Source organism: Vibrio sp. LaRot3 (assembly GCF_027587025.1).
Classification (GTDB): Bacteria; Pseudomonadota; Gammaproteobacteria; order Enterobacterales; family Vibrionaceae; genus Vibrio.
This window is the reverse complement of record NZ_JAPPTI010000005.1, coordinates 1-115,343: the sequence shown is the minus strand read 5'-3', so window position 1 is coordinate 115,343 and position 115,343 is coordinate 1. Positions and strand designations below refer to the sequence as shown.

At 45.5% G+C, this 115,343-nt stretch carries 101 protein-coding genes, 3 tRNA genes and 1 pseudogene (1 of these 105 running past the window's edge); 29 read left to right on the top strand and 76 right to left on the bottom strand.

The annotated features are described in order from the left end of the window. From OH461_RS12380 to agaR, 12 genes are all read right to left on the bottom strand, one after another. Nucleotides 1-529 carry the 5' portion of a sulfatase-like hydrolase/transferase gene (locus OH461_RS12380; protein WP_270020928.1) on the bottom strand. 1,079 nt of this gene lie to the left of the window's left edge, so 529 of the gene's 1,608 nt are visible here — the first part of the coding sequence; the start codon lies at nucleotides 527-529; the stop codon falls past the left edge of the window. A 228-nt stretch (nucleotides 530-757) separates the two neighbouring features. Beyond that, nucleotides 758-1,807: a glycoside hydrolase family 88/105 protein gene (locus OH461_RS12375; protein WP_270020927.1), complete on the bottom strand. Its 1,050-nt coding sequence runs from the start codon at nucleotides 1,805-1,807 to the stop codon at nucleotides 758-760. A 12-nt stretch (nucleotides 1,808-1,819) separates the two neighbouring features. After that, entirely contained in the window at nucleotides 1,820-2,575 is a 756-nt protein-coding gene (kduD, locus tag OH461_RS12370) for a 2-dehydro-3-deoxy-D-gluconate 5-dehydrogenase KduD (RefSeq protein WP_270020926.1), read from the bottom strand. Nucleotides 2,576-2,983: 408 nt separating this feature from the next. Continuing rightward, nucleotides 2,984-3,814 (bottom strand): 5-dehydro-4-deoxy-D-glucuronate isomerase, encoded by an 831-nt coding sequence (gene kduI / locus OH461_RS12365; RefSeq protein ID WP_270020925.1) that lies wholly within the window; start codon nucleotides 3,812-3,814, stop codon nucleotides 2,984-2,986. Between the two features lie 100 nt (nucleotides 3,815-3,914). Next, on the bottom strand, nucleotides 3,915-5,078 hold the full coding sequence (nagA, locus tag OH461_RS12360) for an N-acetylglucosamine-6-phosphate deacetylase (RefSeq protein ID WP_270020924.1): 1,164 nt from the start codon (nucleotides 5,076-5,078) through the stop codon (nucleotides 3,915-3,917). A gap of 2 nt (nucleotides 5,079-5,080) precedes the next feature. Next, the gene (gene agaF / locus OH461_RS12355; RefSeq protein WP_270020923.1) at nucleotides 5,081-5,527 is read right to left on the bottom strand and encodes a PTS galactosamine/N-acetylgalactosamine transporter subunit IIA; all 447 of its coding nucleotides are present in this window, start codon (nucleotides 5,525-5,527) and stop codon (nucleotides 5,081-5,083) included. A gap of 67 nt (nucleotides 5,528-5,594) precedes the next feature. Further along, nucleotides 5,595-6,488, bottom strand: a complete 894-nt coding sequence (locus tag OH461_RS12350; protein ID WP_270020922.1) for a PTS system mannose/fructose/sorbose family transporter subunit IID — start codon at nucleotides 6,486-6,488, stop codon at nucleotides 5,595-5,597. After that, on the bottom strand, nucleotides 6,478-7,248 hold the full coding sequence (gene agaW / locus OH461_RS12345) for a PTS N-acetylgalactosamine transporter subunit IIC (RefSeq protein ID WP_270020921.1): 771 nt from the start codon (nucleotides 7,246-7,248) through the stop codon (nucleotides 6,478-6,480). Before agaW ends, OH461_RS12350 begins: the two co-directional genes overlap by 11 nt. 48 nt (nucleotides 7,249-7,296) lie before the next feature. Continuing rightward, a complete protein-coding gene (gene agaV / locus OH461_RS12340) occupies nucleotides 7,297-7,797 on the bottom strand; it encodes a PTS N-acetylgalactosamine transporter subunit IIB (protein ID WP_270020920.1) in 501 nt (166 codons plus the stop codon). A 30-nt stretch (nucleotides 7,798-7,827) separates the two neighbouring features. Next, the gene (locus tag OH461_RS12335) at nucleotides 7,828-9,006 is read right to left on the bottom strand and encodes an SIS domain-containing protein (RefSeq protein ID WP_270020919.1); all 1,179 of its coding nucleotides are present in this window, start codon (nucleotides 9,004-9,006) and stop codon (nucleotides 7,828-7,830) included. A 13-nt stretch (nucleotides 9,007-9,019) separates the two neighbouring features. Beyond that, nucleotides 9,020-10,306, bottom strand: coding sequence for a tagatose-bisphosphate aldolase subunit KbaZ (gene kbaZ, locus OH461_RS12330; RefSeq protein WP_270020918.1), 1,287 nt, complete (start codon nucleotides 10,304-10,306; stop codon nucleotides 9,020-9,022). Between the two features lie 50 nt (nucleotides 10,307-10,356). Then, on the bottom strand, nucleotides 10,357-11,133 hold the full coding sequence (agaR, locus tag OH461_RS12325) for a transcriptional repressor AgaR (RefSeq protein WP_270020916.1): 777 nt from the start codon (nucleotides 11,131-11,133) through the stop codon (nucleotides 10,357-10,359). 467 nt (nucleotides 11,134-11,600) lie between these two features. Here agaR and OH461_RS12320 point away from each other — a divergent pair, with 467 nt between their 5' ends. Next, a complete protein-coding gene (locus OH461_RS12320; RefSeq protein WP_270020915.1) occupies nucleotides 11,601-13,166 on the top strand; it encodes a sulfatase family protein in 1,566 nt (521 codons plus the stop codon). Nucleotides 13,167-13,205: 39 nt separating this feature from the next. Continuing rightward, nucleotides 13,206-13,928, top strand: coding sequence for an oligogalacturonate-specific porin KdgM family protein (locus OH461_RS12315; RefSeq protein ID WP_270020914.1), 723 nt, complete (start codon nucleotides 13,206-13,208; stop codon nucleotides 13,926-13,928). A 33-nt stretch (nucleotides 13,929-13,961) separates the two neighbouring features. Here OH461_RS12315 and OH461_RS12310 read toward each other — a convergent pair whose 3' ends face one another. From OH461_RS12310 to OH461_RS12265, 10 genes and pseudogenes are all read right to left on the bottom strand, one after another. Further along, nucleotides 13,962-14,399, bottom strand: a complete 438-nt coding sequence (locus tag OH461_RS12310) for a hypothetical protein (RefSeq protein WP_270020913.1) — start codon at nucleotides 14,397-14,399, stop codon at nucleotides 13,962-13,964. After that, nucleotides 14,399-14,617 (bottom strand): hypothetical protein, encoded by a 219-nt coding sequence (locus OH461_RS12305; RefSeq protein WP_270020912.1) that lies wholly within the window; start codon nucleotides 14,615-14,617, stop codon nucleotides 14,399-14,401. Before OH461_RS12305 ends, OH461_RS12310 begins: the two co-directional genes overlap by 1 nt. A 117-nt stretch (nucleotides 14,618-14,734) precedes the next feature. Then, the gene (locus OH461_RS12300; protein ID WP_270020911.1) at nucleotides 14,735-14,998 is read right to left on the bottom strand and encodes a hypothetical protein; all 264 of its coding nucleotides are present in this window, start codon (nucleotides 14,996-14,998) and stop codon (nucleotides 14,735-14,737) included. A 72-nt stretch (nucleotides 14,999-15,070) separates the two neighbouring features. After that, on the bottom strand, nucleotides 15,071-15,298 hold the full coding sequence (locus tag OH461_RS12295; RefSeq protein ID WP_270020910.1) for a hypothetical protein: 228 nt from the start codon (nucleotides 15,296-15,298) through the stop codon (nucleotides 15,071-15,073). A 105-nt stretch (nucleotides 15,299-15,403) separates the two neighbouring features. Next, nucleotides 15,404-15,670, bottom strand: a pseudogene (locus OH461_RS12290) (IS66 family transposase); the annotation flags it as partial. A 96-nt stretch (nucleotides 15,671-15,766) separates the two neighbouring features. Next, the gene (locus tag OH461_RS12285; RefSeq protein ID WP_270020909.1) at nucleotides 15,767-15,934 is read right to left on the bottom strand and encodes a hypothetical protein; all 168 of its coding nucleotides are present in this window, start codon (nucleotides 15,932-15,934) and stop codon (nucleotides 15,767-15,769) included. A gap of 501 nt (nucleotides 15,935-16,435) precedes the next feature. Continuing rightward, nucleotides 16,436-16,873 carry an RNase H family protein gene (locus OH461_RS12280; RefSeq protein ID WP_270020908.1) on the bottom strand — a complete coding sequence of 146 codons (438 nt, stop codon included), beginning with the start codon at nucleotides 16,871-16,873 and terminating at the stop codon, nucleotides 16,436-16,438. A gap of 81 nt (nucleotides 16,874-16,954) precedes the next feature. After that, complete coding sequence (locus OH461_RS12275; RefSeq protein WP_252535843.1) at nucleotides 16,955-17,155, bottom strand: AlpA family transcriptional regulator; 201 nt, start codon at nucleotides 17,153-17,155, stop codon at nucleotides 16,955-16,957. Between the two features lie 68 nt (nucleotides 17,156-17,223). After that, entirely contained in the window at nucleotides 17,224-17,823 is a 600-nt protein-coding gene (locus OH461_RS12270; RefSeq protein ID WP_270020907.1) for a YagK/YfjJ domain-containing protein, read from the bottom strand. A 224-nt stretch (nucleotides 17,824-18,047) separates the two neighbouring features. Then, nucleotides 18,048-18,683, bottom strand: coding sequence for an inovirus Gp2 family protein (locus tag OH461_RS12265; RefSeq protein WP_270020906.1), 636 nt, complete (start codon nucleotides 18,681-18,683; stop codon nucleotides 18,048-18,050). 590 nt (nucleotides 18,684-19,273) lie between these two features. Between OH461_RS12265 and OH461_RS12260 the strand changes: the two genes are divergently transcribed. Together OH461_RS12260 and OH461_RS12255 are read left to right on the top strand one after the other, a co-directional pair. Then, entirely contained in the window at nucleotides 19,274-20,521 is a 1,248-nt protein-coding gene (locus OH461_RS12260) for a hypothetical protein (RefSeq protein WP_270020905.1), read from the top strand. A gap of 329 nt (nucleotides 20,522-20,850) precedes the next feature. Continuing rightward, nucleotides 20,851-21,144, top strand: a complete 294-nt coding sequence (locus OH461_RS12255) for a hypothetical protein (RefSeq protein ID WP_270020904.1) — start codon at nucleotides 20,851-20,853, stop codon at nucleotides 21,142-21,144. 54 nt (nucleotides 21,145-21,198) lie between these two features. On the opposite strand, the gene OH461_RS12250 is transcribed toward OH461_RS12255, so the two are convergent. The 12 genes from OH461_RS12250 to OH461_RS12195 form a co-directional block, all read right to left on the bottom strand. Then, the gene (locus OH461_RS12250) at nucleotides 21,199-22,707 is read right to left on the bottom strand and encodes a PTS transporter subunit EIIC (protein WP_270020903.1); all 1,509 of its coding nucleotides are present in this window, start codon (nucleotides 22,705-22,707) and stop codon (nucleotides 21,199-21,201) included. A 250-nt stretch (nucleotides 22,708-22,957) separates the two neighbouring features. After that, the gene (locus tag OH461_RS12245) at nucleotides 22,958-23,800 is read right to left on the bottom strand and encodes a metal ABC transporter permease (protein ID WP_270020902.1); all 843 of its coding nucleotides are present in this window, start codon (nucleotides 23,798-23,800) and stop codon (nucleotides 22,958-22,960) included. Further along, the gene (locus OH461_RS12240) at nucleotides 23,793-24,674 is read right to left on the bottom strand and encodes a metal ABC transporter permease (RefSeq protein ID WP_270020901.1); all 882 of its coding nucleotides are present in this window, start codon (nucleotides 24,672-24,674) and stop codon (nucleotides 23,793-23,795) included. Before OH461_RS12240 ends, OH461_RS12245 begins: the two co-directional genes overlap by 8 nt. Continuing rightward, nucleotides 24,667-25,554 (bottom strand): metal ABC transporter ATP-binding protein, encoded by an 888-nt coding sequence (locus tag OH461_RS12235; protein ID WP_270020900.1) that lies wholly within the window; start codon nucleotides 25,552-25,554, stop codon nucleotides 24,667-24,669. Before OH461_RS12235 ends, OH461_RS12240 begins: the two co-directional genes overlap by 8 nt. Continuing rightward, nucleotides 25,551-26,432, bottom strand: coding sequence for a metal ABC transporter substrate-binding protein (locus OH461_RS12230; RefSeq protein ID WP_443088459.1), 882 nt, complete (start codon nucleotides 26,430-26,432; stop codon nucleotides 25,551-25,553). Before OH461_RS12230 ends, OH461_RS12235 begins: the two co-directional genes overlap by 4 nt. Nucleotides 26,433-26,658: 226 nt before the next feature. After that, entirely contained in the window at nucleotides 26,659-27,066 is a 408-nt protein-coding gene (locus OH461_RS12225) for a SufE family protein (protein ID WP_270020899.1), read from the bottom strand. A 27-nt stretch (nucleotides 27,067-27,093) separates the two neighbouring features. Further along, complete coding sequence (gene sufS, locus OH461_RS12220) at nucleotides 27,094-28,317, bottom strand: cysteine desulfurase SufS (RefSeq protein WP_270020898.1); 1,224 nt, start codon at nucleotides 28,315-28,317, stop codon at nucleotides 27,094-27,096. Beyond that, nucleotides 28,314-29,585, bottom strand: coding sequence for a Fe-S cluster assembly protein SufD (gene sufD, locus OH461_RS12215; protein ID WP_270020897.1), 1,272 nt, complete (start codon nucleotides 29,583-29,585; stop codon nucleotides 28,314-28,316). Before sufD ends, sufS begins: the two co-directional genes overlap by 4 nt. Continuing rightward, complete coding sequence (gene sufC, locus OH461_RS12210; RefSeq protein WP_270020896.1) at nucleotides 29,560-30,306, bottom strand: Fe-S cluster assembly ATPase SufC; 747 nt, start codon at nucleotides 30,304-30,306, stop codon at nucleotides 29,560-29,562. The genes sufD and sufC overlap by 26 nt, the downstream gene beginning before the upstream one ends. A 4-nt stretch (nucleotides 30,307-30,310) precedes the next feature. Next, entirely contained in the window at nucleotides 30,311-31,792 is a 1,482-nt protein-coding gene (gene sufB, locus OH461_RS12205) for a Fe-S cluster assembly protein SufB (protein ID WP_270020895.1), read from the bottom strand. A gap of 60 nt (nucleotides 31,793-31,852) precedes the next feature. Next, a complete protein-coding gene (sufA, locus tag OH461_RS12200; protein WP_270020894.1) occupies nucleotides 31,853-32,227 on the bottom strand; it encodes a Fe-S cluster assembly scaffold SufA in 375 nt (124 codons plus the stop codon). Between the two features lie 214 nt (nucleotides 32,228-32,441). Next, nucleotides 32,442-33,710 carry an O-acetylhomoserine aminocarboxypropyltransferase/cysteine synthase family protein gene (locus OH461_RS12195; protein ID WP_270020893.1) on the bottom strand — a complete coding sequence of 423 codons (1,269 nt, stop codon included), beginning with the start codon at nucleotides 33,708-33,710 and terminating at the stop codon, nucleotides 32,442-32,444. A 445-nt stretch (nucleotides 33,711-34,155) separates the two neighbouring features. On the opposite strand from OH461_RS12195, the gene OH461_RS12190 reads away from it, so the two are divergent. Beyond that, nucleotides 34,156-35,709, top strand: coding sequence for an alanine/glycine:cation symporter family protein (locus OH461_RS12190; RefSeq protein WP_270020892.1), 1,554 nt, complete (start codon nucleotides 34,156-34,158; stop codon nucleotides 35,707-35,709). A gap of 80 nt (nucleotides 35,710-35,789) precedes the next feature. On the opposite strand, the gene OH461_RS12185 is transcribed toward OH461_RS12190, so the two are convergent. The 4 genes from OH461_RS12185 to OH461_RS12170 form a co-directional block, all read right to left on the bottom strand. Next, the gene (locus OH461_RS12185; protein ID WP_270020891.1) at nucleotides 35,790-36,845 is read right to left on the bottom strand and encodes a S66 family peptidase; all 1,056 of its coding nucleotides are present in this window, start codon (nucleotides 36,843-36,845) and stop codon (nucleotides 35,790-35,792) included. 151 nt (nucleotides 36,846-36,996) lie between these two features. Further along, nucleotides 36,997-38,583, bottom strand: a complete 1,587-nt coding sequence (locus OH461_RS12180) for an AbgT family transporter (RefSeq protein ID WP_270020890.1) — start codon at nucleotides 38,581-38,583, stop codon at nucleotides 36,997-36,999. Between the two features lie 249 nt (nucleotides 38,584-38,832). Then, the gene (gene ykgO / locus OH461_RS12175; RefSeq protein WP_070968538.1) at nucleotides 38,833-38,958 is read right to left on the bottom strand and encodes a type B 50S ribosomal protein L36; all 126 of its coding nucleotides are present in this window, start codon (nucleotides 38,956-38,958) and stop codon (nucleotides 38,833-38,835) included. Beyond that, on the bottom strand, nucleotides 38,958-39,218 hold the full coding sequence (locus OH461_RS12170) for a type B 50S ribosomal protein L31 (protein ID WP_270020889.1): 261 nt from the start codon (nucleotides 39,216-39,218) through the stop codon (nucleotides 38,958-38,960). Before OH461_RS12170 ends, ykgO begins: the two co-directional genes overlap by 1 nt. Before the next feature lie 123 nt (nucleotides 39,219-39,341). Here OH461_RS12170 and tsaA point away from each other — a divergent pair, with 123 nt between their 5' ends. Beyond that, on the top strand, nucleotides 39,342-40,037 hold the full coding sequence (gene tsaA / locus OH461_RS12165) for a tRNA (N6-threonylcarbamoyladenosine(37)-N6)-methyltransferase TrmO (protein ID WP_270020888.1): 696 nt from the start codon (nucleotides 39,342-39,344) through the stop codon (nucleotides 40,035-40,037). Between the two features lie 111 nt (nucleotides 40,038-40,148). After that, nucleotides 40,149-41,864: a proline--tRNA ligase gene (locus OH461_RS12160; RefSeq protein WP_270020887.1), complete on the top strand. Its 1,716-nt coding sequence runs from the start codon at nucleotides 40,149-40,151 to the stop codon at nucleotides 41,862-41,864. A gap of 106 nt (nucleotides 41,865-41,970) precedes the next feature. Here OH461_RS12160 and OH461_RS12155 read toward each other — a convergent pair whose 3' ends face one another. From OH461_RS12155 to lpcA, 3 genes are all read right to left on the bottom strand, one after another. Then, on the bottom strand, nucleotides 41,971-43,368 hold the full coding sequence (locus OH461_RS12155; protein ID WP_270020886.1) for a serine hydrolase domain-containing protein: 1,398 nt from the start codon (nucleotides 43,366-43,368) through the stop codon (nucleotides 41,971-41,973). A 117-nt stretch (nucleotides 43,369-43,485) separates the two neighbouring features. Beyond that, nucleotides 43,486-44,331 carry a class II glutamine amidotransferase gene (locus OH461_RS12150; protein WP_270020885.1) on the bottom strand — a complete coding sequence of 282 codons (846 nt, stop codon included), beginning with the start codon at nucleotides 44,329-44,331 and terminating at the stop codon, nucleotides 43,486-43,488. A gap of 92 nt (nucleotides 44,332-44,423) precedes the next feature. Beyond that, a complete protein-coding gene (gene lpcA, locus OH461_RS12145; protein ID WP_075706932.1) occupies nucleotides 44,424-45,002 on the bottom strand; it encodes a D-sedoheptulose 7-phosphate isomerase in 579 nt (192 codons plus the stop codon). A gap of 350 nt (nucleotides 45,003-45,352) precedes the next feature. Between lpcA and fadE the strand changes: the two genes are divergently transcribed. After that, complete coding sequence (gene fadE, locus OH461_RS12140; protein ID WP_270020884.1) at nucleotides 45,353-47,800, top strand: acyl-CoA dehydrogenase FadE; 2,448 nt, start codon at nucleotides 45,353-45,355, stop codon at nucleotides 47,798-47,800. A 58-nt stretch (nucleotides 47,801-47,858) separates the two neighbouring features. On the opposite strand, the gene der is transcribed toward fadE, so the two are convergent. The 11 genes from der to OH461_RS12085 all read right to left on the bottom strand — a co-directional run bounded on the left by der (nucleotide 47,859) and on the right by OH461_RS12085 (nucleotide 59,556). After that, the gene (der, locus tag OH461_RS12135; RefSeq protein ID WP_270020883.1) at nucleotides 47,859-49,343 is read right to left on the bottom strand and encodes a ribosome biogenesis GTPase Der; all 1,485 of its coding nucleotides are present in this window, start codon (nucleotides 49,341-49,343) and stop codon (nucleotides 47,859-47,861) included. Between the two features lie 193 nt (nucleotides 49,344-49,536). Continuing rightward, nucleotides 49,537-50,697, bottom strand: coding sequence for an outer membrane protein assembly factor BamB (gene bamB, locus OH461_RS12130; RefSeq protein ID WP_270020882.1), 1,161 nt, complete (start codon nucleotides 50,695-50,697; stop codon nucleotides 49,537-49,539). An 11-nt stretch (nucleotides 50,698-50,708) separates the two neighbouring features. After that, nucleotides 50,709-51,323 carry a YfgM family protein gene (locus OH461_RS12125; RefSeq protein WP_270020881.1) on the bottom strand — a complete coding sequence of 205 codons (615 nt, stop codon included), beginning with the start codon at nucleotides 51,321-51,323 and terminating at the stop codon, nucleotides 50,709-50,711. A gap of 64 nt (nucleotides 51,324-51,387) precedes the next feature. Next, nucleotides 51,388-52,656 carry a histidine--tRNA ligase gene (gene hisS / locus OH461_RS12120; RefSeq protein ID WP_270020880.1) on the bottom strand — a complete coding sequence of 423 codons (1,269 nt, stop codon included), beginning with the start codon at nucleotides 52,654-52,656 and terminating at the stop codon, nucleotides 51,388-51,390. A gap of 70 nt (nucleotides 52,657-52,726) precedes the next feature. After that, nucleotides 52,727-53,845, bottom strand: coding sequence for a flavodoxin-dependent (E)-4-hydroxy-3-methylbut-2-enyl-diphosphate synthase (ispG, locus tag OH461_RS12115; protein WP_270020879.1), 1,119 nt, complete (start codon nucleotides 53,843-53,845; stop codon nucleotides 52,727-52,729). Between the two features lie 8 nt (nucleotides 53,846-53,853). Then, a complete protein-coding gene (gene rodZ, locus OH461_RS12110; protein WP_270020878.1) occupies nucleotides 53,854-54,834 on the bottom strand; it encodes a cytoskeleton protein RodZ in 981 nt (326 codons plus the stop codon). A 398-nt stretch (nucleotides 54,835-55,232) separates the two neighbouring features. Continuing rightward, nucleotides 55,233-56,357 (bottom strand): bifunctional tRNA (adenosine(37)-C2)-methyltransferase TrmG/ribosomal RNA large subunit methyltransferase RlmN, encoded by a 1,125-nt coding sequence (locus tag OH461_RS12105; RefSeq protein WP_270020877.1) that lies wholly within the window; start codon nucleotides 56,355-56,357, stop codon nucleotides 55,233-55,235. A 245-nt stretch (nucleotides 56,358-56,602) separates the two neighbouring features. Then, nucleotides 56,603-57,031 (bottom strand): cysteine desulfurase sulfur acceptor subunit CsdE, encoded by a 429-nt coding sequence (gene csdE / locus OH461_RS12100; RefSeq protein WP_270020876.1) that lies wholly within the window; start codon nucleotides 57,029-57,031, stop codon nucleotides 56,603-56,605. 17 nt (nucleotides 57,032-57,048) lie between these two features. After that, nucleotides 57,049-57,858: a tRNA cyclic N6-threonylcarbamoyladenosine(37) synthase TcdA gene (gene tcdA, locus OH461_RS12095; RefSeq protein WP_270020875.1), complete on the bottom strand. Its 810-nt coding sequence runs from the start codon at nucleotides 57,856-57,858 to the stop codon at nucleotides 57,049-57,051. A gap of 85 nt (nucleotides 57,859-57,943) precedes the next feature. Next, nucleotides 57,944-59,044 (bottom strand): murein transglycosylase A, encoded by a 1,101-nt coding sequence (gene mltA, locus OH461_RS12090; RefSeq protein WP_270020874.1) that lies wholly within the window; start codon nucleotides 59,042-59,044, stop codon nucleotides 57,944-57,946. A gap of 83 nt (nucleotides 59,045-59,127) precedes the next feature. After that, entirely contained in the window at nucleotides 59,128-59,556 is a 429-nt protein-coding gene (locus OH461_RS12085; RefSeq protein WP_270021045.1) for a DUF2850 domain-containing protein, read from the bottom strand. 160 nt (nucleotides 59,557-59,716) lie between these two features. On the opposite strand from OH461_RS12085, the gene argA reads away from it, so the two are divergent. Together argA and OH461_RS12075 are read left to right on the top strand one after the other, a co-directional pair. Continuing rightward, the gene (gene argA, locus OH461_RS12080) at nucleotides 59,717-61,063 is read left to right on the top strand and encodes an amino-acid N-acetyltransferase (protein WP_270020873.1); all 1,347 of its coding nucleotides are present in this window, start codon (nucleotides 59,717-59,719) and stop codon (nucleotides 61,061-61,063) included. Nucleotides 61,064-61,259: 196 nt separating this feature from the next. After that, nucleotides 61,260-61,439 (top strand): hypothetical protein, encoded by a 180-nt coding sequence (locus OH461_RS12075; protein ID WP_270020872.1) that lies wholly within the window; start codon nucleotides 61,260-61,262, stop codon nucleotides 61,437-61,439. Between the two features lie 57 nt (nucleotides 61,440-61,496). On the opposite strand, the gene recD is transcribed toward OH461_RS12075, so the two are convergent. The 4 genes from recD to OH461_RS12055 form a co-directional block, all read right to left on the bottom strand. Beyond that, the gene (gene recD / locus OH461_RS12070; protein WP_270020871.1) at nucleotides 61,497-63,611 is read right to left on the bottom strand and encodes an exodeoxyribonuclease V subunit alpha; all 2,115 of its coding nucleotides are present in this window, start codon (nucleotides 63,609-63,611) and stop codon (nucleotides 61,497-61,499) included. After that, nucleotides 63,608-67,225, bottom strand: coding sequence for an exodeoxyribonuclease V subunit beta (gene recB / locus OH461_RS12065; protein WP_270021044.1), 3,618 nt, complete (start codon nucleotides 67,223-67,225; stop codon nucleotides 63,608-63,610). Before recB ends, recD begins: the two co-directional genes overlap by 4 nt. Nucleotides 67,226-67,495: 270 nt before the next feature. Next, a complete protein-coding gene (gene recC, locus OH461_RS12060; RefSeq protein ID WP_270020870.1) occupies nucleotides 67,496-70,963 on the bottom strand; it encodes an exodeoxyribonuclease V subunit gamma in 3,468 nt (1,155 codons plus the stop codon). A gap of 98 nt (nucleotides 70,964-71,061) precedes the next feature. Next, nucleotides 71,062-72,021 carry a TDT family transporter gene (locus OH461_RS12055; RefSeq protein ID WP_270020869.1) on the bottom strand — a complete coding sequence of 320 codons (960 nt, stop codon included), beginning with the start codon at nucleotides 72,019-72,021 and terminating at the stop codon, nucleotides 71,062-71,064. 120 nt (nucleotides 72,022-72,141) lie between these two features. Between OH461_RS12055 and OH461_RS12050 the strand changes: the two genes are divergently transcribed. After that, nucleotides 72,142-73,044, top strand: coding sequence for a LysR substrate-binding domain-containing protein (locus tag OH461_RS12050; RefSeq protein WP_270020868.1), 903 nt, complete (start codon nucleotides 72,142-72,144; stop codon nucleotides 73,042-73,044). A 122-nt stretch (nucleotides 73,045-73,166) separates the two neighbouring features. Next, nucleotides 73,167-73,463 (top strand): YebG family protein, encoded by a 297-nt coding sequence (locus OH461_RS12045; protein WP_270020867.1) that lies wholly within the window; start codon nucleotides 73,167-73,169, stop codon nucleotides 73,461-73,463. An 81-nt stretch (nucleotides 73,464-73,544) separates the two neighbouring features. On the opposite strand, the gene vexH is transcribed toward OH461_RS12045, so the two are convergent. After that, on the bottom strand, nucleotides 73,545-76,667 hold the full coding sequence (gene vexH / locus OH461_RS12040; protein WP_270020866.1) for a vibriobactin export RND transporter permease subunit VexH: 3,123 nt from the start codon (nucleotides 76,665-76,667) through the stop codon (nucleotides 73,545-73,547). Beyond that, nucleotides 76,667-77,728, bottom strand: coding sequence for an efflux RND transporter periplasmic adaptor subunit (locus OH461_RS12035; protein WP_270020865.1), 1,062 nt, complete (start codon nucleotides 77,726-77,728; stop codon nucleotides 76,667-76,669). The genes vexH and OH461_RS12035 overlap by 1 nt, the downstream gene beginning before the upstream one ends. Before the next feature lie 270 nt (nucleotides 77,729-77,998). Between OH461_RS12035 and OH461_RS12030 the strand changes: the two genes are divergently transcribed. The 8 genes from OH461_RS12030 to OH461_RS11995 all read left to right on the top strand — a co-directional run bounded on the left by OH461_RS12030 (nucleotide 77,999) and on the right by OH461_RS11995 (nucleotide 82,318). Continuing rightward, nucleotides 77,999-78,083: transfer RNA gene (locus OH461_RS12030), tRNA-Tyr, on the top strand. Nucleotides 78,084-78,168: 85 nt separating this feature from the next. Beyond that, nucleotides 78,169-78,253: transfer RNA gene (locus tag OH461_RS12025), tRNA-Tyr, on the top strand. A gap of 101 nt (nucleotides 78,254-78,354) precedes the next feature. Next, nucleotides 78,355-78,439, top strand: a tRNA-Tyr gene (locus OH461_RS12020). A 187-nt stretch (nucleotides 78,440-78,626) separates the two neighbouring features. Continuing rightward, entirely contained in the window at nucleotides 78,627-79,376 is a 750-nt protein-coding gene (locus OH461_RS12015) for a copper homeostasis protein CutC (protein ID WP_270020864.1), read from the top strand. Nucleotides 79,377-79,447: 71 nt separating this feature from the next. Beyond that, on the top strand, nucleotides 79,448-80,377 hold the full coding sequence (locus OH461_RS12010) for a LysR family transcriptional regulator (RefSeq protein ID WP_270020863.1): 930 nt from the start codon (nucleotides 79,448-79,450) through the stop codon (nucleotides 80,375-80,377). Nucleotides 80,378-80,575: 198 nt separating this feature from the next. Next, the gene (locus OH461_RS12005) at nucleotides 80,576-81,082 is read left to right on the top strand and encodes a hypothetical protein (RefSeq protein ID WP_270020862.1); all 507 of its coding nucleotides are present in this window, start codon (nucleotides 80,576-80,578) and stop codon (nucleotides 81,080-81,082) included. 46 nt (nucleotides 81,083-81,128) lie between these two features. Next, nucleotides 81,129-81,809 (top strand): hypothetical protein, encoded by a 681-nt coding sequence (locus OH461_RS12000; RefSeq protein ID WP_270020861.1) that lies wholly within the window; start codon nucleotides 81,129-81,131, stop codon nucleotides 81,807-81,809. Nucleotides 81,810-81,817: 8 nt separating this feature from the next. Continuing rightward, on the top strand, nucleotides 81,818-82,318 hold the full coding sequence (locus OH461_RS11995; protein WP_270020860.1) for a hypothetical protein: 501 nt from the start codon (nucleotides 81,818-81,820) through the stop codon (nucleotides 82,316-82,318). Here OH461_RS11995 and phoU read toward each other — a convergent pair. The 4 genes from phoU to OH461_RS11975 form a co-directional block, all read right to left on the bottom strand. After that, nucleotides 82,315-83,013 (bottom strand): phosphate signaling complex protein PhoU, encoded by a 699-nt coding sequence (gene phoU, locus OH461_RS11990; RefSeq protein ID WP_270020859.1) that lies wholly within the window; start codon nucleotides 83,011-83,013, stop codon nucleotides 82,315-82,317. The genes OH461_RS11995 and phoU overlap by 4 nt on opposite strands. Nucleotides 83,014-83,364: 351 nt before the next feature. Then, nucleotides 83,365-84,183 carry a phosphate ABC transporter ATP-binding protein PstB gene (gene pstB, locus OH461_RS11985; protein ID WP_270020858.1) on the bottom strand — a complete coding sequence of 273 codons (819 nt, stop codon included), beginning with the start codon at nucleotides 84,181-84,183 and terminating at the stop codon, nucleotides 83,365-83,367. After that, nucleotides 84,183-85,829, bottom strand: a complete 1,647-nt coding sequence (pstA, locus tag OH461_RS11980) for a phosphate ABC transporter permease PstA (protein ID WP_270020857.1) — start codon at nucleotides 85,827-85,829, stop codon at nucleotides 84,183-84,185. Before pstA ends, pstB begins: the two co-directional genes overlap by 1 nt. 31 nt (nucleotides 85,830-85,860) lie before the next feature. Beyond that, nucleotides 85,861-88,047 (bottom strand): ABC transporter permease subunit, encoded by a 2,187-nt coding sequence (locus OH461_RS11975; RefSeq protein ID WP_270020856.1) that lies wholly within the window; start codon nucleotides 88,045-88,047, stop codon nucleotides 85,861-85,863. A gap of 250 nt (nucleotides 88,048-88,297) precedes the next feature. On the opposite strand from OH461_RS11975, the gene ppk1 reads away from it, so the two are divergent. Further along, entirely contained in the window at nucleotides 88,298-90,391 is a 2,094-nt protein-coding gene (gene ppk1 / locus OH461_RS11970) for a polyphosphate kinase 1 (protein ID WP_270020855.1), read from the top strand. Next, nucleotides 90,366-91,868, top strand: a complete 1,503-nt coding sequence (gene ppx, locus OH461_RS11965) for an exopolyphosphatase (protein ID WP_270020854.1) — start codon at nucleotides 90,366-90,368, stop codon at nucleotides 91,866-91,868. The genes ppk1 and ppx overlap by 26 nt, the downstream gene beginning before the upstream one ends. A 28-nt stretch (nucleotides 91,869-91,896) precedes the next feature. On the opposite strand, the gene OH461_RS11960 is transcribed toward ppx, so the two are convergent. The 3 genes from OH461_RS11960 to phoB are packed head-to-tail and all read right to left on the bottom strand — an operon-like array spanning nucleotide 91,897 to nucleotide 94,884. Continuing rightward, nucleotides 91,897-92,868 (bottom strand): PstS family phosphate ABC transporter substrate-binding protein, encoded by a 972-nt coding sequence (locus OH461_RS11960; protein ID WP_270020853.1) that lies wholly within the window; start codon nucleotides 92,866-92,868, stop codon nucleotides 91,897-91,899. Beyond that, nucleotides 92,868-94,163, bottom strand: coding sequence for a phosphate regulon sensor histidine kinase PhoR (gene phoR, locus OH461_RS11955; protein ID WP_270020852.1), 1,296 nt, complete (start codon nucleotides 94,161-94,163; stop codon nucleotides 92,868-92,870). Before phoR ends, OH461_RS11960 begins: the two co-directional genes overlap by 1 nt. Nucleotides 94,164-94,194: 31 nt before the next feature. Then, nucleotides 94,195-94,884 carry a phosphate regulon transcriptional regulator PhoB gene (phoB, locus tag OH461_RS11950; RefSeq protein WP_260259708.1) on the bottom strand — a complete coding sequence of 230 codons (690 nt, stop codon included), beginning with the start codon at nucleotides 94,882-94,884 and terminating at the stop codon, nucleotides 94,195-94,197. A 315-nt stretch (nucleotides 94,885-95,199) separates the two neighbouring features. Between phoB and rdgC the strand changes: the two genes are divergently transcribed. From rdgC to OH461_RS11930, 4 genes are all read left to right on the top strand, one after another. Next, on the top strand, nucleotides 95,200-96,114 hold the full coding sequence (rdgC, locus tag OH461_RS11945) for a recombination-associated protein RdgC (protein ID WP_270020851.1): 915 nt from the start codon (nucleotides 95,200-95,202) through the stop codon (nucleotides 96,112-96,114). 80 nt (nucleotides 96,115-96,194) lie between these two features. Further along, complete coding sequence (locus tag OH461_RS11940) at nucleotides 96,195-96,611, top strand: DUF3010 family protein (protein ID WP_270020850.1); 417 nt, start codon at nucleotides 96,195-96,197, stop codon at nucleotides 96,609-96,611. Nucleotides 96,612-96,852: 241 nt separating this feature from the next. Beyond that, on the top strand, nucleotides 96,853-98,253 hold the full coding sequence (gene trhP / locus OH461_RS11935) for a prephenate-dependent tRNA uridine(34) hydroxylase TrhP (protein ID WP_270020849.1): 1,401 nt from the start codon (nucleotides 96,853-96,855) through the stop codon (nucleotides 98,251-98,253). A gap of 2 nt (nucleotides 98,254-98,255) precedes the next feature. Beyond that, nucleotides 98,256-98,510, top strand: a complete 255-nt coding sequence (locus tag OH461_RS11930) for a YfhL family 4Fe-4S dicluster ferredoxin (protein ID WP_270020848.1) — start codon at nucleotides 98,256-98,258, stop codon at nucleotides 98,508-98,510. A gap of 59 nt (nucleotides 98,511-98,569) precedes the next feature. Here the strand turns inward: OH461_RS11930 and OH461_RS11925 are convergent, their stop codons facing one another. The 9 genes from OH461_RS11925 to queA form a co-directional block, all read right to left on the bottom strand. Continuing rightward, nucleotides 98,570-98,884: a hypothetical protein gene (locus OH461_RS11925; RefSeq protein ID WP_270020847.1), complete on the bottom strand. Its 315-nt coding sequence runs from the start codon at nucleotides 98,882-98,884 to the stop codon at nucleotides 98,570-98,572. A gap of 292 nt (nucleotides 98,885-99,176) precedes the next feature. Further along, nucleotides 99,177-100,031, bottom strand: a complete 855-nt coding sequence (gene mepA / locus OH461_RS11920; RefSeq protein WP_270020846.1) for a penicillin-insensitive murein endopeptidase — start codon at nucleotides 100,029-100,031, stop codon at nucleotides 99,177-99,179. 29 nt (nucleotides 100,032-100,060) lie between these two features. Next, nucleotides 100,061-100,393, bottom strand: a complete 333-nt coding sequence (locus tag OH461_RS11915) for a DUF1904 domain-containing protein (RefSeq protein ID WP_270020845.1) — start codon at nucleotides 100,391-100,393, stop codon at nucleotides 100,061-100,063. 57 nt (nucleotides 100,394-100,450) lie between these two features. Continuing rightward, on the bottom strand, nucleotides 100,451-100,975 hold the full coding sequence (locus OH461_RS11910) for a hypothetical protein (protein WP_270020844.1): 525 nt from the start codon (nucleotides 100,973-100,975) through the stop codon (nucleotides 100,451-100,453). Between the two features lie 103 nt (nucleotides 100,976-101,078). Then, a complete protein-coding gene (gene secF / locus OH461_RS11905; RefSeq protein WP_270020843.1) occupies nucleotides 101,079-102,026 on the bottom strand; it encodes a protein translocase subunit SecF in 948 nt (315 codons plus the stop codon). Nucleotides 102,027-102,040: 14 nt separating this feature from the next. Continuing rightward, nucleotides 102,041-103,897 carry a protein translocase subunit SecD gene (gene secD / locus OH461_RS11900; RefSeq protein WP_270020842.1) on the bottom strand — a complete coding sequence of 619 codons (1,857 nt, stop codon included), beginning with the start codon at nucleotides 103,895-103,897 and terminating at the stop codon, nucleotides 102,041-102,043. 21 nt (nucleotides 103,898-103,918) lie between these two features. Beyond that, nucleotides 103,919-104,248, bottom strand: a complete 330-nt coding sequence (gene yajC / locus OH461_RS11895) for a preprotein translocase subunit YajC (protein WP_270020841.1) — start codon at nucleotides 104,246-104,248, stop codon at nucleotides 103,919-103,921. A 166-nt stretch (nucleotides 104,249-104,414) separates the two neighbouring features. Further along, nucleotides 104,415-105,563, bottom strand: coding sequence for a tRNA guanosine(34) transglycosylase Tgt (gene tgt, locus OH461_RS11890; protein ID WP_270020840.1), 1,149 nt, complete (start codon nucleotides 105,561-105,563; stop codon nucleotides 104,415-104,417). A gap of 210 nt (nucleotides 105,564-105,773) precedes the next feature. Further along, a complete protein-coding gene (queA, locus tag OH461_RS11885; RefSeq protein ID WP_270020839.1) occupies nucleotides 105,774-106,826 on the bottom strand; it encodes a tRNA preQ1(34) S-adenosylmethionine ribosyltransferase-isomerase QueA in 1,053 nt (350 codons plus the stop codon). Between the two features lie 276 nt (nucleotides 106,827-107,102). Here queA and OH461_RS11880 point away from each other — a divergent pair, with 276 nt between their 5' ends. The 3 genes from OH461_RS11880 to OH461_RS11870 all read left to right on the top strand — a co-directional run bounded on the left by OH461_RS11880 (nucleotide 107,103) and on the right by OH461_RS11870 (nucleotide 111,895). Then, on the top strand, nucleotides 107,103-109,043 hold the full coding sequence (locus OH461_RS11880) for a HAMP domain-containing methyl-accepting chemotaxis protein (protein WP_270020838.1): 1,941 nt from the start codon (nucleotides 107,103-107,105) through the stop codon (nucleotides 109,041-109,043). Nucleotides 109,044-109,295: 252 nt separating this feature from the next. Further along, nucleotides 109,296-109,736: a CBS domain-containing protein gene (locus OH461_RS11875; RefSeq protein WP_270020837.1), complete on the top strand. Its 441-nt coding sequence runs from the start codon at nucleotides 109,296-109,298 to the stop codon at nucleotides 109,734-109,736. 215 nt (nucleotides 109,737-109,951) lie between these two features. Continuing rightward, the gene (locus OH461_RS11870) at nucleotides 109,952-111,895 is read left to right on the top strand and encodes a HAMP domain-containing methyl-accepting chemotaxis protein (protein ID WP_270020836.1); all 1,944 of its coding nucleotides are present in this window, start codon (nucleotides 109,952-109,954) and stop codon (nucleotides 111,893-111,895) included. 119 nt (nucleotides 111,896-112,014) lie between these two features. Here the strand turns inward: OH461_RS11870 and aceA are convergent, their stop codons facing one another. Beyond that, a complete protein-coding gene (gene aceA / locus OH461_RS11865) occupies nucleotides 112,015-113,325 on the bottom strand; it encodes an isocitrate lyase (protein ID WP_270020835.1) in 1,311 nt (436 codons plus the stop codon). A 110-nt stretch (nucleotides 113,326-113,435) separates the two neighbouring features. After that, nucleotides 113,436-115,070 carry a malate synthase A gene (aceB, locus tag OH461_RS11860; RefSeq protein WP_270020834.1) on the bottom strand — a complete coding sequence of 545 codons (1,635 nt, stop codon included), beginning with the start codon at nucleotides 115,068-115,070 and terminating at the stop codon, nucleotides 113,436-113,438. Nucleotides 115,071-115,343: the final 273 nt, after the last annotated feature.

Genomic DNA, 115,343 nt, shown 5'->3' with positions numbered 1-115,343 from the left:
AGACATCTTCTCTGCTGTCGTAATTCACAGGAAAAGCCTCACTCGCGGGTAACTCTTTTTGTATTTGTGCCGCGCGTTTGAATCCATCCAATGAGCCATAGTCATGCTGCTTGCCAAAATGAACACATTCATAACCCGCTTGAGTAAAGATCTGCCCCAAAGTTTTCATCGACTTGGGAATATCAGGGCTACTGTTTGCGTATACACCGGTTTGATGGGGAAGTTTCCCTGTCCAGAACGAAGCCCGCGACGGGGCGCACAGTGGAAACGCGCAGTAGGCTTCTTCAAAGCGATGACCGCTACGGATCAAGCTATCAATCGCTGGAGTACGAACAAACTGATTGCCATAGCCAGCCACTGCTTTTTTGGCTAATTGATCCGCCGTAATAATAAGAATATTCTTTGGGTTGCTAGGTGTGTTTAATGTCACGGGTTGGGTGGAGCGTGACAAAGCGTGCACGGGGGATGTTGCCGCTAAAGCGCCACTCACAGCCGCGCCTTTCATAAACCTTCTTCGTGTTATAGACATAATTTATCCTTAAATAAACATAGGGTTAAATTTCAGCCACACGTTATCGCTGCTGCGCGTCGCGTTAAGCAGTAGAAATAACGACTTTTATATTAAGTACATTTATTATTGGCTAAAAGTTTTTGAATTAATTCTCCTCATAAACGGTGAGTTGTGGTCTCCTTATCTGATATTTAAATATAAAAAAAGCCGAGCCTTACGGCTCAGCTTTGATAAGCAATCTCGGGCTTATTCAGCCAATAACGCCACTTCCGTCGCCGCAAGCATGTAAGCGCCGGCACCATAATCAATATTGTGCTCAAACTTCACATCGCGAGGATTAAAGGCTGGTAGCTGTACCCAACCCATCATGCCGTTTTCATGAATGCAGCCTTGCAGCGCTTGCCAGGCTTTTTCAATCACAGGCAGGTAAGTGTCACGGTCAAGATGGCCGTTATTTACCCCCCAAGCTAAGCCGTAGCAAAATAGTGATGTGGCACTGCTTTCTGGCGCAGGGAAACTTTCTGGGTCAAGTAAACTGGTGCGCCAAAAACCATCGGCTTGTTGGTACTTAATCACTTGTTCAGCAAGCTTGGTAAAGAGATCAAGGTAGCGCTCACGTGGGGCATAGTCTTCTGGCATCCGCGCCATTAGACGTGGTACCGACGCTAACACCCAACCAATGCCACGGCTCCAAAAGACTTTATTGCCATTGGCTTCGCGCAGCTCGCTGCCAGTACCATCAGGAATGTAGCGATAGTCGCGATAAAACAGCCCTGTTTCCTCATCAAACAAATGCTCGACAGAATCCCAGTAGGCAGTGTTCATGTAGTCTAAGTATTTTTGCTCACCCGTCTGCTTCGCCAGCGCCGCAAAGCTTGGCGGTGCCATAAACAGCGCGTCACACCACCACCAATCTTTACGCCCCGCTTCCGGGCTATCGAGCATAATGTCGAGCGCTTTGATGGTAGGCTCTAACGCTTCAATTTGGTCAACGACTGGGTAAACATCTAAGTAAGCTTGGCAACAAATGTGGTCATCAGCAAAACGGGCATTGGGCCCAGTGCGAAAGCCTGTATGCAGCGCATAATTCATCACACCCTCAAGATACTCATTATCGTCAGTGGCTAGCCATGCCGCCGAAGTGCACGACCAAAATACGCCTCGCTCCCAATCGGTATCTTTGATAAAGCGCGTTTTGCCGCTGCGGCGGATCACGCTACGAGTTTGATTCGCCGCTTGATATCGATACACTCGCTTCATCGTATCAAGAATACTTTGTTTACTACCCAATCCCATCTCATCTACTCCTTAACGCGCCAACCAGCCGCCATCAACGGCTACGGTATAACCATTGACGTAGTCACTGGCACTTGATGCTAAAAATACCGCAGGTCCTTCAAGATCGGCTGGCATTCCCCAACGGTTGGCTGGAATGCGCTCTAAAATTGCTGTGTTACGCGCTTCATCCGCTCGAAGCGCCGCAGTGTTGTCTGTTGCCATGTAACCTGGGGCAATCGCGTTGACATTGATGTTGTGCTCCGCAAGCTCAGTTGCCAAAGCACGGGTCAGCCCCATCACCGCCGACTTACTCGCAGTGTATGATGGCACGCGGATGCCACCTTGGTATGACAGCATTGAAGCGATATTAATGATCTTGCCACCGTTACCTTGTTTCACAAATTGTTTCGCGACTGATTGAGAAAGGAAGAACAAAGTTTTTTGGTTGATGTTAATCACGTCGTCCCAGTTCTCTTCCGAGAACTCTAAGATATCTTCACGGCGAATAATGCCCGCGTTATTAACCAAGATATCGACTTGTCCCATCACTTCTACCGCTTCTGCCACGATTTGGTTGAGCTGTGCTTGCTCCATTAAGTTTGCGGTAATGTAATGAAACTTACGCCCTAGCGCTTCAACTTGCTGCTGCGTTTCTGGCGCAGGCTCATGGCCAATACCAACAATGTTCGCGCCCGCTTTTGCCAAACCCAGTGCCATACCTTGGCCAAGACCTGTATTACAACCGGTTACGATAGCTACTTTACCTGTGAGATCAAAAAGTTTCATTATTCATTCCTAGCTTTGTGCCATAGCAAAGAGAGCGCAGCGGTGGAGATGACCCCGCACGGCTATAGCTATGGTGGTTCGTTAACAATATCGAAAACATGCTGGTGACTAACTGCCTTATCAACCGCACTTTCGAAGAACTATGAAAATAATACGAAAGCATACGAAAAATTAAAGAGACCAAGTTCACATAAAAACCAAAAACAAAAGCAAATGAAAGGCTAAGTGTTAATTTAAGTAACACTTAGTCAAAATGAAAGAGAAAATATAACAAAACGAAAGTTACCCTGATTACCAGGTGAGGAAATCTCTGACAAAAAAAGCGAAACCTAAGCCGTGATGATTCCCATAGAGCAGATCATCACAAGGTTTCGCTTTTACTGATGGATATGAAAAATCGGTATGGGTTTACTTAAGATCGCTCATCGCAACGTGGTCCATATCGTGGAACGTTTGGTTCTCACCCACCATCCCCCAAATGAAGGTATAGGCCGCCGTGCCCACGCCTGAATGAATCGACCAGCTTGGGCTGATCACCGCTTGCTCGTTACGAACCACAATATGACGCGTCTCTTGCGGCTCGCCCATGTAGTGGAAAGCGATATTATCTGCTTGCATATCAAAATATAAGTACACTTCCATACGGCGCTCATGGGTATGACACGGCATGGTATTCCACAAGCTGCCCGGTGCCAACTCTGTCATGCCCATTAGTAGCTGACAGGTCGGCAATACTGCTGGGTGCAGGTACTTATAGATGGTGCGTACGTTGCAGTTTTCTTGACTGCCTAAAGTTTCTGGCGCAGCATCGTCACGGTTGATTTTACGCGTGGGATACGCTTGATGCGCAGGGGCGCAGTTAAGATAAAAACGCGCTGGCTTGTCTGCAGAGATGCTCTCGAAACGCACTTCTTTAGCACCCATGCCGACATAAATCGCTTCACGTGCACCAATTTCAAAGGTTTCGCCATCAACAACCACCAGCCCCGCTTCACCGATGTTGATCACACCGAGTTCGCGGCGCTGAAGGAAGAAATCGACGCCAATTTCTTTGCCGCCTTCAAAAGCGATAGCCTCGCTCGTGGGTACTGCCCCACCAACAATGATGCGGTCGATATGGCTGTAAGTTAAATTAATCTGTCCCGACTGAAACAGATTTTCAATCAAGAACTGCTCGCGTAACCCCGCAGTATCTAACTGCTTAGCGTGCTCACTATGGATAGGTTGACGAATTTCCATGCTAAAGCCTCTTCACTTTTTTGCATTGCAAGCCACACTCCCTGCTCGCGAGGTGGCTTAAAACTGTTTTTTAAAAAGATCTCAACAGAGGTAAACTTGCTTAACTCTTCTGATAAGCCCAGCCACCAAAAATTGAGGTTGCTTGTATTTCAAATTGATCGTTGACTAAGGTGAAACTGGCATCCATACCGACTGCGATGCTGCCTAAACGATCGCTTAAACCCAAGTACTGAGCTGGCACTGCCGATGCCATCTGCACCGCTTCCCACTCGGGCACCTGACTATGAAAAATCATGTTACGTATTGCTTGGTCTAAACTGCAGGTGCTCCCAGCAAGCGAGCCGCAAGGGCTGCGAGCTTCACCGTTTTTCACCGTAATAGTTTGGGCGCCAAACGGGTACTCACCGTCAGCCAGGCCACCAGCGCGCATACAATCGGTTATCAACGCGATGCCCTGATAGCCTTTCATTCGGTAAGCCAGTTGCATCATCACAGGATCAACATGAACGCCATCGGCAATCAGCTCTGCCAACATGTCGTGATATAACACCGCCCCAGTACAGCCCGGCTCGCGGTGATGCAAACCGCGCATGCCGTTAAACAGATGAACGCCGCAATCTACACCAAGTTGGTACGCCTCGGTCACCTGAGCAAACGTTGCTTCGGTATGCGCCACTGAAGTTTTGACTCCATGGGTCGTTAACCAACGAATCGCTTCCATGGCCATTGGTGCTTCAGGCGCAACCGCGGCACGAATTAAACTGTCTCCTCCCGCCTCAAGCAGTTGCTCGAGCTCAGAGATGGTCGCTGGCTTTAAATACGCGGGCGGATGAGAGCCGCGATAAGGCTCGGTGAAATAAGGCCCTTCAAGAAAGCTACCTAATAGCTCGGCCCCCACTTGGCACGAGGCTTGCGGGCGCTCTGCGACATAACTTTTTATCTGAGAGATCGCATCAGTGATGTCGCTCCATGGCGCTGTCACTGTGGTGCCAACCCATGCGACTACCCCCGTTTTCGGTAGCGCAGCGGAAATGCCGTTCAGCGCCTCATCCGTGGCATCCATCACATCAAAGCCATTACGCCCATGGATATGGATGTCAATAAATCCCGGAAGCAAAGACTGGCCAGCTAAGTGAGTAACGTCACAATCGCTGGGAGTGTAGCGGGTTAGTTCAGCAATCTTTCCGTTTTCCACCACCACGGCTAAGTTGCTCTCTACGCCTTGAGAGGTAAACACTCGATCGGCAACATAAGCATGACGCATGATTACAATCCGTCTTCACACTCGGCAACCGGCTCCTCGGGCTGCATTAACGCTTCCACCTCTTTACGCATGTCTTGCATGCAAGAGTTACCAATCTCTAACAATGTCTCGACCAACTCTTTTAAACTGCCGTCTTCACGTTCAAACGCGGCGTTAGCAATCATCGGTAGGTTGGCACCACCGATAAGCTCAACATTTTCACCGTCCATCAAAATCGCCAAAGCACGATTACACGGTGAACCACCAGGAATATCGGTCAAAAACAGCACCCCTTCGCCAGAGTCCACTTCTTTCGCCGCTCGGCGTAATTCAACTTCCAGATCATCGGTCGACATCGACTCGACAAAATCGATAAACTGCATCTGCTCTTGCTCACCCGCAATCGCTTTGACCGCCGACTGCATACCCGTGGCAAAATTAATGTGCCCTGAAACAACAATACCAATCATAACTACCTCGTTGATATTAAGGGGGAGTCACCTCCCCCTTCCTTACTAGTCTAACTAATTGCTTTTATTAAAGAATACCTAGGAAGTGTCCTACAACACCTGCCGCAAGGGTAGAGAAGATCAGCACCGGAGGTTTCGCCCAGAAGCCTGTGCCTTTCACCAACTTAAGCATAAAGAACACTAAAGCCAGCGGCAGTAAGTTCGGCATGATCTTGTCAAACAGAGCACTTTGTAGCTCAACCAATTTGCCGCCCAGTTCGAGGGAAGCGGTGGTCTGCACCCGTATAAAGGTCGCCGACAAGGCCCCGATAACGAAGATACCCATAATGTTGGCCGCTTTCGCTAACTTCTCGGTCGCATCACTCATGTTGACCATAGCCGCGGTACCCGCTTTATAGCCCATGAACATCAGACCAAAGTACACCGCAAAGTGAACAATTTGATACAAGAAGAAGAACACGAACGGGCCGGCAATAGAGCCTTCCATCGCGATCGACGCGCCCAAAGCTAACGTCAGTGGCATCAGGGTCATGTGATCAATCGCATCACCGATACCACCGGTTGGCCCCATACCCGCCACCTTCATGACGTTAACAGTCGATGGCTTTTCTTTGTTTTCTTCCATTGCAATGGCAGTACCAAGCAAGAAAGTGAACAGCTTAGGGCTGGCATTGAAGAACTGTAAGTGGTTCTTTAATGCTTTGGCTAAATCACGCTTGTTGTCACCGTGGATCTTTTTCAGCGCTGGGATGATAGAGAAAGCAAAACCACCCGCCTGCATACGTTCGAAGTTAAAGTTACCTTCCATGAACAGGCCACGCAGAGCACATTTCCACAGATCTTTCTTGGTGATCACCTGGCGTGGCGTGGTGTCTTCGTATGAATCGACATCGTCCACCAGATTTTCATGAACCTTGGTATTGTTGTTGGCAAGAGTGCCCGCTGTGATATCAGATGCCATCTTCAAATTCCTCTACTTGTTGGTTATTTGAACTTCCGTTGTTTCCGCTAAAGAAGTAGTACAGTGCCGCTGCTGATGCGCCGAGAATTGCCACCGCCATGATTGGCAGTTTTAGGTAAGTCGTCATCACAAAACCGATAAAGAACACACCTGACACTTCTTTCGACCACATGATTTTAAGTAACATCGCGAAACCAATCGCTGGAACCATCTTGGCGCCAATGCCTAGACCTTCAAGTAGGACTTTCGGCGCGTTCTCATCAATCCAGCTGGCCGCATGCTCACCAAAGTAGACGGTAATAAAGGCAACGGTTGCATACATTAGGCTTCGCAAACTGATGGTGGTCACCAGTAACCGATCGATACCACCTGAATCTCCAGTTTCTGCAAATCGGTCTGCTTTACCCATAGTGAATGAGGTCAGTGCGAAGAAACCAATTACCAACATCTGCATCAATACCGCGATAGGCATACCAACACCCATAGCCACTTCAGCGGATTGACCCGTCATGACTGCAAACGCAACGGCAGCAATTGTACCCATTGTGACATCAGGCGGCTGAGCACCTGCGTTAGGCACTAAGCCTAACCAAGCCAACTCCAACGTGGCACCAGCGATTAAGCCGGTTTGCATATCACCCATTATCAGACCAACAATGGGGCCAGTAATAAGTGGTCGGTGGATGTTCAACGCGACATCGTATTTATCGATGCCACAGAAGAACGCCCATATAGCGACAAGCGTAGCTTCAAAAACCATGATCTATTCCTTTGTTAAATTCATGTTTATGATTTAAATTTCAGTGCGTTATGCACTGGTCGTTGCGAGTTCCAGCACATCCACTGGGGTTTGGTCAGGGGTATTTTGTACGGTACATACCACCCCCTTACCAACCATGTATTCAAAGGCTTCAATGTCTTTATCACCGACTGAAACCGTCTTCGCAATTTGTCGTTTGCCCTCATGGAAGTGCATATTGCCCACATTACAGTGTTTAATAGGCACCCCTCCCTTCACGAGTCGTGCAACATCGGTCGGGTTATTACACAAGACAAAAATCTTCTGCTTGGGCGAGGCTTTATGGATGACATCGATCGTTTTCTGGATAGAGAAAAAGCGAACCGCGTATTCCCCTCCTGCCGACGCCTTCATTCCAGCTTGCATAAAGGCCGCGTTTGGCCCTTCGGCCGCATCATCATTGGCCACCAAAATCAGATTAGCTTCGGTGTGCTTGCCCCACGTAATGCGAATCTGGCCATGAAGTAGGCGTTCATCAATACGGGTCCAGACTATGTTTGGTGCAGTCATAAGCGTTCTACCTTTCGTGTGATATTTTTATTAGTTTTGTTTTAAATAGTTATTTGAATAGTGGATGGTGACACCTTGTACCACGCGGTTTACCTCACCCGATGGACAAGGATTATCAGGGGTATTGCCTAAGGCTATCGCTCGGTGAAAAGCGTAGCTCTGGGCAAACAACATATAAGGAAAAAGCAACTCCGAATCCGTCGCTTCCGCCATATCAGGAATGACGTAATGCTGACCGGCCGTCACTCTGTCGTCACGCTGGGCGCTGATGGCGATGACGCGTTTCGCGCTATCATCACGACGAAGCTCTTCAAGCAGGTCAAGGTCATATTGACGGGTATGCGGATCATTTGAGATAAACACAACAATCATGGTTTCACTGTCTACAATCGACTTAGGCCCGTGACGAAACCCTAGAGGCGAGTCATAGCAAGCGACAACTTTGCCCGCCGTGAGCTCTAATAGCTTCAATGCGGACTCTTGTGCCAAACCCTGTAAGCTTCCGCTGCCTAAGTAAATGACACGTTGTATCGACTCGGATGCTATACTACTGATATCTTTGTTAATTTCTTTAACCAGTGCTGCAGAACATTTACAAAACCTTTCAACTTCTTTCGAGTGTTCTTGCGAAATAGTCAAAGAATAAAACGCGGCGAGCATCATGGATGAGAAGCTCGACGTCATTGCAAACGACTTATCGTTGGTTTCTTCTGGCATCAACAGCACCAAAGAATGGCTGTCTTCTTGGCAGCGAATGTACAGCTCTCCTTCGGCATTACAGGTTAATACCAGGTGATACGCCTTGGTGATTTTATGGTTCACCAGCTCAACCGCCGCCACGCTCTCAGGGCTGTTACCTGAGCGGGCAAAAGAAACCAACAAGGTTGGCAGATCTTCTGCAAGGTATTCATCTGGGTTAGAAACAATGTCTGTTGACGCGATGGCTTCGATACGCAACCCGGTTTGCTTTGCCAGCGCAGGGGCTAAAGCTCGCCCTGCAAAAGCGGAAGTCCCAGCCCCCGTTAAAATAATGCGCAATTTTGGCTGAGCAAAAACGTCTGTCATAAAGGCGCTAATTTGGCTGCGACACTCTTGAATAATGGCATGGGTTTTTTGCCAACAAGCCGGCTGCTGCTCAATCTCTTTTGCGGTCCAAAAGCCTTTTAGCCGTTCCAGCTCGCTCTCTGAATAACCAAGATATTGGTTCATGTTGTTCTACCTCTTAAAAACTATCTAGCTTGCACGCCTTCGCATAACTGCGAAGCACCTGACGAATTTTGTCGATCACTAACTCTTTGGGTAATGCCTGGATTTTTGCCTCGCGCACGGCGTGGAATTGCTCTGGCATGTATTGGCTCAGCAGTGGCAGTGGAATGCCAAAACTGTTGAGGTTGTCGAACAGTTTTGATTGCGCGTGAAGAATCGCTTCATCTGGCCAGTAATAACGAATGCGGTCACTGAAGCTATAGCAACGAGCAAAACGCTGCTCAGATTCGCTGCCGTGATAATATTTGTTCCAATACTCAGGCACGTCACACATTTGCAGCTCTACCTGCTCTCGTAAATTGGAACAGTGCGCCTTCGCCACGATCTGATCTTCAATGTCGCAAAGGTTAAACAGCGCTTCACGCATGGCAAAGGTCAGCGCTGGGCCCACTTTTAGAATGGCGAAATGGTCTTCAACCAAGGCTTGATAAGCTTTATCGGTTTGATAATCGGTCGAATGCGCTTCGAAAATTAAGTGGTCATAATGGTTGACGACTTGGCTTAGTTCCTGCGCTTTAGCTGGGTCATAATCAATCACGCCAGTATGGTCAAACTCAACCCCAGGCTGAACCACTAAACCGATAACGCGAGGCCAACATGAGCCAACTCCGACGCTTTCAAACGCGGTGCGATGGCACTCAAGGGTTTGCTGCGCCGCACTTGGCGAAGTCACCTCAAGCTCTTCTAGCTCTTCCGCCGCCCCACCAGGAACCGGAACTTCAGTCCCTATCACATAGACAAGATCACTCTGGCCAAAAGTGTCACGAGCCGTTTGCTCTGCTACTTTGGCAAGGCGCGCGGCGCGCTCAGCCACGATTTCATCAGATAGCGGAGCCGGATCATCAGCACAGGACATACTGCAGTCGAGGTGGATCTTCTTAAAGCCCGCCGCAACATAAGCGGCGATGAGCGCATCGGCATTGATCATCGCCTCTTCGCTTGCAAGGTGCTGCCAGCGATTAGGGCCTAAGTGATCACCACCTAAAATCAGTTTCTCGGTAGAAAAACGCAGCGTTTCTGCTTGCGCGAGAACAAAGTTACGAAAATCAACGGGCGTCATCCCCGTGTAGCCACCAAATTGGTCTACTTGGTTGGAGGTAGCCTCAATCAATAACAAAGAATCGTCACTCAACGCCTGAGTAAGCGCCGCTTCAATTACCAGCGGATGAGCAGAGCAAACGGAATAAATTCCGTTGTTTTCGCCTGCTTTATGGCGTTGAACGAGATTAAGAAGGGTGTTCATTTACTAACTCCAAAGTCAACATCTAAAAAATGTGGCGATGGAGTTAGGGGTTAGTTCTCTTTTTCTACAATGATAACTTCAACTTTCATTTCGCGAAGACCTTGTAAGTAGTCTTCAGGGATTTGAGAATCCGTTATCAAGATATCAATGTTGCCGAACTCGCGGATCATATGGCAGCTACGCTTACCAAATTTGGTTGAATCGACAACCGCGATCACTTGTTCAGAAATCTCACACATTAAGCGGTTAAGGCTCGCCTCTTGCTCATTATGTGTGGTGATACCTGCACGCAAGTCGAATCCATCGACCCCAAGAAATACCTTATCAAAGCGGTAGTTCTTCAAGCTGTTTTCTGCTTGCGGGCCAGAGAAAGAAAGTGCATTCTTACGAAGCACTCCACCCGACATTAACACCTCAACTCCAGGTGCCGATGCCAACTCCATTGCTACATCTAGACCGTTGGTCATTACTACTACGTCTTCTAGCGATTTTAAGCTAGACGCGATTTCTCGCGTGGTAGTACCCGAATCCAGAATAACGGTGTCACCATTTTCAATTAGCTTAGCTGCCGCCTGACCAATCAAAGATTTCACGCCCGAATTTTGGCGACGCTTCTCTTGAACAGACAATTCAGCAATCACCCCAGTATTTGGAATTGCCGCACCATGGGAACGCACCACATAGCCATTTTTTTCCAAAAAACTCAGGTCGCTACGAATAGTGACACTAGAGACATCAAATTGTGCAGCGAGGTCTTCGACACGGGCTTTACCATTTTGGTTAACCACATTGACGATTTCCATACGCCTTTCGACAGCACTTTTCACTTTACCTCGTCTCCTTACGAAACCAGTAAAATCTCTTTCACTTGATTTCGAATTAAGCTTACACCTAAAAATAAAAGCAACAACACGTAAGGTTGAAACTTTTGATCTCTTTCACATACTTTCGCATCGACACTCAACGCTTGCGTTAAGTTACGCATTTATCCATATCATAACCCTCAAAAGCGCCAAAGCCAATCAGAATGGGCGATTAAAGCGCAATATCTTTCACTTTATCGCATTTTCCCTTTCGTTCTGGCACAGATATGGCCCGTATTTCCCTTTCATTTTTTTATCCACTTTCGCTTTAAACGGGATTTTGTGATCCCATTCGTAGCTAATAATATTTCGATCATTTACGATCCGCAAGCAATCGAAGGAATAATATTACTATACTCGATTAAGGAAAGAAATTGAAAGCCGATGCTTTCCGTTTCTTTATTCAATGCATTGACGTTCAGGAGTGAAACATGTCTATCACCCGCCGAAAGCTCTTAAAAGGAATGGCCGCAACCAGTGCAGTGGCCGCCACTGCGGTAACTGCCGGCTGCGCGACCACCTCTAGTCGCCCAAAAGCATCCGCAGATCCTAGCGCCCCACAGGCTAAAAAGCCCAATTTGCTGATCGTCTTTCCAGACGAAATGCGCGCCCATACATTAGGCTTTATGAACCAAGATCCATCCCATACCCCGAACTTAAACAAGTTTGCGAAACAAAGTGCGGTGCTTAAACAAGCGGTATCTAACTTCCCTCTGTGTACCCCTTTTCGCGGTATGCTGATGACAGGCCAATACCCATATCGAAACGGCATTCAAGGCAACAGCCACACTGCGATGGCAGGTAAGTTCGGCGGCAAGGACTTTGGTATTGAGCTAAAGAAAAGCACCCGAACTTGGTCTGATATCTTAAAAGATCAAGGCTATAGCATGGGTTATATCGGTAAGTGGCACCTTGATACCCCCGAAGCGCCATTCATTCCTAGCTATAACAACCCGATGGAAGGGCGCTACTGGAATGACTGGACCGCACCAGATAGGCGCCACGGTTTCGATTTCTGGTATGCCTATGGCACCTACGATAAACACCTTACTCCAATGTATTGGACCAACGAGACACCAAGAGATCAGCCGATCAAGGTCAATCAATGGAGTCCTGAGCATGAGGCCGATATTGCCATCAAGTATTTACGTAATGAAAACGGCCGCTATCGTGACAGCGATAAACCCTTTACCTTAGTGGTATCGATGAACCCGCCACACTCACCATACGATCAAGTTCCGCAAAAATATTTGGATAAATTTGATGGTGAAACATCACGCTCACTCAATACTCGCCCGAATGTCCAGTGGGATAAAGAGTACTTAGAAGGCTATGGTCCAGAGTACTTTAAAGAGTACATGGCGATGGTCCATGGGGTGGACGATCAGTTTGGCCGGATCATCAATGAGCTTGATCGTTTAGGCCTGACTGAAGATACCTTAGTCGTGTTTTTCTCCGACCATGGTTGCTGCATGGGCTCAAACGGTAAACCGACCAAAAACGTCCATTACGATGAAGCGATGCGCATCCCAATGATGTTCCGCTGGCCAGGTAAACTCGCGCCTCGTCAAGACGATTTATTGTTCTCGGCTCCCGATATCTACCCAACTTTATTTGGCTTGATGGGCATGGAAGCGCTCATTCCCGACACCGTTGAGGGCACCAACTTCGCCAACACAGTGGCTGGCATTGAAGGCGATACTCGCCCAACCTCACAGCTGTATACCTTCATGCCTTATGGTGGCCAGTCCTACGGACGACGTGGGGTGCGCACCGACCGCTACACCTTGATGGTCGATCGAAAGATAGCCAAACCGCTGACGTTCGTTTTACACGATAACCACACCGATCCGTATCAGATGAAAAACATCGCCGACGACAACCAAGAGTTGGTCGCACAACTGATCGAGCAAGAACTGATGCCTTGGCTTGAACTCACCGGCGACCCTTGGCGCCCGACAGAAGTGCCAGCCAGTGTGGCAAAAGCCTACACCTAATAACCATTAACCCTCTCACCCTATAAAACAAAGGTTACTATGAATACCACAGCAAAAATTGTCGTCGCTTCGCTGCTCGCCGCTGGCACCACTCAAGCGCTGGCTAACGATTACAAAACCACCATTGAATATCGCCATCAGTATGTCGATGGCGCGCAAAAACATGCCGATCGCTTTAAAGCATTTATCGATACTGGAAAAAATATTGGCTTTGAGCTCGACGCGCGCTACGCCAACCAAGACGGCGCTTATGATGCAATGTCTCTGGGTGGCTCAGAGTTCTCCGCTTTTTACTACAAGAAGTTAGATGATAACTGGGTGGGTATCGCCGGTGCCTCGCTCGATTTCACCTCGGAGGGCCTAGTTTATGTGCCTTATGCACGCCTAAACTACGCCTTTGACAATGGCTTGCGTATTCAAGGCCGCTACAAGTGGAAACTGTGGGATTACGCCCAGCAAGGCACCGATGGCAACAGCTATCACTCTAAAATCCAACAGTTTGATACATGGTTAGGCTACAAAACCGGCGACTGGGATTTCCAATACGAATTCCAATTTTGGAAAGAGATGGAAAGCAACGCCCAGCCACTGTTCGACAACGGTTCAACCGATCACCTGCACAATGTGCGGGTGATGTACTCGATTAAAACCTCAGACGGAGAAAACTGGCGTCCTTTTGTTGAGGTGGGCCAAGTGAAGCTCAACCGTACCTCTGATGAAAGACAGCTGCGTTATCGCGTCGGCATTAAGTACACTTGGTAAATCCATCTTATAGAACGAAAAAAAGCCGCTCATTTAAAAATGAGTGGCTTTTTCACCAGTTAAGGCTTGGTAAATGTGGTTAACGTCGCTAACGGTGACATTATCTAGCACTTTATTTGGGTTGTTATACGCGTCGCGGTCGTAGCCGTATAGTATGGCGCGTTGGTACCAGGCTAGCTGGGCTATAGGGTTATCTTTTTGTTGAGATAGAGTGTTAATCATCTGCTTTTTAGCCGTGGCGAGCTCTTGTTCTGTGAGGCCTTGAGTGAGCTGCTCGGAAGCAAAGTTGAGCGCTTCTCGTATTTTTTCAACATCCTCTGGATCCAAAGAAAGGCTCACCAATACTGAGGCTATTTCAGCGTCATCTTCAACCGATATGATAACACCCGGGGTGTAGTCTAGGCTGCGTTCTTCGCGCAACACATTTCGATAACGACTTTCGAGCATGTGATAGAGCAAGGTGATTTGCATTAGCTCGGAGTGTTCTTTGGTTTGAAGTAACTTGAGTAGTACTGGTTATAAAGCACGCTATCTTCTTTCGAGAACGCAAGTTTAAGGTGGCCAGGTTCACGCTTAAAGCCAGCAGCTTGACTTGCTACTGTGACCTTATCTTGATACTCGATGTTCGCAATATAGCCCGTCAGCAGTAGTTCCAGCTCTTTTGGCGTCATATCAGCAACCACCACCATGCCATAGCCATATTTCTGGCGATAAAGCTGATCGAATTTGCTCGATAGTAACTTGCTTAAACTGCTCTACGGTTGATAGTTGATAGTTGATAGTAAGTGTTCAACCAGTACATCGCCTCACGGCTCGCTTTGATCAATTGACCATCGGGCGCTTTTAGTGCTTGCCGCATTTCTCTTCACGATTCCTAGCTGGTCGGCATCGGCTTTCACTGACGTCGCTGCGGTATATAAGGCTGCAAAGGCATTTTCTATTGAGGGCTTAACCGAGGTCATGCTAAAGCCATGGGCGCTACCCGTCAAAATCGGGTATAGGGAAATGCCATTTTCTTTTAAGAAGCGATCGGCTTCAATGGCATTAAATCGGCCGAGGCCACTTCGCATATAAGTGGCAATAGCAAGCAAGCTCAACGGCCGGGTTGTATTCCGCTTTGATGCCACCGTGAGCGGCATAATTCAGGTAGATATGTTTTCTGCCTGCGGAAACTGTTTTAGCCACACTTTCACGCCATTTTCGAGCTGGCAATGATGCACATCTGGGCTAATTTGTTGCTGCTCTATGATTTTGCTATGGCGCTCAGGGGCAAGCAGCTGACGGCCGCTTGGGTAACATAAATTGGCACACCCAGTTGCTCCATCATTGCCAACATAGCCAGGTGGTATGAGTTGAGTAACTGCTTGCATTCATTATCACTGATGTCATCCTCTAATACCGCAGAATAGACATATTTTAACGACGATGAAGATAATAATTGGGTAACCGTTCACCAGTAGACAATTGACTTTTGTCTACTGGTCCAGAACGTTTGGATATGGCTGACGCGCAGTGACTGCCTGTACGATCTCTGTCAGCACAGACAAGCTTGATAGCCCACGTTTCTTGCCGGTTTCTACCAATATTTGCATTCGGCCTCTGAATTTGTCACCGGCATCTTAGGTGGTACCAAAGCTGATTTTGAGTTGAATAACGCTGCCACAGATGCGCCGTTCAGCTTCATTGTTGGTAAGCGGGATGGATTCATATTTCAGGAACAGCCACAAGCTTTGCCGATTCTGCTCCAGATTTTCGCAGCTATCTTCACCAATCATGTGCCATGGGGGCTGGCAAGATGAGCAGAATTTGTCTTCGTCTTCAAAGTCCAGAACAGTACGCTAGCGAGGCAGACCCTTTGGAAATGGCTTGTGCTTGTCCCGAGCGTTTTTATTGGTGGTGGTCGTAACGATTTCTTCTTCACCAAAAGCGGTATCAACCTCGCATTCAGCATCATTGAACAGATCGTCTAACGCTTCATCGTAAGGCTTGAACGCAGCAAAACGCATAGAGAACGGACAGTCGATAGTCAGTTTGTACTATTCAAGCATCGATGCTTTTCCAGACATTTATACCTATGCGCGAAGTCCGTTACCGCTGTTGATATCAACTTCTCTTTGGGAGAGAAACATTCAGGGCCAGTCCTTTTCAAACAAACACCTTTGAATTGCCAAGTAAACTGACGTATAACGGTCCTGTGTATTCCTGCCTTGCTGATGTTAGAGTGCGACCTATCGGGAGTGTAATGTTTACCTCTGACGCATTTAACCTTTATATTACTCATGTAGAGACGCAATAGAGCACAAAATTCTGAGACTTCATCAGGCGAAGGTAGAAACGGGTTACCCAGTTTGATGATAGGTATTTTAAACTTTTCATTGGCCATTAGAAGTCATTAGGTCATCAGGAAATACCTGCACGTTAAGAGAAGTCATCGGCATCATCAATACTAAAAACAAATGAGTATAGCAGCTTGTGGAGTACATCCCACAAGCTGCGCTTCATTGGCGTTATAGGGTAGCGGCTTCAACGGCTAACAAGTCAGCTCTCTCATTTCCTTCAACACCGGAGTGTGCTTTGACCTTTTCGACTTCGACATACTTCCTAGAACTCAACTCATCTACTTGTTGCCACAGATGACGGTTCTTGACGGGTTTCTTATCCGCTCGACGCCAACCTCGGTCTTTCCAGTCGTCCATCCAGATATTGAAACCTTTTACGCAGTAATCACTATCTGAGTAAATCACGTCCCCATCTTCGGCGTACTCCAACGCCTCAACTAAGGCCAGTAACTCAAGCTCCGCACTGTCGGTTTTGCGGTCAATAGTGATACTCTCTTCATGCACAATATCATTGTCTTCATCCATCACCACCAGCCCGATGCCACCTCGCATACAAACTTGTTGATTATTTGGGGCGGCGCCGTCTACGTAAATTGAATAACTCATTTCTCTATCTCTCTCTAATTGAAAAAGGGCGCATGACTTTGCTTAGCCAGCGCCCTGTTGATGGTTTATCTGATGTTTGTGTTACTGAAAGGATTCTTGGTTGTCTCGCAGTGCTAGACGTTGCTCCATCCATTCCTCGATTTCACTTTCTACCCAAGCCACTGCACGTCCACCGAGTGGTACACTCTTCGGAAAATCGGTTTCATCTGCCATGAACTTATAGATAGTGGATCGGCCTAGCCCTGTAATCGCCATTACGTCTTTGAGTCGTAGAAATCTCATTGGGAATCGTCTCCTGCTTTGTATATACCCATGAGATAAGCCGCTACTGTAAAAAAATGCAGTCGTGTCTAATCTGCACTAGATCCAAAGAAGTAACGCTCTTCTTTCCATGCTTCAGCAAGGTTGCTCATCCGTTTAAAGACACTGTTCTTTATGTTAGTGTCAGTGCTCTTACAGCGTGTACCCAGGCTATAGTTCCCTCGGTCATTGAGAAACACCAATGAGCGCGCTTTGCCGCTGTAGTGCTTTTCTATCGCTTCTTGCCAAGCCCCTTTAAGATGCTCAACCAATTCATTGCGCTTGTCCCAACAAATAGCGGGACCAAAGTGCTGGCTGTAGTCAGTAAACAGCATCACGCGATAGTTGTGGGATGGCACCTTGTCCTCTCGCTTACGCCATACATAGAACACTGAATCCGTATCGAGCTTTTCTTTAAGCAGCGTAAAGTAATCGTTAATGATGCTGAGGTCGGTATCTTGATGGTCTTCTGGTAGAAACAAATCCAGACGTGTGGCGAGAGCGATGTCAAACTGGCTGAGAGCCTGTTCAAAGACATCAACCATCGAGGTCAGTGCTGACTCGTATAACCCCTTGTCGCTGTAATACAGCGGGTAATCTTCAAAAGTTCTATCAAGGGTAATGCTTGGGAGGTGGGTTCTATTCGCCATGAGTAATGCCTTTTGTGTGTGAATGACATAGGCATTACTCGCGCTGTATTTTTTAAGGTGAGTCGTGACTGCAACCAAAGCTCATGCTGCGATTATAGGCGTGTTTGGTGATGGTTAGGAGCTTCTAAGCGACTGTAAGCTACATTGAATTGATTAAGCATTCTAGTTCCTGTGGTTTGTTGTTCATCCGACAGGGACTGTGACTACCGTTACTTTTTAGCTGACTAACTACTAGTGCCAAAGTTTCTCGCATTTCCCTCGTAAACCTTTGAGTAAGGTTTAGCGAAATAGCACACTCTTTTGAATAACTCATTCTTCGAACTCTGAACATCAGATGAGTTCAAGTTTAGGTAGTACACACCATTCTTGCAGAAATGGACGAGTGCAGGTTTATCCTGTTTGATAGCACTACACCAAGCTTGCTTCATTAGAGCAGCTAAACACCCTTCTGATGCGCCTACGTCACCGAGTCGATGATAGATGTCTTTATTCAAGAAAATAGCCACATGGTAGTGATACTGCTCAGAGGTATTCTTCTCTTTTGCCCATACGTAACTGGTCTTGTTACTTAAGCTCCTCTCCCAGTTTTTCTCTTTGCGTTTGATATCCACATCCAGTTTGGCATTTAGAGATTTGAAGAATCGAGTAATGACTTTCGAATCTGCATCATCGAAATCTTCGGGTAAGTGTAGGTCTATCCGAAACACGGATAGTCTAGGGTGATACTTCAGTGCTTTCTCTATCAATTGAGAAATCTTGTAAAGGTGAAACTTACGATAGAAGAATCGTTGCTTTCGTTTCGTTGGTTGTGGTAGGTCGTAATTGTTGAATTTGTCTTCAGATGTGTACTGATGATTCATGGTGTTGTTATCCCTATTCGTGTGTCTCTCATACACACAGGGAGTAACGTTAATTTTAGTAGTGAGAAGATTAAGTATATTACCTATACCAACATATCCTCATGACATCGAAACGACCTTGCCACAAAAACCAACCTCATTTTTATAAAAACAGTAGTCTTTTTACGCAAAAATCAAACAAAACAGACTTAAGGATACAAATAATCATGTTTCCTTTCACTCGAAAGTTATCACCTTGGATTTATAACTAATTGGGAACCACACATGGGTTTACTAGAGGGCAAGACCAAATTCAGTTCATATAGAATAAAAACGTTAAATTTGATTATTAATTAGATGTGCTTTATATTAAATTCAATCAGAGTAAAAAATAACTTAGGTCATATATCAGGCATGGATAAACTGTCCACTTCTTGCATATTACTAAATGACATTCGAGAGCATCGATCCTGAGTTGAATCTGAACCTCATAGAAAAACCAGCAAAAAAACCACCACAAACCGACATAAAACCCACAACTTGCAGTTGTAAAACTATCAAATCTCCTGCATTTCTCCTACACTAGACCGACAAAAATCTTGCACACACAAATGACCATGAGCGCTAACAGATATTCAGGCCTGATCAAAAATTCATCGGAAGAAGACCTAAAACTTTACATTTACATAATTGAATATGAATTAGGATATAGAAGAGGTGAGGTTATTGATTTAAGCAATATGAATAAATCACACCTACAGTTTAAATTAGGGGAATTAATTAGAGAAAAGCTCGATATTGAATGGAAATACTTAGAAGAAAATAATTTAAATAAATATGAAAGTGAAAATTTGGATGATTTCATTAGCACTTTATTTTCACGTGCTCAGCAAGTAAGAGGAGACATTAGTAAACAGATAGACTGGTTATCTGAACCAAGGCCACTATATTTCTTCTCAGTATTGATGCGTGCAGTTATCAATAACGAGATTACAGACTTGTCTTACCCTGTAACATCTGTTGATTTTAAAACAACAAAAATTGACTTTAAAACAGCAAAATCAACAAAAGATACTGATGAAAACAAACTCGGTAAATTCGCTCAAATGGCCTTGGACTTTGCCAACAAAACACAGTTCCTTACATCTCTAAAAAGCACCTGTCCAAACAAAACATCATCAGCTCAGGATAGTATCGCCAGAACACTTGAGTATATTGCTGTTTCTTGTCATGTAGACGACCAAAGAGTAATGCTAGAAATAATTAATGATGTAGAAAGTCTCTACCAGATGAGTTGTCGTTACGTAAACACAGAGTGGAACGTGTTTAACTCAAACGATGAAAAATTGAACGCTTGGTATTACTGTTACTTGATGAAAAAGTATCCAGGAACTGGCTTAAATGCAACGAGCGACCCTATTAAACAAAAACACACCGTTATGTGCATTTTTGACGTACTTTGTGCTACTACTGCACAAGAAGTTTGGGATGAAAACAGCAAAGACGTTACATTTAAGAAGGTAACAAAAGAGCTCACTGATTCGTTTTCAAGAAAAGCTAATTCTACATCTTTACAAAGCAAGGTCTTCAAAACTAAAGAAGAAAAAACACTAACATTCAGTGAGGTAGATTGGACGAAACTTATCGAGCTCACAGGCAGCGATGCAAAAAACGAGATTAAAGCAAAACTGAAGGTGTTGATCGATCAAGAGTTGGCACATCAACGGAATATAAATGAGTGTAGCCTAGTCCAAGATACAAAAGGTGACCCCCAAACTTCACCCAAAAACAAAGATAGCAAGCAATCTGCCAATGAATTGTTTAACAAACCATCGTTTGGAAGACGTCTTCTGAAGTAAGACTAAGATTTAATTTCGTCGTTATTGAGAACAATAGGTACACCACAAGGCACACCGATTAAAATCAAACCGGACAATTGCAAACAAAATCAATACATTAAAAGTTAAGATCAACTTACGCCAGCTCCACCAAACGTTTGGAAAGGGCCAACTCGAAAGAGTTGGCCCTTTTTGTTTGCGCCATATTTCCATTCATAATACGTCTGCCGTTCGTTTCAATTGCGATAGTTATCCCAGATCAATCTTCATTATTATTTCGCTGTAGATATAAACTTCCTTATCTACACTCAATGATGAGCGGAACTACACCCACTCATTAGGAGGCGAGTATGATCACCATTCATCGACACTACCGTTTGTCTAACCGCCCTGATTTGCATGCTCATGTTGAAGTAAACCCAATCGGTCAATTAGATGTAGAAATTGTTGAGTTGCACGAGCATCACTCCACTGAGTTTGATGATCTAACATTCAAGACTCGTGGTCAGAAAACCCAGGTTTGCGGCAAAGAGAAGAAGTTGCCTTGGCATTTTAATTTAGATGTCAATGACGCCAAAGATCTCTCCACTGTCATCAATGAAGCCAACGAAGAATACGAAACTTTAATGCGCGATTTGATGTAAAAAAATGAGCTCCTATTGGAGCTCATTTCATTGGGGAAAGGTGACTAAATTGAATTACGCTGTTGCAGGCGTTCCTGCCCCTTCGCCGTTCATAATATCTGCGACGAACTGTGCACGCGCACCAAGAATAACCTGTACGCCATGCTTACCAACTCGGATAACACCCATTGCACCAAGTGCATTGATACCATCTTCGTCAATAATTGATTGGTCTTTCACTTCTAAGCGTAAGCGAGTGATACACGCACCAACGGTTGTAATATTGCCACGACCACCTAGCAGCTTAGTAATTTCACCTGCCAGTTCATCGTTTTCAAGGGTAATTTCTTTACGCTCAGTATCTTCACGGCCAACGGTTTTAAAGTCGAACTTGCGAATAGCAAAGCGGAACACCGAGTAGTAAATCGCGAACATACATGAACCCCATAAGATGACGTTCACCCAGTTAGTCTTAAAGCCATCCATCGCAGGAAGAACACCAAACGATACGAAGTCGATAATACCAGCTGAGAATGTTTTACCTATGTGCACATCAAGCGCGTAAGTCACTGCGTAAGAAACACCAGCCATAATTGCTGAGAATACGTAGAGCAGCGGCGCAACAAAGATAAACGCAAACTCTACCGGCTCTGTAATACCCGTTACAAATGACGTTAACGCGGCTGAACCTAAGATACCTGCGGCAATCTTCTTGTTCTTATCTTTCGCTTCATGGTACATAGCCAAACATGCCGCAGGGAAAGCAAACATATAGATAGCGAAGTTACCAGAAAGGAACTTACCAGCATCAACATACTCATCGTTAGAGAATGTCTTCACGCCATCTTCTAGCATTTTGAACCAAATTGTGTGATCGCCGTTTACGACAGTACCTACGGCAGTCGTGTACTCACCAAATGAGAACCAGTATGGGCTGTAGAAGATATGATGCAGACCAACAGGAATTAATGCACGCTCCATGAAGCCGTAGATAAACGTCGATACATACATGTTACCGCTGTTCGCCATGTGAGATAGCGAATCGATACCTGATTGAATGTAAGACCAGATGTAAGGAAGGATTAAACCAATTAGGAACGCTGAGAATGCAGTAATAATAGGAACAAAACGTTTACCCGCGAAGAAGCCGAGGAAGTCAGGCAACTTAGTATCAAAGAACTTTTGATACATGGTCGCGGCGAGTATACCGGCTATCAAGCCACCGAATACACCCGTTTGTAGGGTTGGGATACCCATTACCATCGCATAACGACCACCGCCCATGGCCATCTCAGGTGTGATGTTTAGAGCAACACCCATAGTGGCATTCATCACCACCATTGCCACAATAGCGGCCAATGCGGCAATACCGGATTCTTTGGTTAGACCTACGGCGGCACCTACGGCAAACAGTAGTGCTAGGTTGTCAAAAATTACGCCACCAGCACGCATCATCAGTGGCATGTCGAGTTTTGCGCCAAAGGCCAGTAATAGACCCGCGGCAGGTAGGATAGAGATCGGTAGCATCAAAGCTTTACCAATCGAGGAAAGTTTTGATAAACCACCCTTTAGACTGTCGATCATAATAATGTCCATCTATTTTGTTGTTATACACAAGACAATTGCTTGTCCTTTTGTCACGACAACAATTTTATCAATCGATGAACACGTTAAAGTTGCAAATTGCTAGCAGTTTGTAAGCCTTCACTTACATTACCAACTATTTGTAACGATTAAGGAAAATAAGGTGAGTCTATGAATGGGAAGGTTGCCTCTTCAGGCCAAGAAGAAAAGCCACTGAACGGTGTCAGTGGCTTTTCTTATAATAACGTATCTAAGAATGGCTTAACTGGCGATTCACCACCCTGCCCTTCCATTTCGTCAAAGCTAATACAGCGATAAAAATGGCCGACTGAACCAGAATAATACAAGAGCTCGTCGCGCCATCAATGTGATAACTGATCACGACGCCAGCAAAGGTACTAAACAATGAAACCAAGCACGCGACTACCATCATCCAACCAAATTGCTTGGTCAGCATCAGAGCAATGATGCCCGGGCCGATGAGCATCGCCACAACCATAATCACCCCCACAATCTGTATTGAGGCAACGATGGCTAGGGCCATTAGTGTCAGCAAGCCATAATGAAGCAGCTTGACGTTCAAGCCCGCTACTTTTGCATGGCTCTTATCAAAACAGTACAACATGAAATCTTTGTACTTAACGGTAAGAATCAAGGTAACAATTGCAGAAGTAATGATGATTTGCCACATGTCCCCTCTCGCAACACCAAGCATGTTACCAAACAGGATATGGGTTAAGTGATGCTCGGTTTCTATCTTGGCGAACAGTACAATACCAAGCGCAAACAGAGCTGAAAATACGATCCCCATAACGGTATCTTCTTTGATGCGACTATTGTCTTTGACGTACCCAGTCAATAACGCGCAACCTAGGCCTGAGATAAAAGCACCAACACTTAAAGGCAATGCCAATACATAAGCAAGGATAACCCCCGGCAACACGGCGTGAGAGACGGCATCCCCCATCAGTGCCCAACCTTTCAGAACCATATAACAAGAAAGCACGGCACAAACGATAGCCACAGCAGCACCGGCAAACAGAGCATTTTGCATGAAGGGGTAACTCAATGGCTCAATAAAAAACTCAAACATCGCGCTCCCTCAACTGTTCTGACACTGCTCTTTTCGCATTTACTGAGTATCGGGTTTTCAATAGACCGTACTTAGGAGCAAACAAGAAGGCGAAGATAAAGAATGCCGCTTGGGTTAACACAATCAAACCGCCTGTTACGCCATCCACAAAGTAACTCAAGTAAGTACCAAACACCGCAGATACGACGCCGATGATCGTCGCCAGAGTCAGCATTACGCCGAATCGGTCTGTTAATAGATAAGCGGTCGCCCCCGGAATAATCACTAGAGCAATCACGAGAACAGCGCCAACCAATTGCAAAGATGCCACTGTACATGCGCTTAATAAGCCAAAGAAAACCACTTTGAGTTTACCGGCTGATAAACCAACTGATGCCGCTTGGTTTTCGTCAAAAAACAGCAACATCAAATCCTTCCAAATAAAGAAAAGAATCGCCAACGAAACCCCACCGATGATCAACATCTGATGTAGATCACTGCTGTCCACAGCCAAGATATTGCCGAAAATGATGGTTTGTACGTCCACGGAGGTTGGATTGAGAGAAATCATCAACATACCCGCAGCAAAAAACGTGGTGAATACGAAACCGATAATGGCATCTTCACGCAATGACGAAAGCGATTTAATAAAAAAGATACTACCCGCAGCTAGAAAGCCAGAAAAAAACGCCCCGACTGAAAAAGGTAGGCCGAGCGCGTAAGCACCTGCCACTCCGGGAACGACAGCATGAGATAATGCATCGCCCATCAATGACCAGCCTTTCAATACCAAAAAAGCCGATAAAAACGCGCAAACCCCACCGACTAAAGCCGCCGCGATTAAAGCGTTCGTCATATATTGATAGGCAAGTGGCTCCAAAAGCGTATTAAGCATGTGGAGAACTCCCTGAATTCTTATCACTAACGATTACGGAATCTGATTTAGATTTACCATAGAAAACCGCTGGCTTGTCGTGGTCTGAAATGATCAACATGTTGCGCTCATCATCGTCTTTATGCAGCATCTTACCCGCAATATCGACTTGTTTGAGCACACCGCCAAAGGTGGCGTGTAGGTTTTCTTGGTTGAATGTGGTTTCCGTAGGACCGGCAGCAATAATGGTGCGGTTAATAAAGAGCACTTGGTTACAGTAATCCGGCACTGTCCCTAAGTTATGCGTAGAAACGAGAATCAAATGACCTTGCTCTTGTAACTCTTTTAGCAAAGACATAATGACGTTTTCAGTATTGAAATCAACGCCAGTAAAAGGCTCATCTAGAAGAATAATTTTACTCTTTTGCGCCAAAGCGCGAGCGAGAAAAACCCGCTTTTTCTGGCCTCCAGACAACTCACCAATTTGACGGCTAGCTAAATGAGCAATACCCATTTTATCCATCGCATCGTCAACCGCTTGGTGGTCTTCACTTTTAGGTCGGCGCAGAAAACCCATGTAGCCGTAACGCCCTTGCATGACGACATCACGAGTTAGAATTGGAAAGCTCCAATCAATATCTTCCGTTTGCGGAACATAAGCGACTAAGTTTTTCTTCAGTGCTTGCTTTACGTTTAAGCCCGCTAACTGAATAGATCCAGAGGTCAATTCAACCAAACCCATAATGCCTTTAAAAAGGGTCGATTTACCGCCTCCGTTAATCCCAACTAGGGCACAAATTGTGCCCTTGTCGAGTGAGAACGAGACATCATTGATTGCTTTGTGTCCATTGCTGTACACAACGCTAACATCGTTTGCCACGATGCTCACTTCGTTACTCATAGTGCAAATCCTTCAGCGATCGTCTCTGTGGTAACACGAAGAAGATCAAGGTAAGTAGGTACAGCGCCATCTGCGGTCGTTAGTGAATCCACATATAGAACACCACCGTAGTTAGCATTAGTTTCTTTCGCCACTTGTTTCGCTGGCTTAGGAGAAATGGTGCTTTCACTGAATACAACAGGGATTTGGTTATCACGAACCTTATCAATCAAGTTTTTTACTTGTTGCGGCGTACCTTGTTGATCAGCATTCATTGGCCATAAAAAGGCTTCTTTAAAGCCATAATCATGAGCTAAGTAGCTAAATGCGCCTTCGCTAGTCACTAGCCATTTACTGTTGGCGGCAATATCAGAAAACGCTGCGCGATTTTTGGAATCCAAAGCCAAGATTTGCGCTTTGTATTGCTTAGCATTTGCGCGGTACTCATCGGCATTTTCTGGGTCATACTTAACCAATGCGTCACGAATATTGTCTACATAAACCAGAGCGTTTGAGGCCGACATCCACGCGTGTGGGTTCGGTTTGCCCGTATAAGGACCAGAATAGATAGAGATTGGCTTGATACCGTCAGTCACTACGATAGATGGTACGTCTTTAACGTTTTCAAAGAACTTCTCAAACCAAAGCTCAAGGTTCATGCCATTCCAAATCACCAAATCCGCTTTTTGCGCTTTAACAATATCTTTTGGCGTAGGTTGGTAACCGTGGATCTCCGCCCCCGGTTTAGTAATAGAAACAACTTCAGCAGCATCGCCAGCCACGTTTTGGGCGATATCTTGAATAACGGTAAATGTCGTAACAACCTTAAATTTCGCAAGCGCTGGCATACTAAAGCTGCATAATGCTAATGCAGTTAACAGCGATGCCTTAAATTTCATTTTCATTTCATTCCCTATGATAGTGTTTGATTTCGATTTAAATGATAATGATTATCATTTGTATGTCTAGCAATATTTTCCCTTTATTTATTGCGACTATTTCTTAATCACCACAACAACACTGTGGGCAATAAGATTTACCAAAATTGCAATCTAACATTCTATCCGCCCTTGATAAGTATAAGAGGCGGATCTCTCCTGTCACAATGCAATCCATCATCTGAAATTAAGCGAGAGAGAAAGCACTTACCTGCTTGTAGATACTCTGCACCATAGACTCCAATCCTTGGTTGCGAGCTGGGGTAAGCTGTTGTTGTAAGCCTAGACGAGTGAACAGCGCTTTGATGTCTGTATCCAAAATTTGTTGAGAGGTTAAATCTTTCAGCAGCAAAATAACCAATGCGACCAAGCCCTTCACCAACGCAGCATCACTGCTACCCGTTAGAACGACTTGTTCATCAATTTGCTCTACTTTGATCCAAACGCTGCTTTGACAACCATAGATGGCGTATTGTTTTGTTTGCTCCTCGATAGGGAGCAAGGCATGTTTTTCACCGAGTGAGATGATGTATAGATACTTGTCTTCCCAATCAATACATCGGTCGAAATTTTTAATGAGTTGCTCGCGGTTCACAGTGATTCCTTTTGATTATTATTTTTCTTAGCCGACTAAAAGTAATTGAATGCGTTTTAAACCTGTTACCAACGCATCAATGTCTGCTTTATTGTTATACATTGCGATAGAGGCACGACACATGCCAGAAACTTGATAGCGCTTCATTAGAGGCATCGCGCAGTGATGACCCGTTCGGATTGCAATTCCGTATTTATCAAGAAAACTGCCCACATCAAATGCGTGCAGATTGGCAAGATTGAAAGCAATCACGCCCGACTTATCTGAGGGCCCATAGATTTTTAAATCAGAAACTGTCTCAAGCTGTTCTAATGCGTACTGCATCAACTGAGATTCATGGCTAGCAATGGCTGCAAGGCCAATATGCTGGATATAGTCAATCGCACTTCCCAAACCAATGATGCCAGCAACGTTTGGCGTGCCCGCTTCAAAGCGCCAAGGCGGTGCGTTGAAGGTTGTTTCACCGTAGATATCAACTTCTTCAATCATGGCACCGCCGCCTTCCCACGGAGGCATATCGGCAAGTAACTCATGTTTGCCATACAACACACCAATGCCCGTTGGGGCATACAGTTTATGCGCTGAGAATACGTAGAAATCGCAATCCAAATCTTGTACATCGATTTGGTAATGCATAATGGCTTGTGCGCCATCTACCAGCACACGAGCACCTTGTTGTTTGGCCAGCGCAATGATCTGTTTTGCGTCGTTATAAGTGCCTAACACATTGGATACATGGGTAAACGATACGAACTTGGTTCGACGGTTTAATAAGCTCTTCAACTTATCGAGCGACAGTGTGCCATCCTCTTCGATTGGCCACACCACCACTTTTACACCAATCTGCTTTGCGAGTAGTTGCCAAGGCACGATATTGGCGTGATGTTCCATCTCAGTGATGATGACTTCATCACCTTGTGATAACGCAAGTCGACCATAACTATTGGCCACAAGGTTAATCGCGTGTGTAGTGCCGTGAACAAACACAATCTCTTCACGTTGTTTCGCATTAATGAAGTGCTGAACTTGAGTTCGTACCTGCTCCATCATCTCCGTCGCTTGCGCGCTAAGATGATGAATGCCACGGTGAACCGCGGCATTGTCTTTAAGGTAAAATTGATCAGTGCGCTCAATAACACATTTCGGTTTCTGCGCGCTTGCAGCACTGTCGAGATAAACAAGGTTCTTGTTGTTGACCTCTTGATGCAAAGTGGGAAAGTCTTCTCGAATTTTATCTATCGCGTAGCTCATTGACCCGCTCCAGATAACTTATCGACGACCTGAGCAAACACGACCTGTTTGATTTGATCGATCTCAATCTCTTCTGTCACTTCACCTGCGAAAGCCAAAGTGATCATCTGCTCGGCTTGCTCTTGTCCGATGCCACGCGCTTGCAGATAGAAAATCTGCTCTTTGCTCAATGCACCTGTCGTCGTACCGTGACTGCACTTCACGTCATCAGCATAGATCTCCAGCTGTGGCTTACTGTTGATTTCGCAATGTTCACTCAATAACAAGTTGTGGTTCTCCATTTGCCCATCGGTTTTCAATGCATGCTGAGCCACTTTGATCATGCCGTTAAACACAGATTTAGACTGACCTTGACCAATAATCTTATGTAGCTGCTCACTGGTGCAATGGCCTTTATTGTGCTCAAGGTAAGTGCGCGTATCGTAGGTTTGGTCGCTTACTGGCAAGCTCAAACTATTCATATTCAGTTCGGAGTTCTCGCCGTTAAGTGCCGCGCTAGTGTGATGACGAATCACTTGCCCTGATAGCATAAAGGTTTGACTATCTACCTCAGCATCACGACCAATATGGATGTCATTGTGAGCAAAGTGATGGCTGTTGACCGAACCTTGGCAAATTTTGTAGTGAGCAAGTTGGCTGTTGTCTGCCACATCGATAGTAAGGCGAGAGCCCACATAGTGATTAAGCGCAGGCGCAGTTTCATTAAGCGTCACAAAGTGCTCAATCACACATGCATGGCTACTTGTTCCCAACTTAAGATGATTACGCGTTTGTGCCATTCCGCCTTGAGTTAACGTCTCAACATTTAAGATGTACCAAGGTTTCTCGGTCGCATTTTTACGATCAACCTCAATCACAACACCCGATTGATTAAACGCTTCGGTCAAATGCAAAAATATCTCTGGACTAATCGCTGCTGGCAGTTCGCCTTGGTAGTCAGCAATAGGGGTAACTTGCGCAGTCGCGTAATCACTCAAAGCAGGCGTAAATTGACCATCAATAAACACCAGCAGATGAGCATCGATATCTAAGCGTTTAGCGACAATATCTTGCTCAGTCACATTGGCCGCAGACTGACTAGAAAAATCAATCTGTTTAAAGCTCTCTAAAGATGTGTATTTCCAATCTTCATGCTTGTTATTTGGCAAGCCTAATTCAGTCGCTTGCTGCCAATGCTGACTTTGCGCTTCAGCTAACTTTGGTAAACGTGATTCAATTAAATCAGTTAGAGGTGCTAGCGTATCACTCTTCACCGGTAAGCCAGCCATAGCCTTTCTCCTCTAGTTCCGCCACCATAGAGAAGTCACCTGATTTGATGATCTTGCCTTGGTACAACACATGAACAAAGTCCGGTTTGATGTAGTCAAGAATACGCTGGTAGTGAGTAACGATAATAAATGAACGGTTGCCATCTTTTAGGCTATTCACCCCATTAGCGACTTCTTTCAGCGCATCAATATCGAGGCCAGAATCGGTCTCATCGAGAATGCACAACTCAGGATCAAGTACTGCCATTTGCAAAATATCGTTACGCTTTTTCTCACCACCAGAGAAGCCAACGTTCACTGAACGAGACAGCAAATCTTTTGGCATATTGAGCAGTTCAATCTTCTCATCAATCAGATCTGCCAGTTCAAAGCGCTCTAACTCAGATTGTTCACGGTATTTGCGCACAGAGTTGACCGCCGCTTTTAGGAACAAGTGGTTACTTACGCCCGGGATCTCTACAGGGTATTGGAAAGCAAGGAAAACACCTTCGCCCGCGCGTTCGTCTGGGTCTAAGTCGAGTAGGTCTTTACCTTTAAATGTTACGCTACCTTCAGTCACTTCATACTCTTCCCGGCCTGCCAAAGTGCTTGCGAGAGTACTTTTGCCTGAACCATTTGGTCCCATAATCGCGTGAATTTCGCCAGGATTAATTTGCAGGTCGACACCCTTTAGAATTTGTTGGTCTTCGATTTGGGCTTTTAAATTTTCAATAGTTAACATCTTGTTATCCCACACTGTGTTCTAGACTGATCGCCAATAGTTTTTGTGCTTCCACTGCGAATTCGAGTGGCAGTTCGGAGAACACGTCTTTACAGAAACCATTTACAATCATTGAAATGGCGTCTTCTTCAGCAATCCCGCGCTGAGAACAGTAAAAGAGTTGGTCTTCACCAATTTTGGTGGTCGTCGCTTCGTGCTCAACTTGAGCTGAATTGTTTTTCACTTCCACATACGGGAAGGTATGCGCGCCGCAGTTTGGCCCGATCAACATCGAGTCACACTGGGTAAAGTTTCGAGCATTGGTAGCTCCAGGTAAGATCTTAACGAGACCACGGTAGCTGTTTTCACTATGCCCCGCAGACACGCCTTTCGAAATAATGGTCGATTTGGTGTTCTTACCGATGTGAATCATTTTGGTGCCCGTATCAGCCAGCTGCTTACCGGCCGTCAGTGCGATGGAGTAAAACTCACCAATTGAGTTATCGCCCTGCAAAATCACACTTGGATATTTCCACGTAATCGCTGAACCCGTCTCAGATTGAGTCCAAGACATTTTGGAACCTTGGCCTTTACACAATGCACGTTTAGTAACGAAGTTAAGGATACCGCCATCAGTGTCTTTACCTGAGAACCAGTTTTGCACCGTCGAATACTTAACTTGCGCATCTTTTAGGATGATCACTTCAACAACTGCGGCATGCAGTTGGTAGCTGTCATGGGAAGGGGCTGAGCAACCTTCAATGTAGCTCACGTAGCTATCTTCATCGGCAATCAAAATGGTTCGTTCAAACTGGCCGGTTTTTGAAGCATTGATACGGAAATAAGTCGACAGTTCCATCGGGCAGCGAACCCCTTTAGGGATGTAGACAAAGGTGCCATCGGAAGCCACTGCAGCATTCAACGCCGCAAAGAAGTTATCTTCTGGCGGCACTACTGTGCCCAGATACTGTTTAACGAGCTCTGGGTGATTATGAATCGCTTCACTGAATGAGCAGAAGATAATGCCCTGCTCCGCCAGCTTTTCGCTGTATGTGGTTTTAACTGATACTGAATCGAAAATGGCATCCACCGCGACTTCGCTGCCTTCTTTAACCGGAACGCCTAGCTGATCAAACGCCGCTTCAACTTCTTTGGTCAAAAACTCTTCATTGATTTCTTGTTGCTCAGAATCACCAGAGCAACTGTCATCACAACTGCCACAGCTAGGCGCAGAGTAATAACTGTAATCTTGATATTGCAGCGGATCATAATGGGCTTTAAGCCAATGCGGCTCTTCCATGTTTTGCCATATACGGAACGCATTTAAACGAAACTCAAGCATCCACTCGGGTTCGTTACGTTTGGCAGAAATGGCGCGCACCACCTCTTCGTTGATACCTTTATCTAACCGATCGGTTTCGAGTTCAGTGAAAAAGCCTTCCTTGTAACTTTGGTCATCGACCCACGCTTGAACATCTTCCTGAATTTCAATACTGCTTTGTGTCATTACTTTTACCATTTGGAGAAGTGAGCACAGCCAGAGTTGTTGCCAACTCTGAAACTTCACTTACACATTAAAACTCTCACCACAGCCACAAGCACTTTGTACTTTTGGATTGTTGTACTGAAACATTTGGTTTAGACCTTGCGAAACAAAATCGACCTCTGTGCCATCCAAATAAGGCATGGCTTTCAGCGGCACATACAGATTTGCACCTTGATGGCTAAAGACCAGATCGTCTGGGTCTATTTCAGTGGCCATAGACAGAACATAAGCAAACCCAGCGCAGCCGGATGGCTTAATCGCCAAACGGATGCCCAGTAGGCTGTTATCTTTTGCCATAAGCTTCTCAATTTGTGTGGCTGCTTTGTCAGTTAATTGCAGTCCTTGCCACTGACTTTCATTCGGGTCAAAACTGGCAACTTGGTTTTCATCAGGCATGGTGAATCCCTTGTGTGGGCTATTATAATTAGAGAATTCTGCGAGAATGATAGTTATTATCATTTAACTAATCAACCATGTTTGAACTATGGTTTTGTGCGGTAATTGATGTGCTTTAAAAACAAGCTAAGATGGCAGACGCAAGAAAGTGAGAGACTGGCAGTTAATTAGGTAAGAAAATCATGCGCCTTGTCGACAAGGCGCACGGAATAATTTAAGCGCGAAGGGCTTGGTCTAAGTCAGCAAGAATGTCATCAATATGTTCAATCCCCACTGATAGGCGAATCATCTCCGGTGCAACGCCTGCTTGTTTTTGTTCTTCTTCACTCAACTGACGGTGAGTGGTTGAAGCCGGATGACAAGCCAGAGATTTAGCGTCACCAATATTAACCAAGCGTTTAAAGATATTCAGAGCATCGTAGAAGCGAACCCCTGCATCGTAACCATCTTTTAGACCAAAAGAGAGAATCGCGGATGGCTTACCTTTCATGTATTTCTCAGCTAAACCATAATGCGGTGAACTTGGTAATCCCGCATAACTTACCCAACTGACTTTCTCATGTTGTTCTAAGTATTGCGCCACTTTTAGCGCGTTTTCAGTATGGCGCTCCATGCGAAGTGATAACGTTTCTAAACCCTGAATCAACATAAACGCATTCATTGGTGACATGGCAGAGCCCGTATTACGCAATGGCACGGTACGCGCTCGGCCGATAAAGGCGGCTTCACCAAAGGCTTCGGTGTAAACCACACCGTGATAAGATGGCTCAGGCTGATTCATGACTGGGAAGCGCTCTTTATGCTCAGCCCAAGGGAACTTACCTGAATCAATAATGATACCGCCAAGCGTTGTGCCATGGCCGCCGACATACTTAGTCAACGAGTGAACCACAATGTCAGCACCAAATTCTATTGGCTTGCACAGCGCGGGCGTTGCAACCGTATTGTCTACAATCACAGGAACACCTTGCGCATGAGCGACATCCGCAACCCCTTGAAGGTCAATAATATTACCTGCTGGGTTACCAATACTTTCACAATAAACCGCTTTGGTGTTGTCATCGATAAGCTCGGCCAAACTCTCTGGTTTGTCATCCTTAGCAAATCGCACCTCTATCCCCTGCTTTGGCAACATGTGAGCAAACAACGTGTAAGTACCACCATAAAGCTGCGGGGTTGAAACAATATTGTCCCCTGCCTCAGCAAGAGTCAGGATCGCGTAGTTAATCGCTGCACTGCCTGCACTCACCACCAAACCAGCAATGCCACCTTCTAACGCCGCCATACGCTTTTCTAACACATCATTAGTCGGGTTCATGATTCGGGTATAAATGTTACCCGGCACTTCAAGGTTAAACAGGTCGGCACCGTGCTGAGCGCTATCAAACTCATAAGCCACCGTTTGATAAATCGGCGTCGCGACAGATTTAGTGGTTGGGTCGGTTTCATAACCAAAATGTATTGAGAGGGTTTCGTCTTTCATAAGTCATCCGTGATTGATTTTAGTGTGAGCTCGTTGCTCAAATATGCCCAACTTTTAAACAACAGAACAGTGCGTTGAACACATTTCGCTACTTCAAACTCAACTAAAGAAATTTTATCTAAATCAAACCTTCGCCCATCATCAAGCCAACGTTAATCACTATATAACTCCAAATATCCAGCATTAAATACGATGAATTTTTAGTCAATTATATCAATTAATCAGCCACTTTCATTCGATATAACCGATAACTACACCAAGTTTTTACTTATAGCGCTGCATGCATATCCCTCAATTGAACAATGCCAATATTTTGTGCTTCCAATCACACCAACAGCAATAACAACACAAATTAATTAACAGTTACATTACATAAAGGTTAATATTCGAGCACATTACAAACACAACAAGCCAATAACAAACTTCATTAACAGGGAAAATGCTTATGCAGTCTTTAGTTGATTTTCTGAACGGAATCATTTGGAGCCCGGTACTTATCTATCTATGTTTAGGTGCGGGCTTATTTTATTCGGTCATGACACGCTTCGTTCAAGTGCGTCATTTTTCTGAAATGTGGCGCTTGCTACTATCAGGTAAAAGCTCATCCAAAGGTATCTCATCCTTTCAAGCTTTAGCCGTATCACTCTCTGGCCGTGTCGGTACTGGTAATATTGCTGGTGTTGCTGCGGCTATCGGTTTTGGTGGCCCAGGCGCCGTATTTTGGATGTGGACAGTTGCGTTTTTTGGCGCGGCAACAGCGTATGCAGAATCCACCCTCGCGCAAATCTACAAAGAAGAAGATAACGGCGAGTTCCGCGGCGGCCCTGCTTACTACATTGAAAAAGCGATGGGACAAAAGTGGTACGCATGGATCTTTGCTATCGCGACGATCTTCGCTTGTGGTGTTTTGCTTCCGGGCGTTCAATCTAACAGTATCGGTAATGCCGTTGAAGCCGCTTTTGGCCCAGGTGAAATGATCGAAACCGCAGTCGGCACATTCAGTTTTGCCAAAATTTTTACCGGCACGGTTGTCTCTATCATTTTAGCCTTCATCATCTTTGGTGGTGTTAAACGTATCGCGCACTTCACTCAAATTGTTGTGCCGTTTATGGCATTGGCTTACATCATTACGGCCTTCGTTATCATCCTACTCAACATTGGTGAAGTGCCACGTATCTTTAGCATGATTGTTAGCGATGCGTTTACTCCAATGGCGGGTATTGGTGCAGCAATTGGTTGGGGCGTAAAACGTGGTGTTTACTCTAACGAAGCTGGTCAAGGTACAGGCCCACACGCGGCCGCGGCAGCGAGCGTTGACCACCCTGCGCAGCAAGGCTTGGTTCAGTCATTCTCTATCTATATCGATACCTTGTTAGTATGTTCAGCGACGGCATTTATGATCCTTATCACTGGCGCTTACAACGTACATGGTGGTGCAGAAGGCGCATTCCTGATCCAGAACCTACCCGCAGAGATTGGCGCAAATGGCCCGGTATTTACTCAAATGGCGATTGAAAGTGCCCTACCGGGTGTTGGTAAACCATTTATTGCGATTGCGCTATTCTTCTTCGCTTTCACCACTATTTTGGCCTACTACTACATTGCCGAAACCAACATTGCGTACATCCGCCGTACCTTTAAAGTCAGCGGTTTGATGTTCCTACTGAAAGTGGTTCTGATTTCAGCTGTGTTCTACGGCACAGTGAAAACAGCCAACTTAGCGTGGGCAATGGGTGATGTCGGTGTTGGCTTAATGGCGTGGCTTAACATCGTCGGTATCTTAATCATCTTCTTCATGTCTAAGCCTGCTCTAAAAGCACTGAATGATTACGAAGAACAACAAAAACAAGGCGTAGAAGAATACACCTTTAACCCAGTGAAGCTTGGTATCAAAGGCGCAACTTACTGGGAAGACAAATACCGCCGCAAGACTGGATTAGATCCACAAGCAGATGCTCAATCTGAAGTGGTCTCTCAGACCTCCCCCCACCTAAAATAGTCACAATATAAAGCAGTGGTAAGCCTTAATTAAGGCACATGGAAAAAGGGTTAGCACTTAGCTAACCCTTTTCATTTCTATCAGATTAATCGCTGTAATATCTCACCCTTTTCTTCCAAACTAATACGAGTCTGTGCGCCATTGACCAAGGTAAGGTTTGGTGGCACATGACCGATATCGACATCCATCAGAACAGGGATACCAAGCGAAGTAAGGTGTCGTTTAAGCACTTCACGATAGGTCAACATATTAGAATCGTCGGAGTCAGTACAAGCAGAGCGCCCCAATACCAAAGCAGAAATCTGTTCAAATACACCTTTAAACTGCATGCTCAAAATCGTGCGTACCAACTCGACAGCATCCATTTCTGCATTCTCCAAATAAAGAATAAGCGGAGCATCAGACTGACTATTCAATTTCTCAAGGTCTAAATAGGGGGTCGTAAACAGATGACGCAGCGTATCCCAACATCCTCCAATCAGACGCCCCTCAATAGCATTAGTATTATTGGCGTCATCAAGATCCGAAGGCTTAACCAGCCATTGCCACTGCGTCGGCTTATCAAACTCGAAATCAGCACTTGGGTTAGCAACAAAATTCGCCCATTGATGACTATGCGCTTGAGACGCATGTTGGACAAACTCACCACCACTCGGCGTCATCAAATGAGAAACCGTGCTTTGGGTTAATGGGTCTTTGGTGAACCCTGTTTGATCCATTAGATTGCTGCAATGCAGCGTCGCCCAATTTAGCTTACTTGTCAGTACGACATTAATCGTGCTGACATCTGAAAAGCCAATAATCCATTTGGGTTTTGCCGATTTTAGTTTTTCAAAATCCAATAGCGGCAGGACTTCCATAGCCAATTCACCGCCCCAAGGCGGTGCGATTGCGTCGATGCTGTCATCAAGAAGAAAGCCCATTAGCTCGTGCGCTCTTTGTTCAGCCGAGGCACTGGCTTGCTTCTGTTGACCGACAAAGCACTCCCCTTGCACAGTAATAAAACCAAATGAATGAAGGTAATCGAGTACCAGTCGAAAACGCGCTTGATGCTCAGGTGCAATGCCTGAAGAAAATGCGGTTAACGCGATCTTACTACCCGCTTTAAGCGGCGCTGGGTACTGAATGCCTTTCATTTTACTGCCTCATTTATTCCTTTTAATTCAATAAAATAAACTATTCATCAAACCAAACTCAAGCATTCTATCGCGCAACAAATACTCATAAACAAAAAAGCCGAAGCATTTGCTTCGGCTTTCTATTTTTCACTCACCTAAGGTAAGTGTACTAAGGCGTGTAGTACGTTGCTGCGCCCGGACCTACTGGTAGACCTAGTAGGAATACCCAAATGTAGAACAAGATACTCCAACCTACGATGAAGCAGATTGAGTAAGGCAGCATGGTCGCGATAAGTGTACCAATACCGAGGTTCTTCATGTAGCGCGTTGCAACCGCTAGGATCAGACCAAAGTAACTCATCATTGGCGTGATGATGTTAGTGGTTGAATCACCGATACGGTAAGCCGCTTGAATCGTTTCTGGTGCGTAACCAACAAGCATCAGCATAGGAACAAAGATTGGCGCTGTTACCGCCCATTGTGCAGACGCTGAACCGATCATTAGGTTAATGAAGCCACACATTAAAATGAATGCGAAGAACAACATTGGACCGGTTAGACCAATCTCTTGCAGGAAGCTTGCGCCAGCAACCGCGAATACTTGACCGAAGTTAGTCCACTTAAAGAAAGCAACAAACTGAGCAGCAAAGAATACCAATACGATGTACATGCCCATTGAAGACATCGACTTCGCCATTGCATCAATCACATCGCGATCAGTTTTCATCGTGCCGACAACTTTACCGTAAACAAAGCCCGGAATTGCGAAGAAAACAAAAATGAACGCAACAATACTCTTAAGGAAAGGCGAACCCGCAACCGTACCAGTCGCAGAGCGCAGTACGCCATCTTCAGGAACAATTGTCCATGCTAGTAGTGCTGAAACCAACACAACGGCAAGGCCTGCCAGTTTTAGACCTTTCTTTTCTACGTCAGTAAGTTTGCCCATTGAATCTTGAGACAAATCTTCCGATGCATCTTCATCATTATATTTGCCAAGTTTTGGCTCAACGATTTTCTCGGTAACGAACGCACCAGTAATCGCGATGAAGAAAGTAGACACAAACATGAAGTACCAGTTTACTTCTGGGCCTACTGTGTAGGTTGGGTCAATCATTTGTGCCGCGGTTTCTGTGATACCAGAAAGCAGAGGATCAACCGTACCGATAAGTAGGTTTGCTGAGTAACCACCAGATACACCGGCAAAGGCAGCCGCAAGGCCAGCAAGAGGATGACGTCCAAGCGAGTGGAAAAGCATCGCTGCCAGTGGAATTAAAACAACATAACCTAGCTCAGAAGCGGTATTTGAAATGATACCTGCAAATACAACCGTAACTGTCACCATGCGTTTTGATGCGCCCATCACTAGGCCACGCATTGCAGCAGAAAGTAAACCTGAGTGTTCAGCAATCGCGACACCTAGCATTGCCACCAATACCGTACCTAGTGGTGCAAAGCCAACGAAGTTCTTCACTAGATTGGTAACGATTAGCTGAAGACCTTCAGCATTAAGTAGACTAACTACATGGATCATACCGTCAGCTGCACGACCTTTCGCGCCTTCTGGGCGTGGGTCCATGACAGAGACTTCGAAGTAACCGGCAATGCCAGAAGTGATGAGAATGGCCAAACAGAAAATGGCAAATAGTGTGATTGGGTGGGGTAATAAGTTCCCCAAATACTCGACCGCGTCTAGAAAGCGTGTAAATAACGGTTTTTTCGGTGAGTTTTGCTTAATCGAATCAGATGAACTCATCTGTTCCCTCCTTGTATTTATTCCATTGCATTTGTGACAAAAATGTCAAAAGCTGGGGAAGGTTACTTTACCGAGGGAGCAATGAAAAATTCAAAATGTAAGCAAACGTTTCAATTGATAGTTTTATATACTAAAAATCGACTTGTTTAATAGCTCTTTAAACCAACATAAATTGATATAGCAGAATTATTAACAAGTTTTATTCATTCACCTACATTTTGATTGCATACAGTCAGCAAACGGAGAAGATTACTTTTGTACGGCTTTAAAACGTGGGTTTGATTTGCAAATTACGTATAGGCGACCGCGGCGCTTTACGATCTGGCAGTCAGGGTGACGATTCTTCGCACTCTTTAATGACTTAACAACTTTCACTATTTCTCCTCCTTATTAAATGAACCAAAACGACGATTGAAGTTTGCGACACGTCCTTCTTTGTGAAGTACGCGCTGTTTACCGGTATAGAAAGGATGTGATTCAGATGACACATCCAACGTGAAATACGGGTAAGTCTTACCGTCTTCCCATTCAATAGTGCGGTCTGTCTGTAGTGTTGAACCAATAATGAAGTACTTATCTACGCTTGTGTCGTGGAATACCACTTTTCGATATTCAGGGTGAATGCCCGCTTTCATCGATCAATCCTCATAAATTTAAACTGTTATGTTATAACATTTTAATTAATAATCATTCTCAAAAAGAATTGCAAGCAAAATTTGTGATAGTTTTAACGCAGATGACAAATTGAGATTGAACAGATGTACTCCATCAGCCCTATTGGGATCATTGAAACACCCTATAAAGAAAAGTTCGCTGTGCCCCGCCAGCCAAGGCTTGTACCCAATGCGAGTGCGAAAGTTAAACTGCAAGGCGAAGTGAATTGTGCAGAGGCGATTCGCGGAATTGAACAATTTAGCCATGTGTGGCTACTTTTCCTGTTTGACCAAAATTTAGCCGCTGGTTGGAAGCCGACAGTAAGACCCCCTCGTTTAGGTGGTAATGAAAGAATTGGCGTATTGGCCTCTCGATCAACCTTCCGCCCAAATGGAATCGGAATGTCAGCAGTCGAGTTAAAAGGCGTAAGCCAAAAAGGTGATCAGTTTTACTTGGAATTGGGCAGTGTTGATCTGGTCGATGGCACTCCGATCGTTGATATCAAGCCGTATATCCCCTATTCAGATTCAGTACTGAGGGCGAGTGGCGGTTACGCAGAGGAAGAACCTGAAAAAGTACAGGTAACATTCGATCCTGATGTTCTACATGCGCTAAAACAACGTAAAGATGGCCAACAGGTAATCGCCGTCATCGAGCAAGTGTTAGCCCAAGATCCTCGCCCGGCATACAAGAAGAACAAACCCGACAGCAAAGAATATGCGGTAAATTTGTTCGATCTGAATGTAAAATTTACCGTTACCGATAACTTAGTATCAGTAACCGCAATTGAACGCTTTTGACAAAGCCATTTGGCTGATATTATAAGCGGCTAACATTTTCCCATTGTGGGATCTTTAGGCTCATGTCCATTCTGGCTTGAGTTATTCATTTTCATAAAACGGATAAAATAAATGCGTACCAGTAATTACCTTCTTTCTACATTGAAGGAAACTCCAAACGACGCAGAAGTAGTGAGCCACCAGCTCATGCTACGTGCAGGTATGATCCGTAAGCTGGCTTCAGGTTTATACACCTGGCTACCTACCGGTCTACGTGTACTGCGTAAAGTCGAGAACATCGTTCGTCAAGAAATCAACAATGCAGGTGCAGTTGAAACTTTGATGCCCGTTGTTCAGCCGTTTGAACTATGGGAAGAGACAGGTCGTTCTGAAAAGATGGGCGCTGAACTACTTCGCTTTACTGACCGTCATACACGTCCGTTTGTACTAAGCCCAACAGCTGAAGAAGTGATCACTAGCCTTGTGCGCAACGAAGTGAGCTCTTACAAACAGCTTCCGCTTAACTTGTACCAAATCCAGACTAAGTTCCGCGACGAGCGTCGTCCACGCTTTGGTGTAATGCGTGCGCGTGAATTCTGCATGATGGATGCGTACAGCTTCGACATTGACAAAGAAGGTCTAGAGAAGTCATACCAAGCAATGCACACAGCTTACTGTAAAGCATTCGACCGTATGGGTCTTGATTACCGTCCTGTTCTTGCTGATACCGGTGCTATCGGTGGTAGTGGCTCACACGAGTTCCACGTACTTGCTGAAAGCGGCGAAGACCTAATCGCATTCTCTTCTGAGTCTGATTACGCAGCAAACATCGAGAAAGCAGAAGCGCTAGCACCAACAACAGAACGTGCTGAACCAACTGCCGAAATGACGCTAGTTGATACGCCAAACGCGAAAACTATCGCTGAGCTGGTTGAGCAATTTGATCTGCCAATCGAGAAAACCGTTAAGACGCTATTTGTGAAAGCTTCAGAAGAAGTAGACGCAGAGATCATCGCGCTTATCATCCGTGGCGACCACGAGCTGAACGAAGTAAAAGCTGAAAACCTTAAAGAAGTGGCATCTCCTCTAGAGATGGCGACCGAAGAAGAGATTCGTGCACTTATCGGCGCAGGCCCAGGCTCACTTGGCCCTGTAGGTCTAAAACTGCCATTCATCGTTGACCGCACAGTTGCAGTAATGAGCGACTTTGGCGCAGGTGCTAACGTTGATGACAAACACTACTTTGGCATCAACTGGGGTCGTGACGTTGAACTAGGTCAAGTTGAAGACCTACGTAACGTAGTTGAAGGCGACCTAAGCCCATGTGGTCAAGGTACACTTTCTCTAAAACGCGGTATCGAAGTTGGTCATATCTTCCAACTAGGTACTAACTACTCAGAGAAGATGAACTGTGGCGTACTTGGCCCAGACGGTAAGAACGTTATCCTAGAGATGGGTTGTTACGGTATCGGTGTATCTCGAGTTGTTGCTTCAGCGATTGAACAAAACCACGATGAGAACGGTATCATTTGGCCAGCTGCGATTGCTCCATTCCAAGTGTCTATCGTGCCAATGAACATGGCTAAATCTGACGAAGTGAAAGAAGCCGCAGAGAAGCTATACGCTGACCTAACTGCAGCGGGCATCGAAGTGCTATTTGATGATCGTAAAGAGCGCCCAGGCGTTATGTTTGCGGATCACGAACTGATCGGTATTCCACACACTATCGTTATCGGTAACCGTAGCCTAGAAAACGGCGAGATGGAGTTTAAAGACCGTCGCGCTGGCACTAAAGAAGGCGTTGCGATTGCTGACATCGTTGAGTTTGTTAAGCAAAAACTGGCTTAATCTGCTTAAGCGGAAAATAGATGTAAAGGCTGACCTCGTGTCAGCCTTTTTATTATCGAGGTTTTACTTCCTAGCGCTATTGATTCCTCGATGAATCGTGGCTGCGCTAGTGAATCTTTTTCGCTGGGCCAGTGAAGAAATTCGACTCCTGAATTAGCCCCTTAACTTTACCATCCTCAGAAAACTCAAAACGGAAATTTGACTGAAACTCCAATGGCCTAAATTGCTTATCGCCCACTTTATACAAAGCATACGCATCTTGCTGATAACCTTGAAGATACAGCTGTCCATCGCGAATAAAGACATCCGCATAAAAACTAGGATCGAATTGATAGCGCCCCACTAAAGGCTCTACGTCTTGTAAATCCGCTTTCAATACCTCGGTTTGATTTAACGCATAATGTTGCCAGCCTTGTTGAACCGAAATAGCCCGAAGAATCTCTAACGCTAGTTGATCGCCTTTTTGACCATTGGTCATCACTACTGCGCCAGTACCTAATTTTGGATACAGCACAAAGTGAGATTCAAAGCCGTGGTTTATGCCACCGTGGAAAACGTAGTTGGCTCGCACATCGTCAGAGCGGAAAAAACCTAACCCCATAAATGGCGTGGATGGGAAGTTAATGGCTGAGATTGTCTGCTGCTTGAGCCAAGTTTCATCTTCACCAATATAGGCACGATGAACGGCCAGCAACAGAGCCATAAAATCATTTGGTGTGGTCCACAAGCCCGCGGCACTTCTAGCCGCATACTTATGCCAGCCAGCTTGTTCCCATTCACCTTGTTTATGCGCATGGGCATAAAGGTCACTCACCTCTTCAACATCCGGCTGAACAAAGCTTGAATGCTTCATGGCTAGTGGCTTAAATACTTCCTGTTGGGCAATTTCAGTAAATGGCTTTTTGTAGACTCGCTCAAGCAGATGCTGAATAACAATGTAGCCACCATTAGAGTAATGAAACTCTCCGACGGTAAACTCTTGCTTTAATACACCATACAGGGAACTGCTTTTCGTGTATGAAGCTAAAGATGGCAATGACTGACCACTTTCCACTCCAACATAGCCCACATGATTAAAACCAGCCTGATGAGAGAGAAGCTGACGCAAAGTAACAGAAGACTCGACCAGCTTTGCAAACTCAGGCGCTAATAACGGTTTCACCTTAACATTTAGATCAAGCAGCCCCTGATCTACAGCTCTTAGAACTATGAGAGCTGTCACAGGCTTACTCATCGATGCCACTTGATAACGTGTCTCCGCTGTCGCCATTTGACCCGCTTTGTTGCGCTCACCCGTAACAAACTGCCAATCAGGCTTACCCTGCTTAAAGGTGCTTACACTCACACTTGGGATCTGCCAATACTGCATTCGCTCCTCGAGCGAATAACGCAGCTCTGGCTCTGAGGCAAATTTATAACTCGCAATAAGTTTTGATAGCGCTTCTGGAGGTTCTGCCCAAACATTCGAACAACATAGGGTTAAAACCAAGAATAAATACCGCATAAAATACCTACCTAAAAGAATAAAAACCCCATTGATACTATTTATATATCAATGGGGTTTTTATTAATTTCGCAGATGTAACCAACGATTTGCGTATCAGTTCTCGATTTAAGAGCTTTACTCTAACGGTTCTGTTGGCGCTTGGCTGGCAACCTTCTTAGGTGCAAATGCGACATCTTTTAAGTTATCAGCGTTGCCATCGATGAGTTCACCAAAATGGAAAATACCAAATTCACCCGGCTTCATTCGATGCCATTGTTCGTTATCTGTCAAAGGCTGAGTGGCGATCACTGAAACCACATCATCGGGGGTGGTTTCTTCTTGGAAGTTAATCGTCACATCTTCATCAATCAACGACGCCTTACCAAATGGCGCGCGTCGAGTAATCCAATACAAATGGTTGGTACAATAGGTCATCACGTATTCACCATCTGAAAGCAGCATGTTGAACACGCCTTTATCTCTCAAGCGATCACAGCACTGTGCAACAAAGCGAAATACCCCCACCATATCCTGTGGCGGCTCTGGGTACCTTTGCTCTAGTTGGTTCATGATCCAACAAAATGAAAGCTCGCTGTCAGTCTGCCCGACCGGTCTTATTCTGCCCGTTTCTAAATCTTGGTAATCACTCAACTGACCATTATGAGCAAACGTCCAGTAACGTCCCCATAATTCACGAGTAAATGGATGCGTGTTTTCTAAGTTGACTCCACCTCGATTCGCCTGACGAATATGGCTGATCACCGCCCGACTTTTAATTGGGTAGTTTTGTACTAACTCTGCAATCTTGGAGTTACAACTTGGATTTGGATCTTTAAAGGTGCGAAAGCCTTTGCCTTCGTAAAAGGTAATGCCCCAGCCATCGCTGTGTGGCCCTGTATTGCCACCGCGCTGCATTAATCCTGTGAAGCTGAAGCAGATGTCTGTCGGTACATTGGCGCTCATGCCGAGCAATTCACACATGGCTTATGTTACTCCCTATATATCAATGCGCAGCAACTCTATACAAAGTATAGACTTGCTGCGTACCTAAACCGTGTGGTTGAAAATAGAGCTTACTTCTCCATTTCCTTTTCAATCAATTGGATCACGATGTGAATGATCTTGATGTGGATCTCTTGGATACGGTCTGCGTAACCAAAGTGAGGAACACGAATCTCGATATCCGCACAGCCTGCCATTTTACCGCCATCTTTACCGGTTAGAGCAATGGTCTTCATGCCTTTTGCTTTCGCCGCATCAATTGCGTTTAGGATATTACCTGAGTTACCAGACGTTGATAGACCAAACAGTACATCACCTTTAGCACCAACAGCTTCTACGTAGCGAGAGAAAACAAAATCGTAGCCGAAGTCGTTACTTACACACGAAAGATGGCTTGGGTCTGAAATCGCAATACCTGGGTAACCTGGGCGGTTTTCACGGTAGCGACCAGTAAGCTCTTCAGCGAAGTGCATTGCATCACAGTGTGAGCCACCGTTACCACAAGACAGTACTTTACCGCCTTGTTTGAAAGAATCAGCAATCAGTTTTGCAGCCGCTTCAATTTGCGCAATGTTATGGTCATCACTTAGGAACTTGTTCAGTACGTCAGCGGCTTCTGTTAGCTCGCTTTTAATCAAATCCTGGTACATAGGCATTCTCTTTTATTCGGTAATGGAGCGCTGTTTTAAAGGTTAACTTTTAGGTTAAAAAGTTAGCCCAAATTAACAGCCTCAGACTCTTCTGAGTTTACTTGAACAATTCTCACTGTCGATAGTCACACGGCAAGATTTCATAGTTTATTGACCTTTCACGCTCACAAAATCAGCATCAGCTAACAAATATAGAATCTTTACTCTACGCAGATCACTTTTTAACCATATCGACATTTTACATCTTATTAACATGACGACTATAATTTAACTGGTTAGACCTCTTACAAGTAAACCCCGTATAACTAGACGAACAACAGCGATAACACGTCTAAAAAGGAATAAATAATATGGACATCTTGCTCTCCCTATTTGGCTTTGCACTGGTATTGTGTGTTTGCCTCTACCGTCGAACTTCATTGTTCGCCGCCATTGCTGCAACCGCCGCAACTCTCGTCGCGTTGACCATCATTGGTACTGCTGGCGCAGTCAGTTGGCTCGCATACGTATTGGCGATTGCTCTGTTTGTCGTCCCTTCGATTCGACAATCACTATTCAGCGCCAAAGCGTTGAGTGCATTTCGTAAAGTACTCCCTGCGATGTCACAAACCGAAAAAGAAGCGCTCGATGCGGGTACGGTATGGTGGGAAGCAGAGCTGTTCAAAGGTAAACCTAACTGGCATACCCTACATAATATTAAGGCTCCTACCCTTAGCAAAGAAGAGCAAGCTTTCCTCGATGGTCCAGTGGAAGAAGTGTGCGCTATGGTTAACGATTACCAAGTTACCCATGAACTGGCCGACCTGCCCCCCGAAGTATGGCAATATCTAAAGCAACACAAATTCTTTGCCATGATCATTAAGAAGGAATACGGCGGTTTAGAGTTTTCTGCCTATGCACAATCTCTTGTTCTACAAAAGTTAACAGGCGTATCAAGTGTACTTTCATCGACAGTCGGCGTACCTAACTCGCTTGGCCCGGGTGAGCTGCTGCAACATTACGGTACTAAAGAACAACGAGATCACTACTTACCTCGCCTTGCAGAAGGCAAAGAGATCCCATGTTTTGCCCTTACTAGCCCAGAAGCAGGCTCAGATGCTGGCGCTATTCCTGACCATGGCACGGTTTGCTATGGAGAATGGCAAGGTGAGCAAGTGCTTGGTATGCGCTTAACGTGGAATAAACGCTACATCACGCTCGCGCCCGTTGCGACGGTTCTTGGCCTTGCGTTTAAGCTGCGAGATCCTGAGGGCTTACTCGGCAAACAAGAAGATCTCGGTATTACCTGTGCTCTCATTCCAACCGACCTTGATGGGGTTGAGATTGGTAACCGCCATTTCCCACTTAATGTACCATTCCAAAATGGCCCGACTCGCGCTAATGACCTATTCGTGCCTATCGATTTCATCATTGGCGGTAAAGAAATGGCAGGCCAAGGCTGGCGCATGCTGGTGGAATGTCTCTCTGTCGGCCGTGGTATTACGCTACCTTCAAACTCAACCGGTGGCATTAAGACAGCCGCACTGGCAACCGGCGCTTACGCACGCATTCGTCGTCAATTTAAACAACCTATTGGCCACATGGAAGGGGTTGAAGAGCCACTCGCACGCCTTGCAGGTAACGCTTATGTAATGGATGCAGCCAGCGCACTCACAGTGGCAGGTATTGACCTTGGTGAGAAACCATCGGTCATTTCTGCAATTGTAAAATATCACTGTACGCACCGCGGTCAGCGCAGCATCATCGATGCAATGGATATTGTTGGTGGTAAAGGTATTTGCCTTGGCCCTGCTAACTTCTTAGCTCGTGGCTACCAAGGCGCACCAATTGCGATTACGGTTGAGGGGGCAAACATCCTCACCCGCTCGATGATCATCTATGGCCAAGGGGCAATTCGTTGTCACCCTTATGTCCTGAAAGAGATGGAAGCTGCTCACTCTGATCGTAACGATGCCCTCGAGCAATTTGATGCTGCACTATCGGGCCATGTCGCCTTTACACTCAGTAATTTAGTGCGCAGCTTATGGCTCGGCGTGAGCGATGGTCGCTTCTCTGAAACACCTGTCAGTGATGCCACTGCACGTTACTATCAGCAACTAAATCGTTATAGCGCCAACATCGCTTTGTTATCGGATATTTCAATGGCAGTACTTGGCGGTTCGCTAAAACGTAAAGAGCGTATCTCAGCTCGTCTTGGCGATGTACTGAGCCAACTTTACCTCGGCTCAGCCACATTGAAACGCTTTGATATCGAAGGCCGTCATAAAGAAGATTTACCTTTACTGCACTGGGGCATGCAAGACTGCTTGTATCAAACCGAGCAAGCCATTGATGCGCTGCTGGCTAACTTCCCGAACAAACTGATTGGTCGCCTACTGCGTGTTGTGTTATTGCCATTTGGCCGAGTCCGCAAAGCGCCGAACGACAAGCTAGATAGCCAAGTTGCGCAGCTACTCCAAACACCGAGTGCCACTCGTGACCGTCTAGGTCGCAACCAATATTTGGTTGCAAGCGAGAACAACCCTGCAGGTAAAATTGAGCAAGCGCTGCATACCATCATTGAAGCTGAGCCAGTATTCAATAAGATATGTAAGGCATTGGAACAGCGTAAGCCATTCTTACAGCTTGATAAGGTTGCTCAAATTGGCCTAGAAAAAGGGCTCATCGAGCAAGCAGAAGCCGACCTTCTGATTGAGGCTGAGCGTCAACGCTTGTATGTCATCAATGTCGATGATTTTGACCCAAACGATTTAGCGGCAAAGCCTAACTTACCGCCTCTAATGGATGAAGTGGCATAAACACTGAAATAGAAAAAGGGCTGCGATTGCAGCCCTTTATTTATTTGTTCACTAACAATTACTTGTTACGGTTTTTAACCGCACTCATCAAGCGTTTACGCTTACGCTCCTGAGACATAGTCATCTTGTTAGATTTACCTTCAAATGGGTTTTCGCTGTTCTGGAATTGAATGCGAATTGGTGTACCCATAATCTCTAATGACTTACGGTAGTAGTTCATCAGGTAACGTTTGTACGAATCAGGAAGTTCGTTTACTTGGTTACCGTGAATAACCACGATTGGTGGGTTGTAACCACCTGCGTGCGCGTATTTCAGTTTAACACGACGACCACGAACCAATGGCGGCTGGTGATCTTCTGTTGCCATCTTCATGATACGAGTCAGTACAGACGTACCAACACGCGTCGTTGCAGACTTATACGCTTCTTGAACAGATTCAAATAGGTGACCAACACCTGTACCGTGCAATGCAGAGATAAAGTGAATACGAGCAAAGTCAACGAAGCCTAGGCGACGGTCTAGCTCTTTCTTCACGTGTTCTTTCACGTCTGTATCCAGACCATCCCACTTGTTTACCGCAAGCACGATTGAACGACCCGCGTTCAGAGCAAAGCCTAGTAGGCTAAGGTCTTGATCAGAGATGTTTTCACGCGCATCAATAACAAGTAGCACAACGTTCGCATCTTCAATCGCTTTAAGCGTTTTAACCACTGAGAACTTCTCAACGGTTTCGTTAATACGCTTACGACGACGAACACCTGCCGTATCAATCAGTACGTATTCGCGCTCATCACGTTCCATTGGGATGTAGATTGAGTCACGAGTTGTACCCGGCATATCGTAAACAACCACACGCTCTTCACCAAGAATACGGTTGGTTAGTGTTGATTTACCTACGTTAGGACGACCAATGATTGCCAGTTTGATCGGCTGGTCTTGTAGACGCTTGAACTCTTGTTCTGCCTCTTCTTCGCTGTAATCAAGTTTCTCTTCTTCTTGATCAACTAAGTCAGTCAGATCTTCAATCTCGCCCTGCTCTTCAATGAGCTTTTCAGCAAATGGATTTAGCGCTCGGTCAATCAGAGCACCAACACCTCGGCCATGAGCCGCAGCGATTTGGTACATGTTCTCAACACCTAGCTGCCAGAAGTCAGCTGAAGCTGCATCAGCATCAATACCATCCACTTTGTTTACCACAAGCATGGCTGGCTTTTCGATCTTACGTAAGTGGTTTGCAATCGCAATGTCAGACGGTGTTAGACCAGCACGGCCATCAACCATAAATAGCACAACATCAGCTTCATCAATCGCCGCTAATGATTGCTCTGCCATTTTAGTTTCTACACCTTCTTCACTGCCATCAATACCGCCAGTATCGATTACAATAAATTCGTGTTCGCCAAGTTTCGCTTGGCCATATTTACGGTCGCGAGTTAATCCAGGGAAATCCGCAACCAATGCGTCGCGTGTACGAGTCAATCGGTTAAATAACGTAGACTTACCTACGTTAGGACGCCCTACTAGAGCAACAACAGGTACCATAATAACCTCTACAATTTCTTTTTCTTATGTAGTTATAGGTAATGACTGGGAAATAGCATTGAAAAACCAGTACTTACCTATAACTACAGCGCCTATTTTTAATACTCTAAAGATTAAAATATTTAGAGTATATGCAATAAAACGGCTCCTAGCTGAAAACAGCCAGGAGCCGAATGTGAATTATATCACGAAATTATTGCGCGATCGTCAGTTTCTTTACATCGCCATTTCGTGTTACGACAACATAGCCGCCATCAACCACGATTGGTGGTACAGCTAAACCGCTATCGTCTACTAACTGCTGAGAAACAAACTCACCTGTGAAGCGATCGATCCAGTATAGGTAACCTTCACTATCACCCACCACTAAATATTCACCAATCAAAGTCGGCGCTGTCACTAAGCGGTGCTCAAGCTGCTTGTTGCTCCAAAGTTCTGTACCACTGCGCGCATCAACCGCAACTAAGTGATCTTTGTCAGTCACAACAAATAAGCGGCTACCATCGTTCGCCATGTCTGTCGAAGACGAGTAGCTACGTTTCCATGCTGCTTTACCTGAGCGTAGGTCAATTGCTGTCAGTTGACCGTTAAAGCCAACTGCATACAAAGTACCACCCATGATCATCGGTGAAGCATCAACATCCACTAAACGATCAATTTCAGTCGCACCTTGAGGCGTACCAATCGGCTGTTGCCAAATTAGCTGACCACGTTCAACAATCGCGGCTGCAAGACGGCCATTTGCCGTACCCCAGAACACACCGCCAGATACGGTAGCTGGTTTGCTGTTACCACGTAGAGATAGACTTGGAACTTCAGTGGTAATCACCCACTTTTGCTCACCAGTTAACTGGTCTAAAGCGACCAATACGCCTTCAGTGGTATGGACTAAAACTAAGTTTGAATCGACAACAGGAGCAGCCAATACTTCGCCTTGAACCGGAGTACGCCAAGCAAGCTCACCCGTTTCTTCATTAAGCGCGATCACTTCACCGTTTTCGCTACCAATAAATAACTGGCTGTAACCGGCTGTAATGCCACCCGATAAACGCGCAGGTACGTCTTGTTCTAGATCGATAGACCAAATGTCTTGGCCATTCTCTGGATTTAGAGCGCGAACCAAACCATCTCGGCTGGCAACAAATACTTTGTCGTAAGCGTATTCAGGAGAAAGCTTAGAGAAGTAAAAATCCACACCATTGCCAACAGATGTGCTCCATTGGCCTACTGGGGTAAATTCACTGTTTACTTGCGGCACTGGCGCCATGATGATGGTGTCTTCTTCACTTGCACAACCTGCAAGAGCACCAACCATAACCGCAGCAACCAACGCTTTATTCAGCATTTTTTTCATGCTCAGTGCCCTTACTTGGCTAGATCGTCCAATTTCATTTTCAGTGCTTGGCTTGCATCACCTGCTTGTTCAGCTTCTGTGTATGCTGCGTAAGCACCGTCTGCATCTCCTTTGCGCAGTAAGATGTCACCTTTCAGTTCAGCAACACGACCAGCCCAACTTGCATCAGTAATGCTTGCTAGTTGAGAGATTGCTGCGTCAAATTTGCCTTGCTCAGACTGCAGGCGCGCCAAACGGTAACTTACAATCGCGGTTAGAGCTTGATCTTTCGTTGCTGTTTTTGCCCACTCAAGCTGCGCAATCGCGTCGTCTAGCTTGTTCGCTTCAACTTGCACTTTTGCTAGTTGAAGTGCTGCTAGTACTGCGTATTCTGTCTCACCATTCGCATCAATAAAGGCTTGTACTTGACCTTCTGCATCAGCACCACTTGCTGCTAATGTTTCAATCGCTTTGGTGTAGCTTTCTGACGCTGCTTCTTGAGCCGCAGTCACTGAATCTTGGTAGTAACGCCAACCGAATAAGCCACCTAAACCAATAACCGCACCAAAGATCACAGCTTTGCCGTTCTCTTTCCACCAGTCTTTGATCGCTTCTACTTGTTGTTCTTCAGTATCGTAGAGTTCCACTTCCTGTCCTCTTAACATTACAAAAGTGGCGTTCAACGGCGCCACTTTGCTAAAACTTGTTTAATTAAATTAACTCAGCCAATTTCGCGACTGCGTCTACTTGGCTTAATGTTTCTTGTGTACCACCGACTAGGTCTTTCAATACCACAGTGTTATCTGCGACTTCGTTTTCACCTAGTACCAGTGCCACAACCGCGCCTACTTTGTCTGCGCGTTTAAATTGCTTCTTGAAGTTACCACCACCGAAGTGGTTCATTACACGAAGACCCGGCACTTGCTCACGCAACTGCTCAGCAAGCTTCATACCTGCCATCATAGTGCCTTCGCCCGCAGTCACCATGTACACGTCAACGCTGCGACGAACTTCGTCTAGCTCTAGCGTTTCAAGCATCAGTACAAGACGCTCTAGACCCATAGCAAAACCAACTGCTGGTGTTGCTTTACCGCCTAGCTGCTCTACAAGACCGTCGTAACGGCCACCACCACATACTGTACCTTGAGAGCCTAAGCTTTCAGTGATCCACTCAAATACTGTGCGGTTGTAGTAATCCAAACCACGAACTAGACGTTCGTTTACTGTGTATTCGATGCCTGCAGCGTCAAGAAGTTCACAAAGACCTGCAAAATGTTGCTTTGACTCATCATCTAGGTAATCAGATAGACGAGGCGCATCACCTAAAATCGCTTGTACGTTTGAGTTTTTAGTATCCAGAACACGTAATGGGTTAGTGTGCATGCGACGCTTACAATCTTCATCAAGAACATCCATATGTTGCTCTAGGAATGCGATCAATGCTTCACGATAGTTTGCGCGCGCTTCTAACGAACCGATGGAGTTCAGCTCTAGACGAACGTGTTTGTCGATACCTAGCTCACGCCAAAGACGTGCAGTCATCATGATCAGTTCAGCGTCTACATCTGGACCATCTAGACCGAAAACCTCAACACCACATTGGTGGAATTGACGATAACGACCTTTTTGAGGGCGCTCGTGACGGAACATTGGCCCCATGTACCATAGGCGTTGTTCTTGGTTGTAAAGCAGGCCATTTTCGATACCTGCACGAACACAACCCGCTGTGCCTTCAGGACGTAGAGTTAGGCTGTCACCGTTGCGGTCTTCAAAGGTGTACATTTCCTTTTCAACCACATCCGTTACTTCACCGATAGCGCGGCTAAATAGATGCGTCATCTCAACGATTGGCATGCGTACTTCATTGTAACCGTACGCGCTAATGACGTTTTTCACTGTGTTTTCTAGCTTTTGCCACAGTGGTGATTGAGTTGGGAGGCAGTCGTTCATGCCTCGAATTGCTTGAATAGTTTTTGCCACAATAGTTACCGTAATCTTGTTACTTACTGTAATACTCGTTGAGATGAGTAAAGGCCTGACTCAGTCAGACCTATTCTTGAATTTTAATATCGATGCGATTTGACTCGTCCATCACCGCGGCTTTCGCACGGATTTTGGCTTCGAGCTTATCAATCAGATCATCGTTGTCTAAACGCTCTTTCTGACGCTTACCGTCTTCGTAGAAGGCGCTCTTACGGTTACTACCCGCAAGACCTAGGTGTGAAACTTCCGCTTCACCTGGACCATTCACTACACAACCGATGATAGATACATCCAGCGGCGTGATAATGTCTTCTAGGCGCTCTTCTAATGCGTTAACTGTACCGATCACATCAAACTCTTGACGTGAACAGCTTGGACACGCGATGAAGTTGATACCACGAGAGCGAATACGCAGGGATTTCAGAATATCAAAGCCCACTTTGATTTCTTCCACTGGGTTCGCTGCTAACGAAATACGCAAGGTATCACCGATACCTTCTGCTAACAGCATACCTAAGCCCACCGCAGATTTAACTGAACCCGCGCGCGCACCACCAGCTTCGGTGATACCTAAGTGTAATGGCTGATCGATTTGCTTCGCCAGCAAACGATATGAATCTACCGCTAGGAACACGTCAGAGGCTTTTACGCTCACTTTGAATTGATCAAAGTTCAAACGGTCAAGGATATCAACGTGACGCATTGCTGACTCCAACAGCGCTTCTGCTGTTGGCTCGCCATATTTCATCTGAATGTCTTTTTCTAACGAACCGCCATTCACACCAATACGGATAGGAATGTTTTTGTCGCGCGCGCAGTCAACAACAGAACGAATACGATCTTCGTTGCCGATGTTGCCCGGGTTAATACGCAAACAATCGACGCCGTATTCAGCGACTTTCAGTGCGATTCGGTAGTCGAAGTGAATATCCGCTACTAGCGGCACGTTCACTTGCTTTTTAATTTCGCGGAATGCTTCTGCGGCATCCATTGTAGGAACAGAAACACGTACAATGTCTGCACCCACATTTTCCAGTGATTTAATTTGTGCAACAGTCGCTTCTACGTCTGTTGTTCTGGTGTTAGTCATTGATTGCACAGCAATCGGTGCACCATCACCAATAGGCACGTTACCCACATAAATACGTTTAGATGGGCGACGTTTGATAGGAGATTCGTGTTGCATAGTATTTTCTAAGGTAAAGTGAATCTTGCTACTTTGCCTGCAGTATACCCAGAAAGGTCGACAGGTTCACTTGCTAATGTGATAGAAACGTTTTCAGGCGCACCTAAAATGACTTTGTAAGGTTTTTTACCTTCAAGTTTTAGCTCTTCACCAGCATTTTTAACGCGTGATACTAAGGTTTTACCCGTAGCATCCTTAACTTGAATCCAGCAATCGCCATTAAAGTTAATGACTAAGCTATTTAGAGCTACTGGCTCTGTTTGAGGTTCAGATGGGGTCACTGGCTCTGCGGCTTGTGCTTCTGGTGCCGATTCTGTTTTCGCTGCTTTAGTGGCAGCATCATCTTGACTAGCTTGTTGGGTTGATGCTTGAGGCGCTTCTACTTGCGCTTCATCATTTGAAGCATTCTCTTCAACAACAGGTTGCTGTGGCTCAGATTCTGCTTCAATCGTTTCTAAAGGCGCAACATCAAGTGCAGGCTGCTCAGCGGCAATGGTTTCTAACTGCGCGTCTGGCGTACTGTCGATAAGCTCTTCTTGAGCGACCAAATCCACCACATCTTTCTGTTGATTTTGCCACCACCAAACCGATGAAATGCCAACAATCACCGCCACAATACCCCATGTGATGAGCATGATACGGCTATCGTGCTTCTCTCGATTTGTCTGACGCGAGAAGCTTTGCATTTTTTGCTCTTGTTGCTGAGCACTGCCACAGTCATCCAGTGCGCTAAAAACGACTTCTTCATCAATACCAACCGCTTTGGCGTAAGAACGCAAATAACCACGAGTAAACGTGGCAACTTGGTCTGACTCAAATTGGTTATCTTCGATGTTTTCAATAATAGAAATGCGTAAACGTAGACGATCAGCGATTTGTTTTTGGCTTAAGCCGAGCTCTTCACGCTTGTTTTTCAGGATGGTTCCCGCCTCAAGGCGAATGCTGTCTACATTGTCTTCGTTTACTGGAGCTGTTTGTTCCGAGTTCATAATTGTCTGTCTCTGTTTCTAACGTCGGCAACCACTATTCGTTATTTTTAGTTAGTTATTGGTTTTGCCAAAGCGAGTAAATTTCTCAATCAGTTACCTAATTTAATACACCTGCAACAGGTGAAAAATTCAGAAGAGTTAGGTTTTCAGATTGTCTTTTGCCTTATTTCAGCGCGTTCAATTGTCAAATTGACTGAAACTATGGGTATAACTGTTAATTCTAATAGATATCAAGCATGAAACAACACAACTTAGATAGATAAATTACAGCCAGCTCAAGGTTTTTCTAAAAATTGACATTTTGCTTGGTCGATATTCCGACAAAGTTCGATAAAAAGCTATCATTTAGCTACAAAAAAGCCAGAGCTAGGCTCTGGCTTGTATAAATTCACTTTGGCTTATACCGCTTTTACGTCGATAGTTTCGCCCTTAGCCGCTTTAATTGTCGCTGTACGTTTAGTACGGTCAATCACATCACCAACCAACTGACCACAAGCCGCATCAATATCATCACCACGCGTTTTACGTACTGTAACGGTGTGATCGTACTGCATTAATGTTTTTTGGAAACGGTCAATACGAGAATTGCTTGGTTTCTTGTACGGAGAACCCGGGTATGGGTTAAACGGAATCAAGTTAATCTTACATGGCGTATCTTTTAGCAGTTCTGCCAATTCGCGAGCGTGGTCCATGTCATCATTCACATGGTCAAGCAGCACGTACTCAACAGTTACTTTGCCACGGTTAGCATTTGAAGAAGCAATGTAACGCCCAACAGAGCCAAGGAAGTCTTGGATATCCCAACGGTCATTCAACGGCATGATTTCACTGCGCAACTTGTTATTAGGCGCATGCAGAGAGATTGCCAATGCAACGTCAATTTGACCTGTCATTTGATCAAGGCCAGAAACCACACCAGAAGTCGATACAGTTACACGGCGTTTAGATAGACCAAATCCAAGATCATCGAGCATCAACTCTAGCGCAGGGATCAGGTTTTTCATGTTCAGCAATGGCTCACCCATGCCCATCATTACCACGTTAGTAATTGGGCGGCGACCCGTTTCTTTTTGCAGACCAACTTCACGCGCAGCGCGCCAAACTTGACCGATGATTTCTGATACTTTTAGGTTACGGTTAAAACCTTGCTGAGCCGTTGAACAGAATTTACATTCCAACGCACAACCTACCTGAGAAGACACACACAAAGTCGCGCGATCATCTTCAGGGATATAAACTGTTTCTACGTCTTGATCGCCAACTTTCATTGCCCATTTAATCGTGCCATCAGAAGAGTGCTGAGCCTCTGCTACTGTTGGCGCTTTGATTTCACAACGATGCTTAAGCTTCTCACGTAGCTTCTTGTTAATGTTGGTCATGTTGTCGAAGTCATCAACACCGAAATGGTAAATCCACTTCATCACCTGTTCAGCACGGAACGCTTTTTCGTTCAATTCTTCAGCGAAGAATTTGCGCATTCCTTGGCGATTGAAGTCGAGTAGATTTATTTTCGCAGTGGTCATGTAGCCTCTCAAAAGACGGGACATTAATAAGGGCGCGAATTGTACAGCCTTTACGCATCAACAACAAGAGCTGTAAAGCCATGTATTTTTTAAGACATTAATATCTTAATGATTAAAATTTATACAGCACTGATTTTATCGAATTTAGCGCCGATTCTCAGCGTAATTGGGTGCTACGGACGAAGCAGAATTTACAAATAAGGGGGATAACATTAAGGCCTGCATGAATGCAAGCCTCGGAATATTTAAACAGCCGTTTGTTTGATTTGATCAACAATGGCTTTCAGCCCGTTGCCACGCGATGGACTTAAATGTGCCACCAGCCCTAAACTCTCAAAGTAACCATCAACATCAAACTGTTGAATCTGCTCACTGGTTTTGCCATTAAAGGCCGCCATGACTAGAGCAATTAGCCCACGCACAATGCGCGCATCAGAGTCAGCGCAAAAATACCACGTACCTTCTACTTGCTCACTCACCAACCACACTTGGCTTTCACAGCCTGAAACCATCACTTGTTGTGATTTCAGCTCCTCTGGCATGACAGGTAGCTTTTTGCCCCATTGAATCACCTGGCGGTAGCGATCTTCCCAGCCTTTAAAGTTTTGCATGGTCTCAGCAATATCAGCCGCGCTAATGTCGTGACCGAATGGGTTTTCAGGAAACGTAGACATAAGTAACTCCATGGTGATTACTTTGAGTGCTTTTGAATCAGCTTTTCAACAATGCGCGATACGGCAACAAAACCAAAAGTGGCAGTGACTACCGTCGCTGCACCAAAGCCGCTGGCACAATCCATACGTTTTGGCCCTTCCGCTGTCGATTTAACACCACATACTGAACCATCTGCTTGAGGGTACTTAAGTTGTTCAGTAGAGAACACACACTCAATATTGAACTTACGTTGTGGATTCTTTGGGAAGTTATGATGACGACGTAGCGTATCTTTAATCTTCTTCGCCAACGGATCTTGGATAGTTTTGGTCAGATCGGCCACTTTAATTTGGGTTGGATCGATTTGACCACCCGCACCACCAGTGGTGATTACTTTAATTTTGTTGCTGCGACAATATGCCAATAGCGACGCTTTCGCTTTCACGCTATCAATCGCATCTAACACGTAATCGTATTCTTTGGTTAAGTACTCATGTTGATTATCTGGTGTGATGAAGTCATCAATTAGGTTGACCTTACACTCAGGGTTAATCAGCTTAACACGCTCTGCCATCACTTCGATTTTGCTTTGACCAACCGTACCACTCATCGCATGGATTTGACGGTTAATGTTAGTCACGCAAACATCATCCATATCAATTAAGGTCAGCTCACCGATACCAGTACGAGCCAGCGCTTCAACCGCCCAAGAACCCACACCGCCAATACCAATCACACACACGTGTGCAGCACGCAAAATTTCGACTTCACTATTACCGTATAAACGGCGAGTGCCACCAAAACGTTGGTTGTAGTTATCAGAAGCTGGAGTATCTAATTCACGCATAGTGCTCACTCGTAAATCGGTGCAAAAACAAAGAGTGCGTTTTATACGCACTCTTTATGGAAAAGTCTAGGTTCTGCAACGTCGTTTATTGACGTTTTTCCGGTGGCATCGCCCAAGGCGCTTGCGTGGCTGAGTGTTCTAAACCCAACTTCCATACCCGGCCAAAATGTTTGTAATGACCCGCCTCGGTTCCTGCTCTTGGCCCCATACCATGGTATAGGTCAAGATGGTTCTGTTTTACCGCGCCGCCTGTATCTAACACAATAAGCAAACGTAATTGGTGTGCACCGCTCCAAGAACCATCAGCATTTAACAGTGGCACTTCCGCCAGAATTGGCGTCCCCATCGGGAAGATAGAGCGGTCGCCCGCGACAGATGCCATAGGTAATAGCGGAATGCCTGCCGACCCAGTCACTGGCGCATCAGCCTGTGGAGAGAAGAACACAAACGAAGGGTTTTGTTCTAGCACTTCACGTACGGTGGCGTCATCATTGTCCAGTACCCACTCTTTAATCGCTTTCATCGACATTTTTTCACGCGGCACTTCGCCACGTTCAATCAACACTTTACCAATACTGACGTAGGCTTTGTTGTTTTTACCACCGTAAGCAAAGTATTCAAGTGTGTCATCATCTTCGAAGTGAACAAAGCCACTGCCCTGCACTTCCATTAAAAAGGGGTCAATCATGTTTGGCGCGTAGCCAAGCTCTAAGCCTTGCCCCGCTAAAGCACCTGCGTAAATTTCTGCGCGAGTTGGGCAATTCGTGTCGCAATTAGGTTTGGCGTAAACAGGGTACTTATAGACTTCATTTGGCTGATGACGTAGCTCCATAACCGGAGAGAAATAGCCAGTAAATAAAACATTACCTTGCTTATCACCGCCGCCAAGCTGGGCGGTTTGAATGCCGAAACTGGCTAACTGGCTTGGGTCACCGCTTTGCAATACCCACTCATTGAGTTTTTCATACAAGGGCTGATAAGTGTTCGCCATCGAAGGTGATTTATTAACCACTTGTTCGGCTTGACGATGAAACTCGGTAAAATCACGAGAAACGGAAGACTCGACCGTTTCAACACGGTTGAGAGTATTATTGAATTCGCCATCAAGATATTGCTGGGCGCGCTCCGTTGGTTGAGCACAACCAAACAGCAGCACAGACGCTGCCAAAGGTAGGTATTTTATCATTACGAGCTTAAGTCCTTAAACGCATTGCAACGAGGATGGCAATAGAAGCTCTACTCGTCAATCCATTATTAGGATAAGACGAGCTATTTTTGCACCTTTTTCACAAACATAGGCTGATAGAGCGCATCGGTTTCTAGCTCCATCTCGTTCCAGTTTTCCATTTCAAATTTGAAACGTTTGGTTTGATTGCCATGTTTGTACTCTAAGGTTTTACCGTCAAATGAAAACTCGGTATCCACCACACCACCATCAATCACAACCCCTGACGGGCTAAGCACAAAAGTCTCTGCTAAATAAGGCGCGACCTCAGTTTCAACCCAAGTGCCGTAAACCAAAGATTTAGGGTACGTGACCTCGAGATATCGTTTATGCAGTGCCATTGCGCCGTAGGCCACCAGCACACTGACCGCGATCGCCAGCAACCACACCAAAATTTCCATCCATTTATTCTTGAATGAAAATGTGCCTAACAATTTGCGGTTGTTTCGATTTTCTTTCACTGCAGCGGTCATCACAAACGATCTCTATATAGAAAGTGATTCTATATCATGCTGCGAAATATCGCTCAATCTAGCGAAGTAAATTATTGGGTTTCTATTCAAAAAAAACCTTGCCGAAAAAGGAATAAATTTGCACTATAACAACATATAAATTCACCAAATGGACATAAATGTGAAAATTCGTAGTACCGCGCTCGTAAAAGGATTTCGTCAGTCAGCCCCTTATGTCAATGCTCACCGAGGCAAAACCATGGTGATCATGTTGGGCGGAGAAGCGGTCGCGGATAAAAACTTTAAGCATATTATCAGTGACTTGGCCTTACTCCATAGCTTAGGCGTTAAGATAGTCTTAGTACATGGCGCTCGACCACAGATCAATGCCATCTTAGATAATAGCGAGAACACAACCGCGTACCACAAGGGTGTGCGAATTACCGATGTTCATGCTCTGCCATTAGTTATGCAAGCAGCGGGGCAATTACAACTCGCCATTACTGCCCAGCTTTCAATGAGCTTAAGCAATACCCCAATGGCCGGTACTCAACTGAATGTCGTCAGTGGTAATTTTGTTATTGCTCAACCACTTGGTGTGGATGATGGCGTAGATTACTGCCATAGCGGGCGAATTCGTCGCATTGATATTGAAGGCATCAACCGAATGCTGGACCAAGGCTCTATCGTATTGCTTGGGCCGATTGCCAGTTCAGTTACTGGAGAATCATTTAACTTACTGTCGGAAGAAGTCGCGACTCAAGTGGCTATTCGTCTCAAAGCTGACAAGTTAATCGGCTTTTGCTCAGAGCAAGGTATTATTGACGAGAATGGCGAAGAAATTGCCGAGCTTGTACCTCGCGAGGCAGAAACCATCCTCAACCGATTAGAAAGTGATGTCGACCAAAGTAGCGATAACTCTTCCGGAACCTTGCGATTTCTACGTGCTGCGATTACTGCGTGTCGAGCGGGCGTACCTCGCAGCCACTTAATTAGTTACAAAGTGGATGGCGCTTTAGTTCAGGAGCTGTTCTCTCTCGATGGTATCGGTACGCAAATTGTTTATGCAAGTTCGGAGCGCGTACGTTTAGCGCAAATTGATGACATCGGTGGCATTCTTGATCTTATTCGCCCACTAGAGGAACAAGGTGTTTTGGTTCGCCGTTCTCGTGAACAACTTGAGCAAGAAATTCACCAGTTCACCATCATTGAAAAAGATGGCCTCATTATTGGTTGTGCGGCATTGTATCCATACCCTGAAGAGCATATGGCTGAGATGGCTTGCGTAGCTATTCACCCAGAATATCGTGATGGCAACCGCGGTCTTGTGATGCTCAACTACATGAAACAGCAATCTAAACAGCAAGGTATCAAACAGATATTTGTGCTCACCACCCACAGTTTGCATTGGTTCCGCGAGCAGGGCTTTAGCGAAGTTGGCGTAGAGCGATTACCGATGAAAAAGAAGAATCTATACAATTATCAGCGTAACTCTAAGATTTTAATGACGAATACAAATCAAGGCTAATCGGCATCGATGCCAGAGGTTCTGGCATCGATAACATTTGAATAAAACTTTGAATATTCGCTTTATTTCACAGCAATAGTTGTATAAAATTCGACCGCTTTCACAGAAAAGCCCGATAGGACTCATCTTCACCTAGTAAAAACTAGGTCGCACGGATTGCTTGAGGTAGATATCAACGTCACTAAGAGCAACAGTCATGAAAACCATTATTTGTAATTCAGTACAAAGCTTTTGGGATATGGCCGAGAACGAGCTATTAATCAATTTGGATGTGCACTGCGTCTTCCCTGTATCAGAAGGCTTAAAGACCTTCATTTTGGGTTACCAAGACAAGTACCAAATTCGCAGCATCTCTTTCACTTCCGTATTCAATTAACCTTTTATCGCACCTTTGCTTTGCTGTAACCAAGGATGGTTTTTAACCTTTAACTTCTCAGCCCTTTAACCTTTCAACCAAACCACTCGCCCTCTCTGTCGTAACTTTTATTCCCCGCTTAATCACATCAATTTGACCATACAAAGCCAAACGCTTTTTCGCACGTGTAATGCCGGTATAAATCAATTCACGCGTTAAGATAGGACTGAAATCTTTTGGTAGAAGCATCAAGGTAAAATCAAATTCACTGCCCTGAGATTTGTGTATCGTCATCGCAAATGCGGTTTCATGCTCAGGTACTCGGCTCGGCAGTACCGACTTGACACTACCATCAGGCAACTCAAAGAAAACTTTAAGACGAGGTTGAGATTCAGACTCATCCAAAATACACAACCCAATATCACCGTTGTACAAACCAAGCGCATGATCATTGCGAGTCACCATCACAGGTCTACCGTGATACCAAAGCTCATCTTGAGTATGAATTAGGTTACGAGCAGCTAGCGCCCTTTCGATGCGTTGATTTAACCCAGTCACACCAAAGTCACCTTCACGGATAGCACAGAGTAAGCGACAACCACCAAAGGCATCTAAACCCACTTTGGCCATTTGAGTGACGGACTCAAGCTGATCGGTCTCAGCGAGTCGTTGTGGTTTAGCAATGCGGCCAAGATAGCCTTTGTACTCAGTGACCATGGTTTGAATCAACTGATTGTAATGCTGAGTATCTAACGGGTAATGATTAATGTCCTCAAAGCCACGTTGCCATACTTGATCAACTTTATGCGCAGAGCCTGCATTGATCGCTTTGGCTAACTGACCAATGCCTGAACGAGCATCAAAGCGATAACTCTTTTGCAGCATACATAAGCCATCCCCTACGCTGCTGCCTTTGCCGCTTTGCTGCTCTAGCGATTGATACCCCGTAAGCTGAGCAATTAACTTACCCTGAGATGGGCTGTAGCCATCTTGATGAAACGAGCAAATATCACCTAAAACTGCGCCCGCTTCTACTGAAGCCAGCTGATCTTTATCCCCCAGTAGAATCAAACGCGCATGGGCTGGCAGCGCATCGACCAATTTGAACATCATAGGCAAATCAACCATCGATGCTTCATCTACCACTAAGATATCCAAATGGAGCGGGTTCTCTTTATTGTGTCTAAACTCAGCGCTGTTGGGCAACGCGCCCAATAAGCGATGCAAAGTGCTCGACTCGGTTGGAATCGCCTTTTTCAACTCAGGACTCACGGGCAATGCATCCACCGCTTTGCCAATCGATTCTGTTAAACGCGCCGCCGCTTTACCAGTAGGTGCGACCAACTTAATTGTCGGCACATTCGTCAACGGTTCTGAACTTGACTGAGAAGATTGTTCAATTAACGCTGCGAGTAGTTTGGTTACCGTGGTGGTTTTACCTGTACCCGGCCCACCAGAAATCACGGCAAAGCGTTTGGTTAGCGCAATGGCTGCCGCGACTTTTTGCCAATTGACGCAAGCAGCAAGTGGCACTAGCTCATCGAGGGGCTGCAGCTGCTCTGAACGAGTCGCACCAAGTAGCACTTGATCAATCGCGTTCCAATCAAGTTGGCTGTCGTTGACCACATCAAGGTGATCGCAAACCATCTGCTGGCGTTGGACTTGGCTTGTCGCCTCAAGGCCAGTTTTAGCAAGGGCTGAAAACAAGAAGTGATAGCTGCGTGCAAACAGATGATCAAGCAATTGAGACAGCTTTTGGACATCAGTAGGCTTTAGGATCATGGGTGTCCCAAAGCTATTTAAACGCTCAGCCAAACTCACTTCGTAGTGCCAGTAACGGTGAAGGTAAAGTCTTTGACCATCAAATACCAGCGGCAGGCTATTTGCTTCACTGCTAGCCACAAGCGATGAATTCGTGAGTAATTGAGGCCAATCAATCGTAAGCAAGGTCTGATTGAGTTGCTGTGCTGCTTCGCCATACAAGCCAAGTTTGCTGGCTAAATCGACCGGCTGTCCTTGCCCATCCGTCATAGGTAAACAAATGTGACCTTTTCCAAGTTCACTACTAACTACGCCAGCAATAAAGGCTAATTCTTGCTGCTGAGACTGTGCAAAAATAAAACGTGCAAACTGGTAATCTAATTGACGAATAGAGCCCTTACTAGCTAATCGCTTCAATGTTTCTAGCATCATAGTCCTAGCTCCATCTGCCCTTGTTGATTATCACGATTTTCAATCTCCTGACCATCAATCAAACGGTCTAACTCATCAAGCATCGCTAAGCTCGGTTTGGCTGAGAAAATTCCATGGCCACTTTCGCCATCCATACCACGTAAGAACAAGTAATACACTCCGCCAAAATGCTGTTGATAATCATAGTTAGCTACTCGGCTACGCAAGAAACGGTGCAGCGCCAGCGCATAAATTTGATACTGGAGATCATAACGATGATCAGCCATGGCATGATTTAAAGCCTCGCCATGATAGTCGCTGACATCATCACCAAGATGGTTCGATTTCCAGTCCAGTACGTAGTATTTGCCTTGATGCTCAAACACCAAATCGATGAAACCTTTCAGCATGCCCTGCACGGTATGAAAACCAAGATCGCCAGCTTTAGCCGATAATGGATCATGACGCTGTACAATACGGTTCAATGCCGAGGCGTTAAGCACTTCAATCGGCAGTAGGAACTCCAGCTCCACTAAACGCTGTGCTGGTAGCTTTTGATTAAGCACTAACTGTTTGCCATCTAAAGGGGTCGCTAAAACCGTGTCCACCAGCTGTTGCAATACAGGTAACCACTCCGCTTCCAATTGCTCACTTTCCATCAGCTCAAGGATAATGGCTTGGTTACTTGGATCCGTCGCAGGCAGAGTAAACTCCACCTCTTCAAACAAAGTATGTAAAAAAGTACCGGGACGAGCACCACGCGGGAAGTTGAAAATCGAACGCTCTGGTTCTTCAAGTTGCTGCTCATCATGCTCTCCCGAAGAATCGACATCCAAGCGCAGTAACTCACTCGACGCATCATGGCCGTGAGAGCCTTGCTTCACTAAACCCGAATAACTGGTTAATCGCCAGTTGCGATCGATCTCTTGTTGCAGCTCTTGCGCGTGCAGTGGCTCAGAAATTTCTTGGTTTGCTTGATACGGAGAATCTGGTGTATCAGGTAAAGAGGCTTCAACCACACAAGCTAGATTGTCCGCTTGTTTGGCTATCGCATTAGCGAGATCGGCTATGCCCCCTTCTTCGCCATTTTGCAATAAATAGCCCATGGCACTCTTATGGGCACCTGTAGGCTCTTTACTTGAACGACCATTTCTTAGCGGTGCTGCACCAATAAAACAGCCGTAGACAGCACGAGTCAGTGCAACGTAAATCAAACGCAAGTCTTCCGCCAACCGCTCTTTATCGGCCAGCTCTAACACCTCTTCATCATCGGTAATATCAAGAATCGTTTGGTCGCGCTCGGCATCATAATATTTGGCTTCGCTGGCTTGTCGGTAACTCATGACAAACGGTAAGAAGACGAGGTCATACTCCAAGCCTTTAGATTTATGAATGGTGACGATTTGCACCAAATTACGCTCAGACTCCAAACGTTGAATCTGATCATCGCTGCCACCAAGGCCATTTTCAGCATCACTAATTGATTGAGCCAACCAACGTAACAAACCGTGGTCACTATCTAGCTCACCACTTGCTTGTTGCAGCTGTTCGCCAATGTGCATCAAATCGGTAAGAGCTCGCTCACCGTTTTCTTCCTCTAGTAAACGCTCAGCGATATGGCGCTTACTCATCACTGCACGCAACATCGGTAACACGCCACGCTGAATCCATAACTTACGATATTCTTTGAACTCGTTAACGGCGTTTTCCCATGCGGTCTCATCATTATTCAGCGCGTCTAAGCTACCAGCATCAAGAGAGAATAGCTCTGAAGCAAGGCTCGCACGCAAAGCTCGATCATTCTCAGGTGTTAACGCCGCCTGCAACAAACGCTGCAGATCTTGCGCTATGGTAGAGACAAACACGCTATCGCGATTAGATAGGTAAACACTTGCGATCCCTTGCTGGGCAAGCGCCTGTTTCACCATGCGCCCTTCCGTTCCGGTTCGCACTAACACAGCAATGTCACCAGCTTGGATCGGCTTTTGCCCTTTCGCATCCGTGAACACCGCTTGTTGCTGCTGAGACGCGGTCAAAATAGCGTGGATTTTGTCCGCGCATGCAGAAGACATCGCATGATGGTAGTCACCTTTAGGCAAGGGTTTATCGTCCGCCTCTTGCAACCAATAAGTCAGGGCGGGTTGTACTTCTCCATTAAGTTGCCAAGTACGCAAATCTGCTTTGGGGCTTGCGTCAACCGGTAAGAAAGGAATGTCTTGAACATAGATAAACGCACTATCAGGCAGCTCAAATACTTGATTGACCGCAGCGACCATATCAGCACTCGAACGCCAGTTCGTCCCTAGGGTGAAGTGCGAAGAAACCTGATTTCTCGCCTTGATGTAGGTAAAGATATCCGCGCCGCGGAAGCCATAAATCGCCTGTTTTGGATCGCCGATCATAAATAGGCCGCACTCAGGATGCGGTAAATAAATACGGCTAAAAATACTGTACTGCAGAGGGTCGGTATCTTGGAACTCATCGATCATCGCTACTGGGTACAATTGGCGAATACGCTCAGCCAACAGAGCGTCTTGATCATTGTCCATCGCAGCGGAGAGATTGGTAAGCAAGTCATCGAAAGAGAGCCATTGTTTTTGCTGCTTAGCGGCCGCCAGCATGGCGCGGCACTGCTCAATGGCGTGTGCGAGCATAGGCGCTTTCAAACTTACCGGTTGCTCAAGGAACGCTTCTATCGCTTCAAATGCTGGATGGGTAGGAGCTTGACCTTTTGGTGTCTTTTCTTTCAACACATTTTGCGCGAACTTCTCCAGCTTATCTGGGAACTGATAATCCAAAGTTGGTGCTGCTGCCCATTGGTTGACGCTTTCTAACCACGCGGGAAGAGACTTTTTCGTATAACTGCGCTTATTGACGTCAGACTCTGAAATCAGCGTAAGATAATCCTCTTGGCTCTCACGCCAACACTGCTTGAGCTTCTCGATACACTCTAAATTCGCTTGATTAAGCTCGGCTAAGCTTGATTGCATGGCTTGAGTAGATAGCGTTAATGGCGCGCCAGTTAGATAGCCACCGACATCTTTTAATAATGCATTTGGCGACGGCCAAATATCTCTCACGGCTCCCGCTAAATTAAGCGGCAAATGATAAAAATTACGTCGCCAGTAATCCGCCACGACTTGAGCTTTTAGGTGACTTTCATCGGTAACAAATTCATTGTTGAATCGACTGCCTGACTCAAACGCATTTTGGGTCAACATACGCTGACAAAAGCCATGAATGGTGTAAACCGCGGCTTCATCCATCTGTCTCTCAGCTTGCAACAAAATGGTTGCCGCCTGCGCATGATCATCAATGTCATCCAACAAAGGTTTGATAACGGGATCATCACTCTGACCACGAGCAAATGCAATTCGGGCATCGTGAATTCGCGCCCGGATACGATCTCTTAATTCAGCCGTTGCCGCTTCCGTAAAGGTTACAACCAAGATTTGGTCAACCGTTAAAGGCGCTTGATGACGAGCATTTGGACTACCATGACCCAAAAGCAAACGTAAATACAAACCTGCGATAGTAAAGGTTTTCCCTGTACCCGCTGAGGCTTCAATTAACCGCGCCCCATGCAGTGGGAAAGTCATTGTATTTAGAGCAGTAACAACTGACGAAGATGTCATATCAATCAGACCTTTATCGAACATTTTTCACCAGACCAAATGTGATCCAGTATCAATTTTTTGCGTTTATATCTATCAAGCGGTCACTATTAACAATCGAATGAGATCCCACTCACGGAACATCATTCAGTCAACCGCTAGTATGCGCGTCACGAGTTGAGCAAGCAGTACATGTTTGCAACAGACCAACCGAATAATGGTCCCTCTGACCAATGGCCGTACAGCGAACGCCCTACACTAATAATGATTTTCTGGCGGCCAACCACTTCCCTAACTCTCATTACCAGCATCCGCATCATGAATATCTTGTGCTTGTAACCTTGGCGTTTGCAGCACCAGTGCCGTCGTTGTGCGCACCTTAGCAGCAAGTTCACTATTCCATTCTGGCCAAATACGGGAGATATAGGCATCGGCTCCTTCCGCTGGCGGCATATTGTTGAAGCCACCATTGAAAGCCGTTTCCATTTTCTTCAACGATTTCTCTTCGTCATCAACCCATTGACCACGAGAGAAACCGGCCTCTACGCAAGCAAGTGAGGTTCGTGGGAAATAAGCCAGCGGCTCTGTCATGCCACTAAAGAACAAGCGAACCAACTCTTTCAATATCGAATGCGCCTCTTCTTTATCCGTAATGGCAGGATAGACGAGATGAACCACGCCCTCTTTGCGGTCGTAACCGATCATATGAGTGCGGTTAACGTGTCCCATTGCCGCCATCGCCAAATGATCAATCCAAGCGGATAAATAATCTTGCGCGCGAATTTTACCGCTGCGATACCTCACCAAACCGGATTGATAATGATTGGTCAGCCAACCAGTTAATGTCACGCTATGGTCGTCTGCAATATCATCAAAGCGCAGTTTAACCGCCAAATCTTCTTGGGACGCAGAACAAACAAAATTAAGCTCTTTCACCATTTCTTCCGCTTGAACTCGGTTGGTATCAAACTCGATTTCACCAAACGCGCCCACCGGTAACTTACCTTGAGCTCGCTGCAATTCAACATACTGTTCAACAACTTGCTGAGGCTCAAGGTTGGACTGTAACAGTTGCTCCAATAAGCCATCCCGCATTTGATAGCTCTCTAACCCATCCAGAACAAACGGTTCATCATCTTGCATGATCGGCAGCGGCGGCTCAAAAACCACTTTGAGGCGACGATTGAAGAAGTAACGAACAGGCATGCGCCAAAAACGTTGCAGTTCAACTAAATTGAGTTCGATAGACTTCTCCGCATCGGTGAGATAATCGACCAATTGGCGATTAAATTCACCACTCTTTTGTCCTTGGCGACAAGCCGCAGGCAACCACTCTTTGGCGTAACTTGGCTGTTTACCAAGAAAGGCCGACGGGCTAAATGGCACCATGGCATGTGAGTGATGCATCACCTCTAAAAGTTGCTCACCAGATTCATCCACCGATAGATGTTGCTGCCCTTCTAAGCAGTAGTTTTGATGGCAATACTCCATCAACTCAGACACCAACACCGAAGGAACACGCTCTGTGTTATCTTGAATTGAACGGCCGACATAACTGATGTAGAGGCTTTGCTGCGCAGAGAGAATGGCTTCTAAAAACAGATAACGGTCATCATCTCGACGAGACCGGTCACCCGGTCTTGCGCGGCCATTCATTAGGTCAAAGCCTTCTGGCGGCATCGAACGCGGATAAACACCGTCATTCATCCCCAACAAACAAACAGCACGAAACGGAATTGAACGCATCGGCATTAGGGTACAGAAGTTTACTTGCCCAGCTAAAAAGCGCTGGCTCACACGCGTACCAGAAAGTTTGTTCTGTAGATATTGAGTAATAATGCTTGGCGATAGCGGTTGCTCGAACTCGGCATCTTGCAACTGTTCTTTTAACGCTTGTAGGGTATCGCGGATCGACTTCAGCGCGACCTCACCTTCCAATTCAACACTAAAGAAATCATCCAACATTAAGGTAAGCGTCTCTCGCCAGCTCTCAATGGTTTTAGTTTGCGCTAATCGAGAACGGTAATCGCTGATGGTTTCAATAAAATGAGCCAACTTACCTGCAAGCTCAGCACTCATGCCTTGCACCTCATTGTAAGGCGCTAATACTTGCGTCTGACCATCAAACAGCCCTGCTGAATCTGGCATGGCATAGCCAAGCAGCATACGCTCGATACCAAATTGCCATGTGTTTTGTTCACTCGCAGGTAAATCAAATTCAGTACTGGTGGTTGGGTTGAGTCCCCAGCGAATGCCCGCTTCTTCGACCCATAGTTTGGCTTGAATAAACTCATCTTCACTTAAACCAAAGCGAGCCAGAATAGCCGGAGTTTCAAGTAACTCCAAAAGCTCAGAAGCTAAACAACGAGTATTGGCGATATTCACCAGCTGCATAAACGCAGCTAAAATTGGGCTTTCTTGGTCTGCGGTACGGTCAGAGATGGAGTATGGGATATAACGCTCACCAGGTGCGTTACCAAATACCGCTTGAATCGCTGGGCTGTAGGCATTGATGTCAGCCACCATGACGATGATGTCACGGGGCTTCAAGGTTGGATCGGCATCAAACATCGCCAGCAGCTGATCGTGCAACACTTCGACTTCACGCATTGGGCTATGACAAGCGTGTAAGGTCAATGATCTATCGTCACCAGCGATGGTGCGTTTATGCTGACTATCAAGTAACTTTTGGTCGTCTTGATGCTCTTCTAAATTAAGAATATCCGCTTGCAGTTGGTGTAATAAGCTATCACGTTCAACCTCAACAAAAGCTTCTATCTCATGGGATTCGAGCTGCGATAATAAATACATATTGTCGCGCCCAAGCTTACCCATCGAAGCAAGTAAACTGTTACCCACCACATCGGTATGCAGCTCACCTTCGAGGTTATCTTCTACTGAGCCTTTAAGCTGTTCACTTTCACCCTCTAGCTCAGAGTGATCATCGCGCCATACCAAATGCTGACGATGCTTCGCAGCTAACTTGGCTAAATATTTTCTGTCTCGCACTTCTCCCCAATAGTAACGACATGGGTTAGTAAACATCAGATGAACGTCAATGTGTTCACCTATGGCCTTTAAAGCATCCATGTAACGAGGAGGAAGGGAAGAAATACCAAAGACAAATAAACGTTTAGGCAGGTTTTCAAACGTACCTTGAAAGTTTTCTAACGCCTCAATGAAGTGCTCATAGAGGTTAGCACGATGATAAGGAGACTGACCTAAGCCGATAGTGTGGTCATAAAGCGCTTGCCACAAAATCGGTTGCCAAGGGTGCTCTTGCTCAATTTCTGCGACAGTTTGCCCGGCTTCCCAGCTAGCAATCCACTCTGGTCGATACACTAAGTAACCATCGAAGATATCCGCGATTTTTTCGGCTAACTGATAAAGTTTAGAGCTGTCACTGTCGTCTTCTAAATAGCGCTGCAATGGGGCAAATTCAGCTTGGGGAAGCAGCGTAGGCAAGATGTCCATCAACTTCCAAGTCATCGCTTCTTTATTGAAAGCACTGCGCTGAGGAACATCCGGTAACACTTGGGTAAACATGTTCCAAATAAACGTCGCAGGAAGGGGAAACTCAAGGTTCGCAGCAACGCCAAACTCTTTCGCAAGCGCCATTTTTAGCCACTGAGACATACCCGGGCTTTGCACCAAAATTTGTTCTTTTTCAAACGGGTTACTTAGAGGGTCAATACGAACTAACTCAACCAGTAACGATTTCAGCACATCAACTTGGTTTGAATGATAAACAGTGAACACCGGGCAGATCCTATACTCGCGATAATGAAAACGAGATTAGCATAACTGCCCGTAAGAGTTTATCTTTAGCCAACGCTTTTGCAGCAATTGGCGCTTCTTTATACTAGCCCTTTAAAAGGTTTATAAAAGTTCCAGTAACGGAGCGATACATACCCCACCACCAAGGTGGCAATCACCAATTCAAACAGCGCCAAACCAAACACTTGCTGTACGTAATGAGACGGAATGTGAACCGATTCCAACCATGCGCTCAATTTGAATAGCGCGGTTGCGCCAATCACCATCGGGAAGGTAAACGCCGCATAACCTGCACTGAATGGCAAACGAAGCAATTTAGCAAACGCCAAGTAGGTCACCATGGTCATTAACACTGCGATACCAAATAACAAAGCGACGATGACAGGTGACGGTTCTGTCGCAATAGATAGATAACCCGCAAGCGAAAGACTGGCTGGCGCGGCCATAATGGCAAAGGTTGGTTTGGCTGCATCCGGAATTTCATGACTAAACACTAAGCGATAAATCATCGTTGGCAGCATCACAGTGTAAGCTGCGAGACCAAACACGATGGTCGCTTGCGCCACAATTTCTAAACTTGGATTACCTGAAAACGACACATCAGCCACGACGATTCCTACCGGTGGTACAAACCAACTTGGCAATAAATGATGCATTTCAAAACCTTGGGCACGGTGATAGACAAAGCTTGTTAAAAACACCAAATGCAAAGCGACCGCTAGCAGCCATAAACCGTCACCCAGCAAGCTGTTCCAATGCCCTAAAGCATTGGACACGATCATTGTTCCCATAGCAAAAGTAGGTACCACACTACCCACAACTGGGTGCGCGAGGTCTTCAGCAAGCAAATGGCGATGAAATAAAAACTTCACCGCTAAAATAACTAACAACACACTAGCAATCATCGCAGCGATAATTTGACCATAGCCTTGCAAGGGCAACGCATTTTCCCAGCTCCAGCCCAAGCTAGCGATACCAAGAGCAAGACCGGCCATTGGGGTAGGTGCACCCATTACTTTTGCTTTTGTTGCCTTAATCATCTTGCGATACTCCACTGCTTACCTCTCAATACCGCTAGTTTACGCTTGCACATTGTTTAGTTATATCTAATTATTTAAAACACTCGTTCAGACAAATTAAACAACAATGGTAGCCTCAAGATGGCTTTACATATCTCTCTGAAACAACTTAAAGTTTTCGCCACCATCAATCAGTTCGACACACTAACAGAAGCCGCCAATGCTTTATGCTTATCGAAAGCTGCTGTCAGTATGGCACTCTCTGAGCTTGAAAAGCAGCTTGGCCACTCATTGTTTGATCGCGTCAATAAGCGGCTTATTCTCAATCAAGAAGGGCAAAAGCTCCTACCGATGGCTGATGAACTGCTCCATCGTGCTCAAGACATTGAGCTGCTATTTGAAGATGACCAGACATTAACAGGAAAGCTTCGCATTGGCGCGAGCGATACCATCGGCAACCAAGTTGCCCCCTATATGCTTAGCCAATTTCGCACCCAGACAGGCCACCAAGCTCAAAGCTTGTTTATTTCTAATTCAGCGTTAATTTGCCAAAAGTTGGTCGATTATGAACTTGATTTAGCGCTGATTGAAGGTAAAACGTTACACCCAGAGTTAATCTCAACCCAGTTCAGCCAAGATGAGATGTGCGTTATTTCCAGTGCTGACTCTCCGCTTATTCGTCAAAGTAATGTGGCGCTGAGCGATCTTGAAAACAGCAACTGGATTTTACGCGAAGCCGGCTCTGGCTCACGTGAGTTTTTTTTACGTGCCGTTGCTCCCCGCATTGAACAATGGCAAGAAGCGTTTCAGCTCAATACCACTGAAGCCATCATCAATTGTGTCTCAGCAGGGCTTGGCCTTGCGTGTTTATCACAGCTTGCCGCGCAGCCCGCAATTAAAGATGGCCGGGTAAAAATATTGCCGCTACCACTGGATATGAAGCGACGCTTTTGGTTATTAGTTCACAAAGAGAAGTATCAAACTCCACTGCTCAAACACTTTATTGAGTTTTGCTATCAATGGGATAACGGGAATACACCATAATTCAACCCTAAAGACGGACTACTTACTCGCCACTCAAGTCGCAGAAATCAAGCTCCGTCTAGACTTAATTGGTTAAAAACTGTATAAACACCCAGTAATTAATTTTAGCTAGAGGAATAACCATGGCTGTAATCGTTAAGTACGTGGTAGAACGCAACGGAGAAGAGAAAATGACTTTTACCTCTAAAGCGGAAGCTGACGCTTATGACAAAATGCTGGATATGGCAGACGAGCTTTTCGCACTACTAGGTAAAAGTGAAATGATCGAAGATGAAGCTAAGCAAGAAGACTTGGCGATGTTCTTAGCTCAAAACAAAGAAGAAGTGCTTTACGCGCTTGGTGCAAAACGTAAACCAGCACCAAAGAAAGCAAAGAAAATTGAGGCCGTTGAAGACGCGCCACAAGAAGACGCAGCATAACCCAGCGCTCTTCTATCTGAGAATAAAAAAACCGAGGCCATTGCCTCGGTTTTTATTTTTCCGCCTAGAGTAAGCTAAACCTTAATTTAACTCACCGTGAGAAGTTCGCCCTTTATTATCATGGCTTAACTCTCTGTTCAGCTCCGCTTCCACATGACCCGGTGCCTGTGTGCTAGCCGAAATCAATCGATACATAGCAGGAATAACAAACAGGGTAATCAAGGTCGCAAAGCCCATACCAAAGAAGATAACCGTACCCACAGCTACGCGGCTTTCATAACCTGCACCACTTGATAAAATCAGTGGAATCGCACCCGCGAGTGTCGTAAAGGCCGTCATTAGGATTGGACGAAGACGACGCGCAGAGGCATCAACAATCGCCTTTTCAAACTCTAAACCACGGTCACGCAGTTGGTTAGCAAACTCAACAATCAAGATGCCGTTTTTGGTTACCATACCGATCAGCATGATCATGCCGATTTGGCTGTAGATATTGAAACCTTGCCCCATGATAAACAAACCTATGAAGCCACCAAAGATACCCATAGGTACAGTAAACATCACCACCAATGGGTTGATAAAGCTTTCAAACTGAGCCGCCAATACTAGGTATGCCACCAGCAATGCCAAACCAAACACCACCATCACACTCGATTGGTTCTCTTTGTAATCTTTCGATTCACCTGAGTAGCTGACCGAAATGTCACCCGGTAGGCGCTCAATCGCTTGTTGATCGAGATAATCTAACGCTTCACCTAAGGTGTAACCATCCGACAAGTTGGCAGTAATAGTGACCGCTTTTTGCTTATTGTAGTGAGACAGTCGAATCGACGATGCCACTTCTTCAATTTTGGTCACGGCATCTAACGTCACCAACTCACCTGACGCAGTACGCATGTAGATTTGGCTAAGATCAGACGCATTGTTAAAGCTGTTTTCGTCACCACGTAGATAGACATCGTACTCTTCACCACGCTCAACGAAGGTCGTCTCACTCTTACCACCCAACATGATTTCAAGGGTATCTGAAATATCCGCGACACTGATGCCTAGTTCGGCAGCGCGCTCTTTATCTACGGTCACCAACAGCTCAGGAGTACGCTCAGAATAGTTAATATCTGCGCCTTCCATATACGGTGATTGCTCTGCCAGCACTTCTAGCTCTTCTGCCCAATGCTTGAGCTCTTGGTAATCAGAACCACCAAGAACGAACTGAACAGGCTCACTTGAGCCACCTCTAAAGCCGGGCATGAATGGGAATACTTTCACATCCGCCATACCACTCAAGGCTTTGCGAACCTGACCTAACGCCTGTTGAGCAGTAACATCTCGATCATTCCAGTCTTCCAAAATCATGATCACAAAGCCAGTTTGGTCACCCGCCATACCGCCAAACGCAGGCGATTGGATACTAAATGACTTCAAGAAGCCTTGACCAAGTAGTGGCATAAGGCGATCTTCAACAATCTCCATATTCGCTGACATACGGTTATAACTGGTGGCATCAGCACCACGAACAAACGCAAAGATCACACCGCGGTCTTCACTTGGCGTCAACTGTGCAGGCACTTGTTGCATTAAACCGTAGCTGCCCCCTAAACAAGCCATGATCACCAAAGGTGCTGCCCATTTTAGGTTTAGAGCCATTTTTAGAACTTTACGATAACCACCTTCCAAACGAGAGAATAAACGGTCAACCACAAGATTAAATCGACTCGGTTTTACGTTAGCTTTTAAGATTTTGCTGCCCAGTACCGGAGTCAGCGTTAACGCGATTAATGATGAGAAAATCACTGACATTGCCAGCAGAACTGAGAACTCAGTAAACAGCAAGCCCACCATGCCATCCATAAACGAGATAGGTAGGAACACCATCACCAAAACAAGGGTGGTCGCGATAACCGCAAAGCCTACTTCACGCGTCCCTTTATAGGCCGCCAGGAGTGGTTTTTCACCTCGTTCAATATGGTGGAAAATATTTTCTACCACTACGATCGCATCATCCACAACCAGACCTATCGACAAGATCAATGCCATTAAGGTGATCAAGTTAATCGAGAAGCCGAAGTAATACGCCGCGATAAACGAGGAAATTAGAGAGACGGGTACGGTTACCGCAGGAATCAAAGTCGCACGAGCCTGACCAATGAAGACGTACAGCACTAAGATAACCAAACCACCGGTGATAAACAGGGTGCTATACACTTCTGAGATAGAACGCTCAATGAAGACGGTTGAATCATAGTCTACGGCCAAGCGAGTCCCATCAGGCAGGAACTGCTGAACCTTGTCGACTTCCGCATGAACCAACTGAGCCACTTCAAGTGGGTTAGCATCAGATTGAGGAACAATGCCGAGACTGACGTTCACAACGCCATCGCTTTTAAAGGTCGAGTTTTCGTTTTCTGCACCAATATAAACGTCAGCAACTTCTTTTAAGTAAACTGGCGTGTTATCGCTGGCACGCTTAACCACTAGGTATTCAAAATCTTGCGCTTGCTGATAAGTACGTGCTGTTCGCACAGACATGACAATCTGATCGTTACGAACTTCACCACCCGGGCTCTCCAAGTTTTCACTGCGTAAAGCATTAGTGATGTCAGACGTTGTGACGCCGCGCCCAGCCATCAACTCAGGCTTCAACTTCACATACATGACTTTATATAAACCACCAGAGATGTCGACTGAACTTACGCCTGTTAACAAACTAAATCGGTCCATCAGTACGCGTTCAACGTAGTCTGTTAATTGGGTGCGATCCATCTCAGATGAGCTTAGGTTGATGTATAACGAGGCTTCACCAGAGCCATTGTTTTTATACACCACAGGGTCGTCAGCTTCATCTGGCAATGAACGCTGCGCTCGAGCAACCGCATCACGAACATCACTGACCCCGGTATTTAGGTCATAACCCAAATCGAAGGTAATCGTGATTCGCGACATGCTGTTTCGCGTGGTAGAAGAAATTTCATCAATACCACTAATACCGGATAACTGATCTTCAAGTACCGAGGTAATCTGGCTTTCAATGATGGTGGCTGAAGCCCCTTCATAGCGGGTACTGATTGAGACAACTGGGTTCTCAATGTCCGGCATTTCACGCACGGCCAATTTAGAGAACGAGACAATACCGAAAACACACAACAACAGGCTTAATACTAAAGCCGCAACAGGGCGTTTTACGGAAACATCAGACAACCACATTACTTGTCACCTTTGCTGTTTGGTTTCGCTGGTTGGCTACCTTGCTCAACCACTTTGGCTCCATCACGCATGTTCACAATACCCTGAACAACAATGCTATCGCCAACCTCTAACCCTTTAGTGATTACCACTTGGTTTTCTACGCGAGCACCAAGCAGCACCTCTGTACGTTTCGCTACTTGGTCTTCACCAACAACGTAGACGTAGCGTTTAGTGCCTGAGTACTCAAGTGCCTGCACTGGAATAATCGGTGCATTAATGGCAGGAAAGTCCATGTTTGAAGAAACCAGCATGCCCGGTTTTAACTTGTTTTCGGCGTTAGAGAAATGAATGCGTACACGCAGGTTTAGTGTTTCTTGATTGATGCGTGAATCAATGCCAACCACTTCTCCACTAAAGATGGTGTCTCCCCAAGCTTCTGTGCTTGCGGTAACGACCATGCCTGTCGATAGCTTGGCTAAGTAACGCTCTGGCACTTGCAAATCTAACTGCATCACGGAGAGATCATCCAAAGAGAGCAGTTCGCTGCCCGCTGTAACCATCTTACCGCGGCTGAAATCAATAAAGCCGACGGTTCCGGCGAACGGAGCACTGATGTGCAGATCTTTTAGATCGGCGTTGGCCGCATCTAAGCGTGCTTGAGCAATCTCAACACTGGCCTTTTGCGCATCAATTTCAGTTTGTGTGATGGCATTGCGCTTAACCAAACGCTGAAACTCTTTTAACTTACGCTGCTCATCAACCAAGTAGGCTTTTGCTTCTTTCACCGCTGCGCGAGCTTTATCATCATTTAACTGAATAAGTAGCTGACCTTGCTTAACTTGTTGGCTTGCGCTCACTGCAATCTTTTCAACTTTACCTGTGGTTTCTGGTGAAACCATGACAGATTGAGCCGCTTCGAGCTTACCGATCAATGAAAGGGACTGGGAAACTTGGTGAGTTTGAACTTGCTCGGTAACAACCGTTACAGCCTGTGGGCCAAAGGGTTGTTTCGCTAAAACCGTTGGCGACGCCGCCATAATCGACACAGACAAAATGCTCAGAATCAGAGTTTTTTTCATGGTTATAATATCTTGCAAAATTAACTGGTTATATTGTACTCGTAAAATTCCCACAGAAACGTCAAGGAATGTAAATAGTGACGCACCGAACGTAAATTACGACGCTGAAAATAAGCTAAAAACCCTTTTTACGAACCTCTTTGCCCAAAAAGGCATCATTCAACTCAAAATTGGCAGAAAAAGTCTTTACAGTGTTTATGAGTTTGCTATGATGCGCTCCGCACTTAAGGGATGAGTTGGGAAATCATCACTTAAGTATAAAAATACCCTGGAGGGGTTCCCGAGTGGCCAAAGGGAGCAGACTGTAAATCTGCCGGCACTGCCTTCGATGGTTCGAATCCGTCCCCCTCCACCATATTTCTTCTTATGTTTTTCCTTTGAACATGAGAGCAACTTGATTGATGTGTTGGGAAATCATCTTTTAAGTATAAAAACACCCTGGAGGGGTTCCCGAGTGGCCAAAGGGACCTGACTGTAAATCAGATGGCACTGCCTTCGATGGTTCGAATCCGTCCCCCTCCACCATATTTATTCTTATGTTTTTCCTTTAAACATGAGAACAACTTGATTGATGTGTTGGGAAATCATCTTTTAAGCTATTCCGTAAAAAGAATAGAAAACACCCTGGAGGGGTTCCCGAGTGGCCAAAGGGACCTGACTGTAAATCAGATGGCACTGCCTTCGATGGTTCGAATCCGTCCCCCTCCACCATATTCTTTCTGTGAAAGACGAAAGCCAGCTCATCGAGCTGGCTTTTTTGCATCTGAAAGTCACTCAATCCTCTCCTTTCCTATAATTTTTCAACCCAAATTGCGGAAATCAAAGCACTAAACTTTACCTCTATCCTATTAAGCAATTCCCGTTAAAATAGCCTGAGTTTATTCAATGAGTATTTGCTATGACTTACCACGTCGAAGTCTGTATTGATCACTTAGAATCTCTTCACCAAGCCATTGCTGGTGGTGCAACTCGTATCGAACTCTGTTCATCTTTAGCCATAGGTGGACTAACGCCAAGTTTTGGTTTCATGCAACAAGCAGGAAAGCTTTCTAGTGTGCCTGTTTACGCCATGATTCGACCTCGCCAAGGTGATTTCATCTTTGACGCCCAAGATATTGATGCCATGCTGCTTGATATTGAAGCTGCCGCGCAAGCTGGCCTACAAGGGGTGGTGATTGGAGTACTCTCACCTCAAGGTGATATTGACCTAGAGCAAGCTAAGCTGTTGGTCGAGAAAGCACATAGCCTTAATTTAGGAGTGACCTTCCATCGCGCGATAGATCAAAGCCAAGACTTTCGTCAAGCGATTGAAACCGTTGTAGAACTGGGCTGCGAACGCATTCTGACATCAGGATTAGCGGCCAATGTAGAACAAGGAATTGAAGTGCTAAAAGAGATGGTCGAACTGGCCGACGATCGCGTCGCGATTATGGCAGGCGCAGGTCTAACCGCGAGCAATGTCGCACACATTTGCCAGTATACAGGGGTAAAGCAGGTGCATTTATCAGGTAAATCCACTCGACCAAGCTTAATGCAACACGCCAGTGATAAGGTAAAAATGGGCAATGATGATATCGACGATTACATTGTTCCAATTACCGACAGCAACAAAATTTCATCGGTAGTGAAAGAACTGCAACAAAGCTAACCGATTGTAGATTCGACATTTCATCCTCCTACGACTAATGCTAGCATGCTGCAAAAGCCTAGGAGGATGAGATGAACAAGGATCTTTTTTACAGTTTAGATTTGAATCTATTACGCACGTTTCTCGTTCTGTCTCAAGAGCTCAATATGCGTAAAGCCTCCAGCAGACTTTACGTCTCTCAACCTGCCATTAGCCAAGCACTACAAAAACTTCGCCATCACTTTAATGATGAGCTTTTTGTAAAAGTTCACGGCGGACTAGAAGCAACACCTTTTTCTAAAAACTTAGCGGATTCTATTACCCCTCACTTAGACGGTTTAGCTGCAACGTTGAACCAGTCAGAAGAGTTTGATCCATTAAAATTGGAGCAATCATTAAAGATCGCTGTATCACCCATCGTATTGAGCTGCTTATCTGGCACTTTGTATCAAAAACTCAGCCAGATCGCGCCTAATTGCAGCGTAGAGCTACTAGGTTGGAACAAGAGCACATTCGATGATATCCAAAATGGAGAGATACTATTTGGCATTAACTACGACTGTGAATGCCCAAAACACGTCTATTCCAAGCAAATTATCGAGCTAACGTCACAAGTCATTGTTAGAAAAGATCACCCGGTCAATCAGAAGCAAGTCTGCGCACAAGACATGGCGGGATTTGCCATTGCTTCTATCATTACACCCGGCTGGAATGAGGATTTCAGTCTTGCTGCTGAAGTTATGAAACGTGAAGGCATTGAGGCAAAAGTGAAATTCCGCTCTGAGTTTGCTATGGCTGCGGTTGATGTGATTTTACATACTGATTTATTCATGCCGCACTCAAACCTTTTTCCCATAACACAATACCCTCAACTTCGAGCAATGGAAGCTAGAGTTAATGGTCGACCATTCCACTATCCTGTTCAGGCCTATTACCACAGTAAATATCGTAATAATCCTTTAGTAACTTGGCTATACAACCAAATCCAAGCCGTATTACGTGAGCAAACATCTAATAACTAGCGCTTATCAGACTCATCATAAACAGCAATTAGAGTTAATTTTTATTATCAATATTATAAGCCCTGTTCCCACTGATTCGTTAAGGACGACGACTTAGGATTTGCTGCTCGGCCACTATTGAGATGCCTTTATCGATTGTCAGCATAGTTCCAATATTAAGGACACCCAGTGATAAAATTCTGACACTAGGTATTGATCATGAAAAAAACACTTATTGCCGCAACTTTGCTTGGCTCATTGGTAATGACGGGCTGCTCTTCTTCTGATAAAGCCAATAACGTAAATACAGATGCAACACCAGATAGACTACCGCCAGTTTGGAGTGGTCCAGTTATTCCTGAAGCCGACCTCCCTATTGAAGGCGAAGACCCAAACTTTGGAATTCCTGCTGCACCAGTTCAACCTCCAATCATAGATGAGGAAAACACACCTGACAGACTACCTCCAACTTGGGGCGGTGTTGACCAAGAGGTAGACCCAGACTTTGGCTTACCAACCGATATGGTTCCAGAACGCCCGCAACCTGATATGGGAGAAGACATGCCCACTTGGGGTGGAGAATGCGGCTCTCCTGATGATGGAGCGAATTGTGGCCCTTTACCACCGAAGCCTCCAGTAGATCCATCTGAGATTCCGGCTATTAATGCTGAGCAAATCAACAAACAATCCATTCGCGATGCAGTTCGTCAACGCCTAAACAAGTAACCGACAACGCCCCTGAAAGATCAGGGGCAATTTCTGGACTCTTCTCATGAACAAGCTTTCGATAGTATCGATAGCTGCTATCAGTTTGGCGAGCTTGCCAACTCAAGCGGCTATCAACTTCTCTATTGAAAAGGATTTTGCAGAACTTGGCCTAACCGCCCCACTTAACGACAACAGCTATCTCTTTGTTGGCGCTGACACCGATGACTGGCTAGGAGTGGGCATTGGCTACAAACTACAAGCTAGCCCCTTTTTGCACTTCAATTTTTATTACGAGTACGGCCTCTATGATGACTGGCTGATGAAAGAAATAGCCGATATCGATGGTGTTAAAACTAAAAGCCACAAAGCGGAGATGTCGGTAAACCGATTTTGGCACAAACATTCTGTTAAGGCAGGGGTTACCGCTGAAGCCGTGCGCAATGGCTTTTCTTGGTTAACGGTGGACGATGCGAACAAATACTCTGCGTATTTGGGTATCGCTCGCTACTTCGAGCATGTTTATCTATCTGGTCGCTATGAACATCACTACGCTACTGATCAGTCTGACATGGTGGATTTTAACCAAGGACACGCCAATGAATGGGAAGTATCTATCGGCACAATGAAACCGATTTTTAACTTCTACCCATATGCAAAAGTGAGCTTGCTTGACCCGAATGGTACTTACTATGGAATGAATAACTCCAACGTAACATGGACCATTGGCGGGGCATTTTCTTTCTGAGGTAAACAATGAAAAAGACACTACTATTTTTCGGCCTATTGATGGGAAGTAGCACGGCATTGGCCAATATTCATATTTCTCCCGAGGTTAGACTTGGGCCTTACTTTGGTTCAGGTATTTCAGGAGGAGGATTACAGTTGGGATTGACTGACATACTTGGTACAGATGCGCTCTATTTAAGCCACAGCCACCTATCCGCTGAATTTATAACCGACAAAGATCGGATCAAAACCTATCGCTTAGGTGCACAATACGATTTCTCAACAGTGCCTAGTCTAGGTTTTCAAGTTGAGCTAGGGATGTTGGAATATGAAGGTTCTCGAACTATTTTAAATACCCAAACACGTTCTGGAACTGGGATTAGTTCCGCGTTTGCTTGGGTGTATAACGTTAACTCAAATCTAGGTGTTCGAGCTGGTATGGACATCAATTACATAGACAAGAGCAAGAGCTTTTTGAGCAGTGACTTATCGGCCACTTTTAATGCTGGGGTTATTCTACATTTTTAACGCAATGCATCATCAATGCTTTGCTCACCAAGGTGACGAATATCTTTGCCTTTGACAAAGTAGATGATGTATTCACAAATGTTCTGGCAGCGGTCACCAACACGTTCGATCGCACGCGCAGACCACATCACTTGCAGGATATTAGGAATATTCTTTGGGTCTTCCATCATATAAGTCATTAATTGACGAATAACCGCTTCATATTCTGCATCTAGCTTGTCATCAAGCTTATAAACTTCCGCAGCCGCATCAACATCCATACGCGCATAGGCATCAAGAACTTGGTGCAACATATTGACCGCTTGGCGACACAGCGGCTCTAACGAAACTTGGAATCGACGCTCTTTAGACGACGGGCTTTCTATCGCTACCTCAGCAATCTTGGTCGCGACATCACCGATACGCTCTAAATCCGTAATGGTTTTGATGATGGCCATAATCAAGCGCAAGTCTTTTGCGGTTGGTTGGCGCTTGGCAATAATTCGAGTACACGCTTCGTCAATGGAGACTTCCATTGCATTCACTTTGTGATCATCACGCACCACTTTTCTCGCGAGCTCAACATCCTCTTTATGTAATGCCTGCATGGCAAAAGAGAGCTGCTGTTCGACTAAACCACCCATAGTTAAAACGTGGGTACGAATCGATTCTAGCTCGACGTTAAATTGACCTGAAATGTGGCGACCGAAGTTCATGGAATGGGTGTTGCTCCTTTGAATTAATTGATTTTATAGGCTTAAAGACTCTTCCCCTTACTCTTATCAGCATAGCTCGCCTATGTGAATAGGGGGAATTTACGCAGATAACCAAGTTACAGTGCTAAATATGACGCGTTATTTGCTCTAAATAGTTCGTGCTTGTAACAAGGCATCCAATCAGCAGATAACGAAGTTACAACACCAAATATTACGCCCTGCTTGCTCTAAATAGTTGGTGCTTGTAACAAGGCATCCAGTCAATTCAGCCCCATGAGCATAGCTTGTCTATGTGATTGGGGGGAATTTACGCAGATAACGGAGTTACAACGCCAAATATGACGAGCAAATTTAACCGTACCTACCAGTAATGTAGTCTTCCGTCTGCTTTTTCAATGGCGAAGTAAAAATAGAATCCGTATCTGAGTACTCGATCAATTTCCCCATATGAATAAACGCTGTGTGATCACTGACTCGCGCCGCTTGTTGCATGTTATGCGTTACGATGACAACGGTGTACTTAGTCTTCAGCTCGTTGATCAGTTCTTCGATGGTTAAAGTCGAGATTGGATCTAGCGCTGATGTTGGCTCATCGAGCAAAAGGACTTCTGGTTCTATGGCGATTGCACGTGCGATAACCAAGCGCTGCTGCTGACCACCTGATAGACCGAAAGCATTCTCGTGCAAGCGATCTTTTACTTCATCCCACAATGCGGCGGCGCGTAATGAACGCTCCACTGCATCATCTAATAGGCGGCTATTTTTAATGCCTTGTAAACGCAGGCCATACACCACATTCTCATAAATGGATTTAGGGAATGGGTTAGGACGTTGGAAAACCATCCCGACTCGACGACGTAGCGTTGCTACATCGACATCGGGTTGATAGACGTTTTTGCCATGCAGTTTTACCTTACCGGTGACCTGACACCCTTCAACCAGATCGTTCATGCGATTAATACAGCGCAGAAGCGTCGATTTACCACAGCCTGATGGGCCGATAAAAGCTGTCACTTGCCCTTTCGGAATGCGCATCGAAATATCGCTTAAAGCCTGCGTGTTTTGATAGAACAGGTTCAGCCCCTCAATGGCGATTGCAGTCTGCTCATCGCTGAGGTTGTTTACGTCGAGTGGCGCTTGGTAACCCAAGGCTTGATTAACTGAAAACATTAGTCCTGTCCTAAAGTTCGATATTTTTCGCGCAAGTTGTTTCGAATGCTAATGGCGGTTAAGTTAAGGCCAACAATCACGGTTACTAACAAAAATGAAGTGGCGTAAACCAACGGCCTTGCACTTTCAATATTAGTGGTTTGGAAGCCGACATCATAGATATGGAAGCCTAAATGCATGAACTTACGTTCTAAATGCAAGAATGGGAACTGACTATCCACTGGAAGGCTAGAAGCCAGTTTCACCGCACCCACCAGCATTAGAGGGGCAACCTCACCTGCGGCTCGCGCAACCGCGAGGATCAAACCGGTGATAATCGCTGGGCTTGCCATTGGCAACACAATGCGCCACATGGTTTCAAATTGCGTTGCCCCCAGCGCCAAAGATCCATGACGCACAGAGCTTGGAATTCGAGTTAAACCCTCTTCGGTTGCCACTATCACAACCGGCAAGGTTAATACCGCAAGGGTTAACGCCGACCATAGTAGCCCCGGCGTCCCGAACGTTGGTGCGGGTAACTGGTCTGCATAAAACAGTGAGTCAATTGAGCCACCAAGGGTATAAACAAAAAAGCCCAAACCAAATACACCGTAAACAATCGACGGAACACCGGCTAGGTTAATCACCGCTACTCGAATGATACGAGTAAAAGCATTGTTCTTGGCGTATTCATGTAAGTAGATAGCGGCGATTACGCCCAATGGCATAACAATCACCGACATGATGAGTACCAACAGCACCGTGCCGAACATGGCCGGAAATACGCCCCCCTCAGAGTTGGACTCGCGAGGATCTTCGGAGAGGAACTTCCACGCTTGTTTCGCCCAATGTGCCACCTTCTCTACTGGTGACATATGATTTGGATACCAAATATCCAGCATGCGACTAAGTGGGATCAGCACTTGCTGCCCTGTCATATCCTGAACAATCAAACCTTGATTCATCAGACGACTACGCAGCTTATCAAGCTTCGCTTCCGACTCAATCGACTGTTTGCTCAATCGCTTTGACTGAGCTTCAAATTTGGCTAAGAAGGCATCATCTAACTCGTCGTTTAACTCACGCTTACGCTTTTCACGGCGCAGTTGATTGACTTGCGAGTTTATCTCTCGCAGTTCATTGCGGATGATGCTCTCAACCTGCTCTCTTACCTGATTGCTATAGGCAAGCCCTTTAGTCAGCTCTGGCTGAAAGTCTTTAACTAGTGAGCCATCGGCATTTTGGTAAGCGATAGGCAGGCCATAAAAATCACCACTGCGCGTGCGTTCCACTACCGCCCAACCTTGCGGTTTAGAGCGCTGTAACAGATCTATTTCCAGAATCGAAACAAAGTCAGCCGGGTACAAATCACGGTTCGCGACTTTAATGCTAATCCGCTTAACCAATCCCTTTTCTTCAACCTGCGCTGGCAGGTCTATATCCATTTCTCGCAAGTGGCTGATCGGCACATATTCTTCAGCATAGAGCTGGCCAATTAACGTTTCACCTTGCTCGGTTTGCCATTGGTATAACGGTGCAGGCCAAAAATAAGACAGCCCTTTCCAACCAATAAGCAGCAGCAAGCCGAGCACCGAAAGCAAACTAATGCTCACTGCTCCGCCTGTTAACCAAATCCAAGGTGCACCAGATTTAAGCCACTTAAACACTTAAAGCCAACCTTTTCCGATATTCAAACCACTACAATGCACGATACTTTTCTCTTAATCGTTGCCTTACCCATTCCGCTAACGAGTTCACCGCGAACGTGAACACCAACAAAAGCAAAGCGGCTAAAAATAGAATGCGATAGTGGGAGCTGCCCACTTCTGACTCTGGCATCTCAACTGCGATGGTAGCCGATAATGTGCGCATTCCCTCAAGAATATTCCAATCCATAATGGGTGTGTTACCTGTTGCCATCAGCACTATCATGGTCTCACCTACAGCACGACCTAACCCCATCATAATTGCTGAGAATATTCCCGGGCTTGCGGTCAGTAATACCACATAAATCAAGGTCTGCCATGGAGTCGCGCCTAACGCTAGCGAACCATCAGACAGATGCTTAGGCACAGAGAATATTGCGTCTTCAGCAATGGTAAAGATGGTAGGGATCACCGCAAAGCCCATAGCAAAGCCCACCACCAACGCATTACGTTGGTCAAAATCAATACCATGCTGCGCCAAGAACACACGCACATCACCATTAAATAGCCAACTTTCGATATTACCGCTTTGATTTAACAGCACAGCCGTTACGACCACTAGCGCAGGCATTAAGATGGCAGCATGCCAACCATTCGGCAATCGGCGAGTAATGCTTTCTGGAATCAAGTGCCAAAGACCACCAATCAATACCGTTGATAGCGGCAAAAACACAATCAATGCACAGACGGCGGCAAGATGTGTTTCAACAATTGGAGCAAACCATAAGCCAGCTAAGAAACCGATAATCACCGTCGGTAACGCTTCCATTAGCTCAATCGATGGCTTCACAATCCGACGCATCTTCGGCGTCATGAAGTAAGCGGTATAAATTGCCCCAAGTACCGCAACAGGGATAGCAAATAACATCGCAAAAGCCGCCGCTTTCAAGGTACCAAATGCGATCGGAATCAGGCTGAATTTTGCTTCAAATTCATCACTTGCTGACGTACTTTGCCAAACAAACTCTGGCTCAGGATAACTCTCGTACCATACCTTCTGCCACAAAGAAGAGAGCGATATTTCAGGGAATGGATTATCTATATGTGCCACGCTCAAATTGTTTCCCGACAGCGCCAATAGATATTGTTCATTATTAGACATTGCCGCCAATTGAGGCGCTTTTTGATAGGCGCGGTTGAACATCACCAACTTTTCACTGGTGGTGTAATGGCTTTGCACTGTGCCATTAATATAAAAACTGTAGAACCCTTTGCGGTAAGTATCTGGCAGCAAGAATTGCAGCTCAGAGGCCAACTTAAATTCGCGAATATGCGTTAAGTTACGCTCGCCATCTTTGAGTACATCAAACCACTGTGAGACCAAGCCATCATTATGCGTCACTAGCAAAGAATAAGCGCCAGACAAGAGATCAATATGACTCACTGCATGTTTCGCTTTACCTTGGCTGAGATCGACAATCTCTCGCACCACAAACTGATCCGCTTGCTTCTCTGCAATCACCAACTCTGAGCTACTGCGGAGGTATAAAGTTCGACCATTAGGCGTGAGCAACAACTGTTCAAGCTGCATAAAAGGCGACTTGAATACAAAACTATGGATGACACTCTCTTCATCTTGCCAGCGAACTCGAACGCGACCATCGTTGTAATAACCCGCCAACGTCGCGCCATCATCCACTGCTATGCTGAATTGATTTAGAGTTACATTGGGGTAAATAAGACTGATTGAAGATGACCAACGCTCAACATCAGGGCTGAACAATCGACCGTCATCTTTCACAACGCTGGTCATTTCAGGGCGGAATAATGCGACGTCACCACGGGCAGAGGCGAAGGCGTACCAACCAACCGCGCTCGGTGTCCGAGCAAATAAAGAATAATCTTGGCCAAAGTAAACGGAAAGTTTTGGCGTACTGGCATGAGTTAATAGTGGCCAAAAATCCACTTGGCCTTGCTGTGAAACCACAAAGGCATGTTCACCATAATCATCAATACCCGCTGCGACTGCATTGTCAGTGGAGATGGTTTGATTGGCGACATTAGGGGTGAGTTTCGCATCAGAGAAAAGCGGCAAAACCATGAAAGCAAGGTAGACAAAGATCAATACCAGCGCAGCTAAAACGCCCACACCGCCAGTAGATACCGCTAGCCGAACCAAACGATCTTTTACCAATCGCTTACGGTCTCTTTCTCTCAATGAAAATTCGGCCTTTGCCATCTTATCTCACTACCTGTGGGTCAAAGACCCTATTAATGCCCGAGGATATAATATTTCTCTTAGATGACAATTATATTACAGATACAAATAAACATCTGAAAATAATGAATTATCTTTGCCGCAAGATCTTGGCTAGATCTCTAATTAATTACTTAATTTGCTTCAAATTTGTGCAATAAAAGCGTCACACATATGCCTTAGTTTTCTTTCTCTTGTCTATGCTTGAAATATAAGCGAAAGGAACTAAAGGATGAGTTCAGAAAAACTATACATAGAAAAAGAGCTAAGTTGGCTGTCGTTCAATGAGCGGGTATTACAAGAAGCCGCAGATAAAACCGTCCCTCTGATTGAGCGAGTGCGGTTTTTAGGCATTTTTTCCAACAACCTTGATGAGTTTTACAAGGTACGTTTTGCCGATGTAAAGCGCCGAATTTTAATTAGCCAAGAGCGTGGAGGAAGCAGTAACTCCAAGCATCTTCTGTCAAAGATGCAATCCAAGGCATTAAAGCTCAACGAAAGGTTTGATGAACTCTATCAAGAACTTATCCGAGAAATGGCAAGACGCCATATCTTTCTCGTCAATGAACATCAATTAAACGAATTCCAACAGAAGTGGATTCAAAAGTACTTTCGCCGCCAAGTTTTACCCCACATGACGCCGATGCTGCTCAATGATGAAATTGACCTTTTGCAGTTTCTTAAAGATGAATACGCTTACATAGTGGTTGAGCTAAAACAGGCAGAAAGCACTCGCTATGCTTTGCTGGAAATTCCAACCGATCACTTGCCACGCTTTGTCATGGTGCCAGAGCAAAAAGGCAAACGACGTAAAACCATCATCTTACTCGATAACATCATTCGCTATTGTTTGGACGAGTTGTTTCGTGGCTTTTTTGATTACGATGACATCGCTGGTTTTGCGATGAAGATGACCCGAGATGCAGAATACGATCTAAGCCATGAGGTAGAGCACAGCCTGTTAGAGCAGATGTCAGAAGGCGTAAGCCAGCGCTTAACCGCCATGCCTGTGCGTTTTGTCTATGAACGAGACATGCCCGAGAGTATGCTGCATTTTTTGTGTGAAAAGCTCAAAATCTCCAATTACGACAACCTGATACCCGGCGGTCGTTACCACAATTTTAAAGACTTTATTGGCTTTCCTAACGTTGGACGAGACTACTTAGAACATCGCCCACTGCCACCCATGCGTTGTTCAGATTTCGATGGTTTTGACAACAATTTCGACGCAATTCGCAACAAAGACATCTTACTTTACTACCCTTACCATACCTTCGAACATGTCACCGAGTTGGTGCGCCAAGCCTCCTTTGACCCCAAAGTGCTTAGCATCAAAATCAACGTGTATCGCGTCGCGAAAGATTCCCGTTTGATGAACTCACTGATTGATGCCGTCCATAACGGTAAGCAAGTGACGGTGGTGGTCGAATTACAAGCGCGGTTTGATGAAGAGGCCAACATTGAATGGGCGCGGATACTCACTGAAGCAGGCGTACACGTTGTCTTTGGTACGCCGGGGTTAAAGATACACTCAAAACTACTGCTAATTAGCCGACGAGAAAACGAAGAGATTGTTCGCTATGCCCATATCGGCACGGGCAACTTCCATGAGAAAACCGCCCGTATCTATACCGACTTTTCGATGCTGACTGCCGATCCCGAAATCACTAATGAAGTTCGGAATGTATTTGGTTATATCGAGAACCCTTATCGTCCGGTCAAGTTTGATCACCTGATAGTATCGCCACGAAATTCTCGTAAACAACTCTATCGCTTAATCGACGCTGAGATTGCCAATGCAAAAGCGGGGAAGCGAGCTGAAATCACCCTTAAGGTGAACAACTTAGTTGATAAGGGACTGATCAACAAACTTTATGGTGCGAGCGCTTCAGGCGTGGTGATAAAGATGATTATCCGCGGAATGTGTGCGCTAGTCCCGGGCGTGGAAGGCGTCAGCGAGAACATTAAAATCATCAGTATTGTTGACCGTTTTTTAGAACACCCTCGCGTATTGATTACCCATAACGACGGCGATCGACAAGTGTATATTTCATCCGCAGATTGGATGACGAGAAATATCGACCATCGTATTGAAGTTGCGACCCCCGTCCGTGATCCGGTGTTAAAACAGCGTATTATAGATATAGTGAATATTCACTTTACTGATACGGTTAAAGCGAGATGGATAGACAAAGAGATGAGTAATCGCTATGTCGCACGAGGTAACCGGCGCAAAGTGCGTTCTCAGTTGGCTATCTATGACTATTTAAAAAACGTAGAAAAGCGGAGCAAAAAGAAAAATGACTCAAACTCCGGAAGTTCGTAATGTTGCAGCCATCGACCTTGGCTCAAACAGTTTTCATATGGTGGTGGCGAAAGTCGTCGACCAAGACTTGCAACTCGTCAGTCGTCATAAACAAAGAGTCCGCCTAGCGGAGGGGTTAGACGCACAAAACAATCTTGATAATGCCTCTATAGAAAGGGGATTAGAATGTTTAGCGTTGTTTGCAGAGCGCTTAAAAGGGTTTCACCCTAGCAATGTGCGTATCGCAGCGACCCACACTCTAAGGCTAGCGAATAACGCCCACATCTTTTTACAACGCGCCCGTGAAGTGCTCCCTTTCCCGATAGAAATCATTCCTGGCGTCGAAGAAGCTCGCCTCATCTATCAAGGCGTATCTCATACTCAGCCACAAACTGACTCAAAATTGATTGTCGATATTGGCGGAGGAAGTACCGAAATTATCTTTGGTACTGGATTTGAGCCAAACTTGGTCAACAGTAAGCGCATGGGGTGTGTCAGCTTTACTAAACAGTATTTCGCCAACGGCAAGCTATCCAATCGTAATTTCAATAATGCGGTGCTCGCCGCCGAGCAAAAACTTGAATCATTAGCGCACCAATACCGCAAAAAAGGTTGGTCAATAGCCTTTGGCTCATCTGGCACGGTAAAAGCCATTCGCGAAGTCTTGATCGCCCAAGGCTACACAGATGGCATCATCAATACCAAGCGGCTACTCAAACTGATTGATCAGCTGTGCCAATGGGACAAGATTGATGACATCAAACTAGAAGGTCTTGCCGAAGAGCGCAAACCGGTGTTTGCTGCCGGTGTCGCGATTATGTATGCCCTATTCCTTGATCTCAAAATCCGAGAGCTTCATTACTCAGAAGGCGCATTGCGTGAAGGTTTATTGTATGAGATGGAAGAGCGCTTTAAGCGCAGCGACATTCGAATGCGGACTACCGAGAATTTAGCCAAGAAGCATCTGGTTGATTTAGAACACGCGGCACGTGTCAAAGGCCAAGCTGGGGAATTCTTACAGCAAGTTCATCAAAAACTCGACATTGAAGAACACTCAGAGCTGTTTGATTTACTAGAATGGAGTGCTCTGCTGCATGAAGTTGGTCTGAGTATTAGCTTACGAGCCTTTCACCGTCACTCTGGCTATATTCTTCGCCATACCAGTATGCCGGGGTTCAACTTAGAGCAGCAACGAATTATCTCGACCTTGGCTCGCTTTCAGCGAAAATCGCTCAAACTGGAAGAACTCGAAGAGTTTGCTCTGTATAAGAAAAAACACATTCTCGGCCTGATTAAGGTATTACGTTTGGCTATTTTGGTTAATGGCCAGCGTAGCGAAGACCCACTTCCGCCACTGCATCTTAAGATTAAAGATGGTAAGTGGGTACTTACTTGTGACGAGGTAAACTGGCTTGAAAACAATAAGCTATTGCTCGCAGATCTCATTACCGAGCAAGCGTATTGGAAGAAAGCGGAATGGGAATTGAGCTTTAAATAATCAGGCTAAACGGTTTAAAAAGTCGGTATCAATCAACATTGATACCGACTTTTTTTAACTCTTGTGCGGCGATTTCAGGAGAAATAGAGACATAGCCATCTTTTTCCACCAGCTGTTGCCCTTGCTTAGAATAGATAAAACTCACAAACTCACGCTCGATTGGTGAAAGCGGTTTGCTCGGATGTTTATTCAAATAAACATAGAGGTAGCGTGATAGTGGGTACTCACCAGAAAGGATATTTTCACGGGTCGCATCCACATAGTGATCACCTTGCTTAGCAATAGGTAAACGCTTCACACCTGATACTTTGTAGCCAACACCAGAATAGCCAATGGTATTGATGGCAGACGCCACAGACTGAACAACCGATGCCGAGCCCGGCTGCTCATTGACACTACTTCGAAAATCACCGCCACATAAGGCATTCTTTTTAAAGTAACCATACGTACCTGACACTGAGTTGCGACCAAACATCTGAATCGAGCGTTGCGCCCATTGATAATCTAACCCCAGAGATGACCAAGTCGTAATGATGCCATCCCCACCACAACGTAAAGTGGCAGAATAAATGCTATCAAGCTGCTGGAAGTTCAAACCCTCGACAGGGTTATCTCGGTGGACAAAGATTCCAATTGCATCTATCGCAACACGAAGAGCCGTCGGTTTGTAACCATGTTCGCGCTCAAACGCTTCGATTTCGCGGTTACGCATTGGACGACTCATAGGGCCAAACTGCGCAGTACGCTCAGTTAATGCAGGCGGTGCAGTGGATGAACCTGAGGCTTGGACTTGTCCATTCACGCTTGGATAAAGCTGCTTAAACTCCTCTACCCAAAGTGTTGTCATGCCGGCTAATGTGTCAGAGCCAACACTGGTTAACACACCACTAATTCCCGGCACTTTTTGATAATCTTGCAGCGCTTCAGCTCTCACCGATATAGAGCCCGCACCCAAAACTAACGCGAAAATAACCTTAGCCTTAACCATCGTTCGCTTCATTATCTCACCACCAAACGCGTTGGGAGAATGAATGAAAACTTACTGCCGACACCTACTTCACTAGAGATCTCTAAATGCGAATCATGGTGAGTTAGCGCATGCTTTACAATCGCTAGCCCTAGCCCACTGCCGCCAGTATCACGAGAGCGAGCTTTATCAACGCGGTAGAAGCGTTCAGTTAAGCGGTGTAAGTGTTGCGGTTCAATCCCATCACCACTGTCTTGCACTTCTAAGCAAGCACCTTGGCCCGAATTAAACCAACGCACATGAATATCAGCGCCTTCCGGAGTGTACTTCACGGCGTTATACACCAAGTTAGAGATGGCACTACGTAGTTGATCTTCATCCGCAAGTACGCGCAGTTTTTCATCCACGCTGAAGGTTAAATTGTGCTTTCCACCACTTAAACTTGCCGCTTCTTTCTCTAACACTTCCAGCATGGCAGGCACGTTAACCACTTCATCAAGTTCATGCATTGGCGCGGCTTCAATCTTAGATAGAGTCAGCAATTGATTAACCAAGCTGTTCATACGGTTGAGCTGCTCAGTCATCACACCATGAGCTTTTGGCCACATAGGGCCAACGACCATGTCTGGGTCTTCGGTCATCTCTAGATAACCTTGCAGTACTGTCATTGGAGTGCGCAGTTCATGCGAGACATTGGCAAAGAAGTTGCGACGCATCCCCTCTAACTGTTTTAGTTGAGTGACGTCACGAACCACCATTAAGTGCTCGCCTTCGGTATAAGGCACGATACGCAGTTCCAGCATACGTTCAACATTGAGTGGCGAGCGCATCTCTAGAGGCTCATCAAAATTCTGTTTGTTGAGGTATTTAATGAAATCCGGAGTACGAATAAGGTTAGAGACTGGCTGACCAGAATCATCAGGCCAACGAAAGCCCAATAGGTGTTGTGCAAGTTTGTTGCACCAAACAATATTGCCTTCGCTACGAAAGACCACAACGGCATCGGGTAAAGATTCTGCACCATTGCGGAAACGACGAATCAAGTTGGTCAATTCTTTGCGCTTTTTACGTTGGCGCTGTTGCAGGCGATAGATTCCGTTAAACAGATGTTCCCAGTTACCTGTGCCAGATGGCGGCGTTAAGCGCTTTTCATCCCACAACCACGCAGACAGGCGCATTTGATTGTGTAGGTGCCACACAAGCTGTAAAGCCGTGGCTATCAACAATAGCCACGGCATGTATCCGAATATCCATCCAACGATCACCCAAGGGGTGTAGAAAAAAGCCAGTTCCCAAACCAGCTTTTTCCACGTTAACCTTTCGACCACTTAATTCTCCGTGTCCAATGTCGCTGATTAATTATGCTTTCGCTGAGAAACGGTAACCTGCGCCGCGTACCGTTTGAATAAGCTTATCGTGACCCGCAGCTTCAAGTGCTTTACGTAAGCGACGAATGTGAACGTCAACGGTACGATCTTCAACGTAAACGTTCGTACCCCAAACGTTATTCAATAATTGCTCTCGGCTGTAAACGCGCTCTTGGTGAGTCATAAAGAAATGCAGCATTTTGAACTCTGTTGGTCCCATGTCTAATGGCTGATCGTTCGCCGTCACACGGTGAGAAACAGGGTCTAGCTTAAGGCCTTGAACATCAATGACATCTTCAAGAGCCGTTGGGGTAACGCGACGGATCACCGCTTTCAAACGCGCAACCAACTCTTTAGGAGAGAATGGCTTGGTGATGTAATCATCCGCACCGACTTCTAGACCACGAACCTTGTCTTCTTCTTCGCCACGCGCTGTTAGCATCACAACAGGAATATTGCGCGTCAGCTCTTCACGTTTCATGTGTTTAATGAAGTTAATGCCACTTCCGCCAGGCAACATCCAATCCAGCAATACTAGATCAGGGAAGGGTTCAGCTAGTTTAGTTACCGCAGTATCATAGTCTTCCGCTTCTACCGCTTGGTAACCTTTTTGTTCAAGTACAAAGCAAAGCATTTCACGAATTGGCGCTTCGTCTTCAACCACTAGAATCCTTCTAGACATAATTGAATAACCTTATGTTGTTGAGCTTGTTAATTTTTAAGAGGCACAGCGCCTCTCGATGCATAAGCATTATTACTAGCAATTATGACACTTTTGTGACCTTTGAAAACAAATATTCATATAACTTTCTTCTTCGATACCTTGACTCGTCCCCATATCTAATCGGTTTCATCGCCAAATAGATCACCGATATGCAATGGTTTCATTCTCGGCCTGTTGCCTGCGTGGCAGAATCAAAACTTGCAATAGGCAATCAATTCAAAATTGCCTATCATGGCAACCCTATCAAATCAGCGCCAGAAATAGAGAAAGATTATGTGGTTTAAAAACTGTCTGGTATATCGCTTCAACCGCGATATCGAGTTCAAAGCAGACCAGCTTGAGAAGCAACTAGAAGAGTTTCGTTTCACCCCTTGCGGTAGCCAAGACAAGCAAAAATTCGGTTGGGTTACAGCAATGGGTCGCCACGGCGATATGATGACGCACGTATCTGAAAACCGCATTCTGATTTGTGCTAAGAAAGAAGAAAAAATGCTGCCTGCATCAGTGATTAAAGAGTCACTGGCTGCAAAAGTAGACGCCATGGAAGCACAAGAAGGTCGTCCTCTAAAGAAGAAAGAGAAAGACAACCTCAAAGACGATATCGTGATGGATCTATTGCCACGTGCATTCAGCCGCAGCAATCACACCTTTGTGCTTATTCTTCCTAAAGAAGGCTTCATCTTAGTTGATGCGAGCAGCTACAAGAAAGCCGAAGATGTATTGGCTCTATTACGTAAAACAATGGGTAGCCTACCTGTTGTGCCTGCGATACCTGAAAAAGCAGTCGAAACGACATTAACTGAGTGGGTCAAAACCGGTGATACGCCTGCTGGCTTTACCATGGGCGACGAAGCAGAGCTTAAATCGGTATTGGAAGAAGGCGGTGTGATTCGCTGTAAGAAGCAAGAGCTGACTGCAGACGAAATCCGTAGCCACATTGAAGCAGACAAATTAGTGACTAAACTTGCACTAGATTGGCAAGAACGTATCGATTTTACCTTAGCGGACGATGGCAGTATCAAACGCCTTAAGTTCTCCGATGAGCTAAAAGATCAAAACGACGACATTCCTCGTGAAGATCAAGCTGCTCGATTTGACGCTGATTTTTCACTAATGTGCGGCGAACTTGGTGCGTTCTTACCGAATCTATACGAAGCGCTAGGTGGCTTACCTCACCCTAACGCTTAAGTTTTACGCACAAAACTGAGTGTTTCATTCACAGAGCAAACAAGCCATACTGTTTGCTCTTAAATCTGTTAGGTAACAATATGAAAATTTGTGGTGTAGAAATTAAAGGTAATGATGCAGTCATCTGTCTACTTGAGTCATCAAGTGGTGTGTTCAGCATTCAAGATTGCCGAGTGTCTAAGGTTTCAATCAGCGACGCGAATGACACCCAAAATATGCGTGATTTCCAATTTGCCTTTGCTAAGCTAGTTGAAGACTACAAAATTGAAAAAGTAGTGATCAAACAGCGCCAAACTAAAGGTAAGTTCGCAGGCGGCGGTAACGGCTTCAAACTTGAAGCGGCCATTCAGCTAATTGAAGGGCTGAACGTGAGCGTTGTTCCATCGGCTGAAATCAAAGAAAAACTAAAGCGCAACCCACTACCAATTAAGTTTAAAGACACAGGTCTTAAACAGTTCCAAGAGCAAGCATTCACGATTGCTTACGCGTGTTCGTAACCCGCAAACCAATCCGCTAGTTCCAGACATATCAATCCCTACTCTGCCGAGTAGGGATTTTTTATGCCCGCTCCTCACCATCACGCCTTAAAACAACGCTGAATCTAGCGGTAAAAATGACCAGATAATTGATGTGGTTGCTATGGTGTACTTACGTCACATTTTGGCGTAAAATTTGCGCCCCTAATTCCATAAGGTGGGATTAGCCTGACTTGAGATCAGACAATAGAGAATTTGAGCAATGACAACAGATAAAGTATTCGTTCCTGAGCTACTGTCACCGGCAGGCAGCCTTAAAAACATGCGCTACGCTTTTGCGTACGGTGCAGATGCAGTATATGCAGGCCAGCCTCGCTACAGCTTACGTGTACGTAACAACGAGTTTAACCACGAGAACCTAAAAGTCGGTATCGATGAAGCGCACGCGCTAGGTAAAAAACTGTACGTGGTTTGTAACATCCAACCGCACAACTCGAAGCTAAAAACCTTCATTCGTGACCTAAAACCAGTGGTTGAAATGGGCCCAGACGCACTAATCATGTCTGATCCTGGTCTAATCATGATGGTTCGCGAAGCGTTCCCAGAAATGCCAATCCACCTATCGGTTCAAGCGAACGCGGTAAACTGGGCGACAGTGAAATTCTGGGCGGCTAACGGTGTTGAGCGTGTGATTGTTTCTCGTGAGCTATCACTAGAAGAGATCGAAGAAATTCGCCAGCACTGCCCAGAAACGGAACTTGAAGTTTTCGTTCATGGCGCACTTTGCATGGCTTACTCTGGTCGTTGCTTATTGTCTGGCTACATCAACAAACGTGACCCTAACCAAGGCACATGTACTAACGCATGTCGTTGGGAGTACAAAGTTGAAGAAGGCAAAGAAAACGACGCAGGTCAGATTGTAGAAGCGTTCGATCCAAACGAAGCGCAAGCGGTTGAAGTACAAGACGAGCGTCCTGAAACAACCATTGGTCGTGGCAAACCAACTGATGAAGTAGTACTACTTTCAGAAAGCCACCGCCCAGAAGAAAAAATGGCAGCGTTTGAAGACGAGCACGGCACTTACATCATGAACTCGAAAGACCTACGTGCAATCCAACACGTTGAGCGTCTGACCAAGATGGGTGTCCACTCACTGAAGATCGAAGGTCGTACTAAATCATTCTACTACTGTGCACGTACCGCTCAGGTTTACCGTAAAGCAATTGATGACGCAGTCGCAGGCAAGCCATTCGATGAGAGCCTAATGACTACGCTAGAAAGCCTAGCTCACCGTGGTTACACAGAAGGTTTCCTACGTCGCCACACTCATGACTCATACCAAAACTACGACTACGGCTACTCAGTATCTGACGCGCAGCAGTTCGTTGGTGAATTCACGGGTAAACGTCGCGGCGATTTAGCTGAAGTAGAAGTGAAGAACAAGTTCGTTCTCGGTGATAGCCTTGAGCTAATGACACCAAAAGGCAACGTAATCTTTACTCTAGAAGCGATGGAAAACCGCAAATCTGAAGCGGTTGACGATGCGAAAGGCAATGGCCACTTTGTATTTATTCCAGTTCCACAGGATATGGACCTAGAATACGGCCTGCTAATGCGTAACCTAAACTCTGGTCAGGATACTCGTAACCCTACTGGTAAGTAATCATGGCTCTGCTCATTACCGACAAGTGCATCAACTGTGACATGTGCGACCCAGAGTGCCCAAATGGTGCAATCACAATGGGTTCGGAGATTTTTGAAATCGATCCGCTACTGTGTACAGAATGTAAAGGCCACTACGAAAAGCCAACTTGTCAGTCGGTATGCCCTATTACTAAGTGCATCATTACCGACCCAGATAACGTAGAAACCGATGAGGAGCTACTTGAAAAGTTCGTCATCATTCAAGGTTTAGCGTAAGTAGAAACGAAAAGGCTCATCAAACGATGAGCCTTTTTTCTATCCACTGCGAGGGGGTATCAACCAGATTTCGATTTAACGATTGGAAAGATGTTGCAGTACAACTCCTTTTCAAACTGATATTCAAGCTGCTCACGCCAGTTTACCGCTTTGCCAATAGGGATGAGGTAAAAGGTTTCACGCGACATATCGGTCACAAACGCGAGGCCATGTTGCATCAATTCATAGTGCACATCATGCACAAATCCCGGATCAAATCTCTGTCTACCAGTTAAATGGTTTACTTCATTGCGAGAAATCGTTACTGATTCTGTACTATGAGCAAACCGCTGTTTCAACCACTCGGCAAAGTCTTTTGCACAAACCATACTCATGGGAGTGTCCTTGTTCTTATCTCAATAGGAAGTAAGCCGAGCATCCTATCTTGCGCTAGGAAACCACACCGTCGAGATCTCCACCCTGACGGTATTCTTTCTAGCATTACATCATTGTAAATATGTACCCGTTACCAACCAAAAATCATAAAAGCCAAACGAAGAGCCTTCGCCCTAACGCAATTAGATACATATCATTTGAACAGTCAGTATAAATCTAGGCAACAATCGACAGATTCTCCACCGAGAAATGTCAGGATTTATCGGTTGCCTAGCCCGGTTTTTGGGAAGGTTATAGAGAGGAAATAATCGCAGCGCACTGTTTAGGCAATATTTTTTTCGGTTTTGGCTTCGCGACTTTAGCCTGTTTTTTTTCTGCTTCTTTTTGCCCTGCTCGGAGCTCTTTCACTTCTGGCTTAGGTCGCCAACTTGCCACTTCTTTACCACAGCCATCCCCTTTAGGTGGCGGCGCTTGGTTCACACAACTATTGTCTCCTTGCGGGCAAAGTAAACGTACATGCATGTGATAGTTGTGTCCCCACCACGGGCGAACTTTACGTAGCCAATCTCGTTCTGCTCCCTCCGTAGCGCATAATTTTTCTTTAATGACAGGGTGAACAAAGATACGCGCGACTTGCTGGTCTTGAGCGGCCATTTTAATCAATCGAAAGTGGCGGTTGTCCCAGTTCTTATCACTCAGGGTATAAGCAGACATGTTCACCAGCGTTTGTGGTTTAGGTAGGCTCAACGCATTTTGTGATAGCTTACTGTCTGCTAAGCGAAACCAAATATCGATATCAAGGCCAGTTTGGTGGCTAGAATGGCCGGAAGAAAAGCGACCACCTTGAGGTAAAGACATATCACCGATCAGAATATGAGTACGCAAATCTTTACGAGCTTGCTTGGCAAGACGTTCGATGAAGCTGACTGTATCTGGGTGGCCAAAATAGCGTTTATTTTGGCTGCGTAGTACCTGATAGCCTTGCCCGTTTAAAGGTAAGGCCTCTGCGCCAATCAGACAGCCATTGGCATAGCTGCCCACCGCTTCAGAAGGGGCAACAGAGGGACGAGTGAAGCTTTCCCAAGGTGAAGCGTATGCTGACAATGAACATACGCCTAACATCAAACCAATCCATGGAGCTTTCATTCGCCCTTCCCTAATTCAAACTTGTCAGATTAATAGTGCTCGCCGTTATCGTAGTAACCGCTCGCGTTCAGAGCAGTAAAGATAACTGCTACATCAACATCTTGACCAATCACTTCACGTACTTGCTTAGTAATAATGCGAGCCACTGCATCTTGCTTCTCTTGGCCACGATCAAACCACAGCACTTCAACAAATGGGTAAGCGGTGCTTACATCACCTTCATGGTAAAAAGTAGTGTAAATATACTCAAAGGTGAAATCTTCACGAGGGCAATCCATATAAGGTTGCAGTTCATCGATTAACGGCTTTGATAGGGTTTGTACCGTTTGTGGTTCTACAGCTCTAAAACGTAAATGTGGCATTGCTCGTTTCCTTATTATTAGTGTTTATTCATCATACCAACATAAGCGGGTAGAAGGTTACTTAATCTCTCGCTCGCTTACGTGCAACTCAATCATATCGTTCTCTTTAATCAATCGCACCAGCCAAGTTTCATTACGCCAGAATTGCTCTACTTTGCTAGCGCGTAAACTCTTATTGAGGAAAACCACTAACGCTTTATCAACTTGAACAAACTGCGCATCACTCTTGGCTGTTGAGATCTTTTCCTCAACATTAAACACCTCGCCATCTTGCTCAACACGCAACAGTTTAAAACCATCATTACGTAGGTTGAGTTGAACTTGCGAATAGTCATGAGGTGAAAATGGCGCAACAAGCTGTAAATCAACTGAGTGGAACTCAGACTTCACTTGCGCAAAAAAGCTCACCCGATAGTATCGCCAATCGTCATGACACCATATCTTAGGTTCATCTTCACAAAGGTAGAAGTCGGCTTGCTGACTGGCTTCTAATAGCTCTTGCGGCGTCAAAACAGCTAATGAGTTTGCAGCATAAACTGAATGAGAAACAAAGCTTATCCAAAGAAGTAGTAACGTTCGCATATTGATCCTCAGATAGAACAAAGCCGCTGACGAGCAGCGGCTTATTAAGAGTTTCGCAATCTTTACCTAAGGTCAGTGTATGAAACAAATGACCTAGGATGCCTTATGGCATTTCGTCGAACTCTGCACCTTCTTTTTCTACTTGAGGTGGCATCAAATGTTCTTTAGTAATACCTAGACGCCATGCTAGAGCCGAAGCTACGTAGATAGACGAGTAAGTACCAACAGTGATACCAAGTAGTAGTGCCGTTGCGAAGCCGTGAATCATTGCACCACCTTGAGTGAATAGAGCAATAACCACGAATAACGTTGTACCAGAGGTAATCAATGTACGGCTCAATGTTTGAGTGACCGCACTGTTGATCACTTCTGCTGGTTCGCCTTTACGCATACGACGGAAGTTTTCACGAATCCGGTCAAATACAACGATGGTATCGTTGAGCGAGTAACCGACAACCGTGAGCAATGCCGCTACGATGGTCAAGTCTACCTCGATCTGCATGATCGAAAATACGCCCAAGGTAATGATGATATCGTGCGCCAGTGCCATAACCGCACCCGCAGCCAAACGCCATTCGAATCGAACCGATACGTAAATCAGAATACAGATAAGAGAAACAAGGATCGCTAGACCGCCCGCTTCTGTTAGCTCATCACCTACGTTCGGGCCAACAAACTCAATACGGCGCATCTCTACCGACTCACCTGTACCTTGTTTGATCGCATTAATGATTTGGTTACCTAGTGTCTCGCCAGACATATCATCGCGAGGACGTAGACGAACCATTACATCACGTGCACTACCGAAGTTTTGTACCGTTGCATCACCGAAACCTTCAGCTTGCAACGCTGTACGAATCTCTTCAAGGTTTGCAGGTTGCTCAAAGCCGACCTCGATTAGCGTACCGCCAGTAAAATCTAGACCCCAGTTCAACCATTTGGTTGAAAGAGTAAAGATAGACGCGCCAATCATTAGCAAAGAGAACACAAAGGCGAATTTAGACCAACGTAAAAAGTCGATCGTACTTTCTGCTTTTAGAATCTGAAACATATTAATTCCTAGCCTTAGATCGACAGTTTATCTACGCGCTTACCGCCGTACAGTAGGTTAACCACACAACGGGTACCCACGATAGCTGTAAACATAGAGGTCAAAATACCGATAGATAGTGTTACTGCGAAACCTTTAATTGCACCCGTACCTACCGCAAACAGAATGATTGCAGTGATAAGCGTGGTGATGTTCGCATCGGCGATGGTACTGAACGCGTTCGCGTAGCCTTGGTGAATCGCTTGTTGAGGGGAACGCCCTTCACGCAGCTCTTCACGAATACGCTCAAAGATCAGTACGTTGGCATCGACGGCCATACCTACGGTTAATACGATACCGGCAATACCAGGAAGCGTCATTGTTGCGCCTGGGATCATCGACATTACACCAATAATCAATACAAGGTTCGCCATCAGCGCCATGTTAGCGATGATGCCGAATTTACGGTAGTAAACTAGCGTAAATAGCATTACTGCAACCATACCCCAAATACACGCTTGGATACCCATATCGATGTTTTGCTGACCCATTGATGGACCAATGGTACGCTCTTCAACGATAGAGATAGGCGCGATAAGTGCACCTGCACGTAGTAGTAGCGCTAGGTTGTGCGCTTCCGCCGCAGAGTCGATACCTGTAATACGGAAGTTACGGCCAAGCGCTGATTGAATCGTTGCTTGGTTGATGACTTCTTCGTGCTTATCAAGAATCACTTTGCCTTCTGGCGTACGACGGCCACTGTCTTTGTACTCTGCAAACACAGTCGCCATTAGCTTACCGATGTTTTTCTTAGAGAACGCTGACATCTTGTTACCACCTTCACTGTCTAGTGAGATGTTAACTTGTGGACGACCATATTCATCAACGCTTGAGCTAGCATCTGTGATGCTTTGACCACCAAGAATCACGCGTTTCTTAAGCACAACAGGGCGACCATCACGGTCTAGCTTGATTTCGCTACCTGCTGGCGCACGGCCACGAGCCGCTGCCGCTAGGTCAGCTTTTGAGTCTACTTCACGGAACTCTAGCGTTGCCGTAGCACCAAGAATTTCTTTCGCGCGAGCGGTGTCTTGAACACCTGGTAGTTCGACTACGATACGAGCAGCACCTTGACGTTGAACCAACGGTTCCGCCACACCCAGTTCGTTAACACGGTTACGAAGGATAGTGATGTTTTGCTCTACAGCGTAGTTACGAATCTCTGTTAGACGTTGCTCAGAGAAGGTTGCAACTAAAGCGTAGCGACCATTTGCAGTAGATTCGGTGAAAATCATGTCTGGGTGATTTTTCTCAAGCAGACGCTTAGAGTCAACCAGCTGTTGTTCATTACGCAGAACAATTTCAACCGCTTCTTTACCTGATGGACGAATTGAACGGTAACGAATTTTCTCTTCGCGAAGTTCCGTTCTAAAACCTTCTTCTTGTTGACCAACAAGCTTGTCCATCGCAGCATCCATATCCACTTCCATCAAGAAGTGAACACCACCACGTAGGTCAAGACCAAGCTTCATTGGCGATGCGCCAATGGCTTCTAGCCAATCAGGTGTCGATGCAGCAAGGTTAAGCGCAACAATTTTGTCTTTACCTAGTGCTTCACTGACTACGTCACGCGCACTCAGCTGAGTATCGGTGTCGTTGAAACGAACAAGAATAGAACCATTTTCGAGAGCAATGGTTTTGTAGGTGAGGCTCTGCTTATCGAGAGCTTGAGTGACAGAATCCAGCGTAGCCATATCTACAGAGGCGCCACGCGCCCCTGTAACTTGAATTGCCGGATCTTCACCGTATAAGTTGGGAAGTGCGTATAAAGCAGCAATGGCGATGGCAAACATCACCATTAGGTACTTCCACAAAGGATAACGGTTTAGCACAGCGAGGATCCTTTAGCTGTTTTATAGAGACTTAAGCGTACCTTTTGGTAGCACTGCAGTTACGAAGTCTTTCTTGATAACCACTTCGTTGTTCGCGTTTAGCTCGATAGTGATGTAATCATTGTCTTCAGAGATCTTAGTGATTTTACCTACTAGACCGCCGCCAGTAAGTACTTCATCACCTTTACCCATCGACGCCATTAGGTTTTTGTGTTCTTTAACACGCTTAGACTGTGGACGGTAAATCATAAAGTAGAAAATCACTGCGAACATCGCCAGCATGATAATCATTTGGAAACCGCCACCTGCTGGTGCACCTTCAGCTGCTGCGTGAGCTTGAGAAATAAACATTAAAACATCCTCTATTATTTTTTTGATTATCCAACAAATTGGGCTTTAGCCTTTTATTTTCAAGGGTTGGCGCTCTTAATAGAGATCGCTCTCTCAAAAATATCTAACTTTCGCTTAATTTATTAGCAAAAGCCTCTGACACTCAGGTCAAAGGCTTTTAAAACTATTACTGTTCTTTTTGCACATCTTTTTGTAGAGGTGGCACTTCGCGGTCACGACGTGCGTAGAACTCTTCTACAAATGCATCAAAACGATCTTCATCAATCGCCTTACGAATGCTTTCCATTAGGCGTTGGTAGTAACGTAAGTTGTGGATGGTGTTTAGACGCGCACCCAAGATTTCGTTACAACGCTCTAAGTGATGTAAGTACGACTTAGAGTAGTTCTGACAAGTGTAACAGTCACAGTGCGGATCTAATGGTGTTGTATCCGTTTTAAATTTCGCATTACGGATCTTGATCACACCACCAGTCACAAACAAGTGTGCATTACGTGCGTTACGCGTTGGCATTACACAGTCGAACATGTCGATACCGCGACGTACACCTTCTACCAAATCTTCCGGTTTGCCAACACCCATTAAGTAACGAGGTTTGTCTTCAGGAAGCTGAGGGCAAGTGTGCTCTAGCATGCGGTGCATGTCTTCTTTAGGCTCGCCTACTGCTAGGCCGCCTACAGCGTAACCATCAAAACCGATTTCAGTTAGGCCTTTTACAGAAACATCACGTAGGTCTTCGTAAACGCCACCTTGAACGATACCAAATAGGTTGTTCGGGTTTTCTAGTTTATCGAAGTGTTCACGAGAACGTTGTGCCCAACGTAGAGACATTTCCATCGACTTCTTCGCTTCCGCGTGAGTCGCTGGGTATGGCGTACATTCATCGAAAATCATCACGATGTCAGAGCCAAGGTCTTTTTGAATTTCCATCGACTTTTCAGCGTCCATGAAAATCTTGTCACCGTTTACCGGGTTACGGAAGTGAACACCTTGCTCAGTGATTTTGCGCATTTTACCTAGGCTGAATACTTGGAAACCGCCTGAATCAGTCAGGATAGGACCTTGCCAGTTCATAAAATCGTGCAGGTCACCGTGCATTTTCATCACTTCTTGACCAGGACGAAGCCATAGGTGGAATGTGTTACCTAGAAGAATTTCAGCACCAGTGCCTTTTACTTCTTCAGGAGTCATGCCTTTAACCGTACCGTAAGTACCTACTGGCATGAATGCTGGAGTTTGAACGGTACCGCGTTCAAACGTTAGTTGACCACGACGTGCAACGCCGTCGGTCTTTTTAAGATCAAATTTTAACTTCACGAAGCCTCCGGTGTCAGAGAAACAGTCTGACGTATTATTCAAAGCATGGCGGTTTATCCTCCATGCTCACTACCCTCAATAATTGCGTTACAGTAAAATTCTGCAAAGCTCAATATGATGGGTATAGGAGCGGTCGCTTTCCTTGCGAGATGAGTTAATAAAAACTCTTCCTAGCTTACTGCTAGCACTCGTAAACTATTTGTACATCAATTATGCGGTTTTCTTTTTGATGAACATCGAATCACCGTATGAGAAGAAACGGTAATTGTTTTCTACTGCGTGTTTATACGCGTTCATCGTATTGTCGTAGCCAGCAAACGCGCTAACTAACATAATTAAGGTTGATTCAGGCAAGTGGAAATTAGTAATTAAGCAATCCACTAACTGATATTCATAACCAGGGAAGATAAAGATTTCAGTATCACCAAAAAATGGTGCTAGCTCTGTTCCCTTCTTCAACGCATCTTGTGCAGCACTCTCAAGCGAGCGAACTGAGGTTGTCCCCACTGCTACAATTTTACCGCCACGCGCTTTGGTTGCATTGATAGCGTCTACCACTTCTTGTGGCACTTCAACATATTCAGCATGCATGTGGTGATCGTTGATGTTGTCCACTTTCACTGGCTGGAATGTACCCGCACCAACGTGCAAAGTAACATACGCCAGTTCTGCGCCTTTTGCTTTGATCTTATCAATCAAAACATCATCAAAGTGCAAACCTGCTGTCGGTGCAGCAACGGCACCCGGCTTTTGGTTATAAACCGTTTGATAGCGTTCTTTATCGGCATCTTCATCAGGGCGATCGATATAAGGAGGCAACGGCATGTGGCCAATTTGTTCTAAAATTTCCAAAACTGTCTTATCAGACTTAAATTTCAGCTCAAATAACGCATCATGACGCGCAACCATTTCTGCTGCGTATTCATCATTTTCACCAACAATGATTGTCGAGCCCGCTTTAGGCGACTTTGAGCAACGAACGTGCGCTAAAATGCTGCTTTCGTCGAGCATTCTCTCTACAAGTACTTCTAACTTGCCACCTGACTCTTTACGACCAAACATACGAGCAGGAATCACGCGGGTGTTGTTAAACACCACGAGATCACCAGCTTCAATGTTCTCTAACACATCGGTAAACGTTCCATCCACCAGCGACCCTGTATTGCCATCAAGTTGCAATAAACGGCTAGCGGTGCGTTCTGGTTGCGGATAACGAGCAATCAGCTCATCAGGCAGGTCAAAATGAAAATCAGATACTTGCATGTTGTTCGTCTTACATCGGGTTAATCAGGGTGAAAACGCTAAGGTTTTTCGCAGCCGACTAGTATATGCGTGGAGGGCTTAAAGGCAAGGAAAGAAAGTGTAAGTCAATTTTGTAAAATGACCCGTTTAGATATTTTTACAGAAGGTCAAAATAAAGTTTTATAAATTTGATGGAGATCTCATTTATTTTGTAAGAAAATATTTCGCTGTCAAAAAAAACAACAATAAAGTGACGTTCATCACCATTACAGTCCACGATTTATTTAGGTAGAAAAGATGACTTTAAAACAGCAACTCACTTATGGGTTCGGCGGCATTATATTATTACTACTCATCACTTCAGCGATCTCAGTCTTTCGTTTTAGCGATACAAATCAGGGTTTTAACACCTACCGAAACCTTGCTCTAGCGAGTGTAAACAGTGGCCGAATTCAGGCTAACTTGCTCGAGTCACGCCTAGCTGTTAACAAGTACATCAAAATCCAAGATCCACAGAGCCTAGTGGAATTTGATCAACGTATCAAATCGACTCTTGAGCTGATCGACGAAACTACCCATTTAGCGCTAGAAAACGCTCATGTGAGTGAATTCAACACCATTAAGAATCAAATGACTCAGTACCAAGCAGAGTTCAACCGCGTGGTAAACCTAATCAAACAGCGCAACCAATTGGTGCATGAGCAATTAGACCCAAGTGGTGCAGAGATGCAAAAAGTGCTGTCTCAGTTAATGTTAGCCTCTCACAACTCTGGTGATTCTGAAGTGGGTCTGTACGCTGGGGAATTACAAGAAAGCGTTCTTATGGCACGTTTGCATGCGGTTAAGTTCCTCATCAATAATGAGCCACAGGATGCTCAAAGTGCACAAGATGAGTTCAGCACTATCGCGAAACGCGCTCAGCTACTTAACAATGTGGTTCACACCAACAGTCAAAGCCAACTTTTTGCTAAGTTCCAAGTCGCATTCCAAAATTACACCAATGCTTTTGACAGCATCGTTGACACAATTGATCAGCGCAACCAAATTGTTGCCAACAAACTTGATGTACTAGGTGCGCAATCTGCTGACACAATTGAAGACATCAAACTGGATACTAAACAAGCTCAAGATACCGTTGGGCCAAATATGGTCAATGCGCTAAACAGTGCTGAAACCATCATCACTCTATTGTCTATTATTGCGACCGTCATTGCGGTAAGCGTGGCTTACTACATCTTCCGCAACATTAACCGTGTCGTGGGTGGTGAACCAGCGGATATTCAACACCTAGTACAAGAAGTCTCGAAAGGTGACCTGTCTACTGAGATTGAAACAACCGGTAAAGAAACGGGTATCTACGCTAACATCCTTGAGATGCGTTCTGAACTGCGCCGCATTATCCATGGTTTCCATAACATCTCAGACAGCGTGTCATCTGCATCTGTTGAACTCGCAGCGGTCATGACGCAAACCGAAGCGAACGCACAGCAAGAGCTTAGCCAAGTAGAGCAAATTGCGACTGCGATTAACGAGCTTTCCAGCACCGCTTCTGAAGTGAGCCAAAATGCCTCAACAGCTGAACATGCAGCTTCTGGTGCAACGGACAATGTAGAGACTGGTCAAGCCGCACTGCGCGCCTCTGACGATGTATCACGTAAAGTTGAACATTCGATTGAAGAGACCACTCGTATCGTTAACCAATTGCAAGAATACTCGATTGAGATTGGTACTGTGGTCGAGGTCATCAACACGATTTCAGAGCAAACTAACCTACTTGCTTTGAACGCAGCAATCGAAGCTGCCCGCGCAGGTGAACAAGGTCGTGGTTTTGCCGTGGTAGCCGATGAAGTTCGTTCACTGGCAGCAAAAACTCAGCAATCGACCGTGGATATTCAAGAGATCATTTCTCGCCTGCAAACTCAAGCAGAAGAAGCCAACAAATACATGTCGACGAACATGACATTGGTTGAGGATTCACGTGAAATTAGTCACCAACTTGGTGAGTCATTCGTTTCAATTGCGGCATCAGTAACACAGATTTCCGATATGAATACTCATGTAGCGACCGCATCAGAAGAGCAATCGAGTGTTACTCAAGATATTTCTGAGAACGTATCGCTCACTTTCGACATCGTGAACCAAAACGTAACAGGCGTAGAAGAGAGCCAAAAAGCCAGCGAAGAACTCTCTAGCCTAGCGGCAGAGCAAAAACACCTACTCGGCTTCTTCAAGCTTTAAGCTTTATCTATCAAGTCTTCCAGTCACACCCGCTTCGGCGGGTGTTTTTTTATCAAGCCATAAGCCAAGCTACCTATAACAGCCTCATCATTCAGGTAACCAATGTCAGGAATTATTTACTGACTAGATTGACAAAATTTTACCCAGAAAGCGGGGGCGTATCCCAAAAAGTCGTGCCATTTATTCCTATAGTAATTAGTAAGGAATTCGTTTTAACCGACGAACAAAAATGACAATAAAATGGAGGTTACCATGATAAAGATTGAAGACATGATGACCCGTAACCCGCATACACTGTTACGCTCTCATCTGCTTGAAGATGCCAAGCACACCATGGAGGCTCTCGACATTCGTCATGTACCGATTGTCGACGCTGACCGACAACTCCTCGGCATCGTTTCCCAGCGAGATGTGTTGGCCGCGCAAGAATCCAGCTTGCAATCCATCCCTGAAAATCAATCTTTCACTTTAAGTACCCCACTGCATGAAGTAATGCATACTAGCGTAATGACGGTTGAGCCAAGAGCCGGCCTTAAAGAAGCGGCTATTTACATGCAAAAACACAAAGTGGGCTGTTTACCAGTGGTGGATAAAGGACAATTGGTTGGCATCATTACTGACAGTGACTTTGTTTCGATCGCGATCAATTTGCTTGAGTTGCAAGAAGAAGTTGAGCCAGAAGAAGTCGAATAAACGCATTTGGGCTAAAAATCTCATTCCTGTTGAGAGCGTTGCTCTCAACAGCGGTCACTTTATATCCAACTACACACACTAGTCACACCTTATAAAATAACCCCAATTAATTATTTAGTATTATATCCATTAGATTTTATACTAACCCTTACTATTAGAATAAAGTTGCACAGACGTCAGTTCCTACAAAGTCAGACTCAACATTAGGAACTAGTATGAGTTTAAAAAAATTATTAACCATGGGTTTTGGGGTTGTTCTAACCTTGATTTTGGTTATCGCAGTGGTTGCCTCTTACCGTTTCTATCAATCAAGTAATGGGTTTAACACCTACCGTAGCCTCGCATTAACCAGCGTTTCAACCGGACGCGTCCAAGCAAACATTCTTGAAGCTCGACTTGCCGCTCTTAAATACATCAAGGATCACAACTCATCACACATTACTGAGTTAAACCAACGCATTGATACTGCCGTTTCTCTCGTTGAAGAGGTGATCAACTCTCATGTTGATGATGCGCACCGTAGTGACTTTGAAAGTATCCAATCTCAACTTGCTCAATACCGACAAGGTTTTGACAAAGTAGTGGCATTAGTTGATCAGCGTAACGAGCTTGTTACGCAGCAGCTTGACCCTGCGGGATTAGAGATGCGCAAAGCAGTCAGCAGCATCATGAACCAAGCGGCTCAGGAAAATGATATGTCAGTCGCGGTGGCTGCCGGTGACTTACAACAACATTTGCTACTTTCTCGCCTATACGCATCCAAATTTTTAACCACCAATGACAATCAAGATGCAGAGCGCGCATTGCAAGAGTTCGAAAAGGTGACTCAGTTAGCGACAACCGTCGATGACTTATTGTTTTCGTCCGCCCAAGTAAAACACTTTGATGCCTTCACGAAAGCCTTTACTACCTATCAAGCAACTTTTACCAAGGTGGTCGAGACGATTAATGCGCGCAATGACATCATTGCCAATACACTTGATGTTGTCGGTGCATCCGCAGCACAAACCATTGAGGAATTAAAACTTTCAACCAAAGACCGCCAAGACCAAGTGGGTCCCGAGATGGTAGATCGTTTCTCGAATGCGCAGACCACCTTAACCATCATCTCGATTTTTGCGGTAATTTTAGGCCTTGGTATTGCGTCTAGCATCTACAAGAATGTATTGAAAGTGGTGGGTGGTGAGCCGAGTGACATTCAACAAATTGTCGCAGAAGTTGCCTCAGGGGATCTTTCAAAACAGATTCCTGTCACCGGCAAAGAAACTGGCATTTACGCCAATATTTTGCAGATGCGCCAAGAGCTACAACGTATTATCGATGGCTTCCATCAAATATCAGACAGCGTGTCTTCGGCGTCGGTAGAGCTGACCGCCGTCATGAGTGAAACCGAAAACAATGCGCAAAAAGAGCTTAGCCAAGTAGAGCAAATTGCAACAGCAATCAATGAGCTGTCTAGTACCGCGAGCGAAGTAAGTATGAATGCCTCCAATGCGGAAAATGCAGCATCTTCGGCAACAACCACGGTTGGTGAAGGCAGTGTATCGCTTGATTCTTCAGATGAAATTTCTCGTAAAGTAGAAAACTCTATCGATGAAACCTCGAAGATCGTTAACCAACTGCAAGAATACTCGGTTGAGATTGGCAGCGTGGTGGAAGTGATTAACTCCATTTCTGAGCAAACTAACTTGCTCGCGCTTAACGCCGCCATTGAGGCCGCGCGTGCTGGTGAACAAGGCCGAGGCTTTGCCGTCGTTGCCGATGAAGTTCGCTCACTAGCCGCCAAAACACAGAAATCGACCGTGGATATTCAAGAGATTATTTCTCGTCTGCAAGCTCAGGCGAAAGATGCCAATGAATTTATGCAGTCGAACATGTTATTGGCGGAAGACTCTCGTCGTTACAGCGAAGCACTACGCTCTGCTTTTGCCTCTATCTCTGAATCGGTATCACTCATTTCAGATATGAATACACAAGTTGCCACGGCTTCTGAAGAACAATCTGGTGTGACTCAAGACATCTCGCAAAATGTCTCGATGACCTTTGATATCGTCAATCAAAATGTTGCTGGCATTGAACAGAGCAAGAAAGCCAGTGAGGAACTTTCTTCACTTGCGGCTAAGCAAAAAGACCTACTCGCCTTTTTTAAACTGGCATAAAAAAGAGCGGCTTGCGCCGCTCAAAGAACATCAACGTTATGCCTTAAAATCGTATCCTTAAGAGAAGTACCAAGTGACAATCATTCACTTGGTACTTATTCAGAACTTCACTCAACCAATTAGAACTGGTCTTCTTCGGTAGAACCTGTCAGTGCAGTCACTGATGAGTTACCGCCTTGAATCACGTTGGTCATCTTGTCGAAATAACCTGTACCCACTTCTTGTTGGTGCGCTACGAAGGTGTAGCCCTTCTCTGCTGCTTCAAACTCTGGGCGCTGAACTTTCTCTACGTAATGACGCATGCCTTCGCCTTGTGCGTAAGAGTGCGCTAACTCAAACATGTTGAACCACATGTTATGAATACCCGCCAGTGTAATGAACTGGTATTTGTAGCCCATATCCGACAGCTCTTGCTGGAACTTAGCAATAGTGTCTGCGTCCAGATTCTTCTCCCAGTTAAATGAAGGTGAGCAGTTGTAAGCCAACAATTGATCTGGGTATTCAGCATGAACTGCTTCAGCAAACTTACGCGCTTCTTCCAAACAAGGGGTCGCGGTTTCACACCAAATCAAATCAGCGTATGGCGCGTAAGCAAGACCACGAGCAATCGCTTGATCGATACCGGCACGCACTTTGTAGAAACCTTCGCAAGTACGTTCACCTTCAATAAAGTCTTTATCGTAAGGGTCGCAATCTGATGTCATCAAATCCGCCGCATTGGCATCCGTTCGAGCAATAACCAATGTTGTCGTGCCTGCTACGTCTGCTGCCAAACGAGCCGCTACGAGCTTTTGCACCGCCTCTTGCGTTGGTACTAGAACTTTACCGCCCATGTGGCCACATTTTTTCACTGACGCTAACTGGTCTTCAAAGTGAACCCCTGCTGCACCCGCTTCAATCATTGACTTCATTAGCTCATAAGCATTCAGAACACCACCAAAGCCCGCTTCCGCATCTGCTACGATTGGTAGGAAGTAATCCACACCACCTTCGTCTTGCGGAGTTTTACCATTTGACCATTGAATTTGGTCCGCACGACGGAACGAGTTATTAATGCGTTTAACTACCGATGGCACTGAATCTACAGGGTATAGAGATTGATCCGGGTACATGGTCGAAGCGGTATTGTTATCCGCGGCCACTTGCCAACCTGATAGGTAAATCGCTTCAATGCCGGCTTTAGCTTGTTGCACCGCTTGACCGCCTGTCAGCGCACCCAAGCAGTTCACATAGCCTTTTTTCGCTTCACCGTTGACCAGTGACCAAAGCTTATCCGCACCGCGCTGAGCGATAGTGTTGGCTGGTGTAATTGAGCCGCGCAGTTGTACCACTTCTTCTGCTGAGTAAGGACGTTTTACGTTTTTCCAGCGTGGATTGGTTGCCCAGTCTTTTTCAAGAGCTTCGATTTGTTGGCGTCGAGTTAGTGTCATTGGTCTATCCCTCTTATTCATTGCGCAGTGCGCTGTTATGTGCAGAGCGGTACATCCTTATCCGCTAGCATTCCTTCACGTATTGGTAGGTTAAATTTATTTAAAGCGAATCAATCCAAGTAGTCGTAACCGGGAATGGTTAAGAAGTTGGTTAATTCATCACTGGTGGTGAGCTTGGCCATCAAATCCGCCGCTTCAGCAAAGCGACCAGATTGATAACGTTGCTCACCGATTTCTTGTTTCACAACTTCAATCTCTTCCGTTAGGTATTGCTCAAATAACGCCTTGGTGACTACCTGTCCGTTATCGAGATCTTTGCCGTGTTGAATCCATTGCCAAATGGAAGCACGAGATATTTCCGCAGTCGCAGCATCCTCCATCAGACCATAAATAGGGACACAGCCATTGCCAGAGATCCAAGCTTCGATGTACTGAAGCGCAACCCGAATATTGTGGCGCATACCCTGCTCTGTGCGCTCCCCCGAACACGGCTGTAGCAAGTCTTGCGCAGTAATTGGTGCGTCTTGATCTCGGCTGACATTTAGCTGATTGGTTCGCTCCCCAAGCACATTGCTGAACACCTGCATAGCAGTATCAGCGAGCCCCGGGTGAGCTACCCATGTACCATCATGGCCATTGTTTGCTTCCAGTGATTTGTCGGTTTGGATTTTATCCAACACTTTTTGGTTTTCAGTGGCATCTTTGGCTGGGATAAAGGCGGCCATTCCCCCCATCGCAAACGCACCACGTTTATGACAAGTCCTTACCAACAAACGCGAATATGCGTTAAGGAAAGGCTTATCCATTGTCACCACCTGGCGATCCGGCAGCACGCGATCGGGGTGTCTTTTCAATGTTTTGATATAACTAAAGATGTAGTCCCAGCGGCCACAGTTAAGGCCTACAATGTGCTCTTTCAATGAGAAAAGAATCTCATCCATTTCAAACACTGCTGGCAAAGTCTCAATCAGCACTGTGGCTTTAATTGTTCCAGTATCGAGAGCAAAATACTCTTCAGTGAAATGAAACACCTCACTCCACCACTTTGCTTCGTGATGAGACTGCAACTTAGGAAGATAGAAATAAGGGCCACTGCCTTTTTTCAACAGCGCCTGATAGTTGTTGTAGAAATAAAGAGCGAAATCAAACAGCGCGCCGGGAATCACTTCGCCATCAAAGGTGACGTGTTTCTCTTTTAGGTGTAAGCCTCGCACGCGGCAGATCAAAACCGCAGGGTCTTCAGATAACTGGTATTGCTTACCGTTGCTCGGGTTAGTAAAGCTAATCGTGTTGTTAACGGCATCACGCAAGTTGACTTGACCATCTAACACTTTTTCCCACGCTGGAGACATCGAGTCTTCGAAGTCCGCCATGAAGACTTTTACGTTGGCATTTAGCGCATTAATCACCATTTTTCGGTCAGTTGGCCCAGTAATTTCCACCCGGCGATCTTGCAGATCTTGTGGGATACCTAAAATTTTCCAGCTGCCTTCGCGTATATCTTGAGTCTCAGGCAGAAAGTCTGGTAGCTCACCCGCATCAATTTTGGCTTGTTTTGTTTCGCGGGCCTGCAGCAGTTGCTCTACTTGTGGCGCAAACTTGCGGCACAATAGCGATAAGAAAGTTTGGGCTTCCGTCGGGAAAATTTCTTGATGCTGAGGCGAAACACTTCCTACTGTCTTTAGCAGAGTTAAGGTTTCTTGAGCTTCGGTACTTGTTGTTTTTTCTGGGTCTAGCGCAAGCATGATTTCTTCCTTTAAATCTGTAGTTCAAATTACATTTGTAACTATCAAACAACATTAAAAACTAATTTTTGCTTTCGATTATTGGTTGTTTGTTTGCTCGGTGACATCACTTTCCGTCAGTTGGATTGTTATTTCAATCTAGACATAGGTCTTACTGAGCCTTTAATTAAGTTATACCAAGGCGATTTATAGGAAAACCCCAAAAACGAAGTTTGAAGTTTTATTCGGTGAGAGCTAAAAGGTTGTTTTAGCGAGAGGTGGTGTAAGTAGTTA

What these genes read in the sequence shown, in the direction of transcription:
- aceA (WP_270020835.1), bottom strand. Translation starts at nt 113,325, where the DNA reads ATGACACTAACTCGACGCCAACAAATCGAAGCTCTTGAAAAAGACTGG.
- OH461_RS11910 (WP_270020844.1), bottom strand. Translation starts at nt 100,975, where the DNA reads ATGCGAACGTTACTACTTCTTTGGATAAGCTTTGTTTCTCATTCAGTT.
- OH461_RS12075 (WP_270020872.1), top strand. Translation starts at nt 61,260, where the DNA reads ATGAAAACCATTATTTGTAATTCAGTACAAAGCTTTTGGGATATGGCC.
- OH461_RS12285 (WP_270020909.1), bottom strand. Translation starts at nt 15,934, where the DNA reads ATGCGTTTTGCTGCGTTCAAGCCTTACGATGAAGCGTTAGACGATCTG.
- OH461_RS12230 (WP_443088459.1), bottom strand. Translation starts at nt 26,432, where the DNA reads ATGAAATTTAAGGCATCGCTGTTAACTGCATTAGCATTATGCAGCTTT.
- OH461_RS12275 (WP_252535843.1), bottom strand. Translation starts at nt 17,155, where the DNA reads ATGAGATTTCTACGACTCAAAGACGTAATGGCGATTACAGGGCTAGGC.
- bamB (WP_270020882.1), bottom strand. Translation starts at nt 50,697, where the DNA reads ATGAAAAAAATGCTGAATAAAGCGTTGGTTGCTGCGGTTATGGTTGGT.
- OH461_RS12255 (WP_270020904.1), top strand. Translation starts at nt 20,851, where the DNA reads ATGATCACCATTCATCGACACTACCGTTTGTCTAACCGCCCTGATTTG.
- der (WP_270020883.1), bottom strand. Translation starts at nt 49,343, where the DNA reads ATGGTACCTGTTGTTGCTCTAGTAGGGCGTCCTAACGTAGGTAAGTCT.
- OH461_RS12305 (WP_270020912.1), bottom strand. Translation starts at nt 14,617, where the DNA reads ATGGTGGTGGTTGCTGATATGACGCCAAAAGAGCTGGAACTACTGCTG.
- ppx (WP_270020854.1), top strand. Translation starts at nt 90,366, where the DNA reads ATGACTCAAACTCCGGAAGTTCGTAATGTTGCAGCCATCGACCTTGGC.
- OH461_RS12105 (WP_270020877.1), bottom strand. Translation starts at nt 56,357, where the DNA reads ATGACCACTGCGAAAATAAATCTACTCGACTTCAATCGCCAAGGAATG.
- rodZ (WP_270020878.1), bottom strand. Translation starts at nt 54,834, where the DNA reads ATGAACTCGGAACAAACAGCTCCAGTAAACGAAGACAATGTAGACAGC.
- OH461_RS12245 (WP_270020902.1), bottom strand. Translation starts at nt 23,800, where the DNA reads ATGTTTGAGTTTTTTATTGAGCCATTGAGTTACCCCTTCATGCAAAAT.
- sufS (WP_270020898.1), bottom strand. Translation starts at nt 28,317, where the DNA reads ATGAGCTACGCGATAGATAAAATTCGAGAAGACTTTCCCACTTTGCAT.
- kduI (WP_270020925.1), bottom strand. Translation starts at nt 3,814, where the DNA reads ATGGAAATTCGTCAACCTATCCATAGTGAGCACGCTAAGCAGTTAGAT.
- pstB (WP_270020858.1), bottom strand. Translation starts at nt 84,183, where the DNA reads ATGTTTTCAGTTAATCAAGCCTTGGGTTACCAAGCGCCACTCGACGTA.
- OH461_RS11915 (WP_270020845.1), bottom strand. Translation starts at nt 100,393, where the DNA reads ATGCCACATTTACGTTTTAGAGCTGTAGAACCACAAACGGTACAAACC.
- OH461_RS12005 (WP_270020862.1), top strand. Translation starts at nt 80,576, where the DNA reads ATGAAAAAAACACTTATTGCCGCAACTTTGCTTGGCTCATTGGTAATG.
- phoB (WP_260259708.1), bottom strand. Translation starts at nt 94,884, where the DNA reads ATGTCTAGAAGGATTCTAGTGGTTGAAGACGAAGCGCCAATTCGTGAA.
- sufB (WP_270020895.1), bottom strand. Translation starts at nt 31,792, where the DNA reads ATGACACAAAGCAGTATTGAAATTCAGGAAGATGTTCAAGCGTGGGTC.
- OH461_RS12170 (WP_270020889.1), bottom strand. Translation starts at nt 39,218, where the DNA reads ATGAAAGCGGGCATTCACCCTGAATATCGAAAAGTGGTATTCCACGAC.
- OH461_RS12010 (WP_270020863.1), top strand. Translation starts at nt 79,448, where the DNA reads ATGAACAAGGATCTTTTTTACAGTTTAGATTTGAATCTATTACGCACG.
- OH461_RS11875 (WP_270020837.1), top strand. Translation starts at nt 109,296, where the DNA reads ATGATAAAGATTGAAGACATGATGACCCGTAACCCGCATACACTGTTA.
- OH461_RS12300 (WP_270020911.1), bottom strand. Translation starts at nt 14,998, where the DNA reads ATGCGAAGTGGCCTCGGCCGATTTAATGCCATTGAAGCCGATCGCTTC.
- OH461_RS12055 (WP_270020869.1), bottom strand. Translation starts at nt 72,021, where the DNA reads ATGATTAAGGCAACAAAAGCAAAAGTAATGGGTGCACCTACCCCAATG.
- OH461_RS11880 (WP_270020838.1), top strand. Translation starts at nt 107,103, where the DNA reads ATGACTTTAAAACAGCAACTCACTTATGGGTTCGGCGGCATTATATTA.
- OH461_RS12375 (WP_270020927.1), bottom strand. Translation starts at nt 1,807, where the DNA reads ATGGGATTGGGTAGTAAACAAAGTATTCTTGATACGATGAAGCGAGTG.
- recB (WP_270021044.1), bottom strand. Translation starts at nt 67,225, where the DNA reads ATGACATCTTCGTCAGTTGTTACTGCTCTAAATACAATGACTTTCCCA.
- sufC (WP_270020896.1), bottom strand. Translation starts at nt 30,306, where the DNA reads ATGTTAACTATTGAAAATTTAAAAGCCCAAATCGAAGACCAACAAATT.
- nagA (WP_270020924.1), bottom strand. Translation starts at nt 5,078, where the DNA reads ATGCGTCATGCTTATGTTGCCGATCGAGTGTTTACCTCTCAAGGCGTA.
- yajC (WP_270020841.1), bottom strand. Translation starts at nt 104,248, where the DNA reads ATGTTTATTTCTCAAGCTCACGCAGCAGCTGAAGGTGCACCAGCAGGT.
- rdgC (WP_270020851.1), top strand. Translation starts at nt 95,200, where the DNA reads ATGTGGTTTAAAAACTGTCTGGTATATCGCTTCAACCGCGATATCGAG.
- OH461_RS11870 (WP_270020836.1), top strand. Translation starts at nt 109,952, where the DNA reads ATGAGTTTAAAAAAATTATTAACCATGGGTTTTGGGGTTGTTCTAACC.
- OH461_RS12035 (WP_270020865.1), bottom strand. Translation starts at nt 77,728, where the DNA reads ATGAAAAAAACTCTGATTCTGAGCATTTTGTCTGTGTCGATTATGGCG.
- phoU (WP_270020859.1), bottom strand. Translation starts at nt 83,013, where the DNA reads ATGAACTTCGGTCGCCACATTTCAGGTCAATTTAACGTCGAGCTAGAA.
- mepA (WP_270020846.1), bottom strand. Translation starts at nt 100,031, where the DNA reads ATGAAAGCTCCATGGATTGGTTTGATGTTAGGCGTATGTTCATTGTCA.
- csdE (WP_270020876.1), bottom strand. Translation starts at nt 57,031, where the DNA reads ATGTCTACGTTTCCTGAAAACCCATTCGGTCACGACATTAGCGCGGCT.
- OH461_RS12295 (WP_270020910.1), bottom strand. Translation starts at nt 15,298, where the DNA reads ATGCAAGCAGTTACTCAACTCATACCACCTGGCTATGTTGGCAATGAT.
- OH461_RS12280 (WP_270020908.1), bottom strand. Translation starts at nt 16,873, where the DNA reads ATGAGTTATTCAATTTACGTAGACGGCGCCGCCCCAAATAATCAACAA.
- OH461_RS12310 (WP_270020913.1), bottom strand. Translation starts at nt 14,399, where the DNA reads ATGCAAATCACCTTGCTCTATCACATGCTCGAAAGTCGTTATCGAAAT.
- OH461_RS12320 (WP_270020915.1), top strand. Translation starts at nt 11,601, where the DNA reads ATGTCTATCACCCGCCGAAAGCTCTTAAAAGGAATGGCCGCAACCAGT.
- OH461_RS11925 (WP_270020847.1), bottom strand. Translation starts at nt 98,884, where the DNA reads ATGAGTATGGTTTGTGCAAAAGACTTTGCCGAGTGGTTGAAACAGCGG.
- recD (WP_270020871.1), bottom strand. Translation starts at nt 63,611, where the DNA reads ATGATGCTAGAAACATTGAAGCGATTAGCTAGTAAGGGCTCTATTCGT.
- OH461_RS12240 (WP_270020901.1), bottom strand. Translation starts at nt 24,674, where the DNA reads ATGCTTAATACGCTTTTGGAGCCACTTGCCTATCAATATATGACGAAC.
- fadE (WP_270020884.1), top strand. Translation starts at nt 45,353, where the DNA reads ATGGACATCTTGCTCTCCCTATTTGGCTTTGCACTGGTATTGTGTGTT.
- mltA (WP_270020874.1), bottom strand. Translation starts at nt 59,044, where the DNA reads ATGATAAAATACCTACCTTTGGCAGCGTCTGTGCTGCTGTTTGGTTGT.
- OH461_RS12190 (WP_270020892.1), top strand. Translation starts at nt 34,156, where the DNA reads ATGCAGTCTTTAGTTGATTTTCTGAACGGAATCATTTGGAGCCCGGTA.
- OH461_RS12265 (WP_270020906.1), bottom strand. Translation starts at nt 18,683, where the DNA reads ATGAATCATCAGTACACATCTGAAGACAAATTCAACAATTACGACCTA.
- vexH (WP_270020866.1), bottom strand. Translation starts at nt 76,667, where the DNA reads ATGTGGTTGTCTGATGTTTCCGTAAAACGCCCTGTTGCGGCTTTAGTA.
- OH461_RS12045 (WP_270020867.1), top strand. Translation starts at nt 73,167, where the DNA reads ATGGCTGTAATCGTTAAGTACGTGGTAGAACGCAACGGAGAAGAGAAA.
- OH461_RS12050 (WP_270020868.1), top strand. Translation starts at nt 72,142, where the DNA reads ATGGCTTTACATATCTCTCTGAAACAACTTAAAGTTTTCGCCACCATC.
- OH461_RS12315 (WP_270020914.1), top strand. Translation starts at nt 13,206, where the DNA reads ATGAATACCACAGCAAAAATTGTCGTCGCTTCGCTGCTCGCCGCTGGC.
- sufD (WP_270020897.1), bottom strand. Translation starts at nt 29,585, where the DNA reads ATGGCTGGCTTACCGGTGAAGAGTGATACGCTAGCACCTCTAACTGAT.
- OH461_RS11995 (WP_270020860.1), top strand. Translation starts at nt 81,818, where the DNA reads ATGAAAAAGACACTACTATTTTTCGGCCTATTGATGGGAAGTAGCACG.
- kduD (WP_270020926.1), bottom strand. Translation starts at nt 2,575, where the DNA reads ATGAAACTTTTTGATCTCACAGGTAAAGTAGCTATCGTAACCGGTTGT.
- OH461_RS12000 (WP_270020861.1), top strand. Translation starts at nt 81,129, where the DNA reads ATGAACAAGCTTTCGATAGTATCGATAGCTGCTATCAGTTTGGCGAGC.
- OH461_RS12260 (WP_270020905.1), top strand. Translation starts at nt 19,274, where the DNA reads ATGACCATGAGCGCTAACAGATATTCAGGCCTGATCAAAAATTCATCG.
- tcdA (WP_270020875.1), bottom strand. Translation starts at nt 57,858, where the DNA reads ATGCGTGAATTAGATACTCCAGCTTCTGATAACTACAACCAACGTTTT.
- OH461_RS11960 (WP_270020853.1), bottom strand. Translation starts at nt 92,868, where the DNA reads ATGAAGCGAACGATGGTTAAGGCTAAGGTTATTTTCGCGTTAGTTTTG.
- OH461_RS12350 (WP_270020922.1), bottom strand. Translation starts at nt 6,488, where the DNA reads ATGGCATCTGATATCACAGCGGGCACTCTTGCCAACAACAATACCAAG.
- OH461_RS12270 (WP_270020907.1), bottom strand. Translation starts at nt 17,823, where the DNA reads ATGGCGAATAGAACCCACCTCCCAAGCATTACCCTTGATAGAACTTTT.
- OH461_RS12155 (WP_270020886.1), bottom strand. Translation starts at nt 43,368, where the DNA reads ATGCGGTATTTATTCTTGGTTTTAACCCTATGTTGTTCGAATGTTTGG.
- ispG (WP_270020879.1), bottom strand. Translation starts at nt 53,845, where the DNA reads ATGCAACACGAATCTCCTATCAAACGTCGCCCATCTAAACGTATTTAT.
- OH461_RS12235 (WP_270020900.1), bottom strand. Translation starts at nt 25,554, where the DNA reads ATGAGTAACGAAGTGAGCATCGTGGCAAACGATGTTAGCGTTGTGTAC.
- agaW (WP_270020921.1), bottom strand. Translation starts at nt 7,248, where the DNA reads ATGGTTTTTGAAGCTACGCTTGTCGCTATATGGGCGTTCTTCTGTGGC.
- OH461_RS12160 (WP_270020887.1), top strand. Translation starts at nt 40,149, where the DNA reads ATGCGTACCAGTAATTACCTTCTTTCTACATTGAAGGAAACTCCAAAC.
- OH461_RS12085 (WP_270021045.1), bottom strand. Translation starts at nt 59,556, where the DNA reads ATGACCGCTGCAGTGAAAGAAAATCGAAACAACCGCAAATTGTTAGGC.
- OH461_RS12335 (WP_270020919.1), bottom strand. Translation starts at nt 9,006, where the DNA reads ATGAACCAATATCTTGGTTATTCAGAGAGCGAGCTGGAACGGCTAAAA.
- sufA (WP_270020894.1), bottom strand. Translation starts at nt 32,227, where the DNA reads ATGCCTGATGAAAACCAAGTTGCCAGTTTTGACCCGAATGAAAGTCAG.
- kbaZ (WP_270020918.1), bottom strand. Translation starts at nt 10,306, where the DNA reads ATGAACACCCTTCTTAATCTCGTTCAACGCCATAAAGCAGGCGAAAAC.
- OH461_RS12250 (WP_270020903.1), bottom strand. Translation starts at nt 22,707, where the DNA reads ATGATCGACAGTCTAAAGGGTGGTTTATCAAAACTTTCCTCGATTGGT.
- aceB (WP_270020834.1), bottom strand. Translation starts at nt 115,070, where the DNA reads ATGCTTGCGCTAGACCCAGAAAAAACAACAAGTACCGAAGCTCAAGAA.
- OH461_RS11975 (WP_270020856.1), bottom strand. Translation starts at nt 88,047, where the DNA reads ATGGCAAAGGCCGAATTTTCATTGAGAGAAAGAGACCGTAAGCGATTG.
- OH461_RS11930 (WP_270020848.1), top strand. Translation starts at nt 98,256, where the DNA reads ATGGCTCTGCTCATTACCGACAAGTGCATCAACTGTGACATGTGCGAC.
- agaF (WP_270020923.1), bottom strand. Translation starts at nt 5,527, where the DNA reads ATGATTGGTATTGTTGTTTCAGGGCACATTAATTTTGCCACGGGTATG.
- OH461_RS12185 (WP_270020891.1), bottom strand. Translation starts at nt 36,845, where the DNA reads ATGAAAGGCATTCAGTACCCAGCGCCGCTTAAAGCGGGTAGTAAGATC.
- OH461_RS11940 (WP_270020850.1), top strand. Translation starts at nt 96,195, where the DNA reads ATGAAAATTTGTGGTGTAGAAATTAAAGGTAATGATGCAGTCATCTGT.
- lpcA (WP_075706932.1), bottom strand. Translation starts at nt 45,002, where the DNA reads ATGTACCAGGATTTGATTAAAAGCGAGCTAACAGAAGCCGCTGACGTA.
- OH461_RS12180 (WP_270020890.1), bottom strand. Translation starts at nt 38,583, where the DNA reads ATGAGTTCATCTGATTCGATTAAGCAAAACTCACCGAAAAAACCGTTA.
- ppk1 (WP_270020855.1), top strand. Translation starts at nt 88,298, where the DNA reads ATGAGTTCAGAAAAACTATACATAGAAAAAGAGCTAAGTTGGCTGTCG.
- tsaA (WP_270020888.1), top strand. Translation starts at nt 39,342, where the DNA reads ATGTACTCCATCAGCCCTATTGGGATCATTGAAACACCCTATAAAGAA.
- trhP (WP_270020849.1), top strand. Translation starts at nt 96,853, where the DNA reads ATGACAACAGATAAAGTATTCGTTCCTGAGCTACTGTCACCGGCAGGC.
- secF (WP_270020843.1), bottom strand. Translation starts at nt 102,026, where the DNA reads ATGTTTCAGATTCTAAAAGCAGAAAGTACGATCGACTTTTTACGTTGG.
- OH461_RS12150 (WP_270020885.1), bottom strand. Translation starts at nt 44,331, where the DNA reads ATGTGTGAATTGCTCGGCATGAGCGCCAATGTACCGACAGACATCTGC.
- OH461_RS12015 (WP_270020864.1), top strand. Translation starts at nt 78,627, where the DNA reads ATGACTTACCACGTCGAAGTCTGTATTGATCACTTAGAATCTCTTCAC.
- queA (WP_270020839.1), bottom strand. Translation starts at nt 106,826, where the DNA reads ATGCAAGTATCTGATTTTCATTTTGACCTGCCTGATGAGCTGATTGCT.
- OH461_RS12195 (WP_270020893.1), bottom strand. Translation starts at nt 33,710, where the DNA reads ATGAAAGACGAAACCCTCTCAATACATTTTGGTTATGAAACCGACCCA.
- agaV (WP_270020920.1), bottom strand. Translation starts at nt 7,797, where the DNA reads ATGACTGCACCAAACATAGTCTGGACCCGTATTGATGAACGCCTACTT.